The sequence below is a fragment of the Paenibacillus diazotrophicus genome (genome assembly GCF_042610465.1).
Window position 1 is genome coordinate 115,344 of the sequence record NZ_JBGJZN010000004.1, and the last position, 115,343, is coordinate 230,686.

General features: G+C 50.0%; 94 protein-coding genes and 2 riboswitches (1 of these 96 only partly in view). Of the genes, 73 read left to right on the forward strand and 21 right to left on the reverse strand.

Translation table 11 applies throughout. From position 1 onward, the window contains the following. Together ACAN54_RS17410 and ACAN54_RS17415 are read left to right on the forward strand one after the other, a co-directional pair. Positions 1 to 161, forward strand: partial view of a methylated-DNA--[protein]-cysteine S-methyltransferase gene (locus ACAN54_RS17410; protein WP_379157826.1) — the final stretch only. 394 nt of this gene lie to the left of the window's left edge; 161 of the gene's 555 nt are visible here — the last part of the coding sequence; its start codon lies beyond the left edge, outside the window; its stop codon occupies positions 159 to 161. Next, positions 142 to 1,041: a DNA-3-methyladenine glycosylase family protein gene (locus ACAN54_RS17415; protein ID WP_379157829.1), complete on the forward strand. Its 900-nt coding sequence runs from the start codon at positions 142 to 144 to the stop codon at positions 1,039 to 1,041. Before ACAN54_RS17410 ends, ACAN54_RS17415 begins: the two co-directional genes overlap by 20 nt. A gap of 42 nt (positions 1,042 to 1,083) precedes the next feature. Here ACAN54_RS17415 and ACAN54_RS17420 read toward each other — a convergent pair whose 3' ends face one another. Next, positions 1,084 to 1,914, reverse strand: coding sequence for an alpha/beta hydrolase (locus ACAN54_RS17420; protein WP_379157832.1), 831 nt, complete (start codon positions 1,912 to 1,914; stop codon positions 1,084 to 1,086). Between the two features lie 54 nt (positions 1,915 to 1,968). Further along, the gene (locus ACAN54_RS17425) at positions 1,969 to 2,490 is read right to left on the reverse strand and encodes a MarR family winged helix-turn-helix transcriptional regulator (protein ID WP_379157835.1); all 522 of its coding nucleotides are present in this window, start codon (positions 2,488 to 2,490) and stop codon (positions 1,969 to 1,971) included. Positions 2,491 to 2,669: 179 nt separating this feature from the next. Here ACAN54_RS17425 and ACAN54_RS17430 point away from each other — a divergent pair, with 179 nt between their 5' ends. Next, a complete protein-coding gene (locus ACAN54_RS17430; protein ID WP_379157838.1) occupies positions 2,670 to 6,965 on the forward strand; it encodes an alpha/beta hydrolase-fold protein in 4,296 nt (1,431 codons plus the stop codon). 98 nt (positions 6,966 to 7,063) lie between these two features. On the opposite strand, the gene ACAN54_RS17435 is transcribed toward ACAN54_RS17430, so the two are convergent. Continuing rightward, positions 7,064 to 7,495: a VOC family protein gene (locus ACAN54_RS17435; RefSeq protein ID WP_379157841.1), complete on the reverse strand. Its 432-nt coding sequence runs from the start codon at positions 7,493 to 7,495 to the stop codon at positions 7,064 to 7,066. A gap of 114 nt (positions 7,496 to 7,609) precedes the next feature. Between ACAN54_RS17435 and ACAN54_RS17440 the strand changes: the two genes are divergently transcribed. The 5 genes from ACAN54_RS17440 to clpB all read left to right on the forward strand — a co-directional run bounded on the left by ACAN54_RS17440 (position 7,610) and on the right by clpB (position 14,128). Continuing rightward, positions 7,610 to 8,635 carry a helix-turn-helix transcriptional regulator gene (locus ACAN54_RS17440; protein ID WP_379157844.1) on the forward strand — a complete coding sequence of 342 codons (1,026 nt, stop codon included), beginning with the start codon at positions 7,610 to 7,612 and terminating at the stop codon, positions 8,633 to 8,635. A gap of 254 nt (positions 8,636 to 8,889) precedes the next feature. Further along, a complete protein-coding gene (locus tag ACAN54_RS17445) occupies positions 8,890 to 9,294 on the forward strand; it encodes a VOC family protein (RefSeq protein ID WP_379157847.1) in 405 nt (134 codons plus the stop codon). Between the two features lie 303 nt (positions 9,295 to 9,597). Next, a complete protein-coding gene (locus ACAN54_RS17450) occupies positions 9,598 to 10,065 on the forward strand; it encodes an Hsp20/alpha crystallin family protein (RefSeq protein WP_379157850.1) in 468 nt (155 codons plus the stop codon). 358 nt (positions 10,066 to 10,423) lie between these two features. Further along, a complete protein-coding gene (locus ACAN54_RS17455; protein WP_379157853.1) occupies positions 10,424 to 11,422 on the forward strand; it encodes a DnaJ C-terminal domain-containing protein in 999 nt (332 codons plus the stop codon). A gap of 63 nt (positions 11,423 to 11,485) precedes the next feature. Continuing rightward, complete coding sequence (clpB, locus tag ACAN54_RS17460; RefSeq protein WP_379157856.1) at positions 11,486 to 14,128, forward strand: ATP-dependent chaperone ClpB; 2,643 nt, start codon at positions 11,486 to 11,488, stop codon at positions 14,126 to 14,128. A 690-nt stretch (positions 14,129 to 14,818) separates the two neighbouring features. On the opposite strand, the gene ACAN54_RS17465 is transcribed toward clpB, so the two are convergent. Beyond that, on the reverse strand, positions 14,819 to 16,075 hold the full coding sequence (locus tag ACAN54_RS17465) for an MFS transporter (protein ID WP_379157859.1): 1,257 nt from the start codon (positions 16,073 to 16,075) through the stop codon (positions 14,819 to 14,821). A 68-nt stretch (positions 16,076 to 16,143) separates the two neighbouring features. Next, positions 16,144 to 17,910, reverse strand: coding sequence for a glycosyltransferase family 2 protein (locus ACAN54_RS17470; protein ID WP_379157862.1), 1,767 nt, complete (start codon positions 17,908 to 17,910; stop codon positions 16,144 to 16,146). Between the two features lie 225 nt (positions 17,911 to 18,135). On the opposite strand from ACAN54_RS17470, the gene ACAN54_RS17475 reads away from it, so the two are divergent. The 7 genes from ACAN54_RS17475 to ACAN54_RS17505 all read left to right on the forward strand — a co-directional run bounded on the left by ACAN54_RS17475 (position 18,136) and on the right by ACAN54_RS17505 (position 25,131). Next, positions 18,136 to 19,752 (forward strand): ABC transporter substrate-binding protein, encoded by a 1,617-nt coding sequence (locus tag ACAN54_RS17475; RefSeq protein WP_379157865.1) that lies wholly within the window; start codon positions 18,136 to 18,138, stop codon positions 19,750 to 19,752. 83 nt (positions 19,753 to 19,835) lie between these two features. Then, positions 19,836 to 20,786 carry an ABC transporter permease gene (locus ACAN54_RS17480; protein WP_379157868.1) on the forward strand — a complete coding sequence of 317 codons (951 nt, stop codon included), beginning with the start codon at positions 19,836 to 19,838 and terminating at the stop codon, positions 20,784 to 20,786. A gap of 4 nt (positions 20,787 to 20,790) precedes the next feature. After that, complete coding sequence (locus ACAN54_RS17485; protein WP_379157871.1) at positions 20,791 to 21,636, forward strand: ABC transporter permease; 846 nt, start codon at positions 20,791 to 20,793, stop codon at positions 21,634 to 21,636. A gap of 16 nt (positions 21,637 to 21,652) precedes the next feature. After that, positions 21,653 to 22,669 (forward strand): ABC transporter ATP-binding protein, encoded by a 1,017-nt coding sequence (locus ACAN54_RS17490; protein WP_379157874.1) that lies wholly within the window; start codon positions 21,653 to 21,655, stop codon positions 22,667 to 22,669. Then, positions 22,641 to 23,570, forward strand: a complete 930-nt coding sequence (locus ACAN54_RS17495; protein WP_379157877.1) for an ABC transporter ATP-binding protein — start codon at positions 22,641 to 22,643, stop codon at positions 23,568 to 23,570. Before ACAN54_RS17490 ends, ACAN54_RS17495 begins: the two co-directional genes overlap by 29 nt. A gap of 39 nt (positions 23,571 to 23,609) precedes the next feature. Beyond that, a complete protein-coding gene (locus ACAN54_RS17500; protein WP_379157880.1) occupies positions 23,610 to 24,047 on the forward strand; it encodes a hypothetical protein in 438 nt (145 codons plus the stop codon). A 247-nt stretch (positions 24,048 to 24,294) separates the two neighbouring features. Beyond that, complete coding sequence (locus ACAN54_RS17505) at positions 24,295 to 25,131, forward strand: MBL fold metallo-hydrolase (RefSeq protein ID WP_379157883.1); 837 nt, start codon at positions 24,295 to 24,297, stop codon at positions 25,129 to 25,131. A gap of 23 nt (positions 25,132 to 25,154) precedes the next feature. On the opposite strand, the gene ACAN54_RS17510 is transcribed toward ACAN54_RS17505, so the two are convergent. Continuing rightward, positions 25,155 to 25,994: an SDR family oxidoreductase gene (locus tag ACAN54_RS17510; protein WP_379157886.1), complete on the reverse strand. Its 840-nt coding sequence runs from the start codon at positions 25,992 to 25,994 to the stop codon at positions 25,155 to 25,157. A 163-nt stretch (positions 25,995 to 26,157) separates the two neighbouring features. On the opposite strand from ACAN54_RS17510, the gene ACAN54_RS17515 reads away from it, so the two are divergent. Beyond that, positions 26,158 to 27,207 carry an AI-2E family transporter gene (locus ACAN54_RS17515; RefSeq protein WP_379157889.1) on the forward strand — a complete coding sequence of 350 codons (1,050 nt, stop codon included), beginning with the start codon at positions 26,158 to 26,160 and terminating at the stop codon, positions 27,205 to 27,207. A gap of 271 nt (positions 27,208 to 27,478) precedes the next feature. Here ACAN54_RS17515 and ACAN54_RS17520 read toward each other — a convergent pair whose 3' ends face one another. Then, the gene (locus ACAN54_RS17520) at positions 27,479 to 28,816 is read right to left on the reverse strand and encodes a transcriptional regulator (RefSeq protein ID WP_379158734.1); all 1,338 of its coding nucleotides are present in this window, start codon (positions 28,814 to 28,816) and stop codon (positions 27,479 to 27,481) included. 377 nt (positions 28,817 to 29,193) lie between these two features. Then, positions 29,194 to 29,583 (reverse strand): hypothetical protein, encoded by a 390-nt coding sequence (locus ACAN54_RS17525; protein WP_379157892.1) that lies wholly within the window; start codon positions 29,581 to 29,583, stop codon positions 29,194 to 29,196. Between the two features lie 312 nt (positions 29,584 to 29,895). Here ACAN54_RS17525 and ACAN54_RS17530 point away from each other — a divergent pair, with 312 nt between their 5' ends. The 25 genes from ACAN54_RS17530 (at position 29,896) to ACAN54_RS17650 (ending at position 58,618) form a co-directional block, all read left to right on the forward strand. Then, a complete protein-coding gene (locus ACAN54_RS17530) occupies positions 29,896 to 30,591 on the forward strand; it encodes a response regulator transcription factor (protein ID WP_379157895.1) in 696 nt (231 codons plus the stop codon). Beyond that, on the forward strand, positions 30,588 to 32,054 hold the full coding sequence (locus ACAN54_RS17535; RefSeq protein WP_379157898.1) for a sensor histidine kinase: 1,467 nt from the start codon (positions 30,588 to 30,590) through the stop codon (positions 32,052 to 32,054). Before ACAN54_RS17530 ends, ACAN54_RS17535 begins: the two co-directional genes overlap by 4 nt. A 92-nt stretch (positions 32,055 to 32,146) precedes the next feature. Further along, positions 32,147 to 33,268, forward strand: coding sequence for a TolB family protein (locus ACAN54_RS17540; protein WP_379157901.1), 1,122 nt, complete (start codon positions 32,147 to 32,149; stop codon positions 33,266 to 33,268). A 183-nt stretch (positions 33,269 to 33,451) separates the two neighbouring features. Then, positions 33,452 to 34,564: an ABC transporter substrate-binding protein gene (locus ACAN54_RS17545; RefSeq protein ID WP_379157904.1), complete on the forward strand. Its 1,113-nt coding sequence runs from the start codon at positions 33,452 to 33,454 to the stop codon at positions 34,562 to 34,564. An 87-nt stretch (positions 34,565 to 34,651) separates the two neighbouring features. Further along, a complete protein-coding gene (locus tag ACAN54_RS17550) occupies positions 34,652 to 35,575 on the forward strand; it encodes an ABC transporter permease (protein WP_379157906.1) in 924 nt (307 codons plus the stop codon). Further along, complete coding sequence (locus ACAN54_RS17555; protein WP_379157909.1) at positions 35,572 to 36,372, forward strand: ABC transporter permease; 801 nt, start codon at positions 35,572 to 35,574, stop codon at positions 36,370 to 36,372. The genes ACAN54_RS17550 and ACAN54_RS17555 overlap by 4 nt, the downstream gene beginning before the upstream one ends. A gap of 41 nt (positions 36,373 to 36,413) precedes the next feature. Then, entirely contained in the window at positions 36,414 to 37,457 is a 1,044-nt protein-coding gene (locus tag ACAN54_RS17560) for an ABC transporter ATP-binding protein (protein WP_379157912.1), read from the forward strand. Between the two features lie 190 nt (positions 37,458 to 37,647). Then, entirely contained in the window at positions 37,648 to 37,884 is a 237-nt protein-coding gene (locus ACAN54_RS17565; RefSeq protein ID WP_379157915.1) for a DUF6953 family protein, read from the forward strand. Positions 37,885 to 38,120: 236 nt separating this feature from the next. Continuing rightward, positions 38,121 to 38,213, forward strand: a riboswitch (cyclic di-GMP riboswitch). A gap of 51 nt (positions 38,214 to 38,264) precedes the next feature. After that, positions 38,265 to 40,316: an S-layer homology domain-containing protein gene (locus ACAN54_RS17570; RefSeq protein WP_379157918.1), complete on the forward strand. Its 2,052-nt coding sequence runs from the start codon at positions 38,265 to 38,267 to the stop codon at positions 40,314 to 40,316. Between the two features lie 25 nt (positions 40,317 to 40,341). Beyond that, a complete protein-coding gene (locus ACAN54_RS17575; protein WP_379157921.1) occupies positions 40,342 to 47,253 on the forward strand; it encodes an RHS repeat-associated core domain-containing protein in 6,912 nt (2,303 codons plus the stop codon). A 148-nt stretch (positions 47,254 to 47,401) separates the two neighbouring features. Continuing rightward, positions 47,402 to 48,259 (forward strand): polysaccharide deacetylase family protein, encoded by an 858-nt coding sequence (locus tag ACAN54_RS17580; protein ID WP_379157924.1) that lies wholly within the window; start codon positions 47,402 to 47,404, stop codon positions 48,257 to 48,259. Between the two features lie 291 nt (positions 48,260 to 48,550). Continuing rightward, positions 48,551 to 49,045, forward strand: a complete 495-nt coding sequence (locus ACAN54_RS17585; RefSeq protein WP_379157927.1) for a hypothetical protein — start codon at positions 48,551 to 48,553, stop codon at positions 49,043 to 49,045. A gap of 182 nt (positions 49,046 to 49,227) precedes the next feature. After that, positions 49,228 to 49,680: a polymorphic toxin-type HINT domain-containing protein gene (locus ACAN54_RS17590; protein ID WP_379157930.1), complete on the forward strand. Its 453-nt coding sequence runs from the start codon at positions 49,228 to 49,230 to the stop codon at positions 49,678 to 49,680. Next, complete coding sequence (locus tag ACAN54_RS17595; protein WP_379157933.1) at positions 49,677 to 50,147, forward strand: polymorphic toxin-type HINT domain-containing protein; 471 nt, start codon at positions 49,677 to 49,679, stop codon at positions 50,145 to 50,147. The genes ACAN54_RS17590 and ACAN54_RS17595 overlap by 4 nt, the downstream gene beginning before the upstream one ends. 18 nt (positions 50,148 to 50,165) lie before the next feature. Beyond that, positions 50,166 to 50,546 carry an Imm8 family immunity protein gene (locus ACAN54_RS17600; protein WP_379157936.1) on the forward strand — a complete coding sequence of 127 codons (381 nt, stop codon included), beginning with the start codon at positions 50,166 to 50,168 and terminating at the stop codon, positions 50,544 to 50,546. A gap of 73 nt (positions 50,547 to 50,619) precedes the next feature. Further along, positions 50,620 to 51,786: an RHS repeat domain-containing protein gene (locus tag ACAN54_RS17605; RefSeq protein ID WP_379157939.1), complete on the forward strand. Its 1,167-nt coding sequence runs from the start codon at positions 50,620 to 50,622 to the stop codon at positions 51,784 to 51,786. Positions 51,787 to 51,806: 20 nt separating this feature from the next. After that, entirely contained in the window at positions 51,807 to 52,154 is a 348-nt protein-coding gene (locus tag ACAN54_RS17610) for a hypothetical protein (RefSeq protein ID WP_379157942.1), read from the forward strand. A 516-nt stretch (positions 52,155 to 52,670) separates the two neighbouring features. Beyond that, complete coding sequence (locus tag ACAN54_RS17615) at positions 52,671 to 53,363, forward strand: hypothetical protein (protein WP_379157944.1); 693 nt, start codon at positions 52,671 to 52,673, stop codon at positions 53,361 to 53,363. Between the two features lie 66 nt (positions 53,364 to 53,429). Next, the gene (locus ACAN54_RS17620; protein WP_379157948.1) at positions 53,430 to 53,738 is read left to right on the forward strand and encodes a hypothetical protein; all 309 of its coding nucleotides are present in this window, start codon (positions 53,430 to 53,432) and stop codon (positions 53,736 to 53,738) included. A gap of 411 nt (positions 53,739 to 54,149) precedes the next feature. Continuing rightward, positions 54,150 to 54,992, forward strand: a complete 843-nt coding sequence (locus tag ACAN54_RS17625; RefSeq protein ID WP_379157951.1) for a hypothetical protein — start codon at positions 54,150 to 54,152, stop codon at positions 54,990 to 54,992. Positions 54,993 to 55,176: 184 nt separating this feature from the next. Beyond that, the gene (locus ACAN54_RS17630) at positions 55,177 to 56,349 is read left to right on the forward strand and encodes an outer membrane protein assembly factor BamB family protein (protein ID WP_379157954.1); all 1,173 of its coding nucleotides are present in this window, start codon (positions 55,177 to 55,179) and stop codon (positions 56,347 to 56,349) included. A 98-nt stretch (positions 56,350 to 56,447) separates the two neighbouring features. Then, positions 56,448 to 57,236, forward strand: a complete 789-nt coding sequence (locus ACAN54_RS17635) for a hypothetical protein (protein ID WP_379157957.1) — start codon at positions 56,448 to 56,450, stop codon at positions 57,234 to 57,236. Next, on the forward strand, positions 57,214 to 58,104 hold the full coding sequence (locus tag ACAN54_RS17640) for a hypothetical protein (protein ID WP_379157960.1): 891 nt from the start codon (positions 57,214 to 57,216) through the stop codon (positions 58,102 to 58,104). Before ACAN54_RS17635 ends, ACAN54_RS17640 begins: the two co-directional genes overlap by 23 nt. A gap of 41 nt (positions 58,105 to 58,145) precedes the next feature. Beyond that, on the forward strand, positions 58,146 to 58,307 hold the full coding sequence (locus ACAN54_RS17645) for a hypothetical protein (RefSeq protein ID WP_379157963.1): 162 nt from the start codon (positions 58,146 to 58,148) through the stop codon (positions 58,305 to 58,307). 29 nt (positions 58,308 to 58,336) lie between these two features. Further along, positions 58,337 to 58,618, forward strand: a complete 282-nt coding sequence (locus tag ACAN54_RS17650; protein ID WP_379157966.1) for an MbcA/ParS/Xre antitoxin family protein — start codon at positions 58,337 to 58,339, stop codon at positions 58,616 to 58,618. A gap of 183 nt (positions 58,619 to 58,801) precedes the next feature. Here the strand turns inward: ACAN54_RS17650 and ACAN54_RS17655 are convergent, their stop codons facing one another. Further along, a complete protein-coding gene (locus tag ACAN54_RS17655; RefSeq protein WP_379157969.1) occupies positions 58,802 to 61,144 on the reverse strand; it encodes a UvrD-helicase domain-containing protein in 2,343 nt (780 codons plus the stop codon). A 357-nt stretch (positions 61,145 to 61,501) separates the two neighbouring features. On the opposite strand from ACAN54_RS17655, the gene ACAN54_RS17660 reads away from it, so the two are divergent. Further along, positions 61,502 to 61,846 carry a hypothetical protein gene (locus tag ACAN54_RS17660; protein ID WP_379157972.1) on the forward strand — a complete coding sequence of 115 codons (345 nt, stop codon included), beginning with the start codon at positions 61,502 to 61,504 and terminating at the stop codon, positions 61,844 to 61,846. Positions 61,847 to 61,869: 23 nt separating this feature from the next. Here ACAN54_RS17660 and ACAN54_RS17665 read toward each other — a convergent pair whose 3' ends face one another. After that, positions 61,870 to 62,319 (reverse strand): Imm30 family immunity protein, encoded by a 450-nt coding sequence (locus ACAN54_RS17665; RefSeq protein ID WP_379158737.1) that lies wholly within the window; start codon positions 62,317 to 62,319, stop codon positions 61,870 to 61,872. 169 nt (positions 62,320 to 62,488) lie between these two features. On the opposite strand from ACAN54_RS17665, the gene ACAN54_RS17670 reads away from it, so the two are divergent. Beyond that, positions 62,489 to 62,656, forward strand: a complete 168-nt coding sequence (locus tag ACAN54_RS17670) for an aspartyl-phosphate phosphatase Spo0E family protein (RefSeq protein ID WP_379157975.1) — start codon at positions 62,489 to 62,491, stop codon at positions 62,654 to 62,656. A gap of 512 nt (positions 62,657 to 63,168) precedes the next feature. Beyond that, the gene (locus ACAN54_RS17675) at positions 63,169 to 64,410 is read left to right on the forward strand and encodes a DUF445 domain-containing protein (RefSeq protein ID WP_379157978.1); all 1,242 of its coding nucleotides are present in this window, start codon (positions 63,169 to 63,171) and stop codon (positions 64,408 to 64,410) included. Positions 64,411 to 64,526: 116 nt separating this feature from the next. On the opposite strand, the gene ACAN54_RS17680 is transcribed toward ACAN54_RS17675, so the two are convergent. The 3 genes from ACAN54_RS17680 to ACAN54_RS17690 all read right to left on the reverse strand — a co-directional run bounded on the left by ACAN54_RS17680 (position 64,527) and on the right by ACAN54_RS17690 (position 67,080). Next, positions 64,527 to 64,847, reverse strand: coding sequence for a P-II family nitrogen regulator (locus ACAN54_RS17680; protein WP_379157982.1), 321 nt, complete (start codon positions 64,845 to 64,847; stop codon positions 64,527 to 64,529). Positions 64,848 to 65,010: 163 nt separating this feature from the next. Continuing rightward, positions 65,011 to 66,168 carry a glycosyltransferase family 4 protein gene (locus tag ACAN54_RS17685; protein ID WP_379157985.1) on the reverse strand — a complete coding sequence of 386 codons (1,158 nt, stop codon included), beginning with the start codon at positions 66,166 to 66,168 and terminating at the stop codon, positions 65,011 to 65,013. Between the two features lie 93 nt (positions 66,169 to 66,261). Next, positions 66,262 to 67,080 carry a hypothetical protein gene (locus ACAN54_RS17690; RefSeq protein ID WP_379157988.1) on the reverse strand — a complete coding sequence of 273 codons (819 nt, stop codon included), beginning with the start codon at positions 67,078 to 67,080 and terminating at the stop codon, positions 66,262 to 66,264. A gap of 284 nt (positions 67,081 to 67,364) precedes the next feature. Here ACAN54_RS17690 and ACAN54_RS17695 point away from each other — a divergent pair, with 284 nt between their 5' ends. The 3 genes from ACAN54_RS17695 to pulA all read left to right on the forward strand — a co-directional run bounded on the left by ACAN54_RS17695 (position 67,365) and on the right by pulA (position 73,560). Further along, the gene (locus ACAN54_RS17695; protein WP_379157991.1) at positions 67,365 to 70,880 is read left to right on the forward strand and encodes a PAS domain S-box protein; all 3,516 of its coding nucleotides are present in this window, start codon (positions 67,365 to 67,367) and stop codon (positions 70,878 to 70,880) included. Then, positions 70,877 to 71,452, forward strand: a complete 576-nt coding sequence (locus tag ACAN54_RS17700) for a C39 family peptidase (RefSeq protein WP_379157994.1) — start codon at positions 70,877 to 70,879, stop codon at positions 71,450 to 71,452. The genes ACAN54_RS17695 and ACAN54_RS17700 overlap by 4 nt, the downstream gene beginning before the upstream one ends. A gap of 149 nt (positions 71,453 to 71,601) precedes the next feature. Beyond that, positions 71,602 to 73,560: a type I pullulanase gene (gene pulA, locus ACAN54_RS17705; protein WP_379157998.1), complete on the forward strand. Its 1,959-nt coding sequence runs from the start codon at positions 71,602 to 71,604 to the stop codon at positions 73,558 to 73,560. 101 nt (positions 73,561 to 73,661) lie between these two features. Here pulA and ACAN54_RS17710 read toward each other — a convergent pair whose 3' ends face one another. After that, positions 73,662 to 74,696: a PocR ligand-binding domain-containing protein gene (locus tag ACAN54_RS17710; RefSeq protein ID WP_379158001.1), complete on the reverse strand. Its 1,035-nt coding sequence runs from the start codon at positions 74,694 to 74,696 to the stop codon at positions 73,662 to 73,664. A gap of 213 nt (positions 74,697 to 74,909) precedes the next feature. Here ACAN54_RS17710 and ACAN54_RS17715 point away from each other — a divergent pair, with 213 nt between their 5' ends. The 22 genes from ACAN54_RS17715 (at position 74,910) to ACAN54_RS17820 (ending at position 98,004) form a co-directional block, all read left to right on the forward strand. Continuing rightward, positions 74,910 to 77,057, forward strand: a complete 2,148-nt coding sequence (locus ACAN54_RS17715; protein ID WP_379158004.1) for an alpha/beta hydrolase family protein — start codon at positions 74,910 to 74,912, stop codon at positions 77,055 to 77,057. Between the two features lie 328 nt (positions 77,058 to 77,385). Further along, positions 77,386 to 78,870 carry a glutamate synthase subunit beta gene (locus ACAN54_RS17720; protein ID WP_379158007.1) on the forward strand — a complete coding sequence of 495 codons (1,485 nt, stop codon included), beginning with the start codon at positions 77,386 to 77,388 and terminating at the stop codon, positions 78,868 to 78,870. A 357-nt stretch (positions 78,871 to 79,227) separates the two neighbouring features. Continuing rightward, the gene (gene yfcE / locus ACAN54_RS17725) at positions 79,228 to 79,770 is read left to right on the forward strand and encodes a phosphodiesterase (protein ID WP_379158010.1); all 543 of its coding nucleotides are present in this window, start codon (positions 79,228 to 79,230) and stop codon (positions 79,768 to 79,770) included. Positions 79,771 to 79,921: 151 nt separating this feature from the next. Continuing rightward, complete coding sequence (locus tag ACAN54_RS17730) at positions 79,922 to 80,953, forward strand: agmatine deiminase family protein (protein WP_379158013.1); 1,032 nt, start codon at positions 79,922 to 79,924, stop codon at positions 80,951 to 80,953. Between the two features lie 22 nt (positions 80,954 to 80,975). After that, positions 80,976 to 81,851 carry an N-carbamoylputrescine amidase gene (aguB, locus tag ACAN54_RS17735; RefSeq protein WP_379158016.1) on the forward strand — a complete coding sequence of 292 codons (876 nt, stop codon included), beginning with the start codon at positions 80,976 to 80,978 and terminating at the stop codon, positions 81,849 to 81,851. 285 nt (positions 81,852 to 82,136) lie between these two features. Then, the gene (locus ACAN54_RS17740) at positions 82,137 to 82,952 is read left to right on the forward strand and encodes a transporter substrate-binding domain-containing protein (RefSeq protein WP_379158019.1); all 816 of its coding nucleotides are present in this window, start codon (positions 82,137 to 82,139) and stop codon (positions 82,950 to 82,952) included. Positions 82,953 to 83,051: 99 nt separating this feature from the next. Continuing rightward, positions 83,052 to 83,699, forward strand: a complete 648-nt coding sequence (locus ACAN54_RS17745) for an amino acid ABC transporter permease (RefSeq protein ID WP_379158022.1) — start codon at positions 83,052 to 83,054, stop codon at positions 83,697 to 83,699. Positions 83,700 to 83,714: 15 nt separating this feature from the next. Further along, positions 83,715 to 84,437 (forward strand): amino acid ABC transporter ATP-binding protein, encoded by a 723-nt coding sequence (locus tag ACAN54_RS17750; RefSeq protein ID WP_379158741.1) that lies wholly within the window; start codon positions 83,715 to 83,717, stop codon positions 84,435 to 84,437. Positions 84,438 to 84,592: 155 nt separating this feature from the next. Continuing rightward, a complete protein-coding gene (locus tag ACAN54_RS17755; protein WP_379158026.1) occupies positions 84,593 to 85,039 on the forward strand; it encodes a tellurite resistance TerB family protein in 447 nt (148 codons plus the stop codon). A 120-nt stretch (positions 85,040 to 85,159) separates the two neighbouring features. Beyond that, positions 85,160 to 85,756: a TerD family protein gene (locus tag ACAN54_RS17760; RefSeq protein ID WP_379158028.1), complete on the forward strand. Its 597-nt coding sequence runs from the start codon at positions 85,160 to 85,162 to the stop codon at positions 85,754 to 85,756. A 29-nt stretch (positions 85,757 to 85,785) separates the two neighbouring features. Beyond that, a complete protein-coding gene (locus ACAN54_RS17765) occupies positions 85,786 to 86,361 on the forward strand; it encodes a TerD family protein (protein ID WP_379158031.1) in 576 nt (191 codons plus the stop codon). A gap of 48 nt (positions 86,362 to 86,409) precedes the next feature. Further along, positions 86,410 to 86,991 (forward strand): TerD family protein, encoded by a 582-nt coding sequence (locus tag ACAN54_RS17770; protein WP_074086630.1) that lies wholly within the window; start codon positions 86,410 to 86,412, stop codon positions 86,989 to 86,991. A 73-nt stretch (positions 86,992 to 87,064) separates the two neighbouring features. Then, positions 87,065 to 88,324 (forward strand): TerD family protein, encoded by a 1,260-nt coding sequence (locus ACAN54_RS17775; protein WP_379158036.1) that lies wholly within the window; start codon positions 87,065 to 87,067, stop codon positions 88,322 to 88,324. 25 nt (positions 88,325 to 88,349) lie between these two features. Next, entirely contained in the window at positions 88,350 to 89,090 is a 741-nt protein-coding gene (locus ACAN54_RS17780) for a TerC family protein (RefSeq protein WP_379158039.1), read from the forward strand. Positions 89,091 to 89,328: 238 nt separating this feature from the next. Then, positions 89,329 to 90,537 carry an HpcH/HpaI aldolase/citrate lyase family protein gene (locus tag ACAN54_RS17785; RefSeq protein ID WP_379158042.1) on the forward strand — a complete coding sequence of 403 codons (1,209 nt, stop codon included), beginning with the start codon at positions 89,329 to 89,331 and terminating at the stop codon, positions 90,535 to 90,537. Positions 90,538 to 90,613: 76 nt separating this feature from the next. Then, entirely contained in the window at positions 90,614 to 91,909 is a 1,296-nt protein-coding gene (locus tag ACAN54_RS17790; RefSeq protein WP_379158744.1) for a phosphoribosyltransferase family protein, read from the forward strand. Next, a complete protein-coding gene (locus ACAN54_RS17795) occupies positions 91,906 to 93,060 on the forward strand; it encodes a cysteine protease StiP family protein (RefSeq protein ID WP_379158045.1) in 1,155 nt (384 codons plus the stop codon). Before ACAN54_RS17790 ends, ACAN54_RS17795 begins: the two co-directional genes overlap by 4 nt. Beyond that, positions 93,057 to 93,890 carry an HAD family hydrolase gene (locus ACAN54_RS17800; protein WP_379158048.1) on the forward strand — a complete coding sequence of 278 codons (834 nt, stop codon included), beginning with the start codon at positions 93,057 to 93,059 and terminating at the stop codon, positions 93,888 to 93,890. Before ACAN54_RS17795 ends, ACAN54_RS17800 begins: the two co-directional genes overlap by 4 nt. Next, positions 93,887 to 94,942, forward strand: coding sequence for an ATP-grasp domain-containing protein (locus ACAN54_RS17805; RefSeq protein ID WP_379158051.1), 1,056 nt, complete (start codon positions 93,887 to 93,889; stop codon positions 94,940 to 94,942). The genes ACAN54_RS17800 and ACAN54_RS17805 overlap by 4 nt, the downstream gene beginning before the upstream one ends. A 39-nt stretch (positions 94,943 to 94,981) precedes the next feature. Beyond that, entirely contained in the window at positions 94,982 to 95,692 is a 711-nt protein-coding gene (locus ACAN54_RS17810; protein WP_379158054.1) for a hypothetical protein, read from the forward strand. A gap of 14 nt (positions 95,693 to 95,706) precedes the next feature. After that, on the forward strand, positions 95,707 to 96,807 hold the full coding sequence (locus ACAN54_RS17815; protein WP_379158057.1) for a toxic anion resistance protein: 1,101 nt from the start codon (positions 95,707 to 95,709) through the stop codon (positions 96,805 to 96,807). 390 nt (positions 96,808 to 97,197) lie between these two features. Continuing rightward, complete coding sequence (locus ACAN54_RS17820; protein WP_379158747.1) at positions 97,198 to 98,004, forward strand: formate/nitrite transporter family protein; 807 nt, start codon at positions 97,198 to 97,200, stop codon at positions 98,002 to 98,004. 190 nt (positions 98,005 to 98,194) lie between these two features. Here ACAN54_RS17820 and ACAN54_RS17825 read toward each other — a convergent pair whose 3' ends face one another. After that, entirely contained in the window at positions 98,195 to 98,638 is a 444-nt protein-coding gene (locus ACAN54_RS17825; RefSeq protein WP_379158060.1) for a rhodanese-like domain-containing protein, read from the reverse strand. A 120-nt stretch (positions 98,639 to 98,758) separates the two neighbouring features. On the opposite strand from ACAN54_RS17825, the gene ACAN54_RS17830 reads away from it, so the two are divergent. Next, complete coding sequence (locus ACAN54_RS17830) at positions 98,759 to 99,631, forward strand: LysR family transcriptional regulator (protein ID WP_379158063.1); 873 nt, start codon at positions 98,759 to 98,761, stop codon at positions 99,629 to 99,631. Between the two features lie 127 nt (positions 99,632 to 99,758). Here ACAN54_RS17830 and ACAN54_RS17835 read toward each other — a convergent pair whose 3' ends face one another. Together ACAN54_RS17835 and ACAN54_RS17840 are read right to left on the reverse strand one after the other, a co-directional pair. Continuing rightward, the gene (locus ACAN54_RS17835; protein ID WP_379158066.1) at positions 99,759 to 101,912 is read right to left on the reverse strand and encodes a TPM domain-containing protein; all 2,154 of its coding nucleotides are present in this window, start codon (positions 101,910 to 101,912) and stop codon (positions 99,759 to 99,761) included. A gap of 189 nt (positions 101,913 to 102,101) precedes the next feature. After that, the gene (locus ACAN54_RS17840) at positions 102,102 to 102,245 is read right to left on the reverse strand and encodes a hypothetical protein (protein WP_178382584.1); all 144 of its coding nucleotides are present in this window, start codon (positions 102,243 to 102,245) and stop codon (positions 102,102 to 102,104) included. Between the two features lie 265 nt (positions 102,246 to 102,510). On the opposite strand from ACAN54_RS17840, the gene ACAN54_RS17845 reads away from it, so the two are divergent. Continuing rightward, a complete protein-coding gene (locus ACAN54_RS17845) occupies positions 102,511 to 105,645 on the forward strand; it encodes an EAL domain-containing protein (RefSeq protein ID WP_379158069.1) in 3,135 nt (1,044 codons plus the stop codon). A 228-nt stretch (positions 105,646 to 105,873) separates the two neighbouring features. Then, complete coding sequence (locus tag ACAN54_RS17850; protein WP_379158073.1) at positions 105,874 to 106,686, forward strand: class I SAM-dependent methyltransferase; 813 nt, start codon at positions 105,874 to 105,876, stop codon at positions 106,684 to 106,686. Between the two features lie 27 nt (positions 106,687 to 106,713). On the opposite strand, the gene ACAN54_RS17855 is transcribed toward ACAN54_RS17850, so the two are convergent. Beyond that, a complete protein-coding gene (locus tag ACAN54_RS17855) occupies positions 106,714 to 107,808 on the reverse strand; it encodes a GGDEF domain-containing protein (RefSeq protein ID WP_379158076.1) in 1,095 nt (364 codons plus the stop codon). Positions 107,809 to 108,096: 288 nt separating this feature from the next. Further along, a riboswitch (purine riboswitch) is annotated at positions 108,097 to 108,196 on the forward strand. A gap of 127 nt (positions 108,197 to 108,323) precedes the next feature. Here ACAN54_RS17855 and ACAN54_RS17860 point away from each other — a divergent pair. Next, the gene (locus tag ACAN54_RS17860; RefSeq protein WP_379158079.1) at positions 108,324 to 109,748 is read left to right on the forward strand and encodes an NAD(P)/FAD-dependent oxidoreductase; all 1,425 of its coding nucleotides are present in this window, start codon (positions 108,324 to 108,326) and stop codon (positions 109,746 to 109,748) included. 166 nt (positions 109,749 to 109,914) lie between these two features. On the opposite strand, the gene ACAN54_RS17865 is transcribed toward ACAN54_RS17860, so the two are convergent. The 3 genes from ACAN54_RS17865 to ACAN54_RS17875 all read right to left on the reverse strand — a co-directional run bounded on the left by ACAN54_RS17865 (position 109,915) and on the right by ACAN54_RS17875 (position 115,010). Next, positions 109,915 to 110,514 (reverse strand): nucleotidyltransferase family protein, encoded by a 600-nt coding sequence (locus tag ACAN54_RS17865; RefSeq protein WP_379158082.1) that lies wholly within the window; start codon positions 110,512 to 110,514, stop codon positions 109,915 to 109,917. 272 nt (positions 110,515 to 110,786) lie between these two features. Continuing rightward, positions 110,787 to 112,088: a 2-oxoglutarate dehydrogenase complex dihydrolipoyllysine-residue succinyltransferase gene (gene odhB / locus ACAN54_RS17870; protein ID WP_379158085.1), complete on the reverse strand. Its 1,302-nt coding sequence runs from the start codon at positions 112,086 to 112,088 to the stop codon at positions 110,787 to 110,789. 51 nt (positions 112,089 to 112,139) lie between these two features. Further along, entirely contained in the window at positions 112,140 to 115,010 is a 2,871-nt protein-coding gene (locus ACAN54_RS17875) for a 2-oxoglutarate dehydrogenase E1 component (RefSeq protein WP_379158088.1), read from the reverse strand. Positions 115,011 to 115,343 lie beyond the last annotated feature (333 nt).

Consider the following 115,343-nt stretch of genomic DNA (forward strand, 5'->3'; position numbering starts at 1 on the left):
GGCAGAATCCGTTGCCTGTCATTCTGCCTTGCCACCGGGTCATTGGCACGAACGGAACATTGACCGGCTACCGGGGCGGGCTTAAGCTGAAGCAGGAATTGCTGGTGCTGGAAGGTATTATGCATGTGGGGGAGGCGGGGCATGAACGATTTGCTTTTTGAACTGCCGCTACCGGAGTTCTTTGATTTCGGTGTTTGTCTGGAGTATTTGAACCGCTCCCCGCTGGAATGCCTGTACAGGACAGATCAGGAAGGGGCGACCCGTTATTTCAATCTGGACAACAAGCCGGTGCTTATCCGGCTGATGGTCCCGAAAGGAAGCGGGCTGCGGGTAACTCTGCTGTACGGGGAGGTTCCTAGCCCAGGTGCGGTAGCATGGCTGGCCCGATACATTCGGGAATGGTTCGATCTGGACCGTGATCTACGGCCGTTCTACGGGCTGGCGGAGTCGGACCCGCTGCTTGGGCCGCTTACGGAGCAGCACAGGGGACTGCGGATTGTCGGTATTCCCGATCTGTTCGAAGCGCTATGCTGGGCCATTCTGGGCCAGCAGGTGAATCTGGCGTTTGCCTACAGGCTGAAGCAGCAGCTGACTGCCACCTATGGAGAATCGCTGGAATGGGGAGGGCATGTGTATTATCAATTCCCCGGCCCAGAGGTATTCGCGGATGTGCAACTGGAGGAGCTGTGCGCCTTGCAGTTGACCCGCAGCAAAGCGAGGACCGTGCTGGACGTGGCTGCTCTGATTGCCGGCGGCAGTTTAAGCCGCGAAGAGCTGCTGGCATTGCCATCCCCGGCTGCTGCCGAGCAGCGGCTGCTCCAGATCCGCGGTGTCGGCCCGTGGACCTCACAGTATGTCCGGATGCGCTGTCTGGATGACACCACAGCTTTCCCGGTGGGGGATGTGGGTCTGCAGAATGCGGTCAAATTCCTGACCGGCATGGATCGGAAGCCGACCCCAGCAGAGCTTTTGAAGCTGGCGGAGCCCTGGCGCGGATGGGAAGCCTATGCCACCTTTTATTTGTGGCGTGCGCTGTATTGAGCGCTCTTATTCATTGCACCCGGCAGGTCTGCCGGGTGCCTTTTATAGTTGTTTTTCCAATCTCTGCAGCCAGTCCAGTATGGTATCTACCGATTCCTTGTATCTCTGCCCTACTAGCACACCTGTGTGCGTGGTGTTCCACAGTCCCTTATATTCAGCACGAAGGTGCTCCGCAGCCACTCTACCCCGGCGGTCGCTATCATAACTGCTTACTGCAGCGATAACCAGGCACGGACAAGAAATCAAACGGCTGTCTATGGATATGCCTGCTGCTCCGAAATGAAAAGAGAACGCGCTAAAAGCCTTAGCGGACTCCATGCTCAGATATTTTCTCTGAAATTGAATGTCTTCCGGTGTTTCATCTATACTTGAATCTTCACGGTCTGGGGCTGGCAATAGGATGCCAGGGGTCATCGGGATTATATCTTGGTAAGGTACGACATCATGAACTTCTCTGCTTATGCTTGAATCGATTAACACGAGTCCGGCAATATCGGCGGATTCGGCCAACTTCTGGACCAGAATACCCCCCATGCTAAAACCGATAACAATCGGCGGAACGCCACATTCAGCGAGGACCTCTTGAATATCCTCCAAGTAATCCTCGAAGGTTATCTTTGTCATATCCAGGAGTCTGCTTTTGTAGTGGCTCCTCAAATTCATCACGTAGCATGTCCAGCCATTACGGATGAAGTGAGGGATATATTTACTCCACATCCAGCTGCCCGTATAGGCACCGTGGACGAAAAGCAATGGCGGCCTATGGTTAGCTGCTTTCGATAGAAGTTCCCCCTCGAATATCTCTAGAAATAGATCGTTGTTCCCCAGGTATTTCTCCGTATGCTCCGGCAATTCTTTCGTAAAATCTCTCACATGGTTTCCTCCTCGTCAGATTGTTTGATATCAAACTAAATGGTTAAAATTTTTTTAGAAGTTGTGATGTATTTTTTCTAAAATGGTAAGTAAATCTTCCTTTTCTTTATCCGAGATATTCAAGTAAAACAAGTCTAGCAATTCCGCAGATATAGCTTCAAAGACCGGTTCCAATTCTCTCCCCTTTGGAGTTAGAGCAACATACACAACCCTCGAGTCCTTACTATCCCTTTCCTTGGCCACATACCCAAGCCGGACTAACTTGTCGACGAGTGCTGTGACTGTTGATTTATCCTTATGTATTTTCTTAGAAATATCCGCCATCGTGAATCTGGGCTGCTTCAACAGCGCATAGATAATATCGCCATGCGAAGTGCCAATACCTTCTATCCCTTGCTTCACCATCTCTGTAACAATGAACCGGTTTACTTTCTCCCTAATCTTGGAGATCAATGAAATGACATCTCTAGTTTCCATATCTGCATTATAGTTTGACATCAAACTAATGTCAAGTGAGTCTTTGCATCCAAAGTTAAAGTATGTATGGACCGGAACGATGCCCGGTTTGTTGCGCATTATGCCGATCTTGGGGAGCTGGAGCTGGGTGTTCCGCTATATTCTGGATTCTTCATTCTACTTCTGAAAAAGCGCAGATTATCCCAATTCAGCGCACTTAATCCATTAACTTCATTAGCCTCTATACTTATACTTACTTTGCAAGACAGAGAATAACTAATTTTAGGGAGGAATGTTATTTGGTCACTCGGAAAAGACCGATTGCACGTCAGTTTTTATCTATTATACTTGCCCTCTTAGTCATTACTTCAGTATTGCAACCGCTTCCAGCGAAGGCTGCGGCGCAAACTACGGGGGACCGTTTCTATGCAGAAACATACTCCTCTGCAACATTGAACAAAGAGCTGGGCTATCGTATTTATTTGCCGGAAGGCTATGAGCGTTCAGATCAACGGTTTCCGGTAGTGTATCTGCTTCATGACGAGGGAGGGTCCAGTCTGCAATTCGAGGAAGACGGCCTGGCAGGTCGGCTTGATCAATGGATCGCGGACGGAGAAATTCAGAAGATGATCGTCGTCATGCCGGATACAGGCAGTGACAGCTGGTTCATCAACCAGCCCGGTGCTCCTTGGGAGGATGTTATTGTAAGCGATCTCATTCCCTCGATTGATGCCAATTACCGGACAATCGCTTCTCCGCAATACCGGGGCATCAGCGGAATCTCAATGGGCGGCTATGGTGCATTCATGCTCGGCCTCAAGCACCCCGATCTGTTTCGTTCGATCGCAAGCCATATGGGTGCGCTCGGCACAACGCTCCAAGGACAAAACCCGTTAACACTGCTCCAATCTATGAGCGTAGGACAGCTGGGGGCATATAATTACTACTTGGACGGGGGCACAGAGGATTCCCTGACTTATGCGGATGGATCGACAAATGATATCCACGCCTATTTCCGGGGTAAAAATATCCGGCACGAATATCAGATGCGGCCTGGCGGACATACGAGAGATTACTACCTGACTTATCTGGACCGTTCTTTCGCCATGCACAGTAATAGTTTTGGCTCAAGCCTGGTGACCGGCAGCTTTACAGCGGCTCCTCAGGCGATCTCGGACCAGACTGAAGTACAGGTGGACTATACAATTAATCTGAACCGCTCACTCGTAACCGAGTATGTGTATGGAAATGTAGCGAGCAGCGACTTCCACTTGTTGACCCGCTTAAAGGTCACAACTTCAGAAGGTGAAGATCGCTTTAGTGATCAGTCAGATCTGGGCGATGTGGTAACTTCCTCTAACCAAAACACCTTTACCGGCACCTTCACGATTCCCGTGTCGGCGCTGGGAACGGATAAGAGCTTCAAGGTGTCCTTAGAAGGGCATCTGCTGGGCAGCTCCTATTCTTTCGGCACCAAGCCGCTGATCCAGGTAACTCCGATCGGCAGCGCCCCGGAAGATACCCAAATTGACCTGCTGGGAGATTGGTACTTTACCAAAGACACCTTTCCAGACAGCACAGTAGAAGGCCTGAAACCGGATCTGCAGCAGGGTGACTGGCGGATTGTGCAGCCGGGGCTTGATTGGTGGACGAACGGCTTTGGCAACTATAGCGACATGGGTAGCTATTATGGAGCTGCCTGGTACTACCGCGAGTTTTGGGTGCCGGAGGATTTTCCGGATGAAGATCTTACGCTGCTGGCCGGCAAGATTGATGACGCTGACCAGACTTACATTAATGGCCAGCTCATCGCAGAAACAGGATTCAAAAACGGCGGATACACCTCCTCATTCTGGGCACAATCGCGGGAGTACAGCATCCCTTCGGGCCTCCTGAAACGGGGCGAAGTGAACCGGATTTCTATCCGGATCTACAATCAGAATGGTGGAGGCGGATGGTATGCCGGGCCTGTAGGCATTTATACTAAGGCTGCCCTGCAAAAAGAGAAGAAACTGCCATCTAAAGTACCGGCAGAGTCCCTATCAACCGAAGTAAAGGCATTAGCGGAAAAGCAGCTCAGCGCGATTGCCTCCAAAAATTTCGCAGCCTACCGTGACACGCTCGCACCGGGTTATTTTGAAAAAGGATATGGTAAGCTGCAAAAGGCGGATCAGGCTGTCAAGCTGGTGAACAGCTACAGTTCCATTAAGACCGTTATTACCAGTCCATATGTATTTGAATTGGACGGCAAGTATCTGTATACGGCCTACATCCGAATGACCGGTAAGGACACTGCCGGACAGGATGTTGTCATCCAGGAAGGACAAGTCTCCCAGTATTATCAATATACCGGAGGAAAGCTGCTGGAAAGCGGAGACCAGAAACGGTTTTACGTTACAGAGTTCTTCTCTAAGAGTGCAAACCGCATGGTTAAATACCGCGTCTACCTGCCTCCTGGCTATCTGACAGACCAGTCTAAGCGCTATCCGTCGGTATACCTGCTGCACCAGTTCAACAGTGATAGCGAATCCTATGAAATTGACAAAGTTGACCAGATTCTGGATAACGGCATTGCAGACGGCTCACTCCGCGACATGATCGTCGTCATTCCAGATTCCAGCGGTATGAGCTGGTGGGTGAACGGAGAAGGAGCCGATGGTGTCAAGTGGCAGGACATGGTCACCAAGGATCTGGTTTCACTGATCGATGATCAGTATAGAACGATTGATGACGCAAGATACAGAGCCACATCCGGTGTCTCGATGGGTGGCTTCGGTGCCTTTGCCATCGGTCTCCAATATCCGAATTTGTTCTCCAGCGTAGCCAGTCACATGGGGGCACTCCCCTTTACGATGTCCGGACAGAATCCGGTTAAAATCGTGACCCAGTATCCTATTGATGCACTCAAACGCTATTCTCTGTACATCGATTTCGGTAACTTGGACGGCTACAAGTTCGACCTTGCAGTCAATACACTGCACAAGTATCTGATGAATGCTGGTATACCGCATTATGCCGAAATTCGGGACGGAGCGCATGACAGTGCATTCTATACTAAATCGATCGGCCTCTCCTTTGCGATGCACAGCCGTCATTTTGCCCCGGCTAACGTGGACAGTAGTGTACTGAGCGGGACAACGTCGTTCTCCCGCTCTGCGGATGGGACGGACCAGATCACGTATGCAATGTCCGCCAAAGAAGGGATCAGTGCTTATACCGACGTCATCCCAGTCTCGCCTTATGTCAAAGAAACAAACCCGGCACTGGTTCTGCCGGTGACCGTCGAAGTCTTCAATACAACCGTAAGTGAGAGCGTATACCGCTGGCAAGATACAGTGTCAGTTAAAGGTGCAGCCGACTTCTCCCAGAAGATCGTACTGCCAGAATCGCTTGCGGACGGAAATTACGAGATCGTGCTTACTTCTGCTGTGCTGGACCATAGTCTGGAGCTGAGCCGCGTTCCCTTGAAGATTTCTTCCAACAGTGGTAGCGGTAGCAAGGATGATGGCAACGTTACTGTTACTCCCGTTGTGTCCGGTTCAGATACTAGCGGTTCTGCCGTAACTGTAACATTGGATGAAGTGAAGAAGGCTATTGCTGCCAAAATATCGCTACAGTTCTCCGTCAAGGATGGCAGCAAGCTGGAAGTGCCATTTGAGACACTGCAGCAATGGGTGAATGCTGTGGGTGCCGATCAGCTTCAGGCGATTAAGTGGAGCATTGCCCCAATCCCTGCATCGGAGCAAGCAACATGGATTCATGCGGCTGCCTCGTCATGGACAGGACAGCTTGCCCCAGCAGGGCCCGTGGTAGATATGAATATTAAGGCGCTCCTCAAAGATGGAACGGCTCAAGTTCTTTCTGCTCCGTTTGTTCAGCCGGTGGGACTGAGTCTCACAGCCAGCACCCAGGCGGACAGGGAGCTGATGGGGATCTACCATTTAACAGCAGATCAAAAACTGGAGTATCTAGGCGGGACCTTCGATACCGCGACCGGTACTATGACTGCGAAGCTTAACCATTTCAGCAAGTACGGGGTATGGACTTACACCAAATCCTATCAGGATCTTGTGCAGTCACACTGGGCACATAGAGCTGTACAGGTTCTATCCGCTGGACATATCGTGAACGGTGTAACGGATACGGCGTTCGCACCGGATCGTCAAGTGACCCGCGCGGAATTTGCTGCAATGCTGGTCCGTTCCCTGCGGTTGCAAGCTGATAATACCGTTCTCCCATTCAAGGACGTACCCGCCAACAGCTGGTTTTATCCTTCGGTAGCTGCGGCGTATCAGGTTGGTATTATCCGAGGGATCAGCCAAGATGAATTCGCTCCGGAGAAGACCATTACGAGGGAAGAGATGGCTGTCATGATCTATAATGCTTACCGGTTGAAATCCAGTGATGCTCCGGTATCCTTAGGACAAACTGCTGTCTTCTCCGACCGGTCCCAAATCCATGACTGGGCTCAGACGTCGCTGAATGCTGTACTGAATCTCGGTCTGATGAAAGGCACCAGCAGCACTACTCTGGAACCACTCAGTCAGGCAACCCGGGCTCAATCCGCAGAGATCCTGTACCGGTTCATTAAGTAAATGACAGTGGAGACAGACCCTTCTCATTTATAACCGCAAAAAGGCTAACAGAGCAGCAATTCTCCCGTTACTGGAGAATTGCTGCTCTGCGTTTGTGGTTACTTTCCGGTTCCCCGCTTCGTAAATACTTGGAACACTACCCCGAACTTATCAGTAATCATGCCGTAAGCAGGACTGAAGTAAGCGGGCCCCAGCTTCACCTCAACTTGACCGCCTTCCTTGATAGAATGGTACAGCCGCTCAGCCTCTGAAGTGTTGTCTACGGTAAGGCAGATGTTAATGCCATTCCCCGGAAGCAGCGCCTGTCCTTCCTCCAGATCAGCCAGGAAAAATTTCGTCTCCCCCACCTGCAGAACTGAATGGGCAATACGTGCTTTAGCTTCCTCTGACATCGGTTTATCGGGATTCTGCGGACCTTCTCCGGCAGTTTGCTTGAAGAGTAGCTTTGCCCCCAGCGTCTTCTGATAAAATTCAATCGCCTCCCGTGCCTTTCCGTCAAGCAGTATAAAAGGATTCAGCTGTATTGACATGTTCCCATCGCTCCCTACTGTTGAATTTGCCCGCTAGAGCTGGGCTATAAGTTCATTGTAGAGTACAATGGTGACAAGTATTGTCACAAATAAAAAAGTTAATGGAGCTACGACATGTCAAAATCCAAACGGCTGCTTGACCTGATGATGACCGTTAACCGCAAGCGGAAATTTACTGTTAAAGAACTGGCGGATGAATATGGCGTATCCTCAAGAACGATACTGCGGGATTTGCAGGAGCTTGGGGAGCTGGGTGTTCCGCTATATTCCGAAGTGGGGCCGCACGGCGGTTACCAGGTGCTGAACGAGAGAATCCTCCCGCCGATTGCATTCACGGAGGAGGAAGCGGTGGCGATCTTTTTTGCCAGCCATGCCCTGCGCCACTACAAGTACCTGCCCTTCAAGAAAGAGTCTGTATCCGCATTGCATAAGTTCTATCATTATATGTCCGGAGATGTCCGTGACCGTATTGACGAGATGAAGAACCGGATTGATTTTGTAACCCCAGGGCGCCAGGCAGAGTTTCCTTATCTGTCCATACTGCTGGAAGCGGCGACGGGGCAGAAAGTACTGAATATTGAATATGAAACCAGGAGCAAGCGTATGGAGCGTCCAATCCAACCCATTGGCATTTATGCCAGCAGCGGATTATGGTATTGCCCCGCCTATTGTTTCCTGCGCGGCGGCGTTCGCGTGTTCCGATGTGACCGGATTCATACAGCTAAATATGCGGTGTCCGGGCCTGCCCCCTTGGATTTGCGGCATGTTCATCTGGGGAATAGAGAGGCTTACAACAAACTGGAACCGGCAGGGAACATGGATCAGCCACAAGACTCACTGCAGGAGATGGGTGTGCTCCGGGACCAGGAGTCTAACCAGAAGAAAGAGCAGGTACGGATACATATAGAGCTGACAGATGAAGGTGTACAAGCCTGTGAAGCCGAGCTTTGGTCGGCGCCCTTGCTGCATATCCGTGAGAACGGCACCGGCTGGCTGGAAGGAGAGATCCCGCATCAAGACCTGCAATTCTTTGCCCGGTTCGTGATCGGTCTGTGCAATGGAGCAGAGGTACAGCAGCCGCAAGAACTAACTAAATTGGTGAAGGAGCTACTTGTCGGTATGCTGACGAAATATAATTAGTGCAGCAATGAAGGGTCCGGTATACGCAATTCGCTGCAATTACTCGCTCCTGTGTGATCTACGCCAAGACATCCGCCATTTTATCGAAATGGACTAATGATTCGAATTCCCGTATCATTCCGAAATCGGATTCGTGTGATAACCCAAAGAATTCTAAAACGCTACTGACATAACGTTGTCAGTAGCGTTTTTTTATAATTGGACCTGTAAATGTAAAGGAAATAGATAAGTAAAATTAGGAAGGATGATATCTTGTGAATTTCGCTTCTGTACGTATCATTACTGACGACGTGGATCGTCTCGTCGAGTTCTATGAGAAAGTCCTGGGGGTTTCGGCGGAGCGGCCTGCGCCTGTATTTGCCGAACTCGTTGTGCCATCATGCACCCTTGCAATCGGCCACTCCCAGACGGCGCAGCTATTCGGCGCTGATTCCGTAGTGGGGGCCAATAATCGAACTGTCATTATTGAGTTCCTCGTCGACGATGTTGAAGCCGAATACGTGCGCTTGAAGCCATTTGTCGAGAATTGGGTAAAGGAACCGACCACAATGCCGTGGGGGAACCGTTCTATGCTGTTCCGTGATCCCGATGGCAACCTTCTTAACCTCTTCGAGCCGGTGACTGAGGATGCGATTAAACGGATTAGAGGTAGACAATGACGGATTGAACTCGAGGCTTACGCATATAATAATCGCGCGGTGCCAGACGTTTTTCTATAACCAGGAGTACCATAATGCGGTGATGATGAGATGCTGGAGAATGAGTACCAAGAGCGTTATCCAGCCACGAAGGTCAAATAAGGTCAAATAAGCAATAACACTAAAATTTGGTTATAAAAATGAGCTGAAATGCCGGATTTCCCCGGTTTTTCGGCTTATACAAGTTTTGTCTTCCCCCGCAAAGGGGACTATAATAAGGCCATAGGTCAAATAAAGTCAAAGTCAAAGAGAGGAGAATGAGAGATGTTTGATTTGGTTCCTTTTGGTAAACGGAGAGATGATGCTTTTGGTGTGCTGGCCAAGTCCCTGAATGAAGTGTTTAATGATGATTTTTTTGCACCGATGAAAAGCTCCACCCTATCCTTCCGTACAGATATCCGCGAGAGTGAGCAGGCGTATCTGATTGAGGCGGAACTGCCCGGCTTCAAAAAAGATGAAATCGACATTGATTATGCCAGCCCTTATTTGACGATTAAGGCAGTACGCAAGGAAGAAAACAGTGAGGAAAATAAAGACCATCAGGTGGTGCGCAGAGAACGCCGGTATGGCGAATACGTCCGCCGTTTCTATGTGCAGGACATTGCCGAGGATGAGATCCGCGCTTCGCTGAAGGACGGTCTGCTGACCCTGTCGGTACCGAAACGGCAAAAGCCGCTGGGCAAACGCATTGAGATCCAGGACAGCGGCTCTTCCGAAGAGCAGCTTCAATAATCAGCAAGTTGGCATTGGGCATGCAGCAGGCATCCGGGGGAAGCGGAGTGCGCTACGGCATGGTTAAGTGTTCACAATGTTGAAGAAGCAGACGTTCAAGTCCGGCCGGATAGGCTGGTATAAAGGGTATCCCGGGCCGGCGGCCAGTGCCGTTCCCCTAAGATCCCTGCAGGAACAGCCGGTTCACCGGGCTTTTCATATAGCACTATCATAAGGCGCATTGTAGTGGGGATTCCGGCTATGGTGCGCCTTTTCACGAAATAGATTAGCTGTAGATTCTACAGCACCACCATAGGAAATAGGGTAATAAAAGGTACACAAGGAGCGCGGCTCAATCGCAAGAAAGGAGGATGTACCCTTGGCGGCAAACTATTACGAAGCATTGGGCGTTGGAGAAAAGGCCTCGAAGCAGGAGATCAAAAAGGCATACCAGAAGCTGGCCAAAAAGTGGCATCCCGATGTCAACAAAGCACCGGAGGCGGAAGCCAAGTTCAAGGAAGCGGCTGAAGCATATGAGGTGCTGGGCAATGAGGAGAAAAGAAAAACCTATGATGAGGAGCTCCGCTATGGTTTTGGCGGTGCAGCCGGAGGCGGGGCGCGGCGGGGTGGTACTTCATCGGCGGGGTATGGAGATACGCCTTTTGGCACGGGATGGAGCGGAGGCTACACCTCCTCCGGCGGCGGTATTCCTGAAGAGGATTTGTTTGGTATGTTTTTTGGCAGCCGGGGGGCTGCGGACCGGGCGGGATTTGATTTTTTCTCCAGCGGCGGCGGCGCCGGCAGTCCCTTCAGCGAGAGACGCAGCGCGATGCAGGCGCAGCTTGAGATCACACTGGAGCAGGCATACAAAGGTGGTAACATCAGAGTTCAAGTCGGTGGCAAAGATGTAAATGTCACCATTCCGGCACGTGCCGCTGAGGACACTGTTATCCGGATTCCCGGTGGCGGGGGGAATGCGGCGGTACAAGGCGGTGATCTGCTGATCTCGCTGCATCTGCTGCCGCATGAAATCTATGAGCCGGAGGGTGGAGACCTGTACGGCTCCGTAGAAATTGCCCCATGGCAGGCTGTGCTTGGCGGCGAAGCCAGGGTTCCGCTGCCGGACGGCAGCAGCGTGAAGCTGAAGATCCCGGCCGGGATGGCCGGCGGCCAGACGCTGCGCCTTTCCGGCAAGGGCCTGAAGCGGCCGGATGGTGCGAACGGTGATATTCTGTTCGCGGTGGAGATTGTGATTCCCGCCGACCTGTCGGAGGCGGAGAAGACGCTGTACCGCCAGCTGGCTGAAGCTGGCAGCTTTCAGGCCGGGCCCAAGCGGCAGGGCCCGGGTGCTGCGCGGCGCAAAGCCGCGATGGGCTAAGCGCCGGGCGGCGCGGGCGATGGCCGGGCGAGCGTACAATTCACAGAAAGGTGATGAAGGAAAATGGACTTCAACAAGTTAACACAGAAGCTGCAGGAGGCGGTTGCCGCAGCGCAGTCGCTGGCAGCGTCCGCGGGGCATCAGGAGATTGATAATCTCCATCTGCTCAAGGCGCTGCTCCAGCAGCATGAGGGTCTTCTGCCGCGCCTACTGCAGAAGATGAATATTCCCGTACCCGGGCTGATGCAAGGTACGGAGGAGTTGCTGCAGCGTAAGCCTAGCGTCAGCGGCTCCGGGGCAGGAACGATGCGGCGGTATGCATCGCCGTCGCTGATCGCCGTGCTGGAGCAGGCCGAGAAGGAGGCTGCTCAGATGCAGGATGAGTTCGTGGCGGTGGAGCACGCCGTACTTGCGATGGTGTCCGACTCCAGCAGCGGGAACCGGGAGCTGCGCGGGCTGTTCACGAGCCGCGGACTGACGCGTGACAAGCTACTGGAGGTGCTGGCGGAGATCCGCGGGCATCAGCGGGTGACAAGCCGGGAGCCGGAAGCTACCTATGAGGTGCTGGAGAAATACGGGCGCGATCTGGTGGCTGAGGTGCGGGCAGGCAAGGTGGACCCTGTGATCGGGCGTGACGGGGAGATTCGCCGGGTCATCCGCATTCTCTCCCGCAAAACCAAGAACAATCCGGTGCTGATTGGTGAACCCGGCGTCGGGAAGACGGCGATTGTGGAAGGGCTGGCCCACCGGATTGTCCGCAAGGATGTACCGGAGGGATTGAAGGACAAGACGATCTTCTCGCTTGATATGAGTGCGCTGATCGCCGGGGCCAAGTACCGGGGAGAGTTCGAGGAGCGGCTGCAAGCGGTGCTGAAGGAGATCCGCGAGAGTGACGGACGGATCATCCTGTTTATCGATGAGCTGCATACGATTGTCGGTGCGGGTAAGACTGAAGGTGCAATGGACGCAGGTAATATGCTGAAACCGATGCTTGCGCGCGGTGAACTGCACTGTATAGGGGCAACGACGCTGGATGAATACCGCAAATATATTGAAAAAGACCCCGCGCTGGAACGCCGTTTCCAGCAGGTGCTGGTCAACGAGCCGGATGTGGAGGACACCATCTCCATTCTGCGCGGACTGAAGGAACGCTTCGAAGTCCATCACGGGGTCAAAATCCATGACAGCGCGCTGGTAGCTGCGGGCGTTCTGTCGAACCGGTATATTACGGACCGTTTTCTGCCGGATAAGGCCATCGACCTGGTGGACGAAGCCTGTGCCATGATCCGCACTGAAATTGATTCCATGCCGGGCGAGATGGACGAGGTCACCCGTCGTCTAATGCAGATGGAGATTGAAGAAGCGGCGCTCAAAAAAGAAACCGACGACGCCAGTAAGCGCCGCCTCGAAACCCTGCAGCGTGAGCTGGCCGATCTCAAGGAGAAGCATCTGGGCATGACGGCCCGCTGGGAGAAGGAGAAGTCGGCCATTCAGGGACTGCGCGAACTGAAGAAAAAGCTGGAGCAGGCCCGGAAAGACCTGGTGGATGCGCAGGAGGTCTACGATCTTAACAAGTCTGCGGAGCTGAGCTATGGGATCATTCCCGACCTGGAACGGCAGCTGAAAGCAGCGGAGGAAGCGGCTTCGCAGGATCAGGAGAGCCGGCTGCTCCGTGAAGCCGTGACCGAAGAGGAGATTGCCGATATCGTATCGCGCTGGACAGGCGTCCCGGTGACCAGATTGGTTGAAGGTGAACGGGATAAGCTGCTGCGGCTGGAGGATACGCTGCATGAGCGGGTAGTTGGACAGGAGGAGGCCGTCCGGCTGGTGGCGGATGCGGTGCTCCGTGCCAGAGCAGGCATCAAAGATCCGAACCGGCCGATTGGTTCCTTCCTGTTCCTCGGGCCGACGGGTGTGGGCAAGACTGAGCTGGCCAAAGCGCTGGCGGTGTCGCTGTTCGACCGCGAAGACGGCATGATCCGCATCGACATGTCGGAGTATATGGAGAAGCATAGCGTCTCCCGTCTCGTGGGTGCGCCTCCAGGGTATGTCGGTTATGAGGAAGGCGGCCAGCTTACCGAAGCGGTGCGCCGACAGCCATACACGGTAGTCTTGCTAGATGAGGTGGAAAAGGCCCATCCCGATGTATTCAACATCCTGCTGCAGCTGCTGGATGACGGACGGCTGACCGATTCACAGGGCCGGATGGTGGATTTCAAGAATACGATTATCATCATGACCTCCAACATCGGTTCGCCGCATCTGATTCAGGGCACCGATGACAACGGGGAGCTTACGAATGCGGTTAAGGACCGGGTCATGAAGGAGCTGAGCGGCCATTTCCGGCCGGAGTTCCTGAATCGTGTAGACGACATTGTGATGTTCAAGCCGCTTCAGTTGGCTGAGATTGAGCAGATTGTGGTCAAATTGGTAGATGGACTCCGCCTGCGTCTGGCAGACCGCGGCGTTGGTCTTGTGCTTAGCGAATCAGCGGTACGGTTTATCGCAAGAGAAGGTTTTGATCCGGTATATGGTGCAAGACCGCTCAAACGGTTCATCCAGCGGAGTCTGGAGACCCGTGTGGCGCGTGCACTGATTGCCGGTGAGGCAGAGGAAGGGTCGGTGATGGAGGTAGGCGAAGCGGGTGGCGAACTGTCCGTATCGATCAGCCATCCGAAGCCGGCAGAGGCGCTTCACACTAAATAATGAAGAGGCCGGTAGCCCGCTTCGACAATCCAAAAGACAGCGTAGCTGTACTTCGTACAATTTAACAGGCCGCGGATTTCATCACGGATGTTGAACGGTATGTTGTGCAGCTATTTTTATTAAACCAGGGAAATCCGCTGTGCCGTCCAATTTTACTGAGGAAAGCGCATTTTATCCTATTTTGTTCCATATCACTCTTGTACAATAGCTGTAGTGGCTGTAGAGTCAAGGCGGTTTAGCTTGATAACAGTTGGCCGCATGAACCCAGCGGGGGTGAGAAAATCAGGAAAATATCATGGTTAAAAGGAGTTCGTTATTTTTTCTCGGTGGCAGTCCTTATTTTTGCAATCCTTGTATTTATTAAGCCTAATGAAAATGTGTGGTTGCCTTTGATGAGTTTCAGCCTGAGTATACTGTGTTTATTTCAGGCTTTTGAGATCAGGGCGGCACAGGCAGGAGCAGGGTCACGCAAGTATGCCAATTATGTGATGTTGCTGGTTGCATCCGCCGTAAATCTGGCTGCTTCTTTGTATATATTTAGCAGATTTTTATAGTGTACCTGATGTTCCACGCCAACAAGCGCCCACAGCCGTAAAGGCTTGGACGCTTGTTTTTTGTATCGGTTACGATGCAGACGCCAACCAGAGCACCAGATGCACCTAACACACCTAACGCACCAGACAAGTCCTTTTACATCAGCTGCCCTTTTGTTTTCAAGTGACGATACAGCAGATATGCCGAAAAAGAGCACAGCAGTGCACACAGTCCAATGAAGCCGTAACCCGCCTGCAGTCCGCGCAGCAGTCCTATTCCTTCCTCTTGTCCGGAGGAGAACATTTCCTTGATCCCTTCGGTGATCGCCCCGATGAAGTAGTTGCCCAGTACGCTGGCTACACCGATGAGGGTGACGACGAAGGTGATTGCCGTATCGCTTCCGTTGCGGTAGCGGTCCGCGATCAGCGCCATAACTGTCGGGTAGATGGGAGCGACCCCAAGACCGGCGATGGCGAACAGAATAGCACCGGGTTCCCCCGACACAATAGCAGCAAACGTGCAGATGCCCGTGAAGGCAGAGAACACAATCAGCGACAATGCGAAGCCGATCTTGTCCGTCAAGGGTCCCAGCACAAGCCGCGCCAGCGTGAAGCAGAGGAAGAATGCGGACAGCATGCCGGCAGCAGCCGGGGTTGACCAGCCGTAGGCTTTTTCCAGGAAATTAACCAGCCAGCCGCCGACAGCCAGCTCTGAGATAACGCCGAACGAAAGCACAGCGACCAGCAGCCAAATGACCGGATCCCGGGAAATCGCGGAGAGGGGAATCCGGTCCTCAGTAAGCGTAGCATCTTCGGGGAACTTGCCCAGAAACGCTGGAATCATAGGGATCAGAGACAGCATCAATATAATCAGATACACTCCGCGCCAATCCAGCATATGGCCGAATATCGTCACCGTCATCAGTCCGGAGGAGATCAGCGGAGCCACGGTCGAGCTTAACCCATAGAAGAAATGCGACAGATTCATCATCGTCCCGGTATTCTTCACAAAGATTCTTGCCCCCAGCACAGCTAGCCCGATTTCCAGCATCCCGTTGCCGATATACATCAGAAAAAAAGATCCTGACAGCGCCGGGTAGCTATGGGAGAGGAAAATGAATACTCCCGAGACGGCCATGGAGCCGAAGGCGAGCAAGCTGACTGCTTTGATGCCAATCTTGCGGATCAGCAGAGCTGTAAAGGTACAGGCCAGCAGATACCCGAGAGAGTTCAGTGACAAAAGAGTGCCGAGCTGCATCTCATCCAGCCGCAGATCGCTCTGGATACGCGGGATAGCGGGGCCTTTGATATTTTCAGAAAAGCCGAAGATCAGATAGCCGACGAATACCGTCAGCAGTTGAAGCGTATAATTGCGTTTGGATGAAGCGGAATGGAGTGCCGGATCAGCTTTCAAGATGTACCTCCTGGGGTTAAGGTTCGCCGGTTAGGGTTCTAACCGCATGAGGTTCATTATACCACCGCTCACTCTATCCAAGGAACCAGATGTGGATGCGGGTCAAGAATAGATAGGTACTGCTCTTTCCAGCCGTACTGGCCGTCGGGATCTAGCAGCATATAGCGCTGATATTTCTCCAGCCGGAATTCTGCCCTGGACCAGCCCAGGTGTTTCAGCCGCAGATTGCTTAGTAGATGAGGAAGCTCAAAAACATTCTCCGGCAGCCGGTCGCATTGCTGGGGAAGGTCATTCCACGCATAGCTGAAATCCTTGCGGTAGCGGAGCAGAAAGGGCCGGTAGCTGAGATGGGAGCGCCAATACTTATCTTCCCGGTAATGCTGGTCATCCCAGAAATCATATGGTCGAAAGCAGAACAAATCGCAGCTGTCCTCGCGCAGCAGGCTGTCGATGTCCTCTGCAAACCGCTCTTCAAAAATCTCATCCGCATCCAGACTGAGTATCCATTCGGGTTCGGTCTTCACAACCTCGTCCCACTGCTGCTTGCGCAGTGCGGATTCATTATTGAACTTGGAGATGCTGTTACACACTAGGTGAAGCGGAATCCCCTGAAGAACCTCCCGGCAGATGTCAGCCGTATCATCGGTGCTTCCGTCGTCGATAATGACTGCCTCGTCAATGTACAAGCGGTGCGACTGCAGTGCCTGCCGCAGAAAGCGCCGGCCTTCGTTCTTGACCACCATGGTCAGGGTCAGCTTGGGTCTGTCCAGCCCAGCCCGTCTTTCAAAAGATGCAGCAAATTCAGCCGCCGCACGGGCGGCCTTGCCGCTGTCTGTTTCCTCTGCCGGCAACGGCTCCTTGCGCAGCCGCTGCAAAGCCTCCGACTCCGTCCAAAGCTTGTCGCTGTCCTGGCCGGCGGACTGGGCAGACGATTCAGCCCCGGCAGTATTCACCGCTTGCGTCCCGGCTGGAGCTTCAACTTCGTTACTATCCCTACTTGTAAAAGTAAACATCTTCGGCACCACCGTGCTACGCCGGATGAAATCTGCCACCTTATCAAGGTCGCTGTCTCTGTACACGTGCAGTGCGGGATAGCAAGTATCCACATAGAGTGGAATGTCCAGGGCGGCAGCACGGATACAGAAGTGGCGGTCCTCGCCCCAGTAGGAGATATTGCGTACTCTGTCAAAACTGGCGCCTGCAGCAATTGCCTTACGGCTGATCAGGGTGCAGGCGCCCAGTCCGCCAACCTCATAGATGCCAGGCTGCTGCAGCTTGGCCAGAAACAGATGAAATCTGCGGCTGATTTCTTCCTGGCTGGGCTGCTCGCCCGGCTCACCTTCCCATTGGTTATATTCATCATGCATCCAGACCTGTGGCTGCTGCGGAGTGCTTGGATGCCACTGCGTCCAGAAGATCTCGGAAATAATGTCCCTGTCTGCCCGGATTAGTTGCAGCAGGGTGTCCGGGTGCAGAATCAGATCGGAATCGACCAGAAACAGATAATCATAACCGAAGGCTTCAGCCCGCCGGATCATCAGGTTCTTGAAGCCCGCCACCTTCCAGACGAGGCTGAAGTTCCAGTAATGGGTTGTTTCATTTCGGATATAGGCATCATGACAGCCGGAGGCTTGCAGGAATACTTCATTCTCGCTAGCTGCAAAGGCTTCAAGCAGGCGGCTGGACGCCCTGTCCTCATTGTCGTCGATCAGATAGAAATCCAGCTCGATATTAACCCGCCGCAAGCGCTGTAGTGAATTCAGGAATTCCTGCAGAATATGGGGCTTTTGGTGAACCGGGCTGCCAAGCAGTACCCGCATTTTGCTCTCACTCATCATTGTCCACTCCAGTATCGATAGATGTATGGATTATATGTATTTAATATATTTGCAGGATTACTGGATTAACCCTCATTTTTTACGGGGGAGGCAGCTAGTAGTGTATTTTCCATTCATGCTACATTTATGTAAATTCAAATCCATTGTAATTCCTAGTATTCCGATGTATAATTCTGAAAATAAAGAGTGGGCATGCTCACAGACCATGGAGGAGAGAAAGATATGCGCAAAGGATTATCTGGGGTTGTAGCTATAATATTGTTAACTTTTTTGATTAGTGCGTGCTCCGGGGGCAACAACGCCGCATCACCGGCAGCAAGCGGGACACCTGCGGAATCTCAGCAGCCTGCTGCGGGCGAAGGGCCGAAAGATGGAGGGAACCTGATTATCGGAGTAGCTTCCGATCCGGTAGTGCTTAATCCAAACTATGCGGGCGACCGTGTCAGCCTGACGATCGACCAGGCGCTGTATGCGCCGCTGTTCCAAGTCAACAACGGTGAGAAAACCTTTTATCTTGCGGATAGCCTGACACCTTCTGCCGATAATTTAACCTATACCCTGAAGCTGAAGAGCGGACTTACCTGGCATGACGGGGAGAAGCTTACAGCCGATGACGTGGTGTTCACTATTGAGAAGATTCTGGATGAGAAGCAGAACAGCTTTCTGCGGGCCAACTTCCTGATTAATGACAAGCCGATCACTGTCACGAAAGTGGATGATTTGACTGTGGAATTCAAGCTGCCTCAGGTCAGCCCGGCGTTTGAAGCTACACTCGTACAGGTAACTCCTATTCCAAAGCATATTTTTGAGAATGAAACAGACATTGAGAAGAGCACCAAAAATGCTGCTCCAGTAGGCTCCGGTCCTTTCAAGTTCAAAGAATACAAGGCAGGCGAATATCTGACGCTGGAACGGTTCGACAACTATTTCGGCGGCAAGCCGCACCTGGATTCGGTCACCTACCGGATTGCCAAGGATGCGAATGCTGCGAACCTGGCCCTGCAGAATGGCGAGATTAATGTACAGTACCTGGATCCGAAGGATGTAAGCACGATTCAGGCGACCAATAATTTTGAAATCCTGCCTTACGCCGAAGGACGCTTGTCGTATCTGATGTTCAATGCGAACAGCGATACCGGCGCCCTGGCGAAGAAAGAAGTCCGTCAAGCCCTGTCACTCGCGCTCAGTCGTGATGAGATTATCCATACAGCCTACACTTCAAGTGAATATGCCGATCCTGCTAAGTCTTTCCTGACTCCGGACGCGCTGTACTTCACCAATGATGTACCTACTTTCGATAACGATACAGCGAAGGCTAAGGAGATGCTTCAAGCAGCAGGAGTAAGCAATCTGAAGCTGAGATTCATCGTACAGAGCGGCAACAAAGCGCAGGAAGCTATCTCGCTGTATGTGCAGCAGAAGCTGAAGGCCGTCGGTGTGGAAGTTGAACTGCAGAATATGGATTCCTCTGCCTGGGTGCAGAAGTTCATCGACCTGAAGTCTACCGATTTCGAGCTGGCCCTGACCGGTTATATTATGGGCTATGATCCGGATGCTTACCGCATTCTGTTCACCTCTGGAGCGTCTTCGAACTATTCGCATTATGCGAATCCGGAAGTCGACAAGCTGCTGAATGATGGTGCAGGCGAAGCTGATACAGCCAAACGTGCGGATATTTACAAAAAAGCGCAAGAGCTCGTCGCCGAGGATGCGCCGATCTATCCAATCGCTTATACCAAAACTGTTGTTGCTATATCCAAAAACTACGGTGGTCTTGAAGAAGCAGTACTGAAGCCTGTTGTTATTTTCGAAGACCTGTCCAAGATCTATCAGAAATAAGCACGGAGAAAATAAGTGCGGGAAAAAATAAGCTGGGCCGCCCAGCTTATTTTTTTGCCGGTGGGGAGCGGGAGAAGCTGCGTATGAGACAACTCATCGTAAGAAGATTACTGCAAACACTGCCGATGCTGTTCTTTGTATCGGTCGTGTGCTTTACCATGATCAAGCTGGCTCCGGGAGATCCGGTGCTGTCTTTTGTTACGCCCAACATGCATGCAGATGACATTGAGCGTATCCGTCATAACCTGGGACTGGACAAACCGGCCTATATTCAATATTTCATCTGGATCAAAGAAATGGTGCAGGGGAACTTCGGGTATTCCCTGATTAATCACCAGCCCGTACTTGGGCAGATTCTGGAGCGCCTGCCGGCAACGGCCGGTCTGATGGGCAGCGCGATTGCGCTGGCTGTACTGCTCTCGATTCCGCTTGGCCTAATTGCCGGAGCGAACCGGAACCGCTGGGCCGACAAGGTGATTAACTTCGTTTCCTATATCGGCATCTCCATTCCATTATTCTGGCTGGCCATTCTGCTGATGTACCTGTTCGCGATCAAGCTGCACCTGCTTCCGAGCATGGGCATGCGCACCATTGGGGTGGAATCCGCGGCGGATGTGCTCAAACATGGGATTTTGCCCTGCTCCGTGCTGGCCTTTGGTTTTCTTGCCGGTTATGTGCGTTATATCCGCTCAAGCACCATTGGACAGCTGAAGGAGGAGTATGTGCAGATTCAGTATGCCTTCGGCTCGAAGAAGTCGACGATATTGTTCCGTCATGTCATGAAGCATGTGCTGCTGCCGGTGATTACGCTGCTCGGGATGTCTATGGGCGATCTGGTGGCGGGTGCCATCGTGACGGAAACGGTTTTTTCCTGGCCAGGTATTGGCTCGCTGGGCATGACAGCAGTTAAGGGAATGGATTATCCGGTAATCATGGGGATTACCCTGTTCTCCTCCCTGATGCTGATCTTTGGCAATCTGGTGGCAGATATACTCTACAGCTTCGTGGACCCACGAATCCAACTAAAGGGGTGACCTCATGAATCGCAGTAAATGGAAAAATATAAAGGACGAACTGTTTGCGAACGGTCTGGGTGTCGCCGCTTTGCTGATTCTGATTGTGTTCACGCTTGGGGCAGTATTTGCCTTTCTGTCTGGCTATGACCCCAATGCTATGGACGCCATGGCTAGGCTTACGCCACCGGGTGCCGGCCATTGGTTCGGGACGGACGACTATGGCCGCGATTATCTGGCGAGAGCGCTATACGGCGGGCGCATCTCTCTCTTGGTCGGTTTCGCTTCGATGATTGTGGCAACCGGCATCGGGGCCACCATAGGTGTAATCAGCGGCTACTTTGGCGGCTGGCTGGATAATCTGCTGATGCGGCTGCTGGATGTAATCATGTCGATCCCGTCCTTTCTGATTCTGCTGCTGCTCAGCGTGTATTTGAAGCCAAGTGTCGGCAACATTATCATTATTATTGCCCTCTTGATGTGGATGAACGTGGCGCGGGTTGTCCGGGCGGAGACGATGACGATCAAGGAACGTGAATATGTGCTCTATGCCAAAGCTTCAGGTCAGAGTGCCTCAGGTATTATCTGGCGTCATATTCTTCCTGGTCTGGTGCCGGTTATTATCGTAGGTGCGACGAACAATATCGCTTCGGCGATTATGATGGAATCGTCGCTGAGCTTTCTCGGCTTTGGGGTACAGCCGCCGAATGCAACCTGGGGCAGCATGCTGAACAGCGCACAGGGATATATTGCCCAGGCGCCTTATCTCGCGCTGTTTCCGGGTCTTTTGATCCTGCTGACTGTACTGAGCTTTAATGTGCTGGGTGATATTTTGCGTGTCGGCTTTGAACCGAAGCTGATGCGGAGATAGGGAGAGTGAAGACATCATGACGACACGGCTGCTGTCTGTTGAAGATTTACAGGTTTCGTTCGCTACCCGGGATGGGGAGAATCAGGCCGTCCGGGGGGTCAGCTTTCATATAGATGCTGGTGAAACGGTAGGGATTGTCGGGGAATCCGGCAGCGGCAAAAGTGTCACGGCCAAAGCGATTATGTCACTGATCGCTCCTCCGGGCCGCATAACGGCCGGAAATATCGAGTTTCGCGGCGAGCGTCTGAGCAGACTTTCAGAGAAAGAATGGCGGAGTCTGCGGGGGAACCGGATCGCGATGGTCTTTCAAGACCCGATGACCTCCCTGAATCCGGTGAAAAAAATCGGCCAGCAACTGACGGAGGTCATCCGCAGGCACCGTGGACTGAATAAAGAAGAAGCGTATGCTGAAGCAGCCAGAATGCTGCTCCAGGTCGGCATCCAGAATCCGGAGCAGCGGCTGAAGCAGTATCCGCATGAATTCAGCGGCGGAATGCGGCAGCGGGTGATGATCGCCATGGCGCTGTCCTGTCAGCCCGAGCTGCTGATTGCCGATGAGCCGACAACAGCGCTGGATGTGACGATACAAGCGCAGATTCTGGATCTATTCAAGGAGCTCAAAGAAAATTCTGATACGGCCATTGCACTGATTACGCATGATCTGGGTGTGGTTGCACAGGTCTGCACCCGCGTGATTGTGATGTATGGCGGGTTGATTATGGAGGAAGGGACGGTAGAGGATATCTTTTACCGTCCCCAGCATCCGTACACAGAGGGGCTGCTGCGCTCGATTCCGAAGCGCGGAGGTGGTTCACGCGAGCGTCTGATTCCGATTGAAGGCACACCGCCGGATTTGCTCGACCCACCTCCGGGCTGCCCGTTCATGGAGCGCTGCCCTCATGCTTTTGCCCGCTGCAGCGAACGTCCGCCTACAGTAGAACTCGCTGCGGGTCACCGCTCAATGTGCTGGCTGGCGAAGGATACGCAGGGTCAGATGGCAGCTTATGCCGAGGGGAGGAATTCCGTTGAGTGAGAGTAAAGTATTAGTGGATGTGAATAATCTTCACAAGCACTTCTCTAAAGGTAAGGATATGCGCGGGCGCGATACAGCTGTGCTAAAGGCTGTCGATGGCGTGAGTTTTCAGATCCGCCAGGGGGAAACTTTCGGGCTGGTGGGCGAATCGGGCAGCGGCAAGTCCACAGTGGGACGCTGTCTGCTCCGGCTGTACGATTATACCGGTGGTGAGGTGTTCTTTGATGGACAGCCGCTTGGCAAGCTGGGAGAGAAGGGGCTTAAGCCTTTCCGCCGCCGTATTCAGTCGATCTTTCAGGACCCGTATTCCTCACTGAATCCGAGCCTGAATGTGCTCGAGCTGATCAGTGAGCCGATGAAGATTCATGGAATTTATCAGGGTGGGGAGCGCAAAGAAGCAGTTGCGGGACTTCTAGAACGGGTAGGGCTCAAGCGGGAGCATCTGTACCGCTTTCCCCATGAGTTCAGCGGCGGACAGCGGCAGCGCATCTCTATTGCACGGGCGTTGTCGGTCCGGCCTGAATTTGTTGTCTGCGACGAGCCGATTTCGGCGCTGGACGTTTCTGTGCAGGCCCAGGTCGTCAATATGCTGGAGGATCTGCAGTCCGAGTTCGGTCTGACCTATCTGTTCATTGCCCATGACCTGTCGATGGTCCGGCATATTTCAGACCGCATCGGCGTCATGTACGGCGGACGGCTGGTTGAGGTAGCGGATAGTGATGAATTGTATGACAACCCGCTCCATCCCTATACTAAGGCACTGATGTCTTCCATTCTGGAGACAGACCCGCGTAAGGGTAGCCAGAGAATCAGGCTGGAAGGTTACTCTGGAGAAGAGAAAGCAGCGGCACAGGCAATATTACGCGAAGTAAGTCCGGGCCACTATGTGGCTCTTGACTGAGTCCAGCACTAATCTACAATGATAACGGGAGGCGATGAGATGACAGAGACCAATATAAAGGTAAAGCTGTCGCAATGGGATGCCCTGCTGCTGGAATCACTGCGATCCTTCGGCTGGTCCGATGAGGAGCTGCTGCGCAGAGTAGAGGCGGGCGATTTGCCGGTGGATAAGAGTGAATATGAATTTGATTATGCCCGGCTGACCACTCTGGCAGATGAGCAGCCGGAGGAATTCCGGCAGGCGGTAACCGGCAGCTACCAGATCAAATATAATACCATTCGCGGCATACGCAGCTGGATTTCCGTTGCTCTTGGCAAGCAGGCCAAGCTGGAGCTGGAGGAAGGCAAGGAAGCGGCGGAAGTGGCTTTGACCGAAGCTGAGAAAAACAGATTGGAAACCGCGCTCTCTTTCGGCTGGCGGATTACAGACGGGCCTTCGGGTACCGGAGTCTACCGGATTGAACCGATCCAGAGATAGTAGAATATGAAAATTAACTGCCCCGCTGACCATGTGCCAGCGGGGCAGCTGTACGTAGGGGAAGGTGTACATAGTCTTAGTGTGTCATAGCATAGTTGCTGTGCTTCGGTAAGGTGAAGCAATCTGGGTTGTGCTACTCCTGTGTTAGTCAGTTAAGCATCTGAAACGCACACTGTACAATGGACGTATGATAAGAAACCTATGGCTCTTGTCAGGATCAGCAGTTCATTGTTAAGGAGGAGACCAAATGCTGAAGTGGAAGCGCGGAGAGATCACCTTGTTCCAGAGTGATCTTTATGAGACGAACTCGCTGGTGGTAGAGAGTGCCGATGCTGTACTGGTCGTTGACCCCTGCTGGCTGCCGCGGGAGGTGGAGGAGATCCGTCAGTATGTCAGCGGTATCCTTGGCAGAAGAAGGTTGCTGTTACTGTTCACGCATTCCGATTTTGATCATATTATCGGGTATGGTGCCTTCCCCGAGGCTGAGGTTATCGCAAGCAGAGCTTTTGCGGAGAAAAGCTGGGAAGAGCGGGAAACGATTCTGGAGGAGATCCGGGCTTTTGACGATAATTACTATCTCAAAAGACCGTATGAGATTATTTATCCGGTTGTGAATCATATTATGGAGCAGGAGGGGCAGACGATGGCATTCGGGGAGCTGCAGTTAACGGGGTATACTGCACCGGGTCATACTAATGACGGCCTGTTCACGGTGGTTAATGGATCTCAATTGCTTATAGCCGGGGATTATTTGTCTGATGTGGAGTTTCCTTATATCTATGACAGCAGTACTGCCTACGAAGCTACACTCTCCAAGATGGAACAGATCATAACCAGGCATCCTGTTCCGCTGCTGATCCCCGGACATGGGGAGGCAGCGGATAGTCTGCTGGACATTGAGTGCCGCAGGTTAGCCGGACTGGGCTATATCCGTAGCCTGCGGGCAGCTGTAGCTGCCGGAGATCAGGGGGGAGTGGATCGGCTCATTGCAGGCTGCACCTTCCCCCGCAATATGCGCAAATTTCACCGCAGCAATCAGGAGCTGATGGAGCGGGAGCTGGCCGGAATCACTGGAACCGCCTGAACCGCCGGTTCATCCGAAGGACCTTACATATTGAGCTGGATCCGGCGGGTGCTTAGCACGCCCTCCAGGCCGGTAGGATCTGTGCTTACTTTGCGGGCGACGAATTCTTCCGCCCGTTCCGAAGTGCGGATTCGGAGCGGCTTGGGCTCCATGTGCACCAAGTCCCACATGACTTCGGCTACAGAGTCCGCCGTCTGGGGTTCTACATTGCGCTGGAGGAACGTCCCGGTGTAGGCATCCAGAATCGGCTTATATTCGTCTTCCAGAATGCCGCCGGTTTTGGCTACATGCCCAAGTACAGTTTTGTTGAACTCCGTAGCGATCGCACCGGGCTCCAGCAAGGAGATGTCAATGTTGAACTGTGGTTTGTAATAGGTAGCCATACTTTCCAGCAAGCCTTCCAGGGCGAACTTGCTGGCACAGTAGATCTCGTTCATCGGCTGGCCCACCAGCCCGCCCACGCTGGAGGTCGCGACAATATGCCCGTATCCGGTCTTGCGCAGCAGGGGAAGCGCCGCACGGATCGTATGCATGACTCCATAGACATTGGTGTCGAATACGCGGTGAATATCTTCTATCGGTGCTTGTCCAAGCGCCCTGAGGTAGCCGAAGCCAGCGTTGCAGAACAGCACATCAAGGCGGCCTTGCTCCTGCTCAATCTGATCCATTACCCCCTGGATGCTGTCAGGCTCAGTGACTTCCATCTCTACAAATTTCAGATCGGCCACTTGGCTGTAACGCTCCTGATCCCGTTCCAGGTTGCGGGTTCCCGCATAGACGGTCCAGCCCTCGCTCGCGAATTTCAGAGCAGAAGACAGCCCTATTCCGGATGATGCACCGGTGATGCAGATAATTTTACCCATAAAGGATTCAGCCTCCAGCTTTTTTCCATATATTATAGCATACGGCAGACTGCCTCCGATAATCCGACATAAAGTTTGTGTTTTCGCATATTTGAAGGGGTGTTCAGTTGCTATAAGTGATTTCGGTACTGTAGACTATATAGTAAGGACTAATTGCAAGTGAATGGAGAGGAACAGAGGAACGATGGATGTATTTAAGCGTTATTATGCGAATTTAACAGTCCGGCGCTTTTTGATTCTGGCGCTGATTGCACTGCTGCTGTACAGTATCCGGGATATGCTCAATTTGGTGCTTCTGACGTTTTTGATTGCTTATGTAATGAATAGCTTTCAGGTACTGCTGTCGAAGCGGATTGGCAAATTCGTCAAGGTGAACAGCAAGGTTATTATTGTTATATTATACCTCGCTCTAATCACGATGATCGTCTTAACGCTCGTCAAATACCTGCCCAAGGTATACACGCAGATTAAGCAGTTGACCGATTTTCTAACCACTCTAACCTCTGAAGATCTCCCGCAGAATGAAATTACACAGTATCTGTTCAATCAATTGAAGGATTTGAATTATGAATCCTATATGACCCATGGCATTGGATATGTGCTCAAAATCAGCAACTGGGGAACCACCTTCGTATTAGCAACTATTCTGAGCTTTGTCTTCATTCTTGAGAAGAACCGTATTGTCAATTTCACCTCCCGCCTGAGAGACAGCAAGATATCCTGGTTCTATGTGGAACTGGAATACTTCGGCAAGAAATTCATCTCATCGTTCGGCAAGGTCATTGAAGCGCAAATTCTCATTGCTCTTTTCAATACCCTGTTCACTGTGGTGGGCTTATGGATCATGGGTTTCTTTTTTGAGCCGTTCCCGTACCTTTTCGCCCTGGCGATCATGATCTTCCTGTTAAGTTTAATTCCGGTGGTTGGGTTTGTGATTTCACTCATCCCCTTGTGTATCATCGGCTACAATATCGGTGGTCTCGTAATGACGCTGTATGTGCTGGGACTGATTGCCGTGCTGCATTTCATGGAAGGCTACTTCCTGAATCCGAAGCTGATGTCTTCCAAAATGAACCTGCCCATGTTCTACACCTTCATTGTGCTGCTGTTCTCCGAGCATTATATCGGCGTATGGGGGCTGATCCTCGGGATTCCTATTTTCGTCTTCTTCCTTGATATTCTGGAGGTTACCCGGGATAAACCTAAGGTATAAGCCTTACCTGGATCCAAAATCAACCGGTATACAACAAAAGTGACATTTCTGCTGACCGCAGGGGGAATGTTGCTTTTTTTTGATAAGGAAAATAAAAAACGCTCCCGAAATTAATCGGGAGCGTCGCTTGGTTAGTCAGCGGACTTTTGGGGGGGAAGAGACTCAACTACCGCCAATACCATGTGACATAGGCTGGATCAACGATGGAGTACTATCTGCCACGGTTACAGTGTTTCCTGCAGGGAGAACAATGACAGCTACAGCGACTAAACTACATAAAACTAGAAGCTTGATAAATTTTCTTGGCATTTGAATTCCGCACCTCTCTGATCAGAAGTTTGTATCTCTCCATTTGGTCTTCTCCTGCTGCGTACCGATATTGTTCAAACAGGTCGACACAAGTGATTGCTATGCTCTCGTTGTTAATTCTAGCAGATGATTCCAAACTTTGCAGTATGAAGTTAATTCCTTCATTTCGTTGATTATGTAAGTAATAAGCCGCCAGCTCAGCAAGAAACCTGGCGTGTTTGTCTGCCATAATCTGCTGATTGTATTCACCAAATTCCGATCTGTAGGAACGGTATGGGATGTGGGCAGAGAAGCGCTCCAGAATGTGATCTACATTCCACTCGTACCGGTTAGCCGATTTGATGATATGGTACACTGCCGTAAATATCTCGTCCGGTTGCGTTGAGATATATTCCACATAATCAGCCAGAACATCCATCTGTCCGTCCAGTACGCGGTACAAATAGATGTTCGCCGTCCCCCACTCCCGAAACTGGGTTAAAGTCTTTTGAACTTCTTCATTATCCTCTTGTATCCAGCTTCCATCCATATAGAGTGGCACACGCTCTAGAGCAGATTTATAGTCTCCATATTCCATGTAAATACTTGATAGGAAGAGATGGGCGTTCAGAATATACAGATACAGCGGTCTTTGAGGCATTTTGCCGTTGACCTGTTTACGACTCGAATGGTGCTGTAGATTATAACGTAGTGTGGCCAGCCGGAGCATTTTCTGTGCGAGTTCCTCCACTTTAGGCCAATGCTGTAAGGAATAGTAGACATGCAGCAGATCTATTATTCCATCTAATTGTTCAGCCTCATCCAACCGATCTATGTAACATTCAAAGAGGATTGCCTCCCGCAAATTAATGCTCTGATCGTCCCCTAGAGCAATTCTAAATAGCCGGTACTGGCATACCGCCAGCCGCTCCGAGTTCTGATATTTCTCACTGGCACTCACATTCTTGTAGAGTAACGCCGCAGCTTGCCATTGCCCCTGCTGATACAGTCCTTCAGCCACTTCAAATAGCATGGGAGCATAGATCAGATTGTCGAGCAGATTCAGAACCACTTGCTCAATGCAATCAAGGCGGCCGAGCTCCGCAGAACGTATCAGAAATGGGCGTAACCGCCGCCAGGTCGGTGCCGAGTGAAGAAAACATTCATCCACATATAGACTAAAGAAATAATCCTCCTGCAGCCCCATCCCCTGTGTGATCCGCTCCAGATGATTCATGGCAATCGGCTGCCTGTTGCTAATCACACGACTGAGTGTCCCGGAATTAATTCTGGATTGGAGAGCAAATTGATTAATGGACATGCCTTGCTGAGCTAGATAAGCCGCTAATTGATCGCGAATCGTGGTTGTAGACTCCAATGGAAACACCACCTGACTAAATGCCGTTATTTAGGATTAATTTTTTATTATTGCAATAATATGTGATAATATTCCAATGGTCAATAGAGTAGATTAGTAGAAGTCGTGAACATGGGGTACAGCAAGAACCAGCACTAGTCTTGGATGTAAGAGTAGGGGGATTTCTACTCTAGATAAGGTGGCTTTCGTTCTATTTAAAGAGCGGACAGGGATTCAATGGCACATCTGCGCACAAAATAAAAAACAGGCTCTCTCCGCAGAAAAATACTGCTTAGGAGACTGCCTGTTTCTTCAGACTATATAGAGAGTATGTACCTTTGTCAGCCGAATGAAGTCATTACACTTTGCGTCACGATCTCTTGTAATTCGGCTTTTTGCGCGGCATATTGCTGCGGGGTAATGCTGCCGCTGGCGAGGCGCTGATCGAGCTGCTGTGTAAGCTGCTTCACCTGCAAGTTAATGATGCTTCCAATATTCCCGCCATTCTCGGCAGCGATATCCTTGAGCGACTTGCCGTCATACAACGCGTCATACAACTCCTCATCCGAAGATTGGTTCAGCGCCTCCAACAAATCGTCCTTCTCGGCTACATTGGTGACGGACCATTTGGCGACAGGACTCGCACTTGCGACAGGCTTGCCCCAGGTGGTTCCACTAAATGAGATAGCCACAATCATACTCCCGACAATCATCACTCGTTTTATATTCATATAAATTATCCTCTTTTCAAGCTATATTATATCGGCATGGGGTTATTAGTTTTGTCGGCTTGGATACTTTTATGCTTAATTTCATTGTAGCCGGCAAAGCTGAGGTTAAGCTTAACTCTTCTTTAAGATAACCTAAAGAATGAACCTTTGAAGGATACTTCGTATTATCATGCGGGTCATCGTATTTTAGTAAATGGTAACTTTTCTGCATGCTGTCCGTCAGTGAGATAGGTGAAAATCAAGGGCAAGGTTACGAATGAGCCAGGCCGGGCCATGAAATAAATAACCGTAAAGGAGAGAGGTGAACCTTAAATGAACCAAAAAGTGCTGGTAGTCGATGACGAGCCGGGTATTGTGAATGCGATTGCCTATGCGCTGAGGCGTGAAGGCTATGAGGTGGATACCGCCGGAGATGGCGAAGAGGCGCTCACCAAAGCGCGGATTTTCCATCCGAACGTGATGGTGCTTGATGTGATGATGCCGAAGCTGAACGGGTATGATGTATGCCGCAAGCTGGAGGACCGGGATGACATCGGGATTATCCTGCTCACCGTCAAAAATGATATTGTCGATAAAATCGTCGGCCTGGAGCTGGGTGCGGATGATTATATGACCAAGCCGTTTGAGATCCGGGAACTGCTCGCCCGGGTGAAGGCGCTGCTGCGTAGGCTGGAGAAGAATACGGCCGAGGTCCGAAGTGAGCTGATCGAATATGGTGCGCTTCGGGTTCAGGCAGACCGGAGAACCGCCCAGCTTGGGGAGGAACTTCTGGAGCTAACACCGAAGGAGTTCGATCTTCTGCACCTGCTGCTCTCCCATCCGCAGCGGGTCTATATGCGTGAAGAACTTCTGGAGCAGGTCTGGGAGATGGACTACGCCGGTGGTACACGCACAGTGGATATTCATATCCAGCGGCTGCGCAAAAAACTGGGTGAGCCGTATCAGAATATTCTGCAAACCGTCTATGGGGTTGGCTATAAAGCGGTCCCGGCGGGGAGCTTCGCATGAGGATCAGCATCAAGCTGAAGTTCAGCCTGTTTCTGGCGGTGCTGCTGATTCTGTCGATCAGTATCCTGAGCTATTTCGTACTGCAAGGCGTCGGGCGTAACCAGCAGGCGCAGATCGAGAGCGTACTTGCCCAGCATGTCAAAACGGTGAATTTGCGCGTCAAACAGACCTATTATACCGGCACGCGGCTAGCCCCGCAGGCATTCATGCAGCAGCGGGGAAAAGCGCTGGCTGCAGAGCTGGCCGGGTTCACCGGATTGCAGGTGACACTGTACGATGCAGAGGGGCAGCAGGTAGGGACATCCCGGCAGGGGGGAGACCCGGCGGTCGAGCAGAAACCTGCAACAGCAATAGCCTATGCGCTGCAGAACAAAATCGCCTACCAGAGCACAGGCGATACCATGCTCTATCTAGCGCCGCTTCAGGGGCCGGATCAACAGATGGGAGTGATCCGGCTGGAGTATCCGCTGCAGGAAGCCCGAAGCTTCCGGCAGACCCTACTGAATCTTTTTCTAACTACAGGTGCCGTGGTTCTAGCCTTAAGCTTTATTGGCGGTTATCTGTATTTCAACAAGGCTGCCGCGGCCATCGGCCGGCTGAAGAAGGCGGCGGAATCCATCCGCCGCGGCGAGTACATCTCCGCTCCTCCAGTTAAGCGCGCAGACGAGCTGGGTGAGCTGGCGGAGGGCATTTATTTCATGAGCCGGGAGATTGACAGCAGCATTGCCGCGAAGGATGAGGAGCAGCGCAAGCTGCAGCTTGCCGTGCAGAAGCTGCAGGCGCTGGAGCAGCAGCAGAAGCAGTACATCGGCAATATCAGTCACGAATTCAAGACGCCGCTGACCTCGATCAAGGCCTATGTTGACCTCCTAAATATGTACGACGATGATCCCAAGCTGCTGTCGGATGCTAAGCTCAGTATTGCTAAGGAGACCCAGCGGCTCTATGAAATGGTAGAGAAGGTGCTGCAGCTGACGGCGCTGGAGAAATATGATTTTGAATCCCAGGCGGAGCTGCTGGAGGTAGCAGATGCACTGCAGGATATTTGCAGCCGTATGAAAGGCAAAGCAGAGCGGTATGGGCTCACCCTCACGCTGGACGTAGAACCGGCATCTATCTGGATCGATAAGGAAAGCTTCATGCATATTTTTATCAATCTGCTGGATAATGCGATCAAATATAATGTCCCGCAAGGGACGGTTCATCTTCATAGCAGGGTCCGGGACCACAGGGTCTGGATCACGGTCAGGGATTCCGGGATCGGGATCCCGGCGGAGGCCAGAGATAAGATCTTCGAGCCTTTCTATACGGTTAACCGTGACCGCTCCAGACAGTCGGGCGGGACAGGACTAGGTTTGTCCCTGGTCCGTAATCTGGTAGAGAAGCAGAACGGAACGATTACCTTGCTGGAGCCGGACGGGGAGGGTACGTCGTTCGAGTTGTCTTTTCCCGTCATGACTTGAAGACATTAAGTTACAACTTGGAAACATTTGGTGAGCGGTTTGGAAATAATCATCCGGTATGCTGGGAGCAACACAATCAAGGGGGAACCACTATGAATCCGCGAAAGCACTTCAGGCCAGGCAAAGCCCTGCAGATTCTGCTGTACAGTGCTGTTTTTCTATCCATGGCTGCCTGCAGCAGGGAGAATACTGAAACACGTCAGACCGTAGAGAAATCCGGCCAAAAAATCACGGTCATGGACAACACCAGCGAATCGGTCTACACCAAGCTGAAGCTTGCGGGCATTGATAAGATGGAGGGGATTCGCGGGACGGATTTTGCCAGTGAAGAGGCGATAGTGGTGGACCATGAAAACCGCAGTCTTCCTCCGCAGACGGTGGAAGGCCAGGAACGGTATCCGCATAATCTCTATCTCCGTACGCTCTCTTCAGGTGCAGAAACGCCGCTGCAGGAGGGTGAGAAGAATTATGGCGCGGCACAGCTGTCTCCGGACAAAAGCCAGCTTTTTTACAAAGAACTCTATGACGCTACCGGCCTCGGCTACATTATGAATCTGGCTACGGGTATTTCGGTAAAGGCGGGCGATGCGGAGTTTCGGAGTGAGGAAGGGGCTTGGGCCGACAACGAGCATGTGCTTTACCCGGATATGGAGGGCAATATTATAAAAGCAGGCGTGGACGGCAAGCAGGAGATAGTGCTGAAGACGGGGATACCTTTTGTCCATGAGGTGATTCAGACGGGCAGCCGTATTCTCTACGTCACAGGTGAAGACAGCCAGCTGAGTGCCTATGATACAGAAACCAGGCAAACTAAGGTGCTGAAAAAGAATGTAATGTGGGCCGTCCCGTCACCGGACGGGAGCAGACTGGCTATTGTCGAGCGGACAAAGCCTGGGGAGATGGTGCTGCTGCTCTGCGACAGTGAAGGCAGCGAGCAGACCCGGCTTGCCGCAGCCCAGCAGATCTTCGGAACCAGCTGGTCGCCGGACGGCAGCAAGCTGGCTTATGCAACCACTGCCGCAAGTGCGGCGGATGACCAGGATGGTCTGTTCATCACCGAGGTGGAGACTGGAGAGCAGACGCCTGTGCTGAATGACATTGAGGTGGCTGACCAGCTGCGCTGGAGTTCTTCGGGCAAGAAACTGCTGGCATCCGTGGCGGTCCTGAGGGATAATGCGTACCAGTTCATTACGTATGTTGTAAGACTGTCTTAAATCTTCTATGGAGAGTCGTGTTAGCGCACGGCTCTTTTTGCATTGCACTTCTGTTTTTTTACAAATGCTGTTATTCAGCTTAATGTCTGGCGAATAGTGCCCACCTATACTTCAGTTGGGCAACGAATAAGCTTGGATCAGAGAGGGAGCCCGCAAATCAGAAATAGGAGTGATAGGGAAATCATGAAGAAAAGATTCGAGGCACTTTTATCCATGGGTCTGCTGTTGTCCTTGCTCGTCCTGTTACTTGCCGCTTGTGCCAACTCGGAAGCCAAAGCAGATGAAGGAAACGGCAATGCCGGAGCCAAAGAGCTTAGCTTAAGTGAAATCGAAGCTGAAGCTACCAAGGAAGGCGCTGTAGTCAGTGTAGGCATGCCGGATTCGTGGGCCAACTGGAAGGATACCTGGAATGATATTACGGCCAAGTATGAAATTACACATACCGATACAGATATGTCGAGTGCGGAGGAGATCGCCAAGTTCGAAGCTGAAAAGGATAAACCGACAGCCGATATTGGCGACGTGGGCATCGCCTTCGGTCCGGTTGCAGCAGATAAAGGGGTAACCCAGCCTTATAAAACTTCTCACTGGGACGAAATCCCGGATTGGGCCAAGGATAAGGACGGCAACTGGGTTGTGGGTTATCAAGGTAGTATCGCTTTTCTGACCAATACGAAGCTGGTAGCGGATCCGCCCCAAAGCTGGGAGGACCTGAAGAACGGCAACTATAAAATCATCGTGGGCGATGTGACCAAAGCAGCCCAGGCACAAATGGCTGTGCTTGCTGCAGCGATTGCTTTTGGCGGAGATGAGTCGAACATTGAACCGGGCATTGCCTTCTTCGAGGACTTAGCGAAAAAAGGGCGGCTTTCCAATGCTGAAGCTTCCCTTGCCAACATCGAGAAGGGTGAAGTGGAAGTGACGCTGCTGTGGGATTTCAATGCGCTGAACTATAAGGATCAGATCGACAAGAACGGCTTCAACGTTGCTATTCCGAAGGAAGGCAGTGTAGTAAGCGGCTATGCGACGGTCATCAACAAATGGGCTCCGCATCCCAATGCGGCCAAGCTGACGCGTGAGTATATTCTCAGCGACGAAGGGCAGATCAATCTGGCCAAAGGCTATGCCCGTCCGATCCGCGATAGCGTGAAGCTGCCGGAAGATGTTGCTGCGAAGCTGCTGCCTCAAGAGGAATATACGAATGTGAAGCCGGTTGGCGACTACAAAGTGTGGGAAGAAACTGCGAAGAGCCTGCCGCAGCTGTGGCAGGAACGCGTGCTTGTGCATTTGAACTAACCGTTTCATCATAAAAAAACCGGGGGCGCCTGAGCTTGTATGCCTAAGGCGCCCGTTTGCTTATTCTTAACGAGAGGAGCGTGCAGGATGAGACAGAGACAACGCGGCCTGATACTGGCCCTGGCTCCGTTTGTGCTGATGGTGCTGGCATTTCAGGTGGTGCCCGTCTTCTCCATGCTGTCGGGCAGCTTCCGCAGCGCGGACGGAGCAGGCTTCACCCTGGGTAACTACAGACATGCGCTGAGCAGCGCCTACTATATGCAGGCAATCAAGAACAGCCTGCTGATCTCCGTCCTCTCCAGCCTGATCGGGGCGGGTGCAGGGCTTCTATGTGCATACTGTATTACCCGCTTTGCGCCTGCGGTACGGGACCGGCTGCTGATGCTGTCCAATATGACCTCGAACTTTGCCGGGGTTCCGCTGGCTTTTGCCTACATTATTCTGCTGGGCAACAACGGTGTGTTCACGCTGCTGTTCAAGCAGTGGGGCTGGAGCGTATTTGACGGATTTAACCTGTACAGCTGGTCCGGTCTGATTCTGGTGTACGTCTATTTCCAGATTCCGCTGGCCTTATTGCTGCTGTACCCGGCGTTCTATGGCATCCGTGAGCAGTGGAAAGAGGCGGCAGCCCTGCTCGGGGCAGGGCCCTGGCAATTTTGGAAAACGGTCGGTCTTCCGGTATTGTCTCCAGCGATCTTCGGCACACTTGGCATTCTCTTCGCCAATGCAATGGGGGCGTATGCCACGGCCTATGCGCTGGTTGGCGGGAACTACAATCTGCTCGCTGTCCGCATCGGCTCTTTGGTCGCCGGCGATGTGGTGACCCAGCCGGAGATGGGCAGCACACTCGCGGTTCTGCTGGCACTAAGCACGCTGCTGGCTGTGTTCCTCAATCAGCGGATGGTGCGTCGGATGGAAGGATTCAGCGGCAAAAGCACCGCGCGGCGGGAGCGCAGCAGCGGATTATCCAAACGGCGCTGGCCTGTAGTCGGTGAGGAGGCGGGACAATGAATACCCGTAAGGCGGGCTTTGCCCCGCGCACCTTCATGTTCCTGCTCATGGTCTACTTGCTGTTGCCGCTGCTGGCGACGGGGGTGTACGCTTTTGCCCAGGATTGGCAGAATACGCTGCTACCCCGGAGCTGGACAATGAACTGGTTCGGTGACATGTTTCAGGATATCCGTTTTCTGAAGGCACTGTGGACTTCGCTGTATTTGTGCATCATCAGCGTTCTGCTCAGCCTTGCCGTGATGCTACCGGCAGTTTTTGTCATTACGGTTTATTTTCCGCGTTGGGAAAGCTTCATGAAGGGGATTGTTGTGCTGCCTTACGCCGTGCCGGGAGTCGTGGCAGCTGTGGGGCTGATTCGCACCTATTCCTCCGGCCCGTTCGACATTTCAGGTACCGCTTATTTGCTGGTAGGGGCTTATTTCGTGGTCATCCTGCCGTATATGTATCAGGGCATCCGCAACAGTCTGCTGAGCGTGTCCGCCGTAGAGCTGCTGAATGCTGCCGAGCTACTTGGGGCCAGTAGACGTAAGGCTTTTGTGAATGTGATTCTGCCGAATATCTGGCCTGGAGTCATGGTCTCTGCGCTGCTGTCCTTCTCCGTGCTGTTTGGGGAGTTCGTGTTGACCAATATGCTGGTGGGCGGTCATATCCAGACGATCCAGGTCTATTTGTACCAGCGTGTGGGTGAAAGCGGACATCTGGCCAGCGCGATAGCCATTTCCTATTTTGTGTTTATTCTGCTGCTGTCGGCCGTGCTGATGAAGCTTGGAATGAAGATTAAAAGCCAGGTGAAATAAGACCTAGCGGCTGAAGGCCCACAATAAGGAGGGATCGGGGAATGAACGATTTTTTGAAGCTGCAGGGAGTCCGTAAAAGCTTTGGCGATTCGCCAGTATTGGCCGGCGTGGATCTGAACATTGCTGAGGGGGAGCTGGTCACGCTACTAGGTCCTTCGGGATGCGGCAAAAGTACGCTCCTGCGCTGCATCGCAGGGCTGACCGAGCTGGACAGCGGCAGTATTCAGCTCGCGGACAAGGAGCTGACGAAGCTGCCACCGCGCAGCAGGGACGTGGGCATGGTGTTCCAATCCTATGCGCTGTTCCCCAATCTGACCGTCAGCCAGAATGTCGAATATGGCATGCGCATGCGCGGTGTTGCTCCGGCGGCGCGGCGTAGCCGGTGCGAAGAGCTGCTGGCGCTGGTCGATCTCGAAGACAAGCGGGATGTCTATCCGCAGGCGCTGTCCGGCGGACAGCAGCAGCGGGTAGCGCTCGCCCGCTCGCTGGCCGTCCAGCCGAGGCTGCTGCTGCTGGACGAACCGCTCAGCGCGCTCGACGCCAAAATCCGCAAGAATCTGCGGGCGGAAATCCGCGATATTCAGCGGCGGCTCGGGATGACGACGCTGTTCGTCACCCACGACCAGGAGGAAGCGCTGATTCTCTCGGACCGGATCTGCATCATGAACCAGGGTCGCATGGTGCAGGAAGGCTCCCCGGAGCAGCTGTACAAGGCGCCCCGCACAGAATTCGCTGCCCGGTTCATTGGCAGCTATAACGTACTCAGCCGGGCGGAGGCACTCGCGCTGTTCCGCAGAATTGACAGCCGTTCCGACCGTTTTGCGATCCGCCCCGAGGCTGTCATTCTGCTTCCGGAGGGTGAGGCAATTCAGGATGATGCGGACGGTATGTCCGATGTACGCGGACACGTGCAGGCGGTGTCGGTTCTGGGCAATATTATCCGCGCCACTGTCGTGGCCGAGGGTATCCGTCTGACCGTAGACCTGCTGAATGACGGCCGCTGGCTGCGGGTCCGGGAAGGGGATCATGTGACTCTTTTGCTGGATCCTTCCCAGTTGCTGCATCTGGAACAGGAGGGGGCATAGCAGGGCTAATCGCTGCTCCAGATGCAGATTGTCCCACTGATGTACCCTTGCTTGGACCTTCTGTCTATAGAGGCAACAACACGGGATGCCTCCTGTACAGAACCCTTCAGTCCCACCCCTCGCGGCGGGCTCTATTCATGGTACAATGGGAAGGCATAATAGAGGGATGTACAGGAAGGAGCAGTACCTGATGGAACCAACCGCGCAAGAGGTAGCGGAATGGATGGTTAAGGAGATCCGTTTTACGGGAACCCTGCACCAGACCGCCGCGATTGAATATGTGAAGGCCAATTTTGGCGAGCAGTTTGTGTTTGTGAATGAGAATGGGAATGCCTCGTTGTCCAAGGATGTGAAGAAGGCCTTCCGCAAGCTGCATGGCGGAAGAATTGCCTGGGACCGTGACGGATTCCTGTGGGCCTGGACCTGATATAGCTGAAGCGGCATATCTCTTTAACAAGGACACCACGGTCCTTAGAAGAAGTAATAGGAGCTGACATGAACCACATGCGGGTGCTACTCCCCATGTGGTTTTTTCTATATCTATATCCCTAAATAAGTAAAGTATAGAATATATTAATTTCACAGGAATAAATTCCGATAATGATAGAGTCCTATACATCTAAAGTCACAAATACATAAGGATAAAGGGACAGAAAACCGAGTTTAGAACAAAGGCAAACCCGTACGAAAGTCGGAGACGCAAAGCCACGGGCCTACTTCATCCGGGAAGGATGTTAGGGCAGCCGGGCCGCTCAAGGCACTTGGTTTTTTGGCGTGCCTATAAATAGCGCTGGGGGAGAGAAGTGAATGAGGTTTGCAAGGGAAATGAAGTTGTCGCGGCACATGGTGGCCGCAGTGGCGGTGGTATGCATGCTTGGCGGCCTGTTAAGCGGGGGACTTGGCACGAAGCTGGCTTCGGCAGCCGGGACAGACCCGGGCAGAACGGACTACAGTGTATCCGGTGACCGGATTGTGTGGCTGGAAGCAGATGCGAACGGGGTCAAACAGGTGCACGTGCTAAGTCAAGCCAGCGGAACAAGTAAAGTGCTTACGACCGGTTCATCTGCCAAGGATGCGCCTTCTGTGGGCGGCAACACTGCCGTATGGGCGGACAAGGGAACGGAGCCGGAATCCTCATTGAACTGGGATATCTACGCTGCGGATCTTGCAACAGGTACCCGTACCAAGCTTAACAAGCAGTCCGGCCCCTATGGGAATCCGACTACGGATGGTGTCGGTGTGGTCTGGTACGAGCGCAACAATTACGGCAGCATGATCTATCATGACCTGGCTACGGGCCTTGAAGCCGACTTAGGTGAGGGACGCTTCCCTGTACTGGCTGATGGAAATGTGGTGTATAAGAATGCCCGTGACGGGGGCCTTAGCCTGCTGGATTTAAGCAGTGGAGTTACGCGTGCACTTGTTAGTCTGGGCGGAGCGAACTACGTGGACTGGTTTGTTTTTAACGGAAATTATGTGCTCTTCAAGCAAAAGAACAGTGCTTCCGGGAACAAGGTAGTGCTGCTGAATATCAACGATCTGACGTCTCAGCCTGTGGATCTCACGGAGATGAAACCCGGAGGAGCAGATTATGCCTTTATGTCCATAGGTGAGAGGCAGGCTGTTTTTCAGGAAGACATGAACGGTATGGCTACACTTCATCAAGTAAACCTCTCAACCTATGCGGTAGAACGGCTGCCGGCGATAGAGACAGGGGCTAAGCTGATCGGCATAAGCGGCGATAAGCTGCTGTACAGCAAGAGTGATAACTATATAGGATCGATTGATTTGCAAAAAGGGTCAACCACTCCGGATCCGGGAATAACGCCTAACAACGGTACGGGTTCGGCTACGGGAGCGAAGACCCCGGTAGTCACCGGAGCCAAGGATAGTCAGGTAATCGGCAGTACTGGGGGTACCTTGTCTGTATTGGAAGGGTGGGCGAGGCTGGAGATTTCAGCAGGAACGTTCCAGGATCCTACCACGGTAAGCTTGGCTCAAGCAGAGCTGGATACGAAGGTACTGCTCGACGCGGGAGGCAAAAAACTGCAGAAAGCAGGTTCCGTCTGGCAGGTGCAAGCCAGTAGCCCATTCCACATCCCGGCAAAGCTGGCGGTAAGATATCCGAACGAAGAGCCTTGGGTGACGGGGCATGAGAAGCTTGGAATCTACAGCTACGATCCGGCAAAGGGAAGCTGGAGCTATATTGGCGGCGTAACTGCGGCAGAGCAAGGATATGTGCAGGCCAAGATTACAGCCTCTGGACTGTATGCGGTCATGCTGCGAGATATTGGGTTCATAGATCTGTCAGGCCACTGGGCACAGCAAGCCGTAGAAGTCCTGGCAGCCAGAGGAATTGTAAATGGAATGAATGGAACCGTGTATGCGCCAAAAGGCATCCTGACCCGGGCTGAATTCACCAAGCTGCTTGCAGCAGCACTTCAATTACAGCCGGTGCAGCCGGATACAGCGACCTTCCGTGATGTATCAGCAGCGAACTGGTCCTATCCGTATGTGGAAGCGGCAGCTAAGGCTGGAATCGTAACCGGAGAAGCCGGACTTTTTCATGGCAATGATCCGCTGACCCGTGAACAGATGATGGTGATGCTGATGCGGGCGATTGACAGTACTACAGAGGGCTTGGCTTCTGCTGCGGATTCGGATAAGCGTGAGGCTGGACTCTCCGGATTCAAGGACAATGGCAGTATTAGCGCATGGGCACGGGAATCCGTAGCTGCTGCGGTCGGGAAGAAGCTGGTGCAAGGAAGTGGACAGCTATTGAAGCCTAAGGATTCATCTACGAGAGCCGAAGCGGCAGTCATAATGTACAAGCTGCTGGCCGAGCTGAAATTACTATAACTTATAACGGATAGGAGATCAGTCTATGATATTTCGAACAATAACAAGGAAGTGGCGCGGCGGCAGCTTGAAGGCGCGCGTGAACCTCATGCTTGCGCTGCTGCTGGTCCTCTCATATCTCCCGGTTCTTCCGGGACTCGCCAATCTCACATCGTCAGCCTTTGCGGCGACGAATATGCGGATTGAGCCGAGTGAGCTTAACCCGGAATCCGGGAATAAGGCGGTCATCTCCTTCAGCTTCAATGCTGCGGATAACGGTCAAGACAAACATGAGACGAAGATTAACCTGTGTACTCCGCAAAAAGACGGCTCTTCCCCGATCCTCGGGGATCTGATTACGAGCGGTGTATATGATACGAAGCTGAACGGAGAATACATCGTTCACAAATATGAGTGGGATGGCAAGATCGGAGGTGTGCCGCTGGATGAAGGGCGCTACAACGTCTGCATCTCCCCTGCTGAATATAATGGAATTGGCGTATATTACGGGCAAATTGCCAGCTTTGAAATTCTTGGCGGCGACGAAGTAGCGCCTCCGGCAGCATTGCAGATCAAACCTGCTGCTTCTGGACAATCTGTGGTCTCCGGGACTGCTGAACCAGGAACCCTGCTTGAACTGGAAATCTACTATCCATCCAGTGGAGAGGACAAGCTGTTCTCCAATATTGCTGTTAACAGCGCAGGACAATGGAGCCAGCAGATCGGGATCAAGCTGGGCGAAGCCGCGCATATTACGGCGAGAGCGAAGAAAGCCGGTGAGGTCTCAGGATACTCGGAGCCGCTTGCGGTGCTGCGTGCGCCGATGCCTGCTTTTTCACTCAGTTGGGAAGCTCTGGCGGCCTATTATTATAAGCTGGATACGGTTCAGGCCATGCAGGAGAAGGCGCAGGACATTGCCGTATTGAACCTGTCTGCGACCTCGGCGGGAACGATCAGCGGGCTGACTTCTATTTTGCTGACTGATCCGCAGACGACCCGGGCTATCTCCAGCACGGATCTGACGCAATTTACAGAAGCGGCCATCCGGGACCGACTGCGGATCGTGAACCCATCGGGACAGGAGCCGGTTGATCCGACCCGGGGAGATTTTGTCTACTCGAGTGATTCGATCCGGCTGCAGGCATTGATGCCGCTGCAATTCGGGCTGAGCTATTTGAGCCGTGATCCGTTCACAGGTGTTAGTGGACTCGGATGGCATCACAGTTACGAATGGAAGTTGAACCCGCTGAGCGGCGGGAAGGTGGAGGTTAGGAGTCCGGACGGTTCGCTTTTTGAATATGTGCCTTTGTCCGGAGGAGATTATCTGACACCGCGCGGGACCGACTGGACGCTAAGTGCGCCATCTGCGGGTGTCTACACCCTCACATCACCTCAAGGCGATAAGTACCGGTTCAATGCGGAGGGACTGCTGCAATCGGTCACGGATTTGAACGGGAATGCTATCGCTTTTGCCTATCAGGGAACGAAGCTGGAAACGGTCAGCACAGCCGGGGCTTCACTGAGCTTAAGTTATGATGGAGCAGGGAAGCTGACGGCTGTAACGGATCCGACTAGCCGGCAGATGTCCTTCCATTACAGTCCGGCAAGTGGAGACCTGATCTCCATTACAGATGTGGATGGTGCCATAACCCATCTAACCTATGATGGCAGCCATCACGTACTCAGCGTAACAGATCCCAAAGGGACTGCGGCGATGAGCGTAGCCTATGATGATCATCAGCGTGTGACCAGCTTTACCGACTTTTATGGGAATGCGAGTTCTTCCAGCTATGAAGGGCGAGTGGCTCCAGTGGTCCGGGGAGAAGAGCCTGACGAAGGTGTGACAGGGATTGACCCTGCGAACGGGCATGATATTCCCGACTCGGATGAAGTGATTCTATCCGGGACGATGAACAATCTCGCCCATGCACCGGCATACAAGATTGTTGAAGGGCTGAAGCCGCTCATAGCCGACTATTTGGCGGGCAGTATCGGAACGATTGAGAGCAAGCGGAATGCTTTTATTGCCTCTGCGGTTGCCGCTCCAGGCGGAATTGCTGACATTCAAAGTGCGATTGCGGCCAGCAGTGCTTCACCGGCAGTGGTCAGTTCGGGCCAACTGAATGTGGAAGATAGTGTTACCTTCGGATCGCCCTTTAAGCCTGTAGTCCTGATCGTGGACGGGATGAATACGAATAAGGATATCACCGTGCGGGTATACGGCACATTGATCCTGAAGCAGGGGCTGAATGCTAATACCAAGCTGGCGCTGGATGTGCAGAAGGTTCAAGGCTTGTACGGCAATCTGTGGTCCGGCGGAACCATTCATCTCAACAATGATTCTTCCGTAACTGTGGGAGATACGCTGCAGACAGGCAGTCTCACCTACAACAGTGGCGGGCTGACCATTGATGCGCAGCGGATTCTGATTGCCGGAGATTTGTCGATCAACACCCGTGTAGAGATGAACATTGCCCAGGAAATGGTCGTTGGCGGAATTGTATCCAATAACCAGACGGCGAATTTGACAGTAACCGGTGGGGATCTGTTCGTTCGTGACAACGTAAGTGTCAACAATAATCTGAATGTACAGACCGGCGGCCTGTTCGTTCTTGGCGGAGATATGACTCCGAATCAGACACCTATCGTCCATACGGGAGTAGGGGCAGGCAAGACGATTTTGACCTATTCCCAAAGTGGTGCCGGCGTTGCGGGTTCCAGCCATGCTAGAGCGGTGAGCGCTGCGGGACTGGCTTCTTCCATCTCCACCACTGCGAATAAGACCACATGGACCAATGCGCTGCATCAGGAGACTGCCTATGTGTGGAATAATAACTTCCAGGTTGCTCAGCGACGGGCAGCCAACGGCTCCATTGTAAAATACAGCTATGACAGCAGCGACCGCGTAACCGCAATTACGGACGCCAACGGCAACAAAGGAAAATTGGCCTACGACGAGCGCGGGAATCTGACGCAGAGGACGGATGAGAGCGGATACTCTTCACTTACCCGCTATAATGCGTTGAACAGACCGGTTAAAGAGATTGATGCTCTAGGCAACCGTTCTGCCTATGAATATGATACAGCAGGCAACCTTGTCAAAAGTACGGACGCCCTGGGCAGCACAGTCGCCATTATCAGGGACAGCAAGGGAGTTCCTGTCTCCATAACCGATGCGGAAGGGTATACCACGGCCTATACCAATGATGCCGACGGATTCGCCAAGGAGATCAAAGACCCAAGCGGATACACGACCATCATTGAACGTGATACCCTGCACCGGACCACTCACATCAAGGATGCGGACGGCAAACTGCAGGCCGTCGGTTATGACAAGAAAGACCGTGCAGTTGCTGTCACCAATGCGCTGGACCAGACCAGCAATGTCACCTATGATGCCAATGGCAATCCGGTGGAGCAGACCGATGAAGCTGGCACAAAGACCGTTAGCAATTACGAGGTGTACCGGCTAAACGGCACAGAAGACGCACTTCAGCACAGCACCAGCCAAACTTATGATGCGCTTGGCCGCGTCATAGAAGAAAAGGACGAAGCCGGAGCAGTTACTTCTTACAGTTACGACAATGTAGGCCAACTGAAGGAAGTAACAGATGCTGCAGGCCAGACGAGCACATATACCTATGATGATAACGGAAATAAGCTAACCCAGAAGGATGCTAAGGGCAACATTACCTCTTACACGTACAGCAAGCGCAATGAGCTGCTGAGTGTTACCGATCCTCTTGGAGCCAAGACGCGATACCGCTACGATGCGGCAGGCAATACCATCAAAGAGACGGATGCGCTAGGCAACAGCACCTACTATGACTACAATGCGCTTGGGCAACTGGTGAAGGTAACCGATGCACTTGGTGCGGTAACTGAATACCAGTATGACAAGAACGGCAACCAGGTCGCGGTGATTGATCCCAACCATTCGGTGTGGACGACCAAATACGACAGCCGGGGTCTGGATGCGGGAACCATTAATCCGCTGAATGAAGAAACTACAGTCACCCGCAATGGCCGCGGACTAATGACTGAATTCACAGATGCCGCAGGACAAAAGACTTCTTACGAATACGATGCGCTCGGACGGAATACACGGGTGCGCAATGCGCTTGGGTATGAGACTTCCTACATCTATGATGCCCGGGGTAATGTAGAGAAGATCACGGATGCGAATCATCATGAGACGGCGTTTACGTATGATCCGCTGGGCCGATTGACGGATGTGAAGAATGCGGAGGGCAACACCACTCATTATTCGTACGATGCCTCCGGCAATCTGCTGGACAAGACCAATGCACTGGGAGCAGTGACTTCCTACCAGTACGATGCACTGGGGCGGGTCATTGAATCGGTGAATCCGCTGCAGGAGAAGACCACCCTCGCCTACGATGAGAACGGTAATCTGCAGAAGGTCACTGAACCGGATAATAACACAACCGTATATGCCTATAATAAGGGCAACCAAGTGGAGCAGATTAAGTACGGCACCAATCTCACGGTAAAATATAAATATGACCTCGCGGGCCGCCGCCAGACGATGACGGACAGCACGGGAGACACTAGATATACCTATGACGCGCTGAACCGGCCAACTTCGGTCATTGATCCACGCGGCAACAACGTGCGTTATGAATGGACGGCAACCGGACAACGCAGCCGGATCATCTACCCGGATAACACCGTGGTCAGCTATGATTACGACAAGCTGGACCGGATCAAGCAGGTGACGGATGCACAGCACCAGATCACCAGCTACCAATATGATGCAGGCGGGCGCTTGATAGAGAAGCTGCTACCGAACAGCGGCAAGAGCACCTACAGCTATGACGGCGTAGGACAATTGCTGGAGATGAAGCATACGGCACCAGGCGGCGGGCTGTTGGAACAACTGACCTATGTCTATGACCCGGCGGGCAACAAAACACGCACCGAGCGCCTGGAAGGCGGTAGCGATGAAGATAATCCGAGCGGAGCCCAGCGCCCGGCAGATATCTCAGACTACGCTTACGATGCGCTGAACCAGCTGGTACAAGTGCAGAAGCAGAATGGCTCCACGGTAGTCTATTCCTACGACACAGTCGGTAACCGCCTGGGTAAAGAGGAAACAGAGGCTGGAATCACCACCCTGGAGAGCTATACCTACGATGCGGCGAACAAGCTGACCCATTTCGAAAAAGGCAGCGACTACAAGGACTACACCTATGACCCGCGCGGCAATCTGCAAGAAGTCACCGGAATAGACAGCGAAGCGGTGCTGAGACTGCTCAGAACAAAGACGATGGCGCCGAGAATGACGGTGCAGGGCAGTGTCTATTCGGATGTGAATGCAAGCGGACTAGGGGCAAGCGTGGATGCAAATGCGAATTCGTTGCCTGGCTTGTTAGATCCGTTATCGCTGATTATAGATCCAGCCTCGGCACTGGGTGGAGCGAGTGTCGATCCTGGGACGGGAGTCACCGCAAACGTCTATGGGGCAGATGGAGCAAAGAGTCCTGAAATGCTCTTGAAGGCAGCGAAGGCCTCAGGCCCGCAGGTGCTGGAGAGCAACGAATGGGATGCCTCGAACCGCCTGATCGGGAACACCAATATGTCGGGTGACTTCACACAGTACCAATATGACGGTGACGGCAACCGGGTCAGCATGCGGACCACGATCGGTGACGGGGCAATTCAGGATACGTACCTGCCGGGCAATCCTGCCGGTGACCGTGACGGCTGGGAGCCGCAGTACAAGAAGCAGCAAATGGATCTTTATTTCACCAATGACATCACCATGAGCATTCCGCAGCCTTTGACCACAAGCGGAGCAGACGGACAGAACTGGAAGCAGTCCTATGTGTACGGAGCCGGTGAAGAGCGGATCAGCATGAACTATCTGGCCAGTGGAGACCCGAGCAACGATTGGGAACCAACACCTGGAGCCAGCGGAGCGGGCGCAGCAGGTTCAGCGCCGAAGACGCTCTATTACCTGAGCGATGCACAGGGCAGCGTCATCGGTCTGGAAGGCCAGGACGGCAGCATCTCGGCACGATACCGCTACGATGAATTCGGCGTGACCGAGAAACCAAAGAAATTCGACCTGAACTGGTCCGGCCCGGACAACCTGTTCGGCTACACCAGCCTGGGCTATGATTACTATAGCGGCTACTCCCATGCGCAGGCGCGGGATTTTGACTCGAGTGTGGGGCGGTTTATAAATGAGGATACGTATGAAGGGGAACTGAATGAGCCGCAGACGTTGAATTTGTATACGTATGTAAAGAATAATCCATTGAGGTATATTGATCCGAGTGGGCATAGATTTGAAGCAGAGGATAAAACTAAAAGTTTTGTTCCACCTGCATTCAATCAAAAACTTATAACAAAGAATAAAGTTTATCTTACAAAAGTACAACTTGAAGAAATTGGCTATAATGAGTCTACGCTTACAGTTACATTTATGAATGGGCTGAATTACACATTAGATAAATATATCATCGATGGTAGTACTGACCATTCTAAAAATAAAGAAAGGATTGCTAAATTCATTGCTCAGATAAGTGTGGAATCAGAATTTGGCAAACGAACTATAGAAAATGATTATGGGGATCATACATATTTCTATAGGACTTATAAAAATGAAGAACGTTTTGGAGATATTATTGATAAATCAAACGGGCTGAGGCGTTATAATGGAGCCGGATATATCATGCTGACAGGTCGTAGCAATTATGAAGGGCTTGCTAAAGAAATGAACGATCCCGATATTGTAAAAAAAGGTATATATTATGTAAGTGAAAATTATTCATGGCAGGCAACTGGCTGGTGGTGGAAACAAAATGGAATGAATAAATATATTGATAATGGCGCAACTGTAGAACAAGTTAGTACAAGAGTAAATGGCGGAACTAATGGGTTAAAAGATCGAATTAAAGTCTATAAAAAAGTAAAAACTTATTTGAACTAGTTTTAGATAACGATCACTAAAGTGATGATTTAATTCTGACAGAGGGGCGACCTATCCAAGTTCGCCTTCTGTCAGGAAATCATTAAGTTTACAGTTAGATCTGTAGTGAATAAAGGAGTTAATTATCTGAAAGGGAGTAAGTGAATACATGAAAAAAAAGGTTTTTATTGCTATTTTTATAGTAGTGCTTACTTTGTGTATGAGTGCTTGTAACGAAAGTGATAATAGAGTGCAAACAAATGATAATAAAGAAACTAAAGCACCTAAAGTAGAAAATACCAACGATCCTAATAATCAACAAAAACTGAGTATTTCAAATTATATAGATTATAAAATAACTGAGTTTACTGACTCGAAAAGTACTGATAAATTAAACTACAAGATAAAATATCCACAGTTATTTGGAATGAGTGATGTTGATAAGCAGAACGAGCTTAATAATACTTTGAAGGATGAAGCTTTAAAAGTACTGAAGTATTATGAGGAACCAAGCGGCTTCGTAGATATTAATATTGATTACAAAATTGTCTTAGAGACTAGAAATATTTTAAGCATTCAATATTCGGGAGTTGGTGATGTTAGTAATGCAGCACATCCAAATAACTTATTTTACACTACAAATATTAACATCAAGTCAGGAGAGAGACTGAGATTAAAAGACATCGTGAATATTGATGAAGATTTAGCTAGCAAATTTTTAAATGATGGATTTAAGGCATTATGGCCAGCACAGGGAGAGGCACTTAAACATTTCACTAACGAAGAAATTAAGCAGAATTTTACAGATGCAGATTCTTTAGATTACATCGGTACAGAGAAGCAAGCAGATGTGTTTAGTTACTTCACAAATGACTCGCTGGGAATCTCAATCAGTGTTAGTCATGCTATTGGGGACCATGCAGAATTTGAAATTAAGTATCAAGATATTAAAGATAATGCAAAGACGGAAAACGAAATATGGAACGACTTGTTAAACCCTGCTTTTGAGAACAACTATAAAAAATAGCACAGATTCATCTTTAAGAGTCAAGGATCATATTATGGAAAGAAATAAGAGTCTATGAATAATTTTATTGAGGTTTTTCTTCGCTGGACTACTCTTTATCACTTCTAAGGGGCCAATTACAGAAACAACAATATTAGACTTACCTCCAGGTATGGGGCAAGTAATTACTCCTGAGGGTATTATAATACTTGTAACGAAGGCTATACTTGTTCCATTTTCAACTGGTATAAAAACTGCTTATCCGATTCCATAAGTAACCCACTATGAAAGGGTTGATACAATATTTTTAATATGGAGTTAACATTTGAGAAACCGTTGGAAAGTATACCTGAAACAGAATACTTAATACCTGATTTAGAACTGGATGATTCAGTGGGAATTCTAATGTGCATATGTGAGGCGTTTGAAATTTCACAATCTGTATCGTTCATTGTTGGTGGTTTTGGGCAAGATAATTGGCCTGTTGATTGCAGAACGGATCTATGTACTGTGATTGAACAAGTTCCTGATATATTAGAAAAAACAAGAGCGGACATGTACTCCTTTGAATTAGATTTCTACGAACAGGGAATTGAAAGACGGCTCCTATTCGAAGAGGAGATGAATCTTGTTAAGGTCACTTGCAGTAGTCGAACTGAATGGGTACCTCATCCAAGTTCTGTATTTATGGAAAAGACTACAGTTTCAAAAATATTTGAAGAAATATATTGCGATTTTTTAGATTTTAGTAGTGTGATTTGTGAAGGGCTGTTGAATAATAATTTATTAAACGATTGGAAAGTATGAATTGTCTTGACCTTGAGGTCGTTCTTCCTCAAGGTCTTTCTTTTACTTTAACCAGTGATGAATAAACCCGCGGAAAGTTTCTCAAGATAACAACCCACATCACGCATAAACTGAACAAAGGAAGCGACCTGTATAAGGCATATCATGATAAAATATGGGAGCGATACGACTTTGCATTCTTTATGAAAACCAATCGGTACAATTACTTATTTGGTTTATTGACAGGAACAAGTGCGTACAAGAACAGTGCTGGAAATGCAAGTTGGGCAAGAGAAGAGTTAATCCGTGAGTATTTTGGATGGAAAAAGGCAGAGTATATAGCATTGCTAGCTTTGCATTCTACTGTAAATATCAGTATGCGTGATTATAGCGTAGGCAACTCTGGCAAGAAGAGTGGAAGTTCCTCTAGTGGTTGTAACTGCTTTGTAGCAGGGACTAAGGTTCAAACAGACGAAGGTGAGAAACCTATCGAAGACATCGAAGTCGGAGATAAGGTTCTTTCCAAGAATGAAGAGAATGGAGAAGTAGCTTATAAAGAGGTTACGGAAACGTTAAATCATGAGACGGATGAGATTACAAGATTCATGTGGGCGGTCAGACGATTGAATCGACCTTTAACCATCCGTTTTATGTGAAGGATAAAGGATGGACGTTCGTCAAAGACCTTAAGCCGGGTGACTTGCTTGTTCAGAGTGATGGGAATACACTCAAGATTGAGAGTATTGAATTGGAACATAAGCATGTCACAGTGTACAACTTAACAGTCAATGAATTCCATACGTACTTTGTAAGTGACCTTGGGATATGGGTTCATAATACTGGGCCATGTGATCTGAGTGCAAAGACTCTTGCTACTATGGGGAAAACCAATAAAGGTATAGCTGGGTTAGAAGATGCTTATATATCAAAAAATAAAGTATTAGATACTGTGAAGGAGTTTTTGGGTGAAGGTTATTCTACGGGAGTAACCAAAAATGGGTATACAACATATGTAAGTAAAGATGGAAAGTATGTTGCTAGATATGGTTATAAGAAGGATGGCTCACTGGAACTGAATTTAGAGAACAATCTTGGTGGAAACTTCCACATTGAAGTAAATTAAATATTAGGTGGGATTTAAATGGTAATACCTGTACTTAAGGGCATTGATTTAATTGGGAGCACAGATGACTTAAACGAGTCTAAAATAAGGGGAACTGCATATATAGCAGAAGAAAATGATATAGGGACTGATTGTTTTCACTTCCAAGTAATTTCTCTTGAATATTTAACGAAATTAATAAGTGAAAATGATGTTTTTGACGGTAGGGCAACGTTTATTGTTGAAAAATTTGATGAAACTTTGTTGGAAATAGAAATAAAAAAAATATTACAGGATTGCATTCGTCCTACTTGGGATGAGGCAGCAAAGGCTGTTAATCGTCATTTAAAATGGGAGTATGACAATATTAAATATATGACGAGCAAAGAGGTATTGACTAAGCTAGACGAAGAAAACTAATTACGGGCCTTGAGGAGATAATCCTCAAGGTTTTCTTTTTAACCCACCCAGTGCCGAATGAATTGGGCGCAGCATGAGCTATCTTGCCAGCGGAGACCCGAGCAACGATTGGGAGCCAACGCCTGGAGCCAGCGGAGCAAGTGCGTCAGGTTCAGCACCGAAGACACTCTATTACCTGAGCGATGCACTAGGAAGCGTCATCGGGCTGGAAGGCCAAGACGGCAGCATCTCGGCACGGTACCGCTACGACGAATTCGGCGTGACCGAGAAACCGAAGAAATTCGACCTCAACTGGTCCGGCCCGGACAACCTGTTCGGCTACACCAGCCTGGGCTATGATTACTATAGTGGCTACTCCCATGCGCAGGCGCGGGATTTTGACTCGAGTGTGGGGCGGTTTATAAATGAGGATACGTATGAGGGGGAACTGACAAATCCGCTGACGTTGAATTTGTATACGTATGTGCAGAATAATCCGTTGAGGTTTACGGATCCGAGTGGGAATATGGCGACTTCGGGACTTGGAGGATTATACTCGGAGGATATCACTAAATGTACGTTGGCGTACGTAGCAAAATACTATCCCGAACGTTGGAAATTTGATAAAACAGCGAAAGGTTTTTTCTTGGCGCAGCAATACTATCTCGTCTGGTATTATGGTACAAAGGCGAACGAGCGACTGGGTGAAGGAGCCTTAGTAAATAACTCCTATCTAGTATACAAATTGAACTCGCTACAAAAGAAAGGCCGAGATCTGTCTAGTTTGACCGTTGCTGAGATGGATCAACTGTCATTCAAGAATGCGGGGATTTGGTTTAAAGTGAATTCTGCTGCTCTTGGTATATATAGTGTTTCAAGTTCGATTACACCTTCAGCTAAGGGTGCGGGAAATGTTAGGACTTTTACTTCAACCGACAAATATGTAGGTGAAACTGCTAATGCAATTGAAGCAAGATATCCTGGTAAAGTCGTTGATGTAAATAAGAAAGTTTATAGAGCAGATGGAACACCATTGACAGATTATGATATTGAACTTGATAACGCGATAATTCAAGTTAAACAAGGTGGCGGAAAAGGTGCGACGCGGCAAGCAATAAATACTGCCTCAAGTACGAATAAAGAAGTTATTGTTTATTTACCCGATCAGAGTCCGAATTCCGCTGTTGTAAAAGGGCTTCAAAAAGAAGGATTCCAAGTGTTTACTAATGAAGCGGACTTAATTAATCATGTTGGTAGATAACAAAGAAAGGAGGATGCGACGTGCAATGGATAATTCTAATTGGCAATGAAGGCCTTAATCTTAACCTAATTCGTAATCTACAACATTATGGTGAGAATAAATCCACCAGTCTTACTGAGAATAGAATTGTTGTAGATTACGGTCACGATCACGTTTTTTATGAAAGTGCGGAAGATATCATGAATGATTATGAGGAAGATGATATGAAACGAATTCCTTTTCCAAATCCTCAATTTATTATGATGACGTATACGAATGAAAATTTGATGAAACAAATATTGTCTCAAGAAAACTTTCCGCGTGGTATCTATATTGATGATGACAATGGAAATATAATGCCAATAGAAGATTTTATTATGTCATCCTGAGTAACGCTATGCCGATACATCAAACAGGTCGATTATGGTCAGATACCACCGTAATTGACCTGTTTTTTGTTATCTTGGTTTTCTTATGTTTTTTTCAAAACATGGGATCATGAGTGATGAATTAACAATGGTTCAGGTATTTAAAGATGCTAAACATAAAGTAAACTGGGATTCAATTGGCGATACTCTTATTTATTTCAAATAAGAAAATGAATATATTCTTTATAGCGGTAATGTATATTTCACTTTGGAGAAAAGCAGATAACCCAAATATCTTCCACAGGTGACTAACGGGGGCTGTGGTTCTTTTTTGTCTTAACAATGCTGAGGCGGTCCAATTTGTGTAGTCTGAAAACAACTCATAAGCTGCCCACTTGAAATAACGAGGAATGGGAGATGGTGATGAATTTGGTAAACATCGGGGCGGACCACATATGAAATTGGAGATATTAGTTCCAAACCCTAGTAAACCAGGTAAGATGAGGGTGAACCAAAATCTGCATTTAGGAGGTACTTATGAATATATCAGCTTTAAGCTCAAACAAATTACTATTCACCGGTTCAAATGAAGAAACAATCAACTTCTTGGCATTTTCTAATAATGATTTATTTATCTCAAAGTCACTAATCAGGGAATACGATTTCAATGGGAATGCCATAGATAGAACTGAAGACAAAATACGAATAAAGTCTATTTGGATGCTCAATAGCAAAAGCAATCTGAACCATAATATTATTCAATATGGAAACTTTGATATTAACGATGCATATGTAACGGAAAACTATTTTTATTTTGTCAAAATTGTTGATGAAGATAATGATGGATTATTACTTGATAATGACTATGGTAGTGGAGAGATGTGGAGGATTAATAAAGAAACATTCGGACAAGAGTTTTGTTTCAAAATAAAGCCCTATAATTTTCATCGTTTTTTATCAGCTAATGATTCTTTCGTTGTTTTTGTTTCAGAGGATCGAATTCCTGATGTTACAGAAATTATATTTTATAACATAATAACCAAAAAATTCTCAGTACTAAATAATATTTATGAGAACGATTGGTATGACTTCAGAGTAGTGAATAGTCACAATGGAGAGCCAGAGTATTTTATCTATAAGAAAGAAGTAGATGAACAATCTGAGAACGAGGTAACCAAGGTTGAAATGATTTATTGGTCAGATTTGATAACTCAATTGGAATGGAAATAAACTCAAGTGGTTTTTACAACAATAAAGATAACGTTTCAACGACTAATTGAACAATGAGGTGACTAAATGGCGACCAAGGAACTATTACTGCAAGTCCTTACTGACAAGTCCGCAAGCGAGGCTGAACGTGATGATGCTGCCATGGATCTTGGTAAATTCGACGGTGAAGATGTCATAAGGATTTTAGTACAAGTGGCATCTGATCCGTCTACCGAAGAAATGGTCTGTTCTTCTTGCGGTGAATCACTGGCTGATATTTTTATGCGACGTGGAATTATTGACAACGATTTACTAAAGAAGTTGCGTCCTGAAGCCTTTTCTGAGGCTATAGGGTTAATCAAGTTCAAACATCCGGATTGGAACTTGAGCCTTTAATCGATAACTCTATATTCTTGATAGACAATGGAAGTGTGGAAGCATGGACGACAAGAACAAACTGTCTAGATAAACACATACCAAGCCACAGGCGACTTATGATCGCTTGTGGGTTTTTTTACCTCAAAAACTTAAGCAAGAATAAAAAGCTGGCCACTCAAGGAACAGGGGAACCGATTGACCTTGGAAGTGTGGCAAATGCGTACTGGAAACAAACTCATTTCTTTATAGATTCATTAGGCGAACTGGAGCTGATGAATAAAAGAGAGTGCCTTATAATATACATATGCATTTGTGTGATGATGAAGAATTTCGATGGTGAATTTTTTGAATATGGATATTCATATAATAGCGATCTCCTTTGGCTTGAACGACTTTACCCATACAATTTAGTGGAGGGAGAGCAATGGAATGAGAGGAAAAATGAATGCACTACTTATGATACTGCTAATTGCCCTCTTAATTACTTCATGCAGTCTAAAAAATGTAGACACTAATTCAGTCGTAACGCAAGAATCAGAGCAGGTTCAAGCTGTTCGGAAAGCGCCTGTAATAAATAGCTTGAATAAGCAAGATGAGTCCCAAGCTATTAAGAGTCCATCTTATTCAATAGTTAACGAAAGCTACACTGATAATGACATATCTATAAGGTATCCCCACATCACCGGAATAGATGATTATATAAAAGAAGTGAAAATAAATAAATTATTAAAATTTGAAGCACTCGTCCCTTTAGATGACTATCTTAACAGTACTGAAGATTATGATGATCTATCCATGGATATTGATTATGAAGTTTCATTGAAGAGTGAAAACTTGCTGAGTGTTCAATATAAAGGGTTTAGTTATTCAGACGAGGCTGCTTACCCGTTGGATTTGTTTTATACGACAAATGTAGATGTTAAGTATGGTAAAAAGTTAGGGCTATCGAATGTTATTAAGCTCGATACAAGATTTGTTCATAAACTTAGGGAACATTTAGCAGAAAATATACAAGACGATGTAGTGAAGAGTTATTTTCTAGAAAGGACTAGTTCAGAAGAATTACTCAACTATCTTAATGGTGCTGATTCATCATTTGAGATTAGCAATTTTGCTTTCAGTTATTTTACAAAGGATTCTCTCGGTATCAGTTTAGCCACCTTTCATGGTGCAGGGGATCATAAAGAATTTGAATTGAAGTACCAGGATATAAAAGAATTCTTAAATACTGAAAATGAGGTTTGGAAGGAGTTTAAAGGTTACCGAGAATGAGGAAGGTGTCTTACATAAGTTGCTCAGTTGCTCATTTCGAGTTTGAAAGCTTTTTTGGATCAGGGAGTTACAGTCCGAAAAGTATTAAATGATCCACACCTTCAGATAAGTGATAATTAAATTGCACATCTATTTGTTGATGTACCAATGTTCCTGTAATTCCATAAAGAAAGAAGGAGAGTGTATGAAGGCGTTTAATACCAATGAAGGAAGAGGAGGGTTCAATGTTGGTTATTACTCGACTAATAGTGTGCAAGCCACCAATGCTAGTTGGATAAGACAATCTAGATTTATTGGCCCATCCAAGCCTTCTGTAAAAACTGTATTTGAAGCCCCAATAGGAGTGAAACAAAATCATTTTGTGATAAACAATAAAAGAGACTTGTTATTTGGAGGAGATGGGGAATTCTATAGTATAAATATAGGAGGTGAAATCAATTGGCATTATAAAGATTCGCGAAATTTTATGGATAGATTCTTTTTTACAAGTCCAATCCTATTGAAAAATGGCTATATTTTAGTTGGGACATCTGGGGGATGGGATTCAAAGGGACATAAAGTAATAGCCTTTGATCAGGTTGGCCATATGGTGTGGGATTTTATATGTGATGATGGTGTTTCATCAACTTGTGTTACTGATAGTGAAGGAAATATCTATTTTACTACCTACGGTTCAAAGTTATATTCTGTCGATTTAGATGGAAACCTCAGATGGATATTTCGTTACGAGGCAGAATTTTCAACAACACCCGTTATATCTGACGATTGGAAAATATATATTTCGTCTAATGATGAATTCATGATGATTTTAGACCAATCTGGGAATTTATTAGAAAAATTCAAGATCGGAACATGTGGGCCAAGTTCCTTCCCGATATTCGATGAAAAAGGTAATTTATATTTTAAAACAAATATGATTGATGATATTCAATTAGTATCATTAAACCGTGAAGGGACAATTAACTGGCTTTTTAGTCCTAAAAGAGGAGATATAATTACATCTCCTGCTATGAATGATGCGGGACTTTTATTTGTAGGGGCCACCTTTTTTCAACTTGTTTGTGTTAACAGCACAGGCATAGAGGTTTGGACGACAGCGGTAGAAGGATTTATGAGTCAACCTCCAATAGTAGATATAAATAGTAATGTGTATACAGTAAGTTATAAAGAAACTAGAGGTAGATGGTATTCTTATCTTCAATCATTTAGTAATGAAGGAAAAGAAAATTGGAAATTAAAATTGGAAGGCGTTATAACACTCCCTGTTCTTAGCTCAGATGGCGAAATTATTGTATTGCTAAATAATACAAGTGGTTGGATAGAAAAAACACAAGTTATTACAGTTACACAAAAATAATAAATGTTAATGTTGCGGAACAAGGCAATGAACATGTTGCTCTTTTCCGCCTTTTTGATTTTCCAGTTTGCTGAAACATAGGCATGGGAACCTGCAACATGGTACAAAGAAAAGATAGAAGTTTAAGATGGAGGTTACTTGGTGAGAACAAAATAGACGGTACAACTTTTCAAGGAGAGGTTCAAAAAGAAAAAGAAGAAATATATTTTGAAAGATTTGCTGTAAAAAATATAGAAAAGCACACTGATATATTTATAGAATATCCTCAAATAAAAAATATGAAGTCGCTAGAAATAGAGATGAAAATTAATAAATTGCTTAAGGAAAAAGCAATATCAGACTATGGAGATGAGGGTGTTGATGGTTTAAATTTGCCAATGAAGACTAAAGTAGAATATTATAACTCAAATATTATTTCGGTTAAATATACAGGTTATGGATATTACTATGGTGCGATAAATGGTAATGATACATTGTATGCTACAAATATAAATTTAAAAACGGGTGAAATCATTGATATCCGTAATTTGTTTACTGATCATTTTCAAGAAAAATTAAATCGAAATGTATTTAAATTTAAGGGTTCTGAGAAAGTGGATGTAGGAGAATCTATTGATCCTAATTCACAAGAATATGGATATATTAACGCAGACGATAGTATAATTTCGGAAATGTTTAAAAATTACAATAGCAATAAGGATGTCGATAAGTATTATTTTAGCGAGAAATCTTTTAATATAATTGCGGGAACTCCAAGTGGACCAACAGCATATTTAGAATTGGCAGCTAGTTATGATGATTTGAAGGATTGCATGAATAATGATAATGGTTTTTGGGATTCGTTCCGTGATTGGAGTGTGAGGTATGCAGCTAGTCATAAACTTTGACCGTCAATTAGATGAAGAGACCTATTATTTAGTGGAGGGTCTTGCAAGAACAAGAAGAATGAAAAGAGATGTTACGATACTCTCTACAATGGTTCCAGGTAAGGATGTGGGGATTGATGGAGAATTTTATTATAATCCACTGGATTTTACGGATTCTGGACAGAGCATAGATCCCTCCATTGTTGATTATAATACTCCGCCAAGCTGCCAACCGGATCTCTGGTTGCATTGGAAACCGACCAAAGATCGTAAGCAAATGATATGGACCTACAGCGAACAAACGGTAAATATTTTGGAATGGTTAGTTTATTTGATTCAAAAAGTCTTTGGACCAAGAGGTTATTTCTTGAGTGGAGATGTGCAAGTCCCGGGCTCGCTAAGAATAAGGATAGAGAACAGTGAGCTTTTAGTGAATGAAAAGGCTATTAATGCTATGGATATTTTGATGAATATTATGATGTCAAATATGAGAGTGGATTTGAATACATCCATTGTACCCGGTCGAATACTCAAGATGGAAATGTCTCCTGATCAGAAATGGGCCATAGAGGTCGAAGACACCAGTTCGGAAATTATAACTGCATTATCTTCGGTTGAGAATGAGATCACCTTGGTACAGTTGTATAGTGATGTATTATTCGGTTATTCTGGCCGTCTCGAACTGGATACTAAAGCTATCGAAATTCTTTGGAGTGAGGATGCAATGAGATCCGGAGTTTTCTTCGACGGTATTCTAGTGACAGTCTACGATTTGGCAAACCAAAGAATGATAAAGTCCACGATGATTGGTGGTAAGCTGATCCCAGTTCCTGCTAATTATTTTGAGGAAGGGATTATTGGAAACTCGGGACAAATAATTAGTATATAGTTGAATAGGAATTTTTGTTATGCGGCTACGACGAATTCGGCGTGACCGAGAAACCGAAGAAATTCGACCTCAACTGGTCCGGACCGGACAACCTGTTCGGGTACACGAGCCTTGGCTATGCTTACTACAGCGGATATTCCCATGCACAGGCGCGGGATTTTGAGTCGAGTGTGGGGTGGTTCATAAATGAGGATAAGAAATAATCCAGGGATAATTGATTGGAGGGTTAATAGTGGAACTAGACGTTTTTCTGAAAGCTTACAAAGAAGAGAATTGGAAAAATTACCTGAAATTTTGTAGGGAAGCGAACGTCGATTATAAAACTAAATTGGGTGAAATTACATTGCCAGAGGATATTGCAGTAGTAATATGTTATAGACTTGGTGAATACGAAGCTGAAAAATGGCTCCATAAACAGGTTCCAGCAATAGGAAATATACAGCCTAAAGAGTTATTAAGTAACGAACGAGGACAGAATATTTTGAGAGAGGTCCTAATGCGTTTGCCAGATTAATCGGCAGCCCAACAAAATACTAACTACTGTGATGATGGGCTTTGCCGCATGCGAGATACCTTCTCCATATGGTTTTTTTATGAAGGGCTTTTACCATTTACCCATACCAAAACGCCAGCAGTGCCGGATACAGGCACTGCTGGCGTTTTGCGTTCAATGACCGTGCAGTGAGCACAGTCCCTGTTACACAGGGACTTCCCGGCTGCTCCTCTCCATCGGAGAGCTGCACAGCGGGCATGGCTTGGAGGACAGGTGATCCTCAGCGCCGCCTGCCTTCATCCGTGTCCAGCCCGGACAGCTGCTGCCGGTGCAATTCCAGACGGGAACCGTGTGGGTTCTTCCTCCGTGGGATCGCCCGGAGGAGGGGCTTGCAGCTGCCAGCGTTCTGTTTACGGCAGTTGCCCTGGCAGGAGCGGACGGAGCGGCCGATACAGCAGAGCGGAAGGCGGATAGCATAAATCTGGAGACTTCCGCTTTCTTGCCCCGGTGCCGCGCAGGCGAGCTGATGAACAGTTCCTCGCGGGCACGGGTAACGGCGACATATGCCAGTCTCCGTTCCTCTTCGAGCGCGTCGAGTCCCGCTGTATTGCCTACAACAACGGTGCTGCTTGTGCTGCCCGGAGCTGTTTTTGCAGTTTTCCTGTCCTTCAGCCGCTCACCCTCCAGCGCGGAGCTGTGAGGGAGAATCCCTTCGGATGCCCCGATCAGGAAGACTACCGGGAACTCCAGACCTTTTGACTTATGAATCGTCATCAGCGCTACCCGGTTGCCTTGCTCTTTGAGGCCAGGCAGGCGGCTCTGCTCATTGCGTTCGGTCACGTGATCGATGAACTCCAGGAATGCCTGTAGGCTGTCGAACCGTTCCGCCGAGGCTTCCAGCTCATCGAGCATTTCCTTGAGCATTTCCCGGTGCAGCGTGGCTTGATGCCGCTCATTTGCTTCAATGAAGTAGTCATAGAAGGCTGTGCGGATCTGGCGGATTGCCTGCAATGGAGTCAGTTGAACCAGGCCGCGGATCAGCTCCAGCCGTTCCTTCAGCTTCACGCCCTTGAAATCCTCCATTCCCGGCAAGGATAACAGGTGAATCAGCGGTCCCTGCTTGGGCTGAATGGCTTCCATCCGGCGGATGTGGTTCATGCCTTTTTCTCGGTTCATGTACAGGGTCGGCAGAATATTCTCCATCGCAGCGAAGTTTCGCCGGTTCAGGGATAACCGCAGATGATCCAGCACCGGAGAGATCAGCCAATGCTCATAGAGCAGTTGGCCCTCACCATAATCAATGTAGGGAACATCTCGAAGGAGCAGAAGCTCAAGCAGGGCCCGGTTGCTGCTGGAAGCACGGTAGAGCAGGGCGAAATCGCTGTAAGCTCTGGTCCCGCCGGCCACCTCATTCAGGATATGATCCACGATTTGCTCGGCTTCCTCGTCCGCCGTCTGCGGGCGCAGGTACCGGGGTTGTCGCCCGCTGCCCTTGGCCGCTTGCAGCGTTTTGGATCTCCGCCGCCTATTGTGGCGGATAATTCCGTTGCCGAGGCCGACAATCGCGGGGCCGGAGCGGTAATTGATATCAAGTGTTATGACCCTAGCTCCCGGATATAACTTCTCGAATTCAAGGATGAACTCGCTGCGCGCTCCGTTGAAGGAATAGATCGTCTGGTCATCGTCGCCGACCACCATCAGATTGTGCTGCGGGTGGGCGATCATTTTGACAAGCTCATACTGCAGTGCATTCGTATCCTGGAACTCGTCGACCATCACGTATAGGAACCTCATCTGCAGCTCCAGCAAAAGAGCAGGCTTCTCCCGCAACATCCGGTAGGCGATCAGCAGCACATCATCAAAATCGATTTTGAAATTGTCGGTTTTCCACTGCTCGTAGAGCATGAGGACTGCCTTCATTTCCTTCTCGGCGGTTGACGTTTCCGGAAGCTCGCCGGGCTCGCCCAGATTCATCTTGCAGGTGGAGAGCAGAGCGAGCAGGGTTTCCGGAGGATAGGCATCCTTCGGCAGCCCCAGCTCGCGCATGATCTGCTTCAGCAGAATATGCTGGCGACGTGTCTCACTGAAGATTTCCTGCTGAAGACCCTGACGGCGCAGGAAATAGAGGAAAAAGGAATGGAACGTGCGGGCCTGCAGGCGTGCGGCGTCGCTCTCGCTGACACCCGGCAATAGGGCGATCCGGTCACGCATTTCCGCTGCTGCTTTATTGGAGAAGGTTAGCAGCAGCAGCTGGCTTGGAGAGATTCCCCGGACGGACAGCAAATACCCGGTTCTGCAGATCAGCACCGAGGTTTTGCCGGAGCCTGCCCCGGCTAGCGTAAGCAGCGGGCCCTGGTAATGCCGCACCGCAGCGATCTGCGGGGAGTTGAGCAGAATTCCGCCCTCCTCCAGTCTGCGGAAGTAAGCACCATCGGGGTCTCCGGGTTTTACGATGTCGCGGCTTGTCCGGGCAGAGGCGATGTTCGCCTGGGGAATTCGTTCACCGGTGGCCCCCAGCGGTATATTGTGAAATAAAAGCTTGTTCATTGGATTCACCTTCGTTAATAGCATTGCGGGTTAAATTAAATTTTAGCCGATCTATACTATACCACCAGATTTGCAATGTTGTCCCAGTAATCGTTGAATTGGAACGGTTCTGCGCAAAATAAAATCTGCTACGGGTGTCACTTCTTGGGGGCTATGAATATTCTGGCTAGTATACGTACGCTCCAAATTCATTACTGCAAAGGTGTGATTGTGATGAAGTCTATCGCCCGGATAAGAAAGCAGGCAATAAAAAGGAGACGCCCCATCCTCCTTGCAGGTTCCTCTAGAACATTCCTCTACCATAGCCCAAAGTACGGCTTCAGCATCAGAATCCCCTGCCGCTGGAAGTGCTACACCGTGGTCAGAAGCAGAAGCCGGCGGCTGGATGATGCAGTGTACGCTCTGGATTTTATTTTCAAATATAAAGGCAAGGTCTACGAATCGGCACTCACCCTGCTGGTGTTCCGGATGACTCTGAAGCAGTGGCGGGCCAAGGGCTACGATGAATCTCCGTTAGTCAGACTGGCTGTGCACAAAGGGCTAATCTATGCCTATGTGGTTCCCGAAGAGCTTCCGGACGCGTTCCTGAATCCCAAAGGCGATGACTATGATTACGTCAGATTCGGCAGACCCATCCGCATCCTGTCCCGCATGGTGAATGATGATGTCCCCAGAATCGTCCTTACGTTCAAGCTCCGCTGATCCTGTCCCCCAGCCCGGGGGCTTCATTGCAATTGTCCAAGAACCGCATTCACCTTACGCTCGTAAGACCGCGGGTTGTCCTCTTTGATCTCCTCCAGCAGGAACGCCAGCGATTTCTTGATCCTTGAGTTCATTCCGGCAGCAATATCGGTGTATTCCCTGCGGGTCATGTCGTCGTCCAGAATTCTTTGGTTCAGCGCAATGGCCCAGTTGCGCGCATTCTCCAGCATGTCCGGCAGCGACTCCAGCAACTGGGTCAGGTACATCTCCATCTGGTAGCTCTCCACGAAATGGACAAGTCCGAACATAACCTCCTCCTGCTCGGTATCATCGTCAAAGACACGGAAGATTTGATGGATCACCGCATCCTCTGTGTCTCCAGCCAGGCCTTCCAGCGCCAGATCAAATGCCTCGCATTCCAGCTCCGTCCGCAGCAGACGGTTATGATATAACTGGGCAATCCCAGGAACCATATTCAACTTGTGATTCACCCCTATGTTCATATTATTTTCACACTCCGGCAATCTAACGTACATATTAACATATTAGTATCTAACCAAGGGAGAGCAGACTCCGTTCCATCATTGCGGGTTCCGTTTTTTGACAGCTTGTACTAAAATATTACACAGAGGAGGTGGAACTATGCAGAACAAGGAAGATACGACGCTGCTTCGTGTAGAAAGTGCCAGGGAGAAGCTGTACCAGATGCATCAAAAATACGGGTTCTTAACACATCCCAAGGTGATTGAACAGTCTGTAGCTTTGGATCATCTGCTTAATCAATACAGCACCCACAAAACAGTCTGCTAATAGTTGCCTATATGAATGATGAGTAGGGAGGATAATTATGTTTATTCCAGTTCTGAATGCACTGACAACGACTCAGCATCTAATTCTTTTGATTGTGCTGATGGTGAACATTGGAGCAATATACTGCATCTATAGATATAGAGCACGCCGTCACTAGGCTCCCTTCATTCTCCTCTACCTCTCTCCAAAAAAGCTGCCGCAGCCCTCAGCTGCCCCATACTTCGCATGACTCCCCGTAACAAAGTCGGCCGTTTCGTATAGAATCGGTGCGGCGCTCTCCGTGGCAATTCGGTAGCCCCTTTCTTCAGCCCTCTGCTTGTCGATCTATACATATACGTTATCTCCCGTGCGCCCCTCAACATAACCACTCAGGAAATTTATTCATCCATAGCATTCCAGATCCGTTCTACTTGCAGAGTTAATGGAGGATTTTTAGTTAAGAGTTCTGCCGTGGTACAATATAAGGCAGACCTACAGATAGCATCCATTCATGAAGCAAGGGGGAACTCCGAATGAAATCCAGAAATTTAGCTACTATTTCGCTGGCTGTTATGGCCTGCGGTTTTTTGATTACACTCTTTTTACCGGAAAATTTGGCCGTTGTCCTGCTGAGAGGCGGCTTTGAGGCCGGCCTGGTCGGGGGGATTGCGGACTGGTTCGCCGTCACCGCGCTGTTCCGCCACCCGCTGGGTCTGCCGATCCCTCATACCTCTCTTTTGCTGAAGAACCGGGATAAAATTATACAGTCGCTGATCTCTGCGATGGAGAATGAGCTGCTGAACAAGGCGAGTATCGAGAACAAGCTTCGCAAGATCCGCATAGTGTCGCTTGGCGGTACTCTTCTAACCCGGTTGTTTGCCCGGAAAAAAGCGAGAATTGAAATGCTGGAGCAGATCAGCAGCTTCGTGCAGAAGCTTCCGGCCGAACAGGCTGTGCCGTATATCCAGTCAGCTGCTGCTGGTTATATCCGTGAAGCCAAACTGGGGACGGCAGCGGATACTATTATCACCAAGCTCATGAATGACGGGAAGGACGTGGCTGCCCTGGATTATGCCCTCGAAGGCATTTCCGGCTGGACTGCCCGTCCCGAGACGCGGGCGATGCTGGGCAAGATCGCGAGCGAGAAATTGGCCGAGGTGAAGCTGGGCGGACTTAAGGGGATGGCTTTCCAGGCTTTCGTCGGATTTGTGGATGCTGAGATGCTGGGAGAAATGCTGCAGGGAATGGTGCAATCCGGTATCCGTGATTTCCGCGAAGAGGACAGTCCCTACCGTGAGCAGATCATCCAGGAAATCCGTGTGGCTATTTTTCAACTGGTGAATGATGAGACGCGGATCGCTGCGCTTAAGGATTGGGGTTTGAATGAACTCCAGAGTGAGACCACGGCGGCGTTCCTGCTGCAGCAACTTGAAGGATTCCGCGGTAAGGTTCTTGCCTTGCTGGAAGAAGAGAAGTCTGCAGGAGGGCGCAAGCTGTTTGGGCTATATGCCATGCTGACCCGCCGTATCCGCAAGGAGCAGGAATGGATTCAGGGCTGGGAGGAACGAATTCGTGCTTCCCTGATCCAATTCGTTGAAGCCAACCATTACCGGCTGGGGCTTCTGGTCAAAGAGAACCTGGATCAGATGGATGATGCCAGTCTGGTGAATATGCTGGAGGATAAGGTTGGCAAGGATCTGCAATGGATTCGCGTCAACGGTGCGGTATGCGGCTTTGTAGTAGGGCTGGTGCTTACCATTATCCAGATGATTTGAACCGGATAAATAGAAGAATACAAAAAGGCAGCAAGTGGTATCCCTTGGATCAGATCCGATCCCGGATACGCATTGCTGCCTTTTGCGTGTGTGCTTATCATCTTTGGCCAAGTGGCCTATAGCTGGTTTTTGCCGTTGCTGATTGTGTAGGCTTCCTGAACTGGCAGTACAAATATTTTGCCGTCACCGAAAGAGCCTTGCTCACCGCTTCTTGCCGTTCTCATAATAATACTGATAACATCTTCCTTCTCATCATCCTGAATGACGATCATCAGCAGCTTCTTGGAGATTTGATCATAATGATTGGTGCCAACCTGAATTCCCTTTTGTTTGCCCCGGCCGAGCAGATCCATCTTACTGATGGAGGGAAAGCCGGCAAGCAGCAGTTCAGCCATGACGGCGTCCGCTTTCTCGGGTCTTACTATAGCTTTGATCATTAACATAACGATGCACCCTTTCTACAGCGAATAATGTGTTGTAGGGGGTTGCCAATGTCTAGGTGCCCTTATTAGTGATCCATTCGCATAATGGCAACGTTTACAATCTGAGTATAATATTAACTGTAGGGGTATCCCTGCGAATATCATCACAAATTCCTTGTTACACATTGTCGCGTAGCTGGGGTGTCATACGATTCTTTTCTTTGTATTCCTTCTCTTCATATGGCAAAAGAACACGGTACAGCTCCTCCATTGCTGCCGCTGTATGCTGCCATCCGAAATTCTGCAGCGCGTCACTCCGCCCCTGCAGTCCCATTCTGGCGGCCAGCAGCGGCTGGCGGCCCATCAGCAGCATGTATTTGGCGAACGGTGCCGCTTCGCGGTAACGGTCCACCAAATATCCGTTATGGCCGGATACGATAATCTCGCGGATCCCGCCGTTGTTCGAGGCGATAACCGGCAGTCCTGAAGCCATAGCCTCCACGTTGACCAGTCCGAAGGATTCATGCCGCTGGGAGGGGCAGACGAAGACGTCGGCCGCCTGATACAGACCATGAATATCTTCATGGGCGATCTTGCCGGTAAAGAGGGCGCGGACTCCCAGGCGCCGGGACATGGCCTTAAGCTGCCGGATATAGCGCGGCTTGCCTTGACCGGCGATAATCAGCTGTGCCGGCAAACGCATATTGAGCAGGCGCATAGCTCTAATTAATGTTGGCACGCCCTTACGGGGAATGATCCGTCCGACGAACAGGACGGTGAAGATCGGAGCCAGGCGGTAAGCTCTGCGGGCCTGCTGCTTTTCCGGCAGCTCTGCCGGGAAGAACCGGGTCAGGTCTGCACCCAGCGGAACCACCTTGATACGTCCGCCCAAACCGTGAAACCGCCGGGCGAGCCTGTGCTGCAGCGAACGGCTGTTGACCGCGATCAGATCAGCCTTGGCCAGGCTGCGGGCAATCCGGGTTTCTGCAGGCACAAAGGTCATGGAGTGGAGAAACAGGAGCACCGGCGTGTGCGGATGATGCCGTTTGACGGCGGCCATCAGCCGGGGGCGGTTGTCGATCTGAATCAGATCGAAATGCTCTCCTTCAAGGTAGTCCAGCACCGAAGCGAGATAACGTCCAGGTGTACCTGAAGCCAGGCGAATCATGCGCACCTGCTCCAGTTCACCGGCTTCGGGGAGTCCAGGAGCCTGTCTGCTCACTATGGTCACTGTATGCCTGCTGGCCAGTTCTCTGGCGATAGCCCAGATGCAGATTTCGACAGAGCCATCTCCTGGCACCGGATACTGTTCCGGTGCAATCATACAGATATGCATAGATGTAAGCCTCCTTCATTCCCTGGCAGTGTCTCTTACCTAACATATGCCGGTATGCAGGCGGAAGACACATTCATGGGCATCCGGATAGGATCAGGATGTGATCTGCTTGGAGGCTGCGGTAATTATAGCGGCGACCTTTTGTTCCAGCTCGATAATCTTTTGCTTGCTGGCAGCGATCTGACGGTGACCGGAGAGTAATAACGTCAAGGAGGTGCCGGTCAAAGCGGGATTCTTCTTACGGATGGCCGATTTGAAGTCGCCCCAATCTGCAGTCAGGCGCGTATTCAGTGAAGCGGCAACACTTTTCTGGGTCTTGATCGATGTCTGTGGACTTTCGATCCCGGCCAGGGTCTTGCGTACCGCCGCAATTTTTTTGCTCCGGATCTCCTTGGCGGCTTTGAGCTGTGCTTCCTGGTCACGGATATCCTGACGTGCCATCTGGACGAGGATTTTCATGGCATCAGACTGGGTACGCAGTACAGCATTTAAGGACTTGTCCTTGAGACCCTTGAGCAGGGAGATGCGGGTATTAAGCGCACTATACTGGTCAAAGAGCGGCTGATAGCGGTTCTTGGTGCTGGCGACAGCAGCAGTAAGCCGGGCCACAGTAGCCTGGTCAATATTCTTGATTTGCTCCTTCACGGCTATGAGCGACTGCGCATTGTCCTCATGAAGCTTGCGGATTTGCGCCTCTCTGCTGTCATATTGCGCCGACAATGCGGACAGTTCGCTGTATTGGCTCTTCAGCTTGGTTAGGGTTGAAGAATCGGCAACCGCAGCAGTTAAATCAAAAGCGGCCTGAATCGAAGGGGTCAGCTCTGTTCCGGAAGCTCCGGCTAGACCTGCAAGGGGCAGTGATAGAAGCAGCAGCGCCAGAAACGCCAGGACAGCATGTTTAAGAGCAGTCATTATTCTCCTCCTTGGTAGTCATCCGTCAGCCTGTACCAGACCACACAAAAAAAAGCACCCGCAGCAAAGGCTAATAAGCCTTCATTACGGGTGCTTCCGGTAACAGGTCACGAATACAATATTATCTTAAACTATAGATGAAGCTCCTAGATTCGTCAATATTTACATATTATTTTTTTCTTATTTAATGGTGCGGCGAATTTCTTTCTGTACTTCTCTTATCGTATACTTGGGTAATATACATCAGTGGGACTGCATTAGCAGCAGCTCGAGATGAGGGAGGCTTGAATGAATTGGATAACGACAACAGCGGAATTATGGATCTTGCATTCATGATGTCTCCGGTGGGGATGGGAATACTGTCTTCCGAAGAAGCCAAATGGGTAAAAGTAAATCCTGCTTTCTGCCATATTCTCGGCTGCAGTGAACAGGAGTTCCTGGACGAGGGGTTGCTGTACAATAATTCTGCTTCGCAGGAGGAAGTACGGCACCAAATGCACAACCACCTAATGGAAGAACTTGCCTCATCAGCGACCGGTTCTCTCGTCAAGGAGAAGAAATTCCAGACCCGTTCGGGACGTACGGTATTTCTTCTGCTCACTTTCGTCAAGGCTGCAGTAGGACAGGCCCAGAATGTTATTGTGTACGCCCAAGATATCACCGACCGTATAATTGCCGATCAGCTGACCGTGGACAGCCGCGATCTGTATGATTTATTTATAAAAGATGAACAAACGATGATCTCCTTCACCCAGCCCGATGGAACGCTGAGTTTCATTTCTCCGTCCTCGCTGCCGCAAATCGGCTTTACCCCGGAGGAAGTAATCGGTAAGAACCGGCTGGAGTTCTACCATCCTGATGATATTGAAGGCATGAATAACCAGTCAGAAGGCCTCCTGGACAATAAAATCAATCTCCGCCGGCTGCGCCATAAAGAGGGGCATTATCTGTGGTTCGAATCCTCTTTTCATATCATCCGGGATGAGAACGGTGAAGTGTTGCGGATCATGGGCATTGGCCGTAACGTACACAGCCGCAAGCAGAATGAAGAAGCCTTAGCCACTGCCCAGAAAGTCGCCAAAATAGGCTCCTGGATCTGGGATCTGTCCAGACAAAGGCTGACATTCTCAGAAGAGCTGCAGCGGATTCTCCACTATAGTACGGGAAAGAACGTGAATTACGAGACCTTCTTGTCCCTCGTACACCCGGAGGACATGGCTGTACTGACTACAGGAGTCGAACGGGCTGTGGAGAAGGGGGAATCCGGTGAAACCTCTTACCGTTTGATTCTTCCTGATACTGCCGTGCTAGATGTTCACATTCAGTGGGATGTCATGCGCGGTCCTGACGGCAAGCCTGTGCAGCTTATCGGCATGATGCAGGACATTACCGAACGGCGGCAGATGGAGCTTCAGTTAAGAGAAAGCGAGCGGAATTACCGGCTGATGTCAGAGAATTCTATCGATTTGATCTCGCGTCAATCCGTAGAAGGGAACGTCTTTGTCTATTGTTCTTCCGCCAGCCGGTCCCTGCTGGGCTACGAGCCTGAGGAGATGGTAGGGACCAGTGCCTTTGATTATCTGCACCCCGATGACCAGCAGCGGTTGAAGGTGACGATGTCCGATAGCGAGCATTCCGGATGCATTCCCGTAGTCACTTTCCGTTACCGCCGCAAGGATGGAAGTTATGCCTGGTTTGAGACGAATAGCCGCTACATTTATGATGATCATGGCCAGATTCTGGAGATTATTTCTGTCAGCCGTGATATCACGGAGCGCAAGCGTTTTGAATCCATGCTTCAGGAGAGCGAGCAGCGCTACAAGTCTCTTTTCGAGTATAATCCATCGGCGGTCTATTCCATGAACCTGCAAGGGGATTATCTAACAGCGAATTCCAATCTGGAGGAACTGACAGGCTACACCATGGATGAATTGATTGGAATGTATTTTGGACCTGTTGTACATGAAAAGGATATCGCGAAGACCCTGCATCACTTCACACTGGCCAGTCAAGGCGAGCCCCAGAGCTATGATCTTACATTGATCCATAAAGATGGACATCAAATCGAAATCAATACGATCAATATCCCGATTATTGTCGACAAACAGGTAGTGGGAGTGTACGGGATTTCACGTGACATAACAGAGCGCACCCGGTATACCGAGCAAATAGAGAAGCTGAGCAATGAATACACCCTGATCCTAAATGCGGTGTCCGAAGGCATATTTGGTCTGGATACCGAAGGAAGAGTCACATTTATCAATCCGGCGGGAGTAAGGATGCTCGGGTTTGAGCATGACGAGATTATGGGCCGTTCTTATCTGGACCATATCCGGCAAACGGCATCGGATGCCGTTCATTACCGGCCTGAGGATTCACCACTGCTCAGAGTTATTCGGACAGGAGAGTCCCAGCGGAGCATGGATGCGGTATTGTGGCGCAAGGACGGCTCCAGCTTTCTTGCAGAATATCGGGCAACACCGCTGTTCGACAAGGGAGAGCGCAAAGGAGCAGTTGTCGTATTCCGGGACATTACCGATGAGCAGGAGATTATCCGCGCCAAGGAGTCTGCCGAGAAGGCGGACCAGGCCAAGTCCGAGTTTCTGGCGGTGATGAGCCATGAGCTGCGGACCCCGATGAATGGAATTATGGGGATGACTGATCTGCTGGCGGAGACGGAGCTCGATGAGGAACAGCGTGGTTATGCGGAGATCATCAGCCAGAGCAGCGCTTCGCTGTTGTATCTTCTCAATGAAATTCTTGATTTCAGCAAAATCGAAGCCGGCAAAATGACGCTTAATCATGAACCGGTCAGTGTGGAATCTGTCATGGAGATGGTTACCGAACTGTTTACACCTAAAGCCGGGGAAAAGAATGTCCGGCTATCCAGCCAGATCGCCTCGGATGTTCCAGAGCTGATCATCGGAGACGCAGACCGGCTTCGCCAGGTGCTTGTTAATTTGGTCAGCAATGCAGTCAAATTCACGGAAGAAGGACAGGTCTCTATTGCTGTCAAAACGGAATATTGCCCGAATGCAAGGAAGCTGAACCTGAAGTTCAGTGTGCAGGATACCGGAATCGGTATTCCCACCGACAAGCAGCCGCTGCTGTTTCAATCGTTCTCCCAATTGCATCCGTCCATTAACCGCAAATATGGGGGAACAGGCCTGGGGCTCGCGATTTGCAAAAGCCTCGTCGAGCTTATGGGCGGAGCGATAGGAGTGGAGAGCGCAGAGAACGAAGGATCAACCTTCTACTTCACCCTTCCTGTCGTTACCGATGAGGAATGGGAAATGAATGGGGCGGAAGATAATCGGCAGTCCGTAGATTCCAAAGCGCAGAATGATGGTGTCCATACGGATTCAAGCGGCATATTGCCTGTAGATAGCCTCACTCCTGCTCTGCCTGAAGCGAAGTACGGTCCCCTGCGGATTCTGGTTGCAGAGGACCATCCGGTCAATCAAAAGCTTTTACTTACGATGCTGGAGAAACGGGGATATAGGGCAGATCTGGTGGAGAATGGACAGCAGGCGTTAGAAGCCGTTCTAGAGCGTCCGTATGACCTCTTATTTATGGATGTCCAGATGCCCGTGATGAGCGGAATTACAGCGTCGGCCAGAATCAGGGAGCAGGCTCCAGCCCGCCACCAGCCATTCATCGTTGCGGTAACCGCCTATGCCAGACCCGAGGACCGGGAGCGCTGCATGTCTGCAGGTATGGAAGACTTCGTCAGCAAGCCGTTTCTGGCCTCTGACATTGAGCGGATACTCAGGGAACGGAAGGAAAAGATATCTTTATGAGCGCGGAAAGATCTGAACATCGGCTGGAAGTGGAGCCTTATACACAGTGGGAGCCGGGCGTAGCTTCGCCCGGCTCTGCCTGCGGGCCGGCGGCCATGGCCGCTTTAATCGAATATTGGCACACCAGGAGAGGTTACGGGAATATTCCGGGTTCGGATCATTTTGAATCCAAAGCAGCACATATAAATTATATATACAGCCATCACGGGGGAACTCCGTGGGGGATGAGTGCGCGTAGTTTCTCCAAAGGCCTTCAGGCTTATATCGGTGCTGCACTCCCGCATGCAAAGAACAGGGACCAGCGGGGGTTAGTATCCGTTTTTAATGACATGCAGAGGTATCGGGCCGAGATTGATGCTGGGCGTCCGGTAGCCGTGAAGTTTGACAAGTGGTTCAGCCTTCGCTGGAGAGGAAGATATGCCTATGATTATCACTGGGTGCTGGGAACCGGTTACGACGTGACAGAGGCGGCCACGGGACCCGTATTGATTGTTCAGGATAATAGTATACGCCATATTCCTTATTATCCGAATCGGGGCATTCTTACCATGGTAGCGCTGAACATAGAATGAAGGATCACGAAACGCAGCGGGAACAGAGTTAGAGCAGGGCTCTGACCCCGCCCGTTCCGATCCATAAATCGCTCTGTACAAACGTTTGCGCAAGGTGGATAATCAGGTTATAATATCCAATTAATAAAGGGTAAAGGGGACAGAGGGATTTGTCAGTACAAAGGGAAATGGAAGAAACCATCTATTACGGGGATCCTGCAGCAACCGGGGGCATTTCTGTATTCGACCAGGATTTTGACCGGCTGTTCAGTTATGATGGGGATGATCTGGGCCTCAACTATACTGCTGCCTACTCAGCCTTTTGTCTGTGGGCTCCTACCGCACAGGAGGCGGAGGTTGTTCTCTATGACTCCTGGCAGCAGACCGCTGGCGACCGCTTGCCCATGACCCGGGAGATAAGGGGGACCTGGAGGCTGACGGTCTCCGGTGATCTGGAGGGCAAGCTGTATACTTATCGCGTGCGTATCGGTGACCAATGGAATGAAGCCGCAGACCCTTACGCCCGCGCTGTAGGTGTGAATGGGGACAGAGCGGCGATTATTGATCTGCGCAAAACGGATCCGGAGCGGTGGACCGAAGCTAAGCCGCCTTTGGCAAGTCCTGTAGATGCAGTCATCTATGAGCTTCATTTGCGGGATTTATCCATTCATCCGGCCAGCGGGATTACCCACCAAGGACAATTTCTAGGCCTGGCCGAAGGCGGAACACGGGGCCAGGGGGGAATTCTGACCGGGCTGGATCATATTGCCGATCTTGGAGTGACGCATGTTCAGCTGCTGCCGGTGTATGACTTCGCCACAGAGAGTGTGGATGAAACTAAGCTGGATCAGCCGCACTATAACTGGGGTTATGATCCGAAGAATTACAATGCCCCTGAGGGTTCTTATGCAACTGACCCCTATCTGCCTGGTGTGCGCATTACAGAGCTCAAAACCATGATCCAGGCGCTGCATGACCGTGGTCTGCGTGTAATCATGGATGTGGTCTATAACCATGTGTATGACGGATACCGTGTGAATTTCACGAAGCTGGTTCCAGGCTATTATCTGCGCTATAAGCGGGACGGCAGCTTGTCAGGCGGTTCGGGGTGCGGCAATGATGTGGCTTCCGAGCGTACAATGGTCTCCCGGTTCATTGTAGATTCGGTCCTCTACTGGGCCAAAGAATATCATATGGACGGCTTCCGGTTTGATCTCATGGGCCTGATTGATATTGACACAATGGCAGAAATCCGCCGGCGTCTGGATGAAATGGACCCTTCCATCATGACCATCGGTGAGGGCTGGATCATGGAGACCGAGCTTGCCATGGAACGCTTGGCTAACCAGAGCAACGCAGACGCACTGCCGGGAATCGGACATTTTAACGATGGTTTTCGGGATGCGGTGAAGGGCAATATTTTCAGGCATGAGGAACCGGGTTTTATCGGCGGCAGATCGGGACTGGAGCAGGCGGTGAAGACAGGCATCACCGGAGGAGTGGTGTACGGACAGACCACAGGCCAGTTCGCCGACGAACCCCGGCAGTGCGTGAACTATATGGAATGCCATGACAATCATACCTTGTGGGACAAAATCGTCCTATCCTCTGCCGGAGTGACCGACAAGCAGCGCAGGGCAATGCACCGCCTGGCTTCAGCCATGGTGCTGACGAGCCAGGGGATACCGTTCCTTCATGCCGGACAGGAATTTATGCGTACCAAAAAAGGTGTGGAGAACAGCTATAAATCACCGATAGAGATCAATTGGCTGGACTGGGAGCGTTGTGCCGCTTATGCGGACGAGGTTGCTTACATGAAAAAGCTCATAATGCTGCGCCGGACCCATCCCGCCTTCCGCATGCACAGTGCCGAGGAAATCCGCGCCAAGCTATTCTTCGAAAAAGCGCCTGCGGGTACTGTGGCATATACGCTGCGGGAGCATGCCGGAGGGGATCCGGCGAAGCACTTGTACGTAGTCTACAATGCCAATCCGGGTGGCTCTACGTTTACGTTACCACCGCTGGGAGCATGGGAGCCGCTGCTTGGCGAAGAACTGGCAGTCCTCCAGACAGACGGGCGGCTGACCGTTACAGGTCTTGGTATGGTCGTTCTGGCCGTTCAGGCATAGATGGGGTGTCGCAAGCTGTAACTGGCTTGCGGCACCCTCGTTTTTTGTGCTGGATAGAGGGGGCGTGTTATATGGAGAGTTCACCTTTTTACTTATGTAGCCTACTTCTCTCTATAATACTTACGATAGACGGCGGGCGTAATTTCTTCGAATTTTTTGAAGATTTTAATAAAATAACCCGGTTCATTGAACCCAAGCTCATCGCTGATTTGGGCAACTGGCATATCGGTTACTTCCAATAGCTGTTTAGCCCACTGGATCTTGAGCCGTGCCAGATAAGTCGTGAAGTTCTCTCCCGTCTCCTTGGTAAACAGCCTGCTGAAATAGCTGGGGCTGATATGACAAAGCTCAGCCATATGCGTTAACGTTATATTTTCACTCCTATTATGGTGAATATAGTCACAGGCCGGTTGGAGAACCGAGTTGGTACAAATCGTTGTATCATTTGAAGTGTTTTTTAGATAGGCATCAGCGATAGCATTAGTCATTTCTTTTTTTACAGATTCAATATTTTTAATGGTGTAGCCAGGCAAGATGGTGGAGATGTTTAGAGTTTCATCGTTGCCGGATGCTTTCTCGAACATTTCAACAAGCAGATTTTTATTGAGGGCCTCCTCGATAATATAGTTGCACAGCAGAAATAACATATTGGATATTTTTACGACTTCTTCATAAGTCATGGTTGGAATATTATCATAGTGTTCTTTTAAGGGGTTCCCTGTGAGCAGGTGCAAGGATTTATTCTTGGAGGTTACAATTTGCTCCAGATCAATGCCATTCTCAGGATCTGAGAGCTTCACTTGTCCTGCCATGACAGCGCCGAGGTATTTATCATCAACGGTGATAGGAATAGCAATGTCCACGATATTAAAATGGCACAGATACACGTAAGGAGCATTCAACCGAACCGCTTCCAGACCGCCGCGCGAATCACATTTTTGGCAATAGGGCAGCAGATCAGGGTCCTTTCGTACATTTTGGCAGAACGACTGGCAGCTGCTGTGGGTAGTGACAGGAATGCCTTTATAATCAACCGTTAGAATGGCCAGTTTGGTGACTGTAGCCAGCGAGTCTTGAAGGCGCTTCCATTTTTTCAGGTCCAAAATTTTGTTAATACGTAGTGATTCATGTATCAAAAGAACTACACCTCCTGAGCAACTTGTAACAATAGGATACCATTCTTTACATCTAGTGCAAATAATTACGATTGAGAATTATAATTATTAGTTAGGATATTCCACTATCAAGAATAACAACCTGCTATATACTTTAGTTAAAGTTTTGGTAGCGTTTACATTTCGGGGTTTGGGTTGTATGTTTTTTAGCTTAAATACAAAGGAGCTACAATGATGAGAAAAATGGTTTCGATCGTCAAAAAACCGAATGGGTTACTGGCCTTATCTTTAGTACTGATCCTCCTTGGAAGCTTCCTTGCCAGCCTGTTCAATACTTCGTTTTATTCCGTGAAGGTCAAAGAAATTAACTTCAAAGCAGACCACGGAACGCTCTCAGGGTTGCTCTACATGCCTAAAGGAGCAGGAGCTGATGATCCCAGACCCGTTATTATTACGACACATGGTTACCTGAACACCAAAGAAATGCAAGATGCGCCTGCGATCGAAATGTCCAGAAGAGGATATATCGTCCTAGCCTTGGATATGTATGATCACGGTGACTCCCGGTGGGAGAGTGACATCCCTGTAAAGGATCTGTTCAGCACTTTCTGGATTTATTCACAATTTGATGCATCAAAGTATATTTTCGCCCAGGATTATACCAAAAAAGACGATAAAGGCAACGCCTATGTCGCTGTCAGCGGCCACTCTATGGGTGGATTCTCCTCCTTACTGGCTATGTATATGGATGAGCTAAACGCTTTGCAGACGGGTCAGCGGATGATCTATGCAGGGATTACTGCCGGTGCGGACTTCTCTTACTCTTCGGCGGTTGCTCCCCAAGACCAGATGCAAGCAGCATTTGGAAACCGTACGGTTGGGATGATTGCAGGCAAGTACGATGAATTCTTCTTCAATAAGTCTGACCCGGAAAAAAGTGCAGCAGAGCTGAAAGTAAAAGGTACCGTAACAGACAAGGATTTCGCAGCAACAGTCTCTGGTAAAGCCTTCCTTGGGCTTTCTGCAGATATTCAGACCGGGGAGGCCGGTAAGTTCTATACGGTAGAGTCCGGTGATCTGAAGCTCGAGGATAAGGTAGTACGTCCTTCGCAGACGGGTGAGCATATCCTGTTTACACCAAATGAGATTCATCCATGGAACCATTTTTCTACAGCTGCAACTGCAAATATAATTGATTTTTATGCCCATGCTTTTAAAGGTGTGACCTCACCCGCCCAGACGAATGCTGATCTTGGTTCGGGACATCAGATTTGGTGGATGAAAGAAGCGGGCAACTTCATTGCCTTAATCGGCTTCTTCCTCTTGATGATTCCGCTTATAAGCCTGCTGCTCAAGGCTCCGTTCCTGAAGCGTTCGGTCACACCATCCATAGCAACTGTCAGCGCACCTTCAACTGGTATTCAAAAGACCGTATATTGGGCTGCAATCGTGTTCAGTACATTGATCCCGGCTATTTTGTTCCCGACACTAATGGATAAAGAAGCAGACGGGATGAATACCTTGAGTGTGATTTCCGTGATCCTGGCAGTAGTCTGCTTGGTGGCAGCCGGTGCAGGTTTCATTCTGGCAAATAATCAAAAGGCTAACCCGGATGCCGCTGCAAAAATGAAGAATTTGAGTACGGGTAGTGCTGTGCTGGCGGTAGTATCATTGGTAATGTGGATCATCTTTAAAAATGCGAATCATATCCTTACAACCGGCTCTTATTTTAATGAACCTACAACGAACCAGATTGCCTATTGGGCGGTTGCTTCCGGGCTTATTATGGCCTTCATAACATTTGCCTTCTACTTCTTCTCCAAGAAGCAGGCCGGTACGAAATTCAGCGGCTATGGCATTCATCTGAACATCATCACTATTGTCGCTAGCCTTTGTACCGCAATTATTGCAGTCGCTGCAGGATACTTGCTTTTATTCGCAGTACAGGCGGTAGCGGGCACGGACTTCCGGATTTGGACCTTTGCAGTGCGTACCTTTGAGAGCGAACATTTGATTACTGCACTGCGCTATATGCCATTTTTCCTGATCTACTACTTTGTCAGTGTTGTAGCTCTGAATGCGAATACCCGGGGCCAAAAAGGAGGATACGCACTGTCCGTTATCCTGAATGTAGGCGGACTTATTCTTTGGATGGCAGCTCACTATGGCAAAGATTTCATTACTGGAGTAGCTTTATACCCAGGGCAATCCTTGAACGGCATTCTATTGTTCGCTATGGTGCCTATTCTTTTAGTAGCAGCTTTATATGCCCGTAAAATTTTTGAAAAAACGAACAATGTATGGCTCGCCTCCTTCCTGAACACCATTTTGTTTACCATTATTGCTGTGGCGAATACTGCGATGTTCTGGAATCTGGTTTGATCTTGACCTGATAGAAATAAGGGCTACAAATAAAGGCTTTCCCATGGCTTCATTGCCCTGGGAGGAGCCTTTTTTCTTGTAACTGGACAACACCCGAAATTTTATTTAAAAACTGTGACATTATTCATTTAAGCTATGTAGGATCAATGATATTATAGAGTCATTTCAGGCGGGAAACCGCCTTGACACAGCGTCTTACTTTGCTGCTTTACAGTGACAAATAATCAGTCGGTGACAGAGAGTAACTGTCTTTTTGGAGCCGAATGGGGCAACAATGCCGCCTATGGTTATTCGGCGGCCAATTAGAGAGACTCGGAGGATGACAGGTATGGGTAAAGCAACAGGATTTCTTGAATATCAGCGGCAGACTCCTGCGGAGTGCGAGCCTTTGGAACGAATTAAGAACTGGAATGAATTTTCGCAGAAGATGGACGAGGAGAAGCTGAAGGAGCAGGGTGCTCGCTGCATGGATTGCGGTACACCGTTCTGCCATGTGGGGCGGCTGCTCTCCGGGATGGCTTCCGGGTGTCCGCTGCATAATCTTATTCCGGAATGGAATGATATGGTATACCGCGGCAACTGGGAGGTTGCCCTGAAGCGGCTTCACAAGACCAATAACTTTCCGGAGTTTACCGGACGCGTCTGTCCTGCACCTTGTGAAGGTGCTTGTACTGTGGGAATGAATGGCAATCCGGTCACGATCAAGTCGATTGAGAAAGCCATCGTGGACAGAGGTTTCGCCGAGGGCTGGATCGTTCCACAGCTGCCGCTTAGCCGTACCGGCAAAAAAGTCGCTGTAGTCGGCTCCGGTCCTGCAGGTCTTGCCTGTGCCGCGCAGCTTAACAAAGCCGGACATAGTGTAACAGTATACGAACGTGCGGACCGTATCGGCGGTCTGTTGACCTACGGAATCCCGAATATGAAGCTGGACAAACAAACCGTGCAGCGCCGCGTAGATCTGCTGGCAGCAGAAGGCATTACCTTCGTTACCCGGACCGAGATCGGCAGGGATATTGAAGCATCGCAGCTGAAAGCAGAGAATGATGCAGTGGTGCTGTGCGGCGGCTCTACGCAGGCGCGTGATCTGGCGCTGGAGGGGCGTGAGCTGCACGGCATCCATCAGGCGATGGAATTCCTGACGCTGAACACGAAGAGCCTGCTCGACTCCGGCCTCGCAGACGGCGAATACATCTCTGCAGCCGGCAAAGATGTGGTCGTGATTGGCGGCGGGGATACAGGTACCGACTGCGTCGCTACCTCCATCCGTCACGGCTGCCGCAGTGTGGTCCAACTGGAGATCATGCCGCAGTCACCGCTTACCCGCCAGGCAAGCAACCCTTGGCCGGAGTGGCCCAAGGTGATGAAGGTGGATTACGGCCAGCAGGAAGCAGCGGCCTTGTATAAGGAGGATCCGCGCCGTTATCTTGTGAATACGAAGCGATTTGTCGGTGACGACGGCGGACATGTGCAGGAGCTTCATACCGTACGCATCGAATGGACCCGGAATGAACAGGGCCGGATGGTTCCGGTAGAGGTTCCAGGCAGTGAAGAAGTCATCCAGGCACAGCTTGTACTTCTTGCCTTAGGGTTCACCGGACCGGAAGAGACCGTGCTGGGGCAGCTTGGAGTTGAACGTGATGAGCGCTCCAATGCCAAAGCAGAGTTCGGAACACAGGCTACCAATGTGGAAGGCGTATTTGCTGCTGGAGATATACGGCGCGGACAGAGCCTTGTGGTATGGGCCATTAATGAAGGACGGCAGGCTGCCCGGGAAGTGGACCGGTTCCTGATGGGTTCCTCGAATCTGCCTTAAGCCATTGATACATTAGAACGTAAAGTGCAGGGCGCCCCGCGGGGCGCCTCCTTTGCGTTAGAGACCCAAGGAGAGTTAAGATAAATAGATACATAGGACAATCTATATAAGATGAACGAAAGACCTACCAAAGGTCAGAAGTGACGTAGGTGAAGTTTGGATACTTACGGAGTGGTAGCGACCGCCTAAGAGCTTTCCGCAGGAAAGCTGGCATCGTAAGCGTGGACTATGTTTGGATTTCACCCGTGAACAACGGTTTAAATCAGGAAGTCCAAACATTCACCGCAGTCACGACCAAGGCCAATTGGGTAATCAAAAGTTCAACTTATAGACCATTAAGGAAAAGGGGAATATATCATGAAATTGATGTTCATTTCGGATATTCATGGATCACTGCATTGGCTGGAGCAGGCACTGTTGAAGGTGGAAGAAGAGCAGCCGCATACGCTTGTTGTACTGGGGGATTTCCTGTATCACGGCCCGCGGAATCCGCTGCCGGATGGTTATGATCCCCAGGGAGTCGCCGACAGGCTGAATGCCTACGGCAAATCACTGGTGGCCGTACGCGGCAACTGTGACGCCGAGGTCGACCAGATGCTGCTGCATTTCCCAATGATGGGCGACTATGTACTGATCCTCCATGAAGGCCGGAAAATCTATGCCACGCATGGACACGGCTTCAGCATCGACCATCTGCCACAGCTGGCACCGGGCGATGTTTTTATTCAGGGGCATACCCACCTGCCCGTAGCGGAGGTCAAAGAGGGGATCACGGTGCTGAATCCCGGATCTATCTCGCTGCCCAAAGAGAACCATCCCAATTCCTATGGAATTCTGGAGAATGGAGCTTTCATCATTAAGGACTTTGCAGGAAATATAGTGAAACAGATCAAGCTCTAAAATACGGCAAGACCCTGATCCCCCTGGATTTTCCCAGGGGGATTTGTTTGTGCGGGAATTGAGCGCAACCCCATATTAATGTATGATGGGTAAGGAGCTTTGCCGGGACACCCGAGCGCTCCAAATATGAATAGCAGAGGTAATTATAAGAATGTATCCCAAAGACCTACACTATATCATGCCACCCGAATGGGACGAGCATGAACGTACCTTTATTTCCTGGCCGGTCCAGGCCTCCATGGTGTTTCCGGACAATTATGAAGCTGTAAGCGGCGGCTATGCCGAGATTATCCGTGCCATTGCCGAGTTCGAGCCGGTGACCGTAGTGGTGAACCCGGAAGAGCTGGAACAGGTGGGCAAGCTGGCTCTGGGAGACAATGTTACGCTGCTGCCGATCCGGCATAATGACGCCTGGCTGCGTGACAACGGCCCAACCTTTGTAAAGGGTGCGGATGGAGCACTTGCAGGTGTGAACTGGAAATTTAATGCCTGGGGCGGCAAATATTCACCCTGGGACCTGGATGACGAGGTGGCTCCGCAGATTCTGAAGCAGGTGCAGGTTACCCGTTACGATGCCCCGCTGGTTATGGAGGGCGGGTCTATTCATACCGATGGGGAGGGAACACTCCTTACCACAGAGGAATGCCTGCTGAACAAGAACCGTAATCCGGAGCTGGGCCGGGAAGAGATTGAAGAATATGTGCGTAAATATACAGGTACAGAGTCCATTATCTGGCTGACACGCGGTCTGAGTGGGGATGAAACCGACGGGCATGTCGACAATATTGCCTGCTTCGCCGCACCTGGCAAGGTGATCATCCAGGTCTGCGATGACCCGCAGGATGAGAATTACGGCATCACCCAGGAGAATCTGCGCATTCTTGAAAATGCCGTGGATGCCAAAGGACGGAAACTGGAGATCATCACGATCCAGCAGCCGCCCCGTACGGATTTTGAGGGCAGCCGTCTGACGCTCAGCTATTTGAATTTTTATTTTGTGAACGGCGGGATTATTCTGCCAGTGTTTGGAGGAACGGCTGCGAATACGGATAAGCTTGCCGAACAGAAGCTTGCCGAGCTGTTCCCGGACCGGAGAATCCGCACAGTGAACGGAATGGCCGTGATTGGTGAAGGCGGCAATATACACTGCACCACACAGCAGATGCCTGCCCGGAAGTCATAGAATTCGTAAGGAGGACAGAATCTTGAGAAAAGTAAAAGTAGCCGCGACACAAATGAGCTGTTCCGGTGACATTGATGAGAATATCCGCAAAGCGGAAACCTTGGTTAGAGAAGCGGCAGCCCAAGGCGCGCAGATTATTCTGCTCCAGGAGCTGTTTGAAACTCCGTATTTCTGCCAGAAGGAGAAATCGGATTATTATGCCTATGCAACTGAGCTTGAGCAGAACAAAGCAGTGAACCATTTCAAAGCTATAGCGAAAGAGCTGCAGGTAGTGCTGCCGATCAGCTTTTATGAGAAGAAGAACTACGCCCGTTACAACTCCCTGGCTGTGATTGATGCCGATGGTACGGTGCTGGGCAAGTACCGCAAGAGCCACATTCCGGATGGTCCCGGTTATGAAGAGAAGTTCTACTTCAATCCCGGAGATACCGGTTTTAAAGTATGGAATACCCGTTATGCCAAGATTGGCGTCGGCGTCTGCTGGGATCAATGGTACCCCGAAGCTGCGCGGGTGATGAGCCTGATGGGGGCGGAGATTTTATTCTACCCTACAGCCATCGGTTCAGAGCCGCAGGACGGATCGATAGATTCCAAGGATCACTGGCAGACCTGCATGCTGGGTCACGCGGCAGCGAATCTGATTCCTGTCGTGGCCTCGAACCGGATCGGAGAAGAAACAGATGAGGAGTCCAGCATTAACTTCTACGGTTCATCATTTATCGCCGGCCCTCAGGGTAACAAGATTGTCGAGGCCGGAAGGGATGAGCAGACTGTCCTGGTTAGTGAATTCGATCTCGATGCCTTAGAGGTTGGCCGGATTGAATGGGGGATCTTCCGCGACCGCCGTCCGGAGCTCTACCGGTTAATCGCCTCGTATGACGGGGATTTGACGTTCTAACCTGACCACGTTAATGAAAGATAACAACGAGAGAAATAGTGAATAGATAAGGCACTGCCGGGGATTTACATCTCCTGGCGGTGCTTTTTTTAATATACGCTGGAAAATATAGGTTTCACGCTATAAATCATCCTTCTATTTCTCGCTGAAACGAGTACCTTCCAGCGGATGTGTAAATTTAATGTTAGATAATATTACATAATAAAGAAAAGTTAATTGTCATATACCTTCTGTTCTGATAAAATCTCCTTAAGTTATTTTACAAATAAGTGGGGGGATTGAAGGATGGGGAGCAAAAAGAAAATTTTTATGTTAGTTATTGTGTCATTGACGGTGCTTGCAATAGCGGGGTGCGGATCTAATAATAGTGCGGACAGCGGCAGTGCCAGCGGAGAGACAATCAAATTCGCCAGTGATGCGAGCTACGCACCGATGGAATATATGGATACAGATAAAATCAAGGGCTTTGACATTGATTTCATCCAGGCGGTTATGGAAGAAGCCGGCATCGACTATACCGTTACCAACACAGGCTGGGATACTATGCTGAGCAGTGTGAAACAAGGTACGGAATACCAAGCGGGGTTGTCCTCGGTGTCCATTACAGACGAGCGGAAAGAAACCTATGATTATTCCATTCCTTATTTTGAATCCACCAACATGATTATGGTTAAGGAAGGCAGCGATATCAAGAATGCGCTTGACCTGAAGGATAAGAAGGTGGCGGTGCAGGCGGCAACTACGGCGGATGATCTGATGAGTGGAATTATGGGTGTCGATAACGCCAATCTGAAGCGATACGACAGCAATGCGGTTGCCCTGATGGAACTGAACGGCGGCGGAGCGGACGCGGTGGTGGCTGATATCGCCATCGTCAACGAATATATCAAGAACAACCCCAAGGAGAAATTGACAGGTATTATCGATAAAGAAAATTTCGGCTCCGAATATTATGGCATTCTTTATCCTAAAGGCAGTGAATGGAAAGCCAAGCTTGACCCGGCGATCAAGAAAATTATTGAGAACGGCAAGTACGCCGAAATCTACAAAACCTGGTTCGGTGAAGAGCCGGATACCCAGACCCTCCTGAACGCAGAGTAAGCGGACGAACAACCAAGCATGCGTAATGATTGCTATTGCGCATGCTTCTTTTTTTGAACGGGAGAACAAGATCTAAGCTGAAGAGAAGGGAAGAGTCCTATGGATTTCAGAGTCGACATCATTGTTCATTATATACCGGTATTGCTAAAGGGTACGGCTTTTACGATTGGCGTATCTATCGTCTCGATTATATTTGGTTCTATATTGGGACTGATCGTTGGATTTGGCAAAATGGCGCCCAAAGCGTATTTCCGCTGGCCGTTTCATTGCTACATCAACTTTTTCCGCGGGACTCCGCTGTATGTGCAGATTTTGATTGTCCACTTTGGGGTGATTCCGGCGTTTTACGGCAGCACCAATGTGCTAATGACTTCTTTTGTGGCACTCTCCCTGAACTCTGCCGCTTATTCCGCCGAGATCTTCCGTGCAGGCATCCAGTCGATTGATCCGGGGCAGCGGGAAGCGGCAGTTTCGCTCGGAATGACCAAATTTCAGGCGATGCGTTTTGTCATTCTGCCTCAGGCCATCAAACGGATGGTTCCTGCATTCGGGAATGAATTCATAGTTCTGGTCAAGGACTCCTCTCTACTCGCACTGATTGCCGCACCGGAGATTATGTATTGGAGCAACACGATGAAAGGCCAGTATTTGCGGATATGGGAGCCGTATTTGACCGCCGCATTGATCTATTTCATCCTTACGTATTCCCTCAGCAAGCTTCTCAATTATATCGAACGGAAGGTGTAATCCCATATGGAGCCTATGATCTCAGTTAGACATTTGCACAAATCATTCGGGGCGCACAAGGTGCTCACTGACATCAATGTCGATATTCACATCCGGGAGGTAGTGGTGGTGATCGGGCCTTCGGGCTCGGGCAAATCGACCTTTCTGCGTTGCCTGAATCTGCTGGAGCAGCCGCAAGAGGGTGACATTATTATAGAAGGTACGTCCTTAATGGCCACAACCACCAGGATTAACGATATCCGCACAGAGCTTGGCATGGTCTTTCAACAGTTCAATCTGTTCCCCCACAAAAAAGTAATCGAGAATATCATGCTCGCCCCTATTCAAGTCCGCAAATGGCCTGTTGAGCAAGCCCGCCGGAAGGCGCTGGAGCTGCTGGATAAGGTCGGTTTAAGGGAAAAGGCGGAGGTCTACCCGGCCTCCCTTTCCGGGGGGCAGGCCCAGCGGGTTGCGATTGCCCGGGCCCTGGCTATGGAACCCAAAATCATGCTGTTTGATGAGCCTACTTCTGCGCTTGACCCGGAAATGGTCGGTGAGGTCCTGGCCGTAATGAAGGATTTGGCGCGTGAAGGGATGACTATGGTGGTGGTAACCCATGAGATGGGTTTTGCCCGTGAGGTGGGGGACCGGGTACTGTTTATGGAGCAGGGTGTGGTAGTCGAGGAGGGGGTTCCTGAGCAGCTGTTCGGCAATCCAAAGCATGAGCGTACACAAGCCTTCTTGTCCAAGGTCCTGTGAAAATCTGGCAAACTAGAATCTTCCCGTTTAATCGGTTATATTAGAAGTGTAAGTACTTGGATATGGAACATTAAGTAAATGTCTGTCGAAACGGCGGAGAGGAGGCTCTGGAATATCTTTTGTTTATCATCACTTAATGATAGAAGGAGAATACGATGAGCACATTTAAAAACTGGTTGAACACCACAAAAACCGGACTGACTGAACAGGTGAAAAAGTTTAAAAATAAAGATTTCATGAACGCGGTTGTCGCAGGCTGCGCCCTGGTAGCTGCTGCCGACGGCAAAATTGAGGAAGCCGAAAAGAATAAAATGGCCGGATATATGAATCTCAGTAATGAACTGAAGGTATTTGACATGAGAGATGTCATTAACCAGTTCAACTTCTATGTCAGCAATTTCGAGTTTTCTCCGGAGATCGGTAAGCAGGAAGCGCTGAAGTCCATCGCCAAATTCAGCAACAAACCTGAAATTGGACGCGTAATTGTAGGCGTATGCTCTGCTATCGGGGCGGCTGACGGTGATTTCGACGAGCAGGAAAAAGCGGTTGTGCGGAACATTTGCAGCGTACTGGGACTTAGTCCAAGCGAATTCAGTCTGTAAGCACATTTGAAGTTCGTCCGAAACGGATGAAACGTATTTGCTTTTGAGTCGTATCACTGGTATAACACCCACAAGTGAGACTTACAGCTGTGATTCTTTCCGAAACGGAGGTACGTTAATTTGGCTGGTATTAATCTAGTAAAAGGTCAGAAGATTGATTTAACAAAAGGAAATGCCGGACTGTCCGGTGTGATCGTTGGACTGGGCTGGGACCCGGCTGAGCCGGCACGCGGTTTCTTCGGCGTCAAAAAGCAGGCGAATGTGGACTGTGATGCCTCAGCACTACTCCTGAACGAGAATGGTAAGCTGACTAACAAGCTGAATCTGGTCTGCTTCCACAACAAGCAGAATCCGAACAGCTCCGTTGTTCACTCCGGGGATAACCTGACAGGTGAGGGTGACGGAGACGACGAGCAGATCAACGTGAACCTGAAGGCAATTCCTGCCGATGTGCACAAGGTTCTGGTCGTAGTCAACATCTATGATGCTGTGAACCGCAAGCAGGACTTTGGTATGATTAAATCGGCGTATATCCGGGTTATTAATGCCACAGGCAATGCCGAACTGATCAAGTTCAACTTGACTGACAATTACACAGGTTTTACAGCACTGATCTGCGGAGAACTCTACCGGTATGGCGAAGAGTGGAAATTCGCAGCTATCGGCGAGGGAGCACACGCAGCACATATCAACCAATTGGCTGAACGTTACATCTAATTCCAATATAAGAAAAGAGGTTTCTATTCATGGCGATTAATTTATCCAAAGGTCAAAAGATCGATCTGACCAAAACAAACCCGGGTTTGTCCAAAATCACAGTCGGCCTCGGCTGGGATACCAATAAATACGACGGCGGTAAAGATTTCGACTTGGACGTTTCCGTCTTTTTGACAAATGCCAATGGTAAAGTAGATAAAGAGACTAACTTCATCTTCTTCAACAACAAGCAGAACGAGAATGCTTCCGTTGTACACACCGGCGATAACCGCACAGGTGAAGGTGACGGAGACGATGAGCAAATTCAAGTGGACCTGATGAACATTCCGGCAGATGTAGATAAAGTGGCATTTACCATTACTATCTATGAAGCGGAAGCCAGAAGCCAGAATTTCGGACAAGTATCCCGGTCCTATGTGCGTATCGTAAATGATGCCAACAGCGAAGAATTGATCCGCTTTGACCTGGGAGAAGATTTCTCTGTTGAAACAGGTGTAGTGGTAGGCGAATTGTACCGCAACGGTGCAGAGTGGAAATTCAATGCGATCGGTAGCGGCTACAAGGATGGTCTTGCCGGCTTGACCCGGGATTACGGACTGCAATAAAATACTGCATCCACTGATGAGACTACTTACGAAAGAAGGTTATTGCCAGTGACGATCAGTCTTTCCAAAGGACAACGGATAGATCTTACCAAGACGAATCCGGGTCTGACGAAGGTAGTTGTGGGACTCGGCTGGGATACGAACAAGTATAGCGGCGGCAAGGATTTTGACCTGGATGCTTCAGCCTTTTTGCTCCATGAGGACGGCAAAGCCAAAGGAGAGGATGATTTTGTTTTTTATAACAATCCATCCGGCGGCACCGGCTCAGTAACCCATACGGGAGATAACCGTACAGGGGAAGGCGATGGGGATGACGAGCAGATCCTGGTTGATTTCAGCAAGGTTCCTGCCAACATTGAACGTATCGGGATTACGGTAACCATTTATGATTATGAAGCAAGGGTCCAGAACTTTGGACAAGTATCCAACGCATTTGTGCGTGTCGTGGATGCCTCCAGTGACCGTGAGATTCTTCGGTTTGATCTGGGCGAGGATTTCTCAACAGAAACTGCCGTTGTGTTCTGCGAATTCTACCGCCATGGCGCGGATTGGAAGTTCCAGGCGGTGGGAAGCGGTTTTGCCGGCGGCCTTAGTGCCTTGTGCAGGAACTACGGACTGGACGCGCAATAGAAGCTTCAAAGGCGGGATCATTAACGATCCTGCCCTTTTTATACTCTTCTCCATTCATAAAGGTGGCGTAAGAATGAGTACTCAAGTGGTGAAAGGGCAGAAAGCAGATCTGACCAAAGGCAACCCGGGACTGGATCAAATGGTAGTAGAGATTGTATGGCAAGCCCCTTCTTCAATGGAAATTGACGCTTCCGCATTCCTCTTGGATGCTCAGGGCAAGGTGCGCGGGGACGATGATCTTATCTTCTACAATAATCCGTCTACCTCTTATATCCGCTATAAGGACGTGCCCGGTCAGGCTGCAGGAGGCTGCAAGCAGTTCGAGGTTGAGCTTGGCAAGATTCCACAAGGCATCATGAAAATTGCATTTACGCTTACACTCTATGACGGCGAGAACCGCAAGCAGATGTTCGGGCAAATGAGTGAAGCGCATTGCCGGATTCTGAACCGGACGACAGGTGCGGAAATCCTGCGATGTAATCTTGGAAATCATTTCTCCGTAGAAACGGCTGTTGTGGTAGGAGAATTATATAGATACGGCGGTGAATGGAAATTCAGCGCTGTTGTGGCGGGCTTTGACGGGGGATTGCCGGCGCTTTGCAGCAACTATGGTATTGAGGTATCTGAGGAACCGCCGCCGGCTTCCTCCACACCAGTCGCGGAAAAGGTGCCCGTGCCGCCAGTGCCGGAGATCCCGGTTCCCCAGCCGCCTGTCGCATCTCCGCCGCTGAATCTCAATCTGAAGAAGATTGAGCTGAAGAAAAAGGGCGATTCCATCAACTTGAAGAAATCAGCCTCTGGTCTTGGAGAGATTCGGGTCAATCTCAACTGGAATCAGAAACAGGGTGGCGGGCTGTTCAGCCGTAAGGGCGGTGTGGATCTGGATCTAGCTTGTCTTTATGAACTGAAGGATGGCCGGAAGGGTGTTGTTCAAGCGCTTGGCAATGCTTTTGGACATCTTCAGCAGCCTCCCTTTATCATGCTGGATGGGGATGACCGGACAGGTTCTGTAACCTCAGGAGAGAACTTGCGTATAAACGGAGGTAAGGTTGCGGAGATCAAGCGGGTCTTGATATTTGCTTTTATCTACAAAGGGGTTACCCATTGGTCTGAGGCAGATGGTGTGGTTACCATCACCCAGGTTGGAGGTCCGGACATTGTCGTGAATTTGGACGAGCATAACAACCACAAGGGAATGTGCGCCATAGCCATGATTCAGAATGTGGGAAATGAAACGTTCAGTATTGAAAGACTCGTACAATACTTCAGCGGACATCGTGAGATGGACCAGGCGTATGGATGGGGGCTGCAGTGGGTAGCGGGCAGCAAATAAACTATTTTACCGGAGGCATATTGGAATGGACTGGTTCAGCGATTTTTTTAGGAGTATCAGTGATAACTATGGGCATTTCTTCTCGTGGAGCGATATTGTAGGCACACTCTCTGACCCTGTAAGCTGGGGGATCATTGGGAGTCTGGTGCTGCTGGAAGGTCTGCTCTCCGCAGATAATGCGCTCGTGCTTGCGGTTATGGTCAAGCATTTACCGAAAGAGCAGCAGAAGAAGGCATTGTTCTACGGGATTCTAGGGGCTTATTTATTCAGATTCCTGGCCATTGGCCTTGGAACCTATCTGATTAAGTTTACGCTCGTGAAGGTTCTGGGTGCACTCTACCTCTTCTATATTGCCTATAAGGGATTGTTTAAAGGCGGAGATGACGGTGAGACGGAGAACAAAGGCACTTCATTCTGGCGAACGGTGCTGATGGTGGAGTTAATGGATATTGCGTTCAGTATCGATAGTGTCGTGGCAGCCTTCGGACTTAGTGACAAAGTATGGGTATTGTTCATGGGCGGTATCCTTGGCGTGTTGATGATGCGTGGAGTGGCGCAGCTGTTCCTGAAGCTGATTGCTAAATTTCCTGAACTGGAGCAAACAGCGTTTCTGCTCATTGCTATTATTGCCGGCAAGATGCTGGCGGGAGCTTTCGGTTTTGAAATGTCGCATGTGGTATTCTTCACGATCCTGATCTCAGTGTTTGTGGGAACGATATTGTACAGCTCCGGCAAGCGGAAGAAAGAAGCGAACCGCAAGGCTTAAGCATGTGGAGGCCAAAGAAGATCATAAGTGTTTTATAGGGGATGGGGAGTGCACAGGGAAGGTGCGCCTCTCTCATCTGCCGGGTAATCGTATAGGTTATAGCTTGACCCTTTGCTTGTATTTGAGAAAGCCGGATGCCGTCCCCGAGAGGACGGCACAGCCGGTTCTACTGCTCTTTATAAGGAGAGGTTTATTTGTTGTATAGCGGTTTTTCGTGAACCGATAAGGGGGAAAGGCCTTGAGATACTTCGATTATCTGACCAAAGAGCAAGAAACGTCCTTATTCTATTCTCCGCCTGTTTCGTTTGACTCCACTACACCCAAGGAGCTCTTGGCTAATGCGGTTGGTGCTGCTCTGTATATGCCGGCTACCCGCTCCAGTGTCGCTGAAGATATCTTGAAGCTCAAGGCTTCGGGTTTGGTGACTGTAATTATGGATCTGGAAGATGCGATTGGCGACGGCGAAGTTGATTTTGCCGAGGAGTCTGTGGTTAGACATCTTGCTTTCCTGTCCGCGTATGCCGACAATGAGCCCGATCTACGGAACAGTCTTCCGCTGCTGTTCATCCGTGTACGTAATCCGGAGCAGCTGCAGCAGCTGATATTCCGGCTGGGAAGCTTGATTACCCTGCTAACCGGCTTTGTTTTCCCGAAATTTACCTTGGAGAACGGTGTGGAATATTTCGAAGCCATTGCTGATTATAACAGTTCCCGCAGCTATTCGGCGCCTGTGCTGTACGGAATGCCGATTCTGGAGAGTGCACCAATTATTTACCGGGAAAGCCGGCTGGACACCCTGCTCGGCATCCGCGCTTTACTGGGAGAATACCGTGATTATGTGCTGAATGTGCGCATTGGGGCGACTGACTTCTCCAGCCTGTTCGGGCTGCGGCGCAGTCCGGATATCAGCATTTACGATCTGACACCGATCCGCGACTGCATCTCGGATATTATCAATGTGTTTGGCCGGGTGGAGGAAGGGTACGTCATCTCGGGACCTGTATGGGAATATTTTGGGAATAAGGAACACCGGGTGCTGCGTCCCCAGCTTAGACAGACCCCTTTTGAAGACACCTATGGTAAACAGGGCCGCGAAATTCGTGAATCTTATATTAGCAGGTCAGTAGATGGGCTTATCCGTGAAGTGCTTTTGGATAAGGAGAACGGAATTGTCGGCAAAACGATCATTCACCCCTCCCACCTTAGACCAGTACAGGCTATGTATACCGTCATGCACGAGGAATATGTGGACGCCTTGAGTATTGTGGAGAGCAATGATGGCAGCCGTGGTGTGTTCAAAAGCGAATACTACAACAAGATGAATGAAATTAAGCCGCATTTGAACTGGGCAAAACGTATCTTACTACGATCTCAAATATACGGGGTGTTACATGAACAACAGCATTTTGTCGGACTACTGCCCGAGAACGAATACACACACGTTTAATATCGTCGAGAACCTGCAGGTCAAGGTAACTGAGACCTCCAATCCCTTTCATATGCCGGTTGCCACCTTATTCTCCATGGCAGCCCGCATCAATAAAAAACGTTCGTTCCTCTTTGTCAGCAAGGTGCTTGGTAAGCACATTCCTGTGAATCCATATACTCCGCTGCTCAGCGGAGCTGCGTTGGCGCTGCTGCTCTACCGGGAGATGAGCGGAGAAGCTTCGGATAACCTGATGATGGACAAGCTTCTGAATCAAGCGGTTCAAGGCCTGATTCATCCGGAGCATGCGGAAGCGGCTTATGTTGATCTGCTCGAAGCCAGGCTGGTTCTTCCTGAGCGTGTTTTATTCATCGGCTTTGCGGAGACGGCTACGGCCCTGGGTCATAGCATGTACAACATGTTTGCTGCAGGTGCCTCATATATTCATACTACACGTGAAGATATTCCAGAGCTTGTATCGGTAGTCAGCTTTGAGGAAGAGCATTCTCATGCGGTTGATCATTTATGTTATGCCTTGAATCCTGAGCTGCTGTCCGGGGAAGAGCCGATTGTGCTGGTGGACGATGAAATTACTACCGGCAATACAGCGATCAATACCATTCGTGATATCCAGTCCAAGTTTCCGCGTAAGGAGTATGTAGTTGCTTCACTGCTGGATTGGCGCAGCGACTCCAATATTCAGGCCTACCGTAATCTGGAACAGGAGCTGGGCATCCGTATTCGGGCCTTAAGTTTGTTGCAGGGAACGATAGAAGTAATAGGCACACCAGAGCTCGACCTGGTGGATTCAGGACTTCACCCTTCCGCTGCCGCTGAGGCTCCAGTAATCCTTACTTATGTGCAGGATGGTCTCGAACGGTTGAATGTGAGTTCCACGGATTCTTTAGGAGAAATCAATGCTTCACCCTATCTGAGACAGAGCGGCCGTTTTGGATTGGAGTCCCGGGATAACAGACAACTGGACCAAGGGGCTGCGCGGGTAGCGTCACAGCTTCGGGCTCTTCGTGAAGGGACAACTGCGCTTGTGCTTGGTGTTGGCGAGTTCATGTATCTGCCCATGAGAATTGCAGCCGAGATGGGTGAAGGGGTGAAGTATCAATCTTCTACCCGCAGCCCGATTCATCCCGACCGGCATCCGGACTATGGTGTACACAGCGCAGCGGCGTATCCTTCAGCAGGCGATCCTGGAATTACCAATTATATCTATAATGTGGACCCTGGACAGTATGATGATATTTTTGTGCTGCTTGAGCGTGACGTGCCCCTCGGGAGGATTGAACCGATGACGGATATTCTGAAGCGGCTGGCAGGGAACAAAGTGCATCTGGTTATACTTGCCTTGGATACAGAAGAGGGAGGTTTGATCGGATGAAGGGAACAGAACTTGATAAGATCATGAATAAAAGAATAGCATCTCCTGTACCGCTGGGAAGTTATCCCCCGGACGATGTTACGTTCCTGCTTAAGGATCTCAGCGATGTGTCATTGGAGCGTGCGACTGCTGAACGGGAAGAGGCGATCCAGTCCGGTGTGCATTATTCTGAAATGCTCCCGGTTGAATATCAGCCGACAGCCCAGTATATTGAACTGTTCCATGAGACGCTTCAGCAATCGGCGGAGAAGGTGGCACGGGCGGTCGCGGTGGTCTCCGAAATGATTGTAGCTCAGCGGGGGACTGAGAATACTGTGCTGGTATCACTGGCGAGAGCGGGCACTCCTATTGGGGTGCTGATTAGACGCTATATCGCTGAGCGTTACGGAGTGAACCTGCCTCATTACAGCATATCGATTATCCGGGGCAAAGGCATTGATGAGAATGCCATCCTCTATATGCTGCAGCAGCATGGGACGGATGCCAAGCTGCAATTCATTGACGGCTGGACCGGTAAAGGCGCCATCCGCCGGGTGTTGATAGAGGCTTGCAGCAGCATGTATCAGAAATATGGAATTCTTCTTAGTGATGATCTGGCAGTACTTGCCGATCCGGGGCATTGTTCGGCTACTTTTGGGACGCGGGAGGATTATCTGGTTCCGAGCGCGTGTCTGAACTCTACGGTGTCCGGCCTTATGAGCCGTACTGTTCTGCGGGACGACCTTATTGGACCAGAGGAATTCCATGGTGCCAAGTTTTACAAGGAGTGGCTGGAGGAAGATCTCTCGAATGTGTTCATTGAGGCGATCACACCGTATTACCCTTCTGTAATGGAGGAAGCGCAGGCCGTTGCTGCAGGTATGCTGGCTTCTCCTCCTGAGATTACATGGCAGGGGCTGCGTGACATTCAGAGCATTCAGGAAACGTTCGGTATAGCGGACATTAATCTGGTGAAGCCCGGGGTCGGCGAGACCACCCGTGTATTGCTGCGCAGAGTACCGTGGAAAATTCTTGTCGATACTATGGACAATCCGAATCTGCGCCATATCCTGCTGCTGGCGGAGGACCGCGGTGTTCAAGTTGAGGTGTTCCCCGGCCTTACTTATTCCTGCTGCGGGATTATCAAGCCGCTGAAAGGGGAGAGTGAATGATCTACGCCAGCGATCTGGACCGAACCCTGATCTACTCCCCTAGTGCGCTAGGTGTTCCTGAAGCTTCTCTGGGGCTTGTTCCGGCCGAGGTAATCGACGGGAGGACGGCATCCTATATTTCGCAGCATGCACTGGAGCTGCTTAAGGAGCTTGCAGCCCATATTGTATTTATGCCGGTAACCACACGGACCCTGGCACAGTACAGGCGGATTAACCTGTTCCAGGATACGATCATTCCCGATTATGCAATAACCAGTAATGGCGGAAACATTCTGGTGAATGGGGTAGTGGATCAAGAATGGCGGACAGTTCTAGGCAGGCTGGTAGAGCAGGGGTCAGCGTCCGCTGAGGAAGCCCGGAGGCTTGTACGGTCTGTGGTCCGGACAGAATGGATCATCAGTGAGCGGTATTGCGATGAGCTGTTCTACACCTTTGTGGTTCATCGTGATTTGCTGCCGCTTGATGAAATCACAAGAATGGCGGAACATTTGGATGAAATGGGCTGGAAGGTCTCGCTGCAGGGCCGCAAGCTGTACGTAGTCCCCTGGGCAGTCAACAAAAGCGATGCTATCCTCCATGTGCGGCGTACCGTTCATTCTGAGCCAATGGTTGCTTCAGGCGATTCCCTGCTGGACAAAAGCCTGCTTGCAAGCGCCGATTACGCTATCGCCCCATGCCATGGAGAAATATTTGCCGAGCAGCAGGCAGGTCTAGTAAACTTAGATTATCCTTTTACGAAGAAGGCCGGTGTATTTGCCGGTGATGAGATTATGGAATACGTACAGAGGCTGTACAATAATTTGACAGCACTAGGAGTTGGGCCACAATGAAAAAGGTAAACATTTATTTTAATCGGTGGTTTTCTGTGGCTTTTCATTATATGAACCTCATCCGCAATAATGAGGACGGCATCCCTGTTCAAATCTTCGCCACCCACCCCGACATCCGGCATATGTCGCTGCAAGGCGCTGATGTTGCCGGAACAGAACCGGAGCTGGAAGGAATCGAATATGTGCAGTTCTGTGTAGATTTCTGCCGCACTAATGAGATTGATATTTTTATTCCGCGGCTGCACATGCTGGATATCGCCTTGCACGCCTCAATGTTCGATGCCATAGGCACTAAAGTGCTTGTCTGCCGTGATCTGGATCTGCTGGAGAGAATTATGGACAAGGGCAAATTCTATGAAAGTGTCCAAGAGACGGGTATTATGACGATCCCGCATTACCATGTGGTCAGTACAGCAGAGCAGTTCCAGATTGCTTATGAAGATCTTGTAGCCAAAGGGTACCGGGTGTGCTTCAAACCGACCGAAACCGAAGGCGGGCTTGGCTTCCGTATCATTGACAATACCCGCAATCCTTTGGAGGAGCTTTTTGGCCATGTTACACCATACATATCATTTGAGGATGCGCACCGAATACTCTCCAGTGCGGATTCTTTTCCGAATCTGATGGTGATGGAGCTTCTTGAAGGTTTGGAGTACAGCATTGACTGCCTAGCCGACGAGAACGGCAGACTGCTGGCAGCGGTGCCGCGCCGTAAGGCTGGCGGGCGCTTGCGGCTTATGGAGCATATTCCTGAGCTGGAGCAAATAGCTTCACGGGTAGCAGAGGCTTACCGGATTCCCTACAATTTCAATATCCAAATGAAGTATAGCGGCACGACCCCCAAGCTGCTTGAGATTAATCCCCGGATGTCCGGCGGGCTGCATATCTCCTGTCTGTCAGGAATTAATTTCCCGTACCTGGCGGTCAAGAGCGCACTGGGCGGTGAGGTTCAGCCAGCAGGATTCGCCGGCAATGTGCTGGCCAGCCATGTGGAGCAGCCGCTGATCATGAGAATAAACGGTGAATCCGTTATCACGGATGCCGTGAACTAGAGCGGCAGTTCATAAGCCTGCTCACAAGAGGTGAGAACAATGCAAATGCAAAAGAAAGTATTGTTGTACGGTGGAGCAGGGTATGTTGTTGCCTTGCTGACAAGTGCTTTTGTTCCTGAGATGATCTCGCTGCTGTTGCCGGTAGCCGGTGCAGGAGTAGCGATTATGGGCGGCAGGCAGCGGATTAACTTGCCGGCAGAGGTCCTTCCCGCCGGACAGCGGGATGGGGAAGAAGCGACCGCCCCTTCACCTGCAGTCCGCAGCCACGAGGCAGTCAGTGCTTCAAGCGGGTCTGCGGCTGCAGAGGGACAAGCTTTTGCCGGACGGGAGAGATCCGGGATTCAGATTGGGGCGGAATTCGCTCCCGTGGTCGAGTATCTGAGCATTTTGGAGGATATGATTATTTCTGAAGGGCAGAAGGATACGCTCGACAATGAGATTGTCGAGAAGTCACTGGCGCTCTTTGCCAGGCTGCAGCGAATCATTCCTTTGCTGCAGGAGCTGGGCAATGGGGAGATTAATCATACCGTCCGCAGACTGGTGCTGAAAGATCTCAATGGTGTGATCAATCCGTTTCTGCGCCTGGGCGGTGAAGCCAAGACAAGAAACCGGAGAATGCTGCTGAACGGTCTGCGTGATGTTGATACCAAGATTTCGGATATCGCCTCAACGATCGAGCATAAAGACCTGATGGAACTTCAGACCAAGGCGGAGCTGATTCATCAGCGTTATAGCAGTTCCGAATTATAGGAGGAGGGAAGCCCATGTCCACGCAGTTGATTGAGCTCAAAAAAGAAGATGAACAGAAGGTTGTAGAAGAAGCTTCGCAGCTGATTGAGAAAGTCGCCAAGACAGACACCGTTGCCCTGGATTCTTTGATGGATGATATAGGCAAGCTGGGAGTGAAGACACAGGAGAAGGCCGGGCAGACTCTGAAGCTGCTGGACCGCCCGGTGAATGATCTGATGTCCGGCAAACGGGTAGAAGTGCCGAACATGATTATGAAGCTGCGCAATGAGTGTGAGACACTCCAGCAGAGCAAGAACGTCAGTTTTTTTGGCAAAATGCTCCGCAAGAGCCCGCTCAAAAATTACGTATACAAGTATCAGTCCGTCCGCACGAATATTGACGCGATCGTAACCGGGTTACGTGACGGACGCGATACGCTCGAAGAGAGCATCGTCAATATGCGCCAGCTCAAACGCACCTCTATGGAGGAAATCTATAATCTGCAGACCAAAATCGCCTTCGGCAACAAACTGAAGGAACTGTTCGAGGTTGAAATCGCCAAGCCCGAAAATGAGTTCCGCAAGGCGTATCTGGAACGCGGGCTGCGCAAGGTTATGGTCCGTATCCAATCCATGACCGAAATGATTCTCCTCTACAACCAGGCGATTGCTGCTACCGATATCATCAACGATAACAACGATAAGCTGATCGATTCTGTAAACAACGCGATTGATAAGACCTCGAATCTGATTACAGTGTCGGCGATGATAGCCATGTCTCTGGCCGATCAGGAAAATGTTATCTCTGCAGTAGAAGCGACGAATAAGACGATAGAGGATCAATTCAAGGAGAATGCGCGTCTGCTGCGTACCACTACGGAGAAAACGACAGAACTGCTCTCCAAGCCTTCTATGTCGCTCGAAGCTGTTAATCAGGCTATTGGCGATCTGCTGAGCGCTCTGGATACCTCTGAACAATCCAACCGCCGGATCATTGAGAGCTGTCAGGACTATACATCCAAAATGACAACCATCAATACGCAGCTGAACAACCGCCTCGGCTTGAATGAAGGTGCACAGCCACAGGCCTTGAAGCAGGCGGGCACGGACAGTCAGCTTAGCAGCTTTTTAAACTGAGATCCTTGTAATTAAGAGGAATGTATTTATAGCGAGAGCCTGCTGAGTACTCAGTGGGCTTTTTGGTATTCAATCATAATCCCTCTCACCTCCACATAAGTTGTCACTGAGGCGGCATACGGAGGAAGTGGGGATAAGCGGATGATTCTGGGGTGTTTGATACTGGTGCTTATCGTCGTAGCCAGCAATGAGAAGGCGGAGTCTATAGTCAGGTTGAACGATCCGGGCGATGACCTTTAAAGCAGCAGTGCAGGGTTCTCCGTTGAAATCAAATAAATTTTAAAATAATCCGTGGTTCAAGCAATTTCCAGCGGTTTATTGGGTATAATAACCTGGAGGCTGTCCATCAGCCTCACATTGCTGAAAATACGAAGTTACTGCGGAGGTCACATGGAGAACGAGGCGCTGCTGCAAGTTGAGAAATTGGCTCTGAAAAAACAGAAGATTTACAAGCAAAGTATTCTCCGTTATATCGCCAGAGCAATGCTGGCCAGCATGTTCATTGGATTCGGCGTCATCGTAGCGTTCAAAACCGGTAACTTTTTCTACATGGAGCACTCGCCGATGACGTATCCGATGGCTGCCATTACGTTTGGAGCGGCGATCATTCTGATCTCCTATGGGGGAGGCGATTTGTTCACCGGAGACACCTTTTATTACACGTATGCCGCCTTAAGACGCAAAATGCAGTGGACTGAGGTTGTGCGGATGTGGGTCATCAGCTACATCGGTAATATACTCGGGGCTACGGCGTTTGCGCTGCTGATTTTTTTGACAGGGTTGTTCTATGATTCTAGTGTGAACGGATTTCTGCTGAATGTGGTGGCTCATAAGATGGAAGCCCCAACGATGCAATTATTCTTCCGTGCAATTCTTTGTAACTGGCTGGTATGTCTGGCCTTTTTTGTCCCTATGTCGATGAAAAGCGATGGAGCCAAAATGTTCGCTATGGTTCTGTTCGTCTTCTGCTTTTTCATTTCCGGCTACGAGCACAGTATCGCCAATATGTGTACGTTTGCGATTGCACTTGTGCTGGATCATCCCGGTACGATCTCCTGGGGCGGTGTTGTGCACAACCTGGTTCCGGTCACTCTGGGGAATCTGATCGGCGGAGGCGTACTGATGGGCGTTATGTATTATTATGTGAATAAACCGTTTCTGGATGAGCACCACGATGAGCCTAAGGATACGCACTAATAAAGAGAGATTTAGTCACATGGTCATCGGCTCTCTAGTGTACTGACCGGCCGCATTATGGGCATCAACCTAAGTCTAAGCCCCCAATAAGCCCGCTTCCACCTAACCGTGGAGGACGGGCTTATTTGTTGTTATGTCATTTCCATTTCCGCAGGAAATAGCTGTCTGCCAATCAGGGTGGATAGAGCGTCTATACCTGCATCGTATAGTATAACGGCGCTTTCTCCCTAAGCGTGCCTTCCAGGGCCCCGCCTTCTTTGCGCCAGTACTCGATGCCTCCGAGCATTTCCTTCACGAGGTAGCCCTGGGCAGCCAGTCTGGCAGCGGCTTTGCTGGCTCCGTTACAGGCAGGACCCCAGCAATAGAGCACCAAGACTTCTCCGGCGGGGAACTCAGGGGAGCTGCTGCTAAGACGGCCCGACGGCAAGGATACGGCTCCTGGTAGGTGGGCTTCCTCATAGGAACGGGTGTCGCGAACATCTACCAGCGTAAACCCAGTGATACCCTTTTGCAGATCAAACGCCACATCGGCCACATCGGTTTCAAAGGAGCTTTTGGCTGTGAAATAGTTCAGTGCTGCTGCAGGTTCGGCTGCTGGTGTAGCCAATACCTGTGATTTGGGTGTAAGGTTCATAAAGATTCCTCCTTGGGGATTATAGGGTTGGCTATATTGTATAATGATTCTATAATTACAGTTATCTATAGTATTCGAGGATAAGTATCGAAAATTTCGATAGTTCGGGAGAAAAATGCAATGGAACTTACCTATTTGCGGACCTTTTGTGAAGTAGTATCCAGTGGCAGTTACACGCGGGCAGCAGAGAAATTAGGTTATGCCCAATCGAGTGTAACAGCGCAAGTTGCCAAGCTTGAGGAGATGTACGGGGCGGTCCTGCTCGAGCGTTCAGGACGGGGAATGATCCCGACATTTGCGGGGAATAACCTTCTGCCGTATGCCCGGCAAATGCTGGCGCTTAGTGAAGAGGCTAAAGGCATGATAGCTGGCGGGGACAGGGGCATACTGAACATCGCGGCTATAGAGACTCTTGCAGCGTATTACTTGCCGCATCGGCTTCATCGCTATAGAATCCGCTATCCAGACGTGCAGCTTCGTGTTCAGCCCGGCTCGGAGGAAGGGATTATTACGGCGGTCAAAGATAAATCAGCCGATTTCGGACTGATCTTTGACGTGGCGTATGTGTCTGATGAGCTTACCGCTCTGCCGCTGCGCCAGGAGCCGCTATATGTGGTCACCCATCCGGGGCATCCGCTTGCGGGGGAAACAGAGGTTTCTCCTAACCTGTTGGCTGACGTACCGTTAGTGCTGACGGAGGATACATGTACATACCGCAGGCAGTTGCTGCACGAGCTCAAGGCAGCAGGCGTTGCTCCGCGTATAGACATGGAATTCGGTAATCTTGAAGGCATCAAGCAGGCAGTGCGGCATCAGTGGGGGATAGCCTTCTTGCCACGCTATGCCATTGAAGAGGAACTGCTCTCCGGTGTATTACGCGGAATACCTCTGAGCGGGAAGCAAGATGAATTTTATATCCAGCTCATCTACCGTAATGGGCGCAGGCTATCTCCGGCTTTTGAGCACTTTATTGCAGAGATATGTCAGCAGTAGGGTAGCCTTGATTCCAGCCGTACTTCGCTTGTTCATTTTACAAATTCAACTGATATAGTGCATTCCGGCAAAAAACAACACCTCCGCCCAGAAATCGTGCGGAGGTGTTGTCGATTCTGCTAGTGTTCTACCATTTGGAGCCGCCGGAGGAGTTCCCTCCGGATTTGCCTCCCCCGCCGCCCCAGGAAGAGCCGCCGGAGGAGTTGCCTCCGCCGAATCCGCCACCCGAAGAGGATGAGTGCCGGCGCGCCGCTTCCCGGCGCTGCTGTTCCTGCAGTATGGCCAGTTGTGCCAGACGCTCCTCTTCTTCTTTCTGTCGTACAAGCCGGTTCGCTTCCTCTACGAAAGAGGAGATCCGGGAAGCATAGGAGCGTCCTGCCGCTTCCAGCTCATCAAGGTTGTAAGGACGGGAAGCCAGCCGCTGTTCCAGTTCAGCATACTCCGGCAGCAGAGAGAGCTCGAATCGGCTTCTGGAGACGATTCCTTTGCTATGCAACCGGCTCTGGGCCATATCTACCTGTGATTGCCCCTCAGACATAAGCCGGGTAATCTCAGACAATCGTTGATTCAATGTGCTCAGACTCCCGCCAATTTGATCGAATTTCTGTACAGTCTCCTCCTGGAGCTGAAGCAGCCGATCCAGACCGCTGCGGGCATTATCATATTCCCCCCGCTGGTCGCTGGTCCAGGTTTCAATCTGCGGTACCTCACCTGCACCCTGCCGGAGCTGCGCTCCTGCTGTCTCAAGTGCTTCTTCAAGCGGGCTTAGATGATGCTCCGCGAATCGGCTCCGGGCTTCAGCGATCTGACTCTGCAGCTCATTGCGGCGCTCAGACAGCCCGTTCCAGCGGCCGCGAATGGTATCCAGATCTCTCAGGTTATTCTTGCGGATCATTGCCTGCCGTTCCGTCATCGCGACAGCTTCGCCAAGCAAAGCATCCATTTGGGCAGCAATTCTGCGTACCTCATCCATGTCTCCAAGACGCAGAGGCGCTTCAAGCGTTGCTGCGGCTGCGGCGGCCTGGTCCAGACTGTCATAAGGTCTTACCTTCATATTGTGGAGAGAGTTCTGTTCGATTAGTGTGGCGATTTTGCTGCGCGCAGCTGCTACGACCCCAGGGAATTCATTTCGTTTATCGTCGTAAATATCAACATCCCGCAGATCCTGCTCAATCTGTTCCTGCCGTTTCTGGGCTTGCTCGGTCATGTCCTGTGCCGCAATCGGGTCGAATAGTTCCAGTTCATCCGCTTTGGCGGTTTCTTCTGCCAGTTCCTGCAGATCCTCAGCGATTTCCTCCAGCGCATAGCCGGTCTCCTTCACGGCGCTCTGGAGATGCTCGTTCAATTCGGGCGCATCCTTCTTCAGCTCTGTAATCTGCTGCTTCACGTTGCGGTCGGCATCACTGATTACAGCAATACGCTTCTCTTCTTCTTCAAGCTCGGAACGGAAGGCCGCTTCGGTCTGCTGCAGTGCTGAGTTAGCTTCTTTGAGGGCCTTCAAATGGTAAAACGGGGGCAGAGAGCCTTGGCCGGAGCTTTGCAATGCGGAGATTTCCACCAGCTGGGCAGACAGCCGCTTGGAAATTCCCTCAACCATCTCTCCGGACTTCCCCTGAACGATACCCTGGAAGGGCTGAAGGGATTCGAGGGCATGATTGGCTCGTACCATTAGGTCTGCCAACTGCTCCTGCTGGCTACTAAGCTGTCTTCTTCTGCGAAGACCAGTTAACAGCACATATAGCACGAGTGCAAGTAATACAACTCCAATGGCGATAGCGGCTAGCTTCAGCAGCCCAACGCCTGAACTGCTGCTCTCTTCACGTCCCGATGCTAAGGAATGGAGCTCCTTAATCACGGAGCGGATGCCTCCGGCAAAATCGCCCTTCTGTGCATAAGGAATGAAGTACGTATCCAGTATTTTTGAAATAGCTGCAGTTCCCACAGCTCCGCCGTGCGCTTGCGCCCAGGAATCAATATATCCCTGAAGCCCGGGGTTCAGGAAGTTCAGTTCAACCTGCTGATCTTCGGCAGAGATAAGGAGGAGGACATCCCGCGGTTTTAAGGCCCAAGATTTGTATACGTCTGTAGCATAGGCGGAAGCCATGGCCCCGTCCAGGGAATTCACGGTCAACACCCGAAGGGTATAGAGGTCACCTTCAGCAATAGCTGCAATGTCAGCCGCTTCCTGACGGGTGAGCAGACCGGCTTTATCGGTAACCATACCCTGCTGTGCAGGAATTCCCGCCGCGTACATATTAGGCATCCCTAGGAGGCTTAACATCAGGAATAAGACAAAAATTTTTTTCAAAGTGGCACGCTCCGATCTGAAGGTTGTCTAGTGTACTGTATATTATGCTGATAATTATACTACATCATTAAACCTCTTACGCCCACTTGCTTGAGATGCGGCATCCGAAGAACCAAAAAAGCCGTATTCCCTCAAGGGGAATACGGCGTAACTGCAGAACTGCTATCTGGTTTGCAGACAGAGTATATATTGTAATCGGGATTTGATTTCTTTTTGCCATTTCAAATCTCCAACTTTTACAGCAAGATTGAGCAGATCCAGATAATCGTCAACCTTAAGTGTCGTCCGGGTTGTGGCTGCGTTCATGGTTGTTCAGTCTCCTTTATTTCAATAATGATAATCATTATCAACCGTTACTGCTATTATCCACATTTTTTACCTAAAAAGCAATATAAAAAATAAAGGATTTACATTTTTTTTGATAGAGCTGGCATTCAGCAGGATTTGCATAATTTCTCGCAATTGCAGGAGCTGCCAGCAGGAAATAAAACGTTTTTTGTCGAATAAAGTTTGGTACAACTGATGGCGTGAAGCATACATATTCTACTATTCTGGAAAAAGGAGAATTGCGATGAAGCGGTATACATTCTTGCTTCTAATTAGCATTATGCTCATGCTTGCGCCCCCTGCATACGCTCATGCCGAAAGACAGGAAATACGATACCAGGCAGAACTTGATTATCCGCCCTACAAGTATATGCAGAACGGATACCTGACCGGCTTCGATATGAACCTGACGAGTATGATATTTGAGAAGCAGGAGTATCTGGTTCATTATAGTACCGGCGATTGGGAGAATACATATAAGCGGCTGACGCGGGGAGAAATAGATACTACAGGTCTTATGGCCATAACCGAGCAACGGAAGAAAGAGATCCTCTTCTCCAAGCCCGTATTCAAAAGCTATATATCTGTGTATTCCCGCAAGACGCTCCAAGAAAAAGTTAAGCTGAACACTCTAAAGAATTACATAGTTGGCGTCGGCAAGGATCAATATTCCGAGGCCATTCTGCGCAATGAGACAGATGTTTCACAATACATAGAATATGCAACCGTACCAGAAGCGCTGGAAGCCCTGCAGAAAGGTGATATTGACCTGCTTTTTGAGAATCAGGGAGTGGTCGACTATTTAATCGTTGAACAGGGCTTGACCAGCAATATAGTCCGGAAAATAAATGGTTTATACCCCTTGGATGTCGCTTACGGCGTCAGCAAGTCGGAACCGCAGCTCGTCTCCTATATTAACCGCCGGTTGGACCGGCTAGAGCGGTCAGGGGCTTTTGAAGAGCTGTATCAGCAATATTTTTTCACCCATTCCGATCACTACAGATCGATGATTCGCAGCCGGATGATATCTGGAATGCTAATTGGTATATTCCTCTTGATCACGGGGATTGTTGCGATCAGGGTATATATCAGGCATCTCCGGCGGACCATTCATTCCGAACAGGAGTTCTTCGGGGATGTCATTGAACACAGTGGTATGATCGTGTGGGCAGTGCATGCGGATAAGCGGGTAGTACGGTTCAATCAATATGCAGCTGCGATGACCGGACTTAGCGAGAAGGATGTGCTGGATGTGAGCCTCGATGAGATTTCTGGCCTGGGTAGGGGGACAGAAATGCTAAGAGAGCTTCTGATCAGAGCCGTACATAAGGATTACGTAAGTAATGTGGAACTGAAGCTTCCGGAACATTCAGGCGAAGCGCGATATTTCTCGTTCCGGACGACACTGATCCGGGGAATGGACCCGCAGGCCGAGGATATATTCGTGCTGGTCGGGGTGGATATTGAGGAGAGCAAGCAGAACGAGCTCAAGCTGCAGCACAGTTATGAAGTGCTGGAGGCTACCTACGAAGAGTTGTCGGCGACCGAGGAGGAATTGAAGGATCAACTCAGCAAGCTTAGCGTAAGTGAACGCCGGTTCCGGCTGGCCTCAGAAGGCTCGGGTGCGTATATGTGGGAGCTTGATTACGAGAGTGGTATGTATAGAATGTCAGAGCGCTGGTATGAGGTCATGGGCTACACGGAAGGAGAGATCAACAGCTATGAGGGCGGTGCTCTCAGCATCATCCATCCCGACGATCAGGAGCCTGCACACAAAGCCCGGCAAGATCATTTGGCCGGATTGACCCCTATCTATGAACTGGAGTACCGGATGCGTACTAAGGATAACCGTTATATCTGGTTTGAAGTGCGCGGTAAGGCTTTTATAGAACACAAAGACAAAGTTAGGATGTTCCTGGGCTCCTTGATCGATATCAGCAAGCGCAAGCAGGCCGAATTCCAGCTAAGCAACAGTTACCAGGAGCTTGAAGCTACTTATGAGCAGCTGACAGCCACTCAGGATGAGCTTGTAGGCCAATATGATATGCTGCTGGAGAATCAGAAGAATATGCACCGTTTGGCGTATATGGATTCTCTCAGTAATCTGCCTAACCGTATTCTTTTGCTGGAGACCATGGAGCGTTATTTCCAGCGTCCTGAAGGCAAGGCAGCGTTACTGTTCGTCGATACGGACAATTTCAAATATATCAATGATACGCTGGGTCATAAATCCGGAGATATCCTGATTCGTCAGGCCAGTGAACGTTTGCAGTCGGTTGTGCGCGAAGGGGACATGCTGTCCCGGCTTGGCGGTGATGAGTTTGTGGTGTTTATCCAAGACGCAGAGGACCGCACAGAGATTCTGGAACTGGCAGAGCGTATTCTTCGGTCCTTCCGCAGGTCATTTCTCATCGGAGAAAGTAATTTGTATGTTTCCGTGAGCATTGGGATTTCCTTCTACCCGGAGGACGGTGAGACTACCGAAGAGATTCTGATGAGTGCCGACGTTGCCATGTATAGAGCCAAAGAGGAAGGGAAAAGTACCTTCGTGGTCTATGACAAGTCGATGCATATGCCGTTCAATGAACGGATGAACATTGAGAAACATCTGCGCAGTGCGATGATTAACAATGAATTTGAGCTGCATTACCAGCCGCAGGTGGATATCCGGACAGGTCTTATCTCGGGCTTTGAGGCGCTGATCCGCTGGAACAGTCCGGTCTTGGGCTTTGTATCCCCGCTATCCTTTATCAAAATTGCCGAAGATTCCAGACTAATAATCTATATCGGGGAATGGGTGCTTAAAGAGGCCTGCCATTTCACGAAAAGCATAAATGACCGGACGGGCTTGCCCTACAAAATTTCAGTAAACATATCTATTATTCAGTTGCTGCAGGAGGATTTTGTGGAGATTGTGCTGGACAGTCTGAGGGAAAGCGGCCTTGCGGCCAACTGTCTGGAGCTTGAAATTACGGAGTCGATCTTCATGGAATCTTTTGAAAACACAGTTAGCAAGCTGGAATTCCTGAAATCGCGCGGGATCCGCATTGCTCTGGATGACTTTGGAACAGGTTATTCTTCATTGAGCTATTTGCAGCAATTGCCAATCTCTACACTCAAAATGGACAAAATCTTCATCGACTCGCTGGTGGAGAAGGGCTACAGCCAATCCTTTGTGCAGACCATCATCATTCTCGGGCATAAAATGGGCCTGGAGGTTGTAGCTGAGGGTGTGGAGGATGCCGACCAGCTGGCGTTCCTGAAGGAAGCGGATTGTGACAAAGTACAGGGTTATCTCATTAGCCGTCCGGTGCCGCAGCACAAAGTCATTGAGCTACTGGAGCCTCAGAGACGCCATGGACCCGGATATCTGCAGTAAAAAGAAAATAAGGTTAGACAAGCCAGCTATATAAATTGCGGCAGCCTTGGACGAATAAGGTCCTGGACTGCCGCTATTTTTCTTCAGGAATGAAGAAATGATAACAGACCGGAGTGGGATAGTTTAGGTATATTTGTTCTTGGGGGAATGGTACATTGTTTTGGGATAACGGGCAAGTCGGGATATACGTTTAGGCTCATATTATTTATATTGGGAGATGGTAACGATATGGACAAGAATACTGCTTATAGAACAAATATTATAGGTGCTGGCGAGGTTGGGAGCGCTATCCCGGCCGACATGGACAAGGAATCTATACATAAGACAAACAGCATCTTTTGGGATACCAAAGGAAATGAAGTCTTAGGGGCAACTGCGCTTCCGTTATATGGAGCATTTGTCTCTGAGGAAAAATGTCAGCTTTTTGGCGAGATCTCAGGAAAAAAGATACTGGAGATCGGCTGTGGAAGCGGTCAATCCTTGCAGTATCTGGGGGACCGCCAAGCCTCTGAACTATGGGGTATGGATATATCAGACAAACAGATCGAAAAGACCACACAACATTTGACGTCGTGCGGTCTTTCAGCAACATTGATCTGTGCGCCTATGGAAGATAAATGTGGTATACCGGAGGATTATTTTGACTTCGTGTATTCGATCTATGCCATAGGCTGGACTACCGACCTTGAGGGTACTTTCAACCGGATCGCTTCCTACCTGAAGAAAGACGGCATCTTTATTTTCAGCTGGTCTCATCCTATACACAAATGTGTTGCTGCAGAAAATAATAGGCTTGCCTTTAAAAAAAGTTATTTTGATGAATCCTGGTATTCGGTATCCCTTGAAGAAGGTACGCTAACCTTATCGGACCGCAAACTATCGACCTATATCAATGCGCTCTCCAAAGCGGGATTTGTAATAGAGCAAATGATTGAGGAGTCGGATGATGACATCATGCAGGCGCGGGACGACAATAGTGATTTTGCCAAAAAAGCAAAGATGCTTCCTGTAACTTTTGTAATCAAAGCAAGAAAACTATAAAGATCTAGAATGTATGAGCAGTGGTGTTCAGGCAACAACAACTTTGTTCTTTCCTGAATTTTTAGCCTCGTACAGTGCATCGTCCGCCCGCTGAAAGGTGGAGCTTTTGGAGTCCTTGCCCATGTAGTCATGCATGCCGATGCTTACGGTGATCGAAGCGCCCTCCATTTCGGCAATGGGCATCTCGGCAACGGCTGTCAGAATCTGCGTCATGATCTTGTGGGAATCCTCCAGCTTCTTGGCCGTCAAAATCACTGCAAACTCTTCTCCGCCATATCGGGCGGCAAAATCATCCGCACCTATATGCTTCAGGACCGTCGCGGCAACCTGTTTCAGCACAATATCTCCGACCCAGTGTCCATACTCATCATTCACTTTTTTGAAATTATCGATATCCAGAATAGCCAGCTGCATCGGAAACGGATTACTCTGCTGGTGCTCAATCAGCCAGCCGAGATATTCGTGAAAAGTTTTGTGGTTATACAGATCTGTCAAAGGATCAATCTTGGACAGCCGGTCCATAATGATATTCTGAATGCGCAGCTCCTGCTCCGACTTAAGCGAGTTCTCCAGAGATTGCATCAGTTCATGCCCACGGGCAATGATACCGAAGCCTGCAAGGGCAGCCCCTGTCAGGATTAGGGCAATCATAATATTCTGGATATGCACGGTATAGTTAGAAGCAGACGTATTAAGGAACAGCAGGATCATGTACATTAGACAAAGAGTGGACGTGACTTTTAAATAGCTGCTTTTTAAATAGAGCATAGAGACCAGCAAAGGGATGAGCATGATCAGCGGCTTCACATGGAATGTGTTACTGGTATTTATGATTATCAGCAGGGCGATCAAATGGCTGGCAATAATGATAGAAAGTTCTGATAACAGAGGACGCCATTTATAAATGGCCTCCAGGGTAAGCAAGAAACTCAAGAGGATAATGTCAGGAATCAGTACATTATGGATCAAGAAGCTATTACTTGAATAGTAAGGGTGTTCCCCGCGCATGGATAGGGAGATAGTGATTTGAGTGGCCAGATAGACAAGCAGTACTACCCAGAATGCATTAAGGATCAGCCTGTTCCAGTACGTTTGGTGAGGAGATGGCGGTGGAATATGCATAGGATGTTCCTCTTTTCCAGTGGCAATGTATCTATAGATTCGACAAAACTCTCCCTTTTCCTCCAATGAGTTAATGAGGCGTTTGTACTATATATCGGAGCCTGAAGTCATCTGTCTGAGTTATATTTCGCCAACAAGCACAAGGCAGGTGTACTGCAATGTTCGTGTTTAGGGATGTGTTATTTTCATTTTTAATAATTAGTAGGCATATGAAGTCAAAAACACGAATTATATACATCCAACTCCCTTGACACATTCGCATATGTTCTGTAATATTCCTATTGGCTGATAAATCAGTGATTAGCTGTTCGTATATCCTCAAAGATAAGGTTTGAGGGTTTCTACAGGGAACCGTAAATTCCTGGCTACGGATAGGGTGCTTTTAGCATACCTATGAAGTGGTCAGGATTTTTTTGTGCTGCGTTATAGAAGAACTATAATTACCGCAGAAACGGATACCGCTCTTGCTAGGGCGCCGCGAGGCCCGTTTCATCTTGGGAGGAACAGAGAAGCCGATGAGTAAATATGATGTGATTGTTGTGGGTGCCGGACCAGCCGGAATCTTTGCCTGTTATGAATTGACGCGTAAAGCCCCTGAACTGAAGGTGCTCCTGGTAGATAAGGGACATGACATTTACCGGCGCAATTGCCCCATTCTAGAGGAGAAAATCAAACTTTGCCCTCCAGCCTCGGGACGCAAGGAATTCGCCGGCTGTCTGCCTGCCTGTTCGATTACCGCCGGATTTGGGGGAGCAGGTGCCTACAGCGATGGCAAGTTCAATATCACCACGGAATTCGGCGGGTGGATGACCGATTATCTGGCACCGTCCAAGGTGCTGGAGCTGATCCAGTACGTAGATGATATCAATCTGGAGCATGGGGCTACACCGGCTATTACTGATCCGACAACAGAGAGCATCCGGAACATCGAGCAGCGCGGATATGCCGCCGGGCTGAAGCTGCTGCGGGCACAGGTACGCCATCTCGGAACTGAACAGAACCTGGAAATCCTGAAATCCATATATGAATATTTGAAGACACGCATAGATATGCAGTTCAAAACTGAGGTTCAAGATATCATTACCGTTAAAGAAGAGGGCAAACACCGGATTACAGGCATTGTGCTGAAGAATGGCGAAAGCTATGAGGCGGGTAAGGTGATGATCGCCCCAGGGCGTGATGGTTCGGCGTGGCTGACGGATGTACTGAAGAAGCGCCGGCTTAAGATGTACAACAATCAGGTCGATGTCGGTGTAAGAGTGGAAACGTCGGACGTCGTGATGCGGGAAATTAATGAGCATCTCTATGAAGGAAAGTTCATCTTCAATACCTCTGTAGGCACACGTGTCCGTACATTCTGCAGTAATCCTTCCGGTCATGTTGTCGTGGAAAATCATAGCGGAGTAATGGCGGCCAACGGGCATTCCTATAAAGACCCTGCGCTGGGCTCAATGAATACCAACTTTGCGCTGCTGGTCTCGCATACCTTTACGGAGCCTTTTGATAAGCCGAACGAATATGCGCGGGAGATTTGCAAGCGGGCCAACGACCTGTCCAGCGGCGGTGTCATTGTCCAGAAATATGGGGATATTCTGCGCGGACGGCGCTCCACTGAAACCCGGATTAAGGAAGGATTCCTGGAACCTACGCTGAAGGAAGCAGTACCTGGTGACCTCGGTCTGGTGCTTCCGTATACAACGATGAAGAGTCTGATTGAAATGGTAGAGGCCTTAGAGAAAGTCACCCCGGGTATTGCCTCTGAGCATACGCTCTTCTACGGCGTGGAAGCGAAGTTCTATTCAGCCCGGCCGAAATTAACAGAGAAGCTGGAAACAGAAATTTCCGGCCTCTACTGCGGCGGTGACGGAGCAGGCATCACCCGCGGATTGGCCCAGGCCGGAGCGGCCGGGGTCTGGATTGCCCGCGGTATGCTGGAGTAAGATCGGGTCTTAATCATAGATCGAAAGTAACCATCATAAGAAGAGCTGCCTCATGCACAAGTAATTGGCGATGAGGCAGCTCTTTTTTTGGGGGATACCAGAACGCTCGCTGGCGGGAGTAATCGTGGGGTGGCAGGTAGCGGCCGGAAGCCAGGGGGAAGGTTGATTAATCCTGTATGGGAAGGATTTGAAGCTGATTCCAGATCTGCTGCCAGTTCTTCTTGGCGATCCGGGTTTCATAGATCGGATGCAGCTCCCGGTTGGCCCTGAAATGCGGGGAGGGTCGGACGATCATATGGATCACATCCGAGACTCCATGCGGTGCGGCCAGCCTAAGCTCCCCGTGGTCATCCATAGCAAGACCCAGCGCGGTCACTGTCTCGGGGAATTTGGACATGCCGTCCGTGGAGGAGGTGTATGGGGGGAGGGAGTTCACGCTATGCATTCTCGCCTGATTTTTGACCGACCAGGGAATCGAGGAGTATATACTCCGCAGCTTCTCTTCCCAGACCTTCTCGACTTCCTCCCGGGTGTCGTCCGGGTCGTAGTAGATCACATCCACATCCGCTAAGGGTGTTCTCTCTGCAAAGTTATGTTGCATATCCCAGACCTTGGAGCGGACGAATCCGGCACATACCCAGGAGTCCGTTAGTTGCAGCTCCCTTACAGCCGCCAAAATATCCATCATCCAGTGATCTTCTTTCACCGCCTGCAGCAAATCCTCTTCATGATGTATCCGCAGCATCAGCACCTCCATGAATTTCATACCTTACTTTCATTATAGGCTTTATGTAAGCAGAGCTCACTGAACAAGATCATAAGCTGGCCCATCAAGCAGAATAATTTGAAAAACCCCAAAATGAACCCGACCCACGCTTTAGGTGGAGGAGAAACGGTTCATTTGGGGACGGGGACCCGTTCGGTAAATGGGCTTATAGCGGATATAGCGATAAGAAAAGAGGCATACATGGACTGAAGCTGTCCATGTATGCCTCTTCGATAGGAGATGATTATGCTTGCCGGGTATCAGATTGAAGACTAGCCTTCCAGCAGCAGCGACTCAGGATCTTCCAGCAGCTCTTTGACTTTGACCAGGAAGCTTACGGCTTCCGAGCCGTCCACGATGCGGTGATCGTAGGACAGTGCGATGTACATCATCGGACGGTTGGCGCTTCTTTCTTCGTCCAGGGCGATTGGACGGAGCTGGATCTTATGCATGCCGAGAATACCAACCTGCGGTGTATTGAGGATCGGTGTCGACATCAGCGAGCCGAATACCCCGCCGTTGGTGATTGTGAAGGTGCCGCCCTGCAGCTCTGGCAGGCTTAGCGTATTCGTGCGGGCCTTGGAAGCCAGCTCACCGATCTTCCGTTCGATTTCCGGGAAGCTGAGCCGGTCCGCATCGCGGACGACCGGCACAACGAGGCCTTCTTTGGCAGACACGGCAATGCCGATGTCATAGTATTTCTTGATCAGGAGATCCTCACCGTCGATCTCTGCGTTCAGCAGCGGATAGGCCTTGAGTGCGCCGATCACCGCTTTGGTGAAGAAGGACATGAAGCCGAGTCCGACATCATGCTTCTCTTTGAAGGCATCCTTGCGGCGCTTGCGGATGTCGAGGATCGCGGTCATGTCCACCTCGTTGAAGGTGGTCAGCATAGCCGCTGTGTGCTGCGCCTCGACGAGGCGGCTTGCGATCGTCAGCCGTCTGCGCGACATGCGCTTGCGCTCGACGGCTTTGCCATCCTCCTGCGGCGCAGAGCTTGCCGCCGCAGGCTTCACCGGCGCAGGCGTGGCCGCCGCTGCCGGAGCGCTTGGCGCAGCGGCCTCCGGCCCGGCTGCGCCATGGCCCTTCACATCGGCCGTAGCGATCCGGCCGATGGGGTCGCGGGCGCTGACCTCGCCGAGGTCGATGCCCCGCTCCCGCGCGAGCTTGCGCGCCCCCGGCGAAGCCAGGGCCGCAGAGCTTGCCGCCGCTGCTTCCGGTGCGGCGGGAATAGCTGGCGCCGCGGCCTGTGGTGCGGCGGCGACCGGAGCTTCGCTGCTCGCAGCAGGAGCCTCCGGGTTGCCGGCCGCAGCGCTCTGCGGCGCAGCGGCGCCTGCCGTGCCGGCGCCGATGATGCCGATCGCTTCGCCGACGGCTACATTCTCGCCGGCCTGGCGCAGAATGGAGGAGATGACGCCGTCCTCCTCCGCACTGATCTCCAGGTTGACCTTGTCAGTCTCCAGCTCAGCCAGCACATCCCCCTGGCCGACCGTATCGCCCTCTTTTACCAGCCATTTGTAAATGGTTCCTTCGGAAATAGATTCGCCCAAATCGGGTACTTTAATTTCGGACACAGGCCCTTACCTCCCCAAATAGTATAGTTTATGATATCGTGACACCGCCCTCTATCTGGAGGACGGTACAGCCGCTTGTACTTGCGAGTTCAATTTCAGGGCTTCTGTTACTATACGACGCTGTTCAAAAGTATGCACGTCGGCATAACCGCTGGCCGGGCTGGAACGCTCCGGACGGCCGATATACTGAACCTTGACGTTCTGCGGGGCGATAGCCCGCAGCCGGGGCTCAGCATAACTCCAGCCGCCCATGTTCTTTGGTTCTTCCTGAAGCCACACGATCTCGGTAAGGGAACCCATCGAGCTTAAGTGTGCCGCCAGTTCCCGTTCGGGGAACGGATAGAGCTGCTCCAGACGGAGGATATGCAGCCAGGACCAATCCTGATCCTTGGCAGCTTCCAGCTCGGTCTGCAGATCAAGGGTCACCTTGCCGCTGCACACGACCAGCCGTTTGATCTCTCCCGGGCTACCGCCAAGAAGCGGCTCGGGCAGTACAGGCTGGAATCCGCCGGAGGCCAGCTCAGCTCCAGCGGAGGTGCTGCGCGGGTTACGGATTAGGCTCTTCGGAGCCATGATCACGAGCGGGCGGGCATCGCCCTTGCCGCACAAGGCAGCCTGGCGGCGCAGAAGGTGGAAATACTGCGCAGCGGAGCTAAGGTTCGCCACGGTCCAGTTCTCCTCAGCAGAGAGCTGCAAGAACCGTTCCAGCCGGCCGCTGGAGTGCTCAGGGCCTTGCCCTTCATAACCATGCGGCAGCAGAATCGTCAGATTGCTGCGCTGTGTCCATTTTGCGCGTCCGGCAGCAATGAACTGGTCAATGATAACCTGGGCAGCATTGGCGAAGTCACCATACTGTGCTTCCCAGATTACGAAGGTTTCTGGCGCGAATACATTGTAGCCATATTCGTAGCCAAGTACCGAGGCTTCCGAGAGGGGACTGTTATACACCCCGAAGGAGGCCTTGGAATCACTGAGCTGGTGGAGCGGAGAGAACAGCGCGCCGGTCTCGCTGTCGTGCAGTACCAGATGGCGGTGGGCAAAGGTCCCGCGCTGGGAATCCTGACCGCTCAGGCGGATCGGTGTTCCATCCTTCAGGATGGTGGCGAATGCCAGGGTTTCGGCCAGTGCCCAGTCCACCCGTTCCCCGTCATTCAGCGCATCCTTGCGGCGCTGCAGAATCCGCTCCAGCTTCGGATAGACCTTGAAGCCGTCCGGTACGGTCAGCAACTCACGGTTGATCTGCTGGAGCGATTCCAGCTGTACCGCGGTAGATTGCGGCTGGGTTACCTCCGTCTCAAGCGGCACAGAGTTCTTGGCTTCACCGTTCTTGCGCTTGCCCTCCTTCATCAGATCGAAGGCTTCCTGCAGCACTTTCTCGGCATCCGTGTTCATCTGGTTCACATCATCTGCTGTAATGAGCTTCTCCCGCTGCAGGCGCTCTGCATAGACACGGTAGACGGTCGGATGGTTCCGCACTCTGCCATATACGATCGGCTGAGTGGTCTCTGGATCATCCATCTCATTATGGCCGTGGCGGCGGTATCCGATCAGATCGATTACGAAATCCTTTTTGAACTGGTTGCGGTAGGCACAGGCCAAGCGGACAGCCGAGATGCAGGCTTCCGGATCATCGGCGTTGACGTGAACCACAGGAATTTCATAGCCTTTGGCAAGGTCGCTGGCATAATGGGTGGAGCGGGAATCTTCACTCTCGGTAGTGAAGCCAATCCGGTTGTTGACGATAATATGCACCGTACCACCGTTGGAGTACCCTTTGAGCTTGCCGATGTTGAGCGTTTCCGCAACAATCCCTTCACCCGGAAAAGCGGCATCCCCGTGCATCAGCACGGCCATGGCCTTGTTCGTGTCGAGCTGCGGCAAACCCGCAGATTTCCGGTCTTCCTGGGCTGCACGGGTGAATCCTTCAACGACAGGATTGACGAATTCCAGATGGCTCGGGTTATTGGCCAGGGTGATACGTGTCCGGACAGTCTCGCCTTCGCGTACGGCACGGTCAGCACCCAGATGGTATTTCACATCGCCGGTCCAGCCATAGTTAATCCCCATGGAGCCTTCAGAAGGGAAGAGCTCCTTGTTCGGGGAGTGATGGAATTCCGAGAAAATAATATCATAAGGTTTGCCGAGTATATGAGCCAGCACATTCAGACGCCCGCGGTGGGCCATACCCATCAGAATATGCTCTGCGCCATCATGCGCTGCGGCACGGACAATCTCGTCCAGCATGGGCACCAGCGCGTCATTGCCTTCCAGGCTGAAGCGTTTCTGGCCGACAAAAGTCTTATGCAGGAAGGTTTCGAACTGCTCCACCTGGATCAGGCGGTTCAACAGTTCCTTGCGTTCGGTATTATTCAGTGGAGCAGGAGAGCTGGTGGATTCCGCCTGGCTGTTCAGCCAGCGAAGCTCCTGTTCGTCATGCACATGTCCGAACTCGTAGGCAATAGTCTGCGTATACGCCTGACGCATCCGGTGAACGGCATCCCACGCGGTATGGACATCCGGCGGTGAATTCTCCCAGATCAGCGAAGCAGGCAAGGCAATCAGGTCCTCGCGGGTCAGATCATAAGTCTCATAATCCAGCCACTTCGCCATGGGGTTGTTCCCCTGCTCCAGCGGATCGATATTGGCGGCCATATGGCCATATATACGAATATTGGTGATTAGCTTGGAAGCTCGTACGGCCTTTCGAAGCCACTCGGTGCCTCCCGAAAGAGCAGGCTGCGGGTCCGGAACAGTATCCGGAGCGAGCGGAGGAGGGCCCGATACAGTGAATAAATCGCGGTAATGATGTTCTACGGATGAGGGATCATGAACAAATTGCTCATATTTCTCTTGAATGTAGCCCAGATTGGGGCCGTGATACTTACTCCAAATGGATTCGTTATAGGGCTCTTTTACTGCCATGAATACATCCTCCTAACGGATGAACTCCACGTGCCGCATGTGGCTTGAGCGATGGGTGGAGCTGCGATGTTTGCGGTTTCATTCCTCATCTTATTGTGCTACTTTCAAGGCATGTAATCAATTCATACTTTCGGGGAATCCGTTCGCAAAACGGCATGATTCAGTCCATGAATGATGAAAAAGAGATATCGGTTGCCAGAAGGTGGTTCTGAATCGAACTCTACGGTAATAATTACCCATGTATAACCGTATATGCTCCTAAAACTCTTTCTAAAGTCATAGCTCTTGGACAAATCCCAGCAAAAAAACTATTCTTTTGCACTACTTACACTA

Coding starts and splice junctions, on each gene's coding strand:
- ACAN54_RS17415 (WP_379157829.1), top strand. CDS start 142: ATGAACGATTTGCTTTTTGAACTGCCGCTACCGGAGTTCTTTGATTTC.
- ACAN54_RS17425 (WP_379157835.1), bottom strand. CDS start 2,490: ATGCGCAACAAACCGGGCATCGTTCCGGTCCATACATACTTTAACTTT.
- ACAN54_RS17435 (WP_379157841.1), bottom strand. CDS start 7,495: ATGTCAATACAGCTGAATCCTTTTATACTGCTTGACGGAAAGGCACGG.
- ACAN54_RS17440 (WP_379157844.1), top strand. CDS start 7,610: ATGTCAAAATCCAAACGGCTGCTTGACCTGATGATGACCGTTAACCGC.
- ACAN54_RS17450 (WP_379157850.1), top strand. CDS start 9,598: ATGTTTGATTTGGTTCCTTTTGGTAAACGGAGAGATGATGCTTTTGGT.
- clpB (WP_379157856.1), top strand. CDS start 11,486: ATGGACTTCAACAAGTTAACACAGAAGCTGCAGGAGGCGGTTGCCGCA.
- ACAN54_RS17470 (WP_379157862.1), bottom strand. CDS start 17,910: ATGAGTGAGAGCAAAATGCGGGTACTGCTTGGCAGCCCGGTTCACCAA.
- ACAN54_RS17475 (WP_379157865.1), top strand. CDS start 18,136: ATGCGCAAAGGATTATCTGGGGTTGTAGCTATAATATTGTTAACTTTT.
- ACAN54_RS17480 (WP_379157868.1), top strand. CDS start 19,836: ATGAGACAACTCATCGTAAGAAGATTACTGCAAACACTGCCGATGCTG.
- ACAN54_RS17485 (WP_379157871.1), top strand. CDS start 20,791: ATGAATCGCAGTAAATGGAAAAATATAAAGGACGAACTGTTTGCGAAC.
- ACAN54_RS17490 (WP_379157874.1), top strand. CDS start 21,653: ATGACGACACGGCTGCTGTCTGTTGAAGATTTACAGGTTTCGTTCGCT.
- ACAN54_RS17495 (WP_379157877.1), top strand. CDS start 22,641: ATGCCGAGGGGAGGAATTCCGTTGAGTGAGAGTAAAGTATTAGTGGAT.
- ACAN54_RS17500 (WP_379157880.1), top strand. CDS start 23,610: ATGACAGAGACCAATATAAAGGTAAAGCTGTCGCAATGGGATGCCCTG.
- ACAN54_RS17505 (WP_379157883.1), top strand. CDS start 24,295: ATGCTGAAGTGGAAGCGCGGAGAGATCACCTTGTTCCAGAGTGATCTT.
- ACAN54_RS17510 (WP_379157886.1), bottom strand. CDS start 25,994: ATGGGTAAAATTATCTGCATCACCGGTGCATCATCCGGAATAGGGCTG.
- ACAN54_RS17515 (WP_379157889.1), top strand. CDS start 26,158: ATGGAGAGGAACAGAGGAACGATGGATGTATTTAAGCGTTATTATGCG.
- ACAN54_RS17520 (WP_379158734.1), bottom strand. CDS start 28,816: ATGTCCATTAATCAATTTGCTCTCCAATCCAGAATTAATTCCGGGACA.
- ACAN54_RS17525 (WP_379157892.1), bottom strand. CDS start 29,583: ATGAATATAAAACGAGTGATGATTGTCGGGAGTATGATTGTGGCTATC.
- ACAN54_RS17530 (WP_379157895.1), top strand. CDS start 29,896: ATGAACCAAAAAGTGCTGGTAGTCGATGACGAGCCGGGTATTGTGAAT.
- ACAN54_RS17535 (WP_379157898.1), top strand. CDS start 30,588: ATGAGGATCAGCATCAAGCTGAAGTTCAGCCTGTTTCTGGCGGTGCTG.
- ACAN54_RS17540 (WP_379157901.1), top strand. CDS start 32,147: ATGAATCCGCGAAAGCACTTCAGGCCAGGCAAAGCCCTGCAGATTCTG.
- ACAN54_RS17545 (WP_379157904.1), top strand. CDS start 33,452: ATGAAGAAAAGATTCGAGGCACTTTTATCCATGGGTCTGCTGTTGTCC.
- ACAN54_RS17550 (WP_379157906.1), top strand. CDS start 34,652: ATGAGACAGAGACAACGCGGCCTGATACTGGCCCTGGCTCCGTTTGTG.
- ACAN54_RS17555 (WP_379157909.1), top strand. CDS start 35,572: ATGAATACCCGTAAGGCGGGCTTTGCCCCGCGCACCTTCATGTTCCTG.
- ACAN54_RS17560 (WP_379157912.1), top strand. CDS start 36,414: ATGAACGATTTTTTGAAGCTGCAGGGAGTCCGTAAAAGCTTTGGCGAT.
- ACAN54_RS17565 (WP_379157915.1), top strand. CDS start 37,648: ATGGAACCAACCGCGCAAGAGGTAGCGGAATGGATGGTTAAGGAGATC.
- ACAN54_RS17570 (WP_379157918.1), top strand. CDS start 38,265: ATGAGGTTTGCAAGGGAAATGAAGTTGTCGCGGCACATGGTGGCCGCA.
- ACAN54_RS17575 (WP_379157921.1), top strand. CDS start 40,342: ATGATATTTCGAACAATAACAAGGAAGTGGCGCGGCGGCAGCTTGAAG.
- ACAN54_RS17580 (WP_379157924.1), top strand. CDS start 47,402: ATGAAAAAAAAGGTTTTTATTGCTATTTTTATAGTAGTGCTTACTTTG.
- ACAN54_RS17585 (WP_379157927.1), top strand. CDS start 48,551: ATGGAGTTAACATTTGAGAAACCGTTGGAAAGTATACCTGAAACAGAA.
- ACAN54_RS17590 (WP_379157930.1), top strand. CDS start 49,228: ATGAAAACCAATCGGTACAATTACTTATTTGGTTTATTGACAGGAACA.
- ACAN54_RS17600 (WP_379157936.1), top strand. CDS start 50,166: ATGGTAATACCTGTACTTAAGGGCATTGATTTAATTGGGAGCACAGAT.
- ACAN54_RS17605 (WP_379157939.1), top strand. CDS start 50,620: ATGAGCTATCTTGCCAGCGGAGACCCGAGCAACGATTGGGAGCCAACG.
- ACAN54_RS17615 (WP_379157944.1), top strand. CDS start 52,671: ATGAATATATCAGCTTTAAGCTCAAACAAATTACTATTCACCGGTTCA.
- ACAN54_RS17620 (WP_379157948.1), top strand. CDS start 53,430: ATGGCGACCAAGGAACTATTACTGCAAGTCCTTACTGACAAGTCCGCA.
- ACAN54_RS17625 (WP_379157951.1), top strand. CDS start 54,150: ATGAGAGGAAAAATGAATGCACTACTTATGATACTGCTAATTGCCCTC.
- ACAN54_RS17630 (WP_379157954.1), top strand. CDS start 55,177: ATGAAGGCGTTTAATACCAATGAAGGAAGAGGAGGGTTCAATGTTGGT.
- ACAN54_RS17635 (WP_379157957.1), top strand. CDS start 56,448: ATGGTACAAAGAAAAGATAGAAGTTTAAGATGGAGGTTACTTGGTGAG.
- ACAN54_RS17640 (WP_379157960.1), top strand. CDS start 57,214: ATGCAGCTAGTCATAAACTTTGACCGTCAATTAGATGAAGAGACCTAT.
- ACAN54_RS17655 (WP_379157969.1), bottom strand. CDS start 61,144: ATGAACAAGCTTTTATTTCACAATATACCGCTGGGGGCCACCGGTGAA.
- ACAN54_RS17665 (WP_379158737.1), bottom strand. CDS start 62,319: ATGGTTCCTGGGATTGCCCAGTTATATCATAACCGTCTGCTGCGGACG.
- ACAN54_RS17670 (WP_379157975.1), top strand. CDS start 62,489: ATGCAGAACAAGGAAGATACGACGCTGCTTCGTGTAGAAAGTGCCAGG.
- ACAN54_RS17675 (WP_379157978.1), top strand. CDS start 63,169: ATGAAATCCAGAAATTTAGCTACTATTTCGCTGGCTGTTATGGCCTGC.
- ACAN54_RS17680 (WP_379157982.1), bottom strand. CDS start 64,847: ATGATCAAAGCTATAGTAAGACCCGAGAAAGCGGACGCCGTCATGGCT.
- ACAN54_RS17685 (WP_379157985.1), bottom strand. CDS start 66,168: ATGCATATCTGTATGATTGCACCGGAACAGTATCCGGTGCCAGGAGAT.
- ACAN54_RS17690 (WP_379157988.1), bottom strand. CDS start 67,080: ATGACTGCTCTTAAACATGCTGTCCTGGCGTTTCTGGCGCTGCTGCTT.
- ACAN54_RS17700 (WP_379157994.1), top strand. CDS start 70,877: ATGAGCGCGGAAAGATCTGAACATCGGCTGGAAGTGGAGCCTTATACA.
- ACAN54_RS17715 (WP_379158004.1), top strand. CDS start 74,910: ATGAGAAAAATGGTTTCGATCGTCAAAAAACCGAATGGGTTACTGGCC.
- ACAN54_RS17720 (WP_379158007.1), top strand. CDS start 77,386: ATGGGTAAAGCAACAGGATTTCTTGAATATCAGCGGCAGACTCCTGCG.
- yfcE (WP_379158010.1), top strand. CDS start 79,228: ATGAAATTGATGTTCATTTCGGATATTCATGGATCACTGCATTGGCTG.
- ACAN54_RS17730 (WP_379158013.1), top strand. CDS start 79,922: ATGTATCCCAAAGACCTACACTATATCATGCCACCCGAATGGGACGAG.
- ACAN54_RS17740 (WP_379158019.1), top strand. CDS start 82,137: ATGGGGAGCAAAAAGAAAATTTTTATGTTAGTTATTGTGTCATTGACG.
- ACAN54_RS17745 (WP_379158022.1), top strand. CDS start 83,052: ATGGATTTCAGAGTCGACATCATTGTTCATTATATACCGGTATTGCTA.
- ACAN54_RS17750 (WP_379158741.1), top strand. CDS start 83,715: ATGATCTCAGTTAGACATTTGCACAAATCATTCGGGGCGCACAAGGTG.
- ACAN54_RS17755 (WP_379158026.1), top strand. CDS start 84,593: ATGAGCACATTTAAAAACTGGTTGAACACCACAAAAACCGGACTGACT.
- ACAN54_RS17765 (WP_379158031.1), top strand. CDS start 85,786: ATGGCGATTAATTTATCCAAAGGTCAAAAGATCGATCTGACCAAAACA.
- ACAN54_RS17775 (WP_379158036.1), top strand. CDS start 87,065: ATGAGTACTCAAGTGGTGAAAGGGCAGAAAGCAGATCTGACCAAAGGC.
- ACAN54_RS17780 (WP_379158039.1), top strand. CDS start 88,350: ATGGACTGGTTCAGCGATTTTTTTAGGAGTATCAGTGATAACTATGGG.
- ACAN54_RS17790 (WP_379158744.1), top strand. CDS start 90,614: ATGGCAGCCCGCATCAATAAAAAACGTTCGTTCCTCTTTGTCAGCAAG.
- ACAN54_RS17795 (WP_379158045.1), top strand. CDS start 91,906: ATGAAGGGAACAGAACTTGATAAGATCATGAATAAAAGAATAGCATCT.
- ACAN54_RS17800 (WP_379158048.1), top strand. CDS start 93,057: ATGATCTACGCCAGCGATCTGGACCGAACCCTGATCTACTCCCCTAGT.
- ACAN54_RS17805 (WP_379158051.1), top strand. CDS start 93,887: ATGAAAAAGGTAAACATTTATTTTAATCGGTGGTTTTCTGTGGCTTTT.
- ACAN54_RS17810 (WP_379158054.1), top strand. CDS start 94,982: ATGCAAATGCAAAAGAAAGTATTGTTGTACGGTGGAGCAGGGTATGTT.
- ACAN54_RS17815 (WP_379158057.1), top strand. CDS start 95,707: ATGTCCACGCAGTTGATTGAGCTCAAAAAAGAAGATGAACAGAAGGTT.
- ACAN54_RS17820 (WP_379158747.1), top strand. CDS start 97,198: ATGGAGAACGAGGCGCTGCTGCAAGTTGAGAAATTGGCTCTGAAAAAA.
- ACAN54_RS17825 (WP_379158060.1), bottom strand. CDS start 98,638: ATGAACCTTACACCCAAATCACAGGTATTGGCTACACCAGCAGCCGAA.
- ACAN54_RS17830 (WP_379158063.1), top strand. CDS start 98,759: ATGGAACTTACCTATTTGCGGACCTTTTGTGAAGTAGTATCCAGTGGC.
- ACAN54_RS17835 (WP_379158066.1), bottom strand. CDS start 101,912: ATGTTAAGCCTCCTAGGGATGCCTAATATGTACGCGGCGGGAATTCCT.
- ACAN54_RS17840 (WP_178382584.1), bottom strand. CDS start 102,245: ATGAACGCAGCCACAACCCGGACGACACTTAAGGTTGACGATTATCTG.
- ACAN54_RS17845 (WP_379158069.1), top strand. CDS start 102,511: ATGAAGCGGTATACATTCTTGCTTCTAATTAGCATTATGCTCATGCTT.
- ACAN54_RS17850 (WP_379158073.1), top strand. CDS start 105,874: ATGGACAAGAATACTGCTTATAGAACAAATATTATAGGTGCTGGCGAG.
- ACAN54_RS17855 (WP_379158076.1), bottom strand. CDS start 107,808: ATGCATATTCCACCGCCATCTCCTCACCAAACGTACTGGAACAGGCTG.
- ACAN54_RS17860 (WP_379158079.1), top strand. CDS start 108,324: ATGAGTAAATATGATGTGATTGTTGTGGGTGCCGGACCAGCCGGAATC.
- ACAN54_RS17865 (WP_379158082.1), bottom strand. CDS start 110,514: ATGAAATTCATGGAGGTGCTGATGCTGCGGATACATCATGAAGAGGAT.
- ACAN54_RS17875 (WP_379158088.1), bottom strand. CDS start 115,010: ATGGCAGTAAAAGAGCCCTATAACGAATCCATTTGGAGTAAGTATCAC.